This is a genomic window from Acidimangrovimonas pyrenivorans, from assembly GCF_042643245.1.
GTDB lineage: Bacteria > Pseudomonadota > Alphaproteobacteria > Rhodobacterales > Rhodobacteraceae > Acidimangrovimonas > Acidimangrovimonas pyrenivorans.
This window is the reverse complement of sequence record NZ_JBHRSK010000007.1, coordinates 110,333-222,577: the sequence shown is the minus strand read 5'-3', so window position 1 is coordinate 222,577 and position 112,245 is coordinate 110,333. Positions and strand designations below refer to the sequence as shown.

Below are 112,245 nucleotides of genomic sequence, written 5' to 3'. Positions count from 1 at the left end.
GGGCGGGGGCGGGGGCGGATCGGCGCGTGCCGGCCCGGCCCACTCGACCGGGCGCTCCGAGAACTGCGCGGCGAACTGCGCGGCCGCCTCCCTTTCGTACTGACGCAGCGTCGCGATCAGCTTGTCGGCCGAGGCCGCCTCGCTGACGATCGCGTCCACGCATTCGGCCATGTCATCGCGAAGCGCGGCGGGCAATGTCTCGGGAACGAGCGCCACGACCCGGACATCGGCATAGCGCCCGGTCAGTGCGTTGATCCGTTCGGACAGGTCGGTCGCCAGGTCGTCGACATGGATCAGAAAGACCTCGCCGAAATTCGCGCGCGTCAGGCCGGCATAGGAATCATACATTCCCGAAATGACCAATCCATTATCGCGACATGTATAGGCAATTGCCTCGCGTATTATTGCGGATTTGGAAACAACCGTTATTGTCACAATGCCGTCCCCCCTTCCTCAACCCTTGCAAAGCAGTGCCGAATCCGAATTCCGAAATGGCGGAATCAGTGGCGGGGCCAAGGTAATTATAACTTTCGGCTCCGGCGGCCTGACCCATGTACCAAAAGGCTAGCCAGACCACGGAGCGATCACCCAAACGACTTGTTGTTCAATCGACATCAACTTCACGTTATGAGGCCACAGGCGATCGCAAAATGCAAGAAAAGAGCGCCTTCCGAGGTATTCCACGTCTCCGCCACAAAGTTTTTTCACAGGCTTGAGAACAGTTTACGGCAGATGCTCCGTATCGGGATATCCCAAATCGGCTACAATATGAACAACCAGAAAGAGACGCTGGCATGGCGATGACAACTGGCGATTTATAGCTGCTGCGGATCTACCCATTTCGTCGTGTGCCCATAAGGCGGAGGCGCTCCCCTACGCCCAACGGGGCGATCCTGCTCCGAATGGCGTAGTCCGTCCGCGTTGCGGATTCATTCTCGCGAAGTGGTAAGCTGGAACTATTGCATTACGAAGTTTTTCGGTTCCGGGGGGGGCAAAGTGAACGTACGCCAGAGATCTGCCCTGAATAAGGGCGAAGTGAGCTATTCCGGCGTCTTGCGGCACACTCTATCGGGTCTGACGGACCTGGCCGTGGTCACGCTTGATACCGACAAGGGACGCGTTGTGCTGGGAACACGCCAGCCGCGTCGCGCGGAAGAGCCAAATGTCATCGCAGCAATGACGACGCAGGAGGACAGGCGGAGGCCCGACGCTTTCGTCTCGTTTCCGCTTGAGCCCGAGGATATCGCCAGGCTCGACAACTACGCCAACAGGGACCTTGCGCCGGGCAAGTGGATCGCCTTCCACGGCGTCTACGAGGACGGCCGGCGCGACGAGGTGGCCGTGCGCGTCAATGGCGAGCCGGACGAGGCGGCGATGGTCGGTTTCCTGTCCACCATCTGGCCGGTGCTGCGCGGCGACTGCCTGCGCGAGGCCCGCGAACAGGCGGACCAGACCGGCGACGAGGCGCTGCTGTGGATGATCTCGACCAAGATCGACATCGGCGTCATGGTGATGAACGCCAAGGGCATCATGCTGAAGGCGAACGCCTCGGCGCGGGCGCTGCTGCGCCAGGGCTATGTCTTGCGGCCCGGGCGCTGGGGCATCGCCGGCGTCAACGACCGCCAGACCCGCCTGTTTCGCGAGGCGGTGGCCAATTGCGCCGTCATGCCGGCCGAGGAATCGGAAGTGACGCTGTTTCTCGAATCGAGCCAGCCGGACCGCAAGGTGCCGATCACGCTGTCGCGCTTCTGCTACAAGGGAGAGCCGACCGACCTCGTCACCGTGATGATGCCGTCGCCGCCCGATTCCAAGCGGGTCGAGCGGCTGGCCCGGGCGCTGGGGCTGACGCGGTCGGAGGCCAGGGTCGCCGCGCTGCTGCAGCTCGGCATGTCCAACCGCTCGGCCGCCCGCATCGCGGGTCTGACCGAGCAATCGTTTTCGACCTACAGCAAGCGGGTGCTTGGCAAGCTCAAGCTCAACTCGCGGGCGGAGATCGCCCAGATGCTCACCTGGCAGGCCTACGGGGGAAGGCAGTGATGACCAGTTTTCAGAACGAGAAATTCGACACGAACGTATCGGGCGGGCAGGGGCTGCGGCTCGAGCAGCCGCTGCGCCCCGACCAGGAGCGCGAGGCGGAGACTGCCAACGCAAAGAAGCCGGAGGTGGCGCGTCCGAAATCCGAGATCGAGGCACTGCGCCAGGCGCTGATGCAGGGTGACGAGGCCCTTGCCCGGCGCCGCGACATCGGCGAGCTGCACAAGCGAATCGTGAACATGATCACGACGCTGAACCAGGGCCTGGACGAAAAGCAGGCCGCCCGCTTCGCCGAGGACAAGGCGCATTTCGTCGCCCGCCTCGAGCAGATCGAGCGCGCGGTGAACAGCATGGAGGGGGCGCTGCGCGTCGAACTCGAGCCGCTGCTGCACAGCATGGTGGAAAGGGCCGTCGAATCGCGTGGGACGGCCCGGCCCGCGAAAGCGCGAATCGCTCTGCAATGGCTTGCGGCCGGCGTGGTGGGGCTCGTTGTCGGCTTGGGTTTTTCTACTGAAATCAACGCTGTATATTCAGGCGTTCTGGGGTCGAAAAGCGACGTTCAGAGCCCGGTTTCTCCCATTTTGTTCCCGGATGGGGGCAGTGAGGCCTCAGCAAATCTGGCGAAATGAAGGCATCGGAGGGGCAATATTGAGCCTCCCCCGTTTAGGACCGGATTGAGCCGGATTTTCAATCGGAGCCGTACCGAAGCCGAAGGGCGGATGGGCGGCCCCGCATATAGCTGGAGGAAGTTTCCATGACTGTTGACACGAACGGTTGGAAGGAATGCGTCGTTCCCGATTGCGATCCCGATCTTCTCTGCGTGGATGGCAATAACGGCGCGGTGGGCATCGGCACGATCGGCGACGACTGGGTCGACCTGCGTCTGATGGGCTCGCCCGACAATTACGAAGCTCGCGAGGGCGACGACGCGATCCTCGGTAACTCGATGAACAACTACCTCAATGGCGAGGAAGGCTGCGACTCGATTTCCGGTGGCCTGGGCGGCGATGCCATCCAGGGCGGCGCCGACAACGACATCATCTGGGGTGACAACGTCTCCGGTGAGACCGTCGATGACGGCGACGACTGCCTCGCCGGCGGCGATGGCAACGACACCATCTACGGTCAGGGCGGCAACGACACCATCGACGGCGGCACCGGCGACGATTCCATCAGCGCCGGGACCGGCGACGACGCCGTCAAGGGCGGCGAAGGTAACGACGGGATCTGGGGCGGTGACGGCAACGACCACATCATCGGCGATGATGGCGATAGCGAGTCGCTCGATGACGGCAACGACACCATCTATGCCGGCGCGGGCGATGACTGCGTGGCCGGCGAAGGCGGCGACGACTGCATCCATGGCGAGGATGGCAACGACGTTCTCTACGGTAACGAGGGCGACGACGACATCTCGGGTGGCAACGGCGACGACAGCATCTCGGGTGGCCTGGGCGCCGACTACATCGTCGGCGGCGACGGCGTTGACGAGATCTACGGCGACATCCGCCAGGGCTACCAGACCGATCTCGATATCGGCTCCGACACCTGGAGCGGTGGCGACATCACCGACTTCGTCGGCGGTCCGGACACGATCTTTGCCGGTGCCGGCGATGACTTCGCGGACGGTGGTGCCGGCAACGACATCATCTTCGGTGAATCCGGTGCTGACCGGCTGTTCGGCGGCCGCGGCGACGACCTCGTCGATGGCGGCTCGGAGAACGATGCGCTCAACGGCGGTGCCGGCGACGACTTCATCCGTGGCGGCAGCGGCAATGACTGGATCCTCGGCCAGGCCGGCTGCGATGTCATCTACGGCGACCAAGGCGGTGCCCGCTGGGTGGCGCAAGTGCCGGGTTCCGACTGCCTGCAGTTCGACGGCAATCCGGAAGCCGACCAGGGCCCCGAAGGCTGCGACGTGATCCACGGCGGCTCGGGCTGGGACAAGATCTTCGGCGAAGGCTGCGATGACGAGCTCTATGGCGGTTCCGGCCATGACTTCGTCTCCGGCGGCACCGGCAACGACTACATCTCGGGCGGCACGGCCGGCGATACCCTGGTCGGCAATAGCGGCGACGACACCATCGACGGTGACGACGGCGGCGACCTGATGAACGGTGGCACCGGCAACGACGTCATGAACGGTGGTGACGGCTACGACTGCATGCAGGGCGCCGACGGCGACGACACCATGAACGGTGGCGCAGACGGCGACAAGATGGACGGCGGCGACGGCGCCGACTGGATGCACGGCGACTCCGGCAACGACTGCATGAACGGCGGCAACGGCGACGACCACATGTGGGGCGACGACGGTGACGACCGGATGTTCGGCGCCGGCGGCAACGACTGCATGTCGGGCGGCGAAGGCGACGACAACATGGCCGGCAACAGCGGCAACGACGAGATGTACGGCGACGGCGGCAACGACATCATGCGCGGCTGCTCCGGCGACGACACCTTGAGCGGTGGCGACGGCAACGACAATGTTGGCGGCGGCAGCGGCAACGACGTGCTGAACGGCGACGACGGCAGCGACACGCTGTGCGGCGGCGACGGCAATGACGTGCTGAACGGCGGGCGCAACAGCGACGACCTCAACGGCAACGACGGCAACGACACGCTGTCCGGCGATGGAGGGGACGACTTCCTCTATGGCGGCCGTGGTGACGACGATCTCACCGGCGGCAGCGGCTGCGATGTCTTCGAGGTCCACCTGGTCTGGGATGGTTCGCAGTTCCATTCGTCCGATGGCACCGATGTCGTGCACGACTTCACGATGCTGGGCGACGGCGACAAGCTGACCTTCCGCATCGAGGATCAGTCGGGTGGCGGCATGAACGACACCCAGATGTTCAACCAGCTCAACGGCGACGCGCATGTCAGCATGTTCGGCGGTGACACCACCGTTCAGATCGACGGTGCGACGATCACCCTCGAGGGTGTTCACACCGACAACCCGATGTTCGTGTTCAATGAGCTGTCGGACATCAACGACTTCAGCGACGGCAACTTCCAGTACGAAGCCGTCGACATCGTGATCGTCTGATCCGATCCGAGACGAGGGAACCCGGCCCCACGTTGGGGTCGGGCGACCTCCAGTCCTGGCTCGAGGTTTTGATAATGGTCCCCCGGCCACGTCGAAAGGACTTGGGCCAGGGCGCCTTCAGGAAAAAAGAAATTTGATGTGGCGGTCCGGGGGGAGGCACACAGATGACAAGCAGACAAGTATTCGACGGACAACGTGGGCTGATACTGGCGATCTTTCTGTCCAGCCTTTTCGTCAATCTGCTAATCCTAACGGCGCCGCTCTACATGCTGCAGCTGTTTTCCCGGGTGATGACCTCGGGAAGCATGGCCACCTTGGTCGCCATTTCCGTCGGGGCAGCGTTCGCGCTGCTCTTCTTTCTTATCTTCGATATCGTCCGGCAGAAGCTGTCGGCCCGCCTGGGCGCACGGATCGAGGCCTCTCTCGGCCCGTCGGTGATGAGCGGGCTGATCGACGACCGGTCGGTGGCCGAGGCGATGGGCGCCCAGCCCCTGCGCGATCTGCAGGAGTTGCGCAACTTCGTCAGCGGCCCCTATTTCACGGCCCTGCTCGACGCGCCGTGGTCGGTCATCTTCATCGGGGTGATCTTCCTGTTCCACTGGGATCTCGGAGTGATCGCGCTGTCCGGCATTCTGATTCTTCTGTTTCTCGGCGTTCTGAACGAGATCCTGGGCCGGCGGCCGAGCAAGGAATCGAACGAGGCCACCCAGCGCGCCAACATGATCGCCGACGAGATGATCCGCAATGCCGACATCGTTCGCGCGATGGGCATGACCCGGTCGCTGATCTGGCGCTGGCGGGCCAAGGGGCTGCAAGCCATGGGCCTGTCCAGTCTCGCCAATGACCGTATCGCCCTCATGGGCTCGTTGGCCAAGTTCGCCCGTATGGGGCTGCAGATCACCTTGCTCGGCACCGGCGTGCTGCTGGTGATCGACGGCCACCTGACGCCCGGGCTGATGATGGCCGCCTCGATCCTGCTGGGCCGCGCCGCGGCGCCGGTCGAACAGGCGATCGCCGGCTGGCGGGCGCTGATGTCGGCGCGCCAGGCGACCGGCCGGCTGGGCCTGATCCTCGAGCGCCGCGCCGCGGCCGACGCGCTGATGGAACTGCCCGAGCCCGACGGCCATGTCTCGGTCGAGGATGCGACGGTGATGTTCCCGGACCTTCAGGAGCCGGTGCTTTTCGGCGTCAGTCTCGATCTGAAGCCCGGCACCTCGCTTGGCGTCATCGGCCCCTCGGGGGCCGGCAAGACGACGCTGGCGCGGGCGCTGGTCGGCCTGCAGCCGCTGTCGCGCGGCTATGTCCGGATCGACGACGCCGCCCTGACCGACTGGCCGGCCGAGCAGATCGGGCGCTATGTCGGCTTCATGCCGCAGCGGGTCGAGCTGTTCGGCGGCACCGTGGCCGAGAATATCGCCATGATGGATCCCGATGCCGCGCCCTCGATGATCGTCGAGGCGGCGAAGAGGGCCGAGGTCCACGACCTGATCCTGTCGCTGCCGCGGGGCTACAACACCCCGGTCGGCGCGATGGGCGAGCGGCTCTCGGCCGGGCAGCGCCAGCGCATCGGCCTGGCGCGCGCCTTCTACGGCGACCGGCGCCTGATCGTGCTGGACGAGCCGAACGCGAACCTCGACCCCGAGGGCGAAGAGGCGCTGGCCCGGGCGGTGGTCAATGCCACCGCGCGCGGTTGCGTCGTCGTGGTGGTGACGCATCGGATGGCGATCCTGCGCCGCGTCAGCCACGCCGCGATGATGGATGCCGGGCGGATCGTCCGCTTCGGCGTCGCCCGCGACGTTCTCGAGGCCACGGTGCGGCCGGCCTCCGGCAGCGAACGCGGGGACGACGACAAGATCGCGGTGTTCCAGCGGCGCCCGCACAGGCTGCAGACCGCGGCAGAGGGGAGCTAAGCCATGACCGGATCATCTCTCATCAAGCGTCCTGCGACGGAAGTCGGCTTCACTGACCGGCTGCCGGACCGGCCGACCATCGTCGAGCCCAACCTGAAGGTGCGGCGGCTGGTGTTCTGGCTCCTGACCCTGGCGCTTCTCTTCTTCGGTGGCCTCGGAACCTGGGCCTTCATCTCGCCCATGCACAGCGCGGTCGTCGCCTCGGGCCAGTTCCAGGTCAAGGGCAAGCGGCTCGTCGTCCAGCACATGGAGGGCGGCATCGTGCGCGATATCCGCGTCGCCAATGGCGACGCCGTGCACAAGGGCGACGTCATCGCCGTGCTCGACCAGACCCGTGCGCGGGCGACGCTGAACGTGCTCCGGATCCAGCTTGCCGGGGCGCTGGCGACGCGCGCGCGGCTGGTGGCCGAGTTCAACCGCGCCGACCACGTTCCGATGCCGGAGGAACTGGCGGCGATGGTCCGCAAGGATCCGACGCTGGCCTCGATCTTCCGCGCCCAGGTCGACATCTTCGAATCCGACATGACCCAGCTTGCCGGCCAGTTGTCGATCTACGACGACCGCATCGAGCAATACCGCAACCAGAAGGCCGGCATAGCCAAGCGCCGCGACACGCTGGACAAGCAGCTCGACCTGGTGAACGACCAGTTCGACGGGCTGCACAAGCTCTACGAGGCCGGGCTCGCCACCAAGGCGACCTACATCAATGCCCGGCGCGACCAGACCTCGCTCCTGGGCCAGATCCAGGTGGCGGAAACCGACCTGCAATCGGTGCTTCAGCAGATCGCCGAGATGGAGGAGCGCAAGCTCCAGGTCGAGCGCCAGATGATCGGCAAGATCAACGACCAGCGCCAGTCGACCGAGCAGCAGATCGTCGATATCCGGCAGCGGATCGACGCCGCCCGCGACATCCTCGAGCGGCTGACCATCCGGGCGCCGGGCAGCGGCAAGATCGTTTCGCTCGAGATCAACACCATCGGCCAGGTCATCCAGCCCGGCCAGAAGGTGGTCGAGATCGTGCCCAATGACAGCCCGCTCGTCGTCGCGATCCGGGTCAAGACCACCGATATCCAGCATGTCGCCAAGGGCGGCGAGGCCCGGGTGCGGCTGTCGGCCTACAATTACCGGACGACGCCGATGGTGAAGGGCACGGTCAGCTATGTCGCGGCCGACAGCGTCGCCGACCAGACGACGGGCATTGCCTACTATCCCGCCGAGGTGACGCTGAACGCCGGCGAGTTGCAGCACCTGAAACATGTCGAGGCGCTGCCGGGGATGCCGGCGACGGTGATGGTGGCCACCGGCGAGCAGACCCTGGCCGACTACCTGCTGTTCCCGATCTACGGCGGCCTCGAGGTGGCGCTGAGCGAGCCCGACTGATGGCGGGCCCGACTGCAAGGTGAGGGCCGGCCCTGCTTTCCTGCGCTCAGTCGCTCAGCTCGACGAGCAGGTCCTTGGCGTCGACCTGGGCGCCGGGCGTGACATGGACGGCGGCGACGGTGGCGTCGCGCTCGGCATGGATGCCGGTCTCCATCTTCATCGCCTCGATGGTCAGCAGCAGGTCGCCCGCCGCCACCTTCTGTCCGGCGGCGACCGCGACGGTGGCGATGACGCCCGGCATCGGCGCGCCGATGTGGTTCGGGTTGCCCTGCTGCGCCTTCGGCTTGGCCGCGGTCTGGCTCTTGATCTTGCGGTTCGGCACCCGGATCACCCGGGGCTGGCCGTTGAGCTCGAAGAACACCTTGACGTCGCCGTCCTCGCCGGTCTCGCCCACCGCCTGCAGCCGGATTTCCAGCGTCTTGCCGGGGTCGATCTCGGGCGCGATCTCCTCGCCCGGTTCCATGCCGTAGAAGAAGGTCCGGGTCGGCAGGGTGCGGACCGGGCCGTAGATCTGGTGGCGGCCGACATAGTCGTGGAAGACCTTGGGATACATCAGGTAGCCGTTGAGATCCTCGTCGTCGAATTCGACATCGTCGAACTCGGCGGCAAGCTTGGCGCGGGTCTCCTCGAGGTCGACCGGCGCCAGGTGCTTGCCCGGGCGCTCGGTGTCCGGCGCCTCGTCCTTGAGGATCTTCTTCTGGATCGCCGCCGGCCAGCCGCCCGGGGGCTGGCCGAGATTGCCGCGCATCATGTCGATGACCGAGTCGGGGAACGAGACCTCGACCGCCGGGTCCTCGACCTCGTCGCGGGTCAGGCCCTGGCTGACCATCATCAGCGCCATGTCGCCGACCACCTTGGACGAGGGCGTCACCTTGACGATGTCGCCGAACATCCGGTTGACCTCGGCATAGGTCTGGGCGACCTCGTGCCAGCGGTCTTCCAGGCCGAGGCTGCGGGCCTGGGCTTTGAGGTTGGTGAACTGGCCGCCGGGCATCTCGTGCAGGTAGACCTCGGAGGCGGGCGCGCGCTGGCCGGCCTCGAAGGCGGCGTATTGGCTGCGCACCTGTTCCCAGTAATTCGAGATCTCGCGGATCGCGGCGATGTCGATGCCGGTCTCGCGCTCGGTATGGCGCAGCGCCTCGACGATCGAGCCCAGGCAGGGCTGCGAGGTGCCGCCCGAGAAGGCATCCATCGCCGCGTCGACGGCATCGACCCCGGCATCGCAGGCGGCCAGCACGGTGGCGCCGGAAATGCCCGAGGTGTCATGGGTGTGGAAGTGCAGCGGCAGGCCGACCTCCTCCTTCAGCGCCTTGACCAGCTGGCGCGCGGCGGCGGGCTTGAGCAGCCCGGCCATGTCCTTCAGCCCGAGGACATGGGCGCCGGCATCGCGCAGCGCCTTGCCCATCTCGACATAGTATTTCAGGTCGTACTTGGCGCGGTCCGGGTCGAGGATGTCGCCGGTATAGCAGATCGTGCCCTCGCAGATCTTGTTCGCCGCGATCACCGCGTCCATGGCGACCCGCATGTTCTCGACCCAGTTCAGGCTGTCGAAGACGCGGAAGACGTCGACCCCGGTCTCGGCGGCGCGGGCGACGAAGCTTTGCACCACGTTGTCGGGGTAGTTGGTGTAGCCGACCCCGTTCGAGCCGCGCAGCAGCATCTGGGTCATCAGGTTGGGCATCGCCGCGCGCAGGTCGCGCAGGCGCTGCCACGGGCATTCCTGCAGGAAGCGGTAGGCGACGTCGAAGGTCGCGCCGCCCCAGCATTCGACGCTGAACAGCTGCGGCAGGTTGGCGGCATAGGCCGGCGCGACGCGGATCATGTCGATCGAGCGCATCCGGGTCGCCAGCAGCGACTGGTGGCCGTCGCGCATCGTGGTGTCGGTCAGCAGCACCTGCTTCTGCGCCGCCATCCAGTCGGCCACCGCCTGCGGCCCTTTCTCGTCCAGCAGCTGGCGGGTGCCCGGCGCCGGGGTCTCGGTTCGCGGCGCCGGCGGCCTGGGTTCCTTCAGCTCGGCCGGCGGCATCGGCCGGCCGGCGGTCTCGGGATGGCCGTTGACGGTGATATCGGCGATATAGGTCAGGATCTTGGTCGCCCGGTCGCGCCGCTGCGAGAAGTTGAACAGCTCGGGCGTCGTGTCGATGAACTTCGTCGTGTAGCTGTTGTCGAGGAAGGTCGGGTGCTTGAGCAGGTTCTCGACGAAGGCGATGTTGGTCGAGACACCGCGGACCCGGAATTCGCGCAGCGCCCGGTCCATCCGCGCGATCGCCGCCTCGGGGGTCTGGGCCCAGGCCGTCACCTTGACCAGCAGCGAGTCGTAATAGCGGGTGATGACGCCGCCGGCATAGGCGGTGCCGCCGTCGAGCCGGATGCCCATGCCGGTGGCCGAGCGGTAGGCGGTGATGCGGCCGTAATCGGGGATGAAGTTGTTCTGCGGATCCTCCGTCGTCACCCGGCATTGCAGGGCGTGGCCCGAAAGCTGGATATCGGCCTGCCGCGGCGCGCCGGTGGCCTCGGCCAGGGTCTTGCCCTCGGCGATCAGGATCTGGGCCCGGACGATGTCGATGCCGGTCACTTCCTCGGTGACGGTATGCTCGACCTGGATGCGCGGGTTGACCTCGATGAAGTAGAACTTGCCGCTGTCCATATCCATCAGGAACTCGACCGTGCCGGCGTTCTGGTAGCCGACCGCCTGGCCGATCTTGAGGCCGAGGGCGCAGATCTCGGCCCGCTGCTCCTCGCTCAGATAGGGGGCGGGGGCGCGCTCGACGACCTTCTGGTTGCGGCGCTGGACGGTGCAGTCGCGCTCGTAGAGGTGGTAGAGATTGCCATGGCTGTCGCCCAGAAGCTGGACCTCGACATGGCGGGCACGGGTGATCATCTTTTCCAGATAGCCCTCGCCGTTGCCGAAGGCGGCCTCGGCCTCGCGCCGGCCCTCGCGCACCTTGTCGGCAACCTCGTCGGGGCCGAGGATCGGGCGCATGCCGCGGCCGCCGCCGCCCCAGCTCGCCTTCAGCATCAGCGGAAAGCCGATCTCGGCGGCCTCGCGCTGGATCGCCTCCATGTCGTCGCCCAGAACCTCGGTTGCCGGGATCACCGGCACGCCGGCCTCGATCGCCACCTTGCGGGCCGAGGCCTTGTCGCCGAGCGCCCGCATCGTCTCGGGCTTGGGACCGATGAAGGTCAGTCCGGCGGCTTCGACCGCCTCGACGAAATCGGGGTTCTCGGACAGAAGGCCGTAGCCCGGGTGGATCGCGTCGGCGCCCGACATCTTGGCCACCCGGATGATTTCGGAGATCGACAGGTAGGCCGCGACGGGGCCCATGCCCTCGCCGATGCGGTAGGCCTCGTCGGCCTTGAACCGGTGCAGGCCGAGCTTGTCCTCCTCGGCATAGACGGCGACGGTCTTCTTGCCCAACTCGTTGGCGGCGCGCATCACGCGGATGGCGATCTCGCCCCGGTTGGCGACAAGGATTTTCTGGAACTCGGCCACGCGTTTCCCCTCCGTATGGTCGATAAGGCTGCGCGCACTTTAGGGATGCCGCGCTGCAGCGCAACCGTCAGGGTGACGCAAGGTGAAAGATTTGTGAAAGAATTGGCAAATCCCCGGCCGGGGGCCCCGCGGCCGGACCTGCGGCGGCGTCAAGACGGCGGCGAACGGCGCCCGATTCGTGTGATTCCTTTCGGAACATTATGCGAACAATTCTTTAACTCGGGCGCGAAGCGGGCTAGATTGGCGCCATGAGCAGTTTCGACGACGATGCCGCGGCCTTCGAGGCCGCCGTGCCGCTGAGCCAGCGCGCGATGGCCGCGCGGCCGGCGCCCTATCTGGACGATCTCAACCCCGCGCAGCGCGCTGCGGTCGAGGCGCTGGACGGTCCGGTGCTGATGCTGGCCGGCGCCGGCACCGGCAAGACCAAGGCACTGACCGCGCGCATCGCCCATCTGCTGACCACCGGCAGGGCGCGGCCGAACGAGATCCTGGCCGTCACCTTCACCAACAAGGCCGCGCGCGAGATGAAGGAGCGGGTGGCCCGGCTGCTGGGGCACACGATCGAGGGCATGCCGTGGATGGGCACCTTCCACGCCATCAGCGTCAAGATCCTGCGCCGCCATGCCGAGCTGGTCGGGTTGAAGTCGAACTTCACCATCCTCGATACCGACGACCAGATCCGGCTGCTCAAGCAGGTGATCGTCGCCGCCAATATCGACGAGAAGCGTTGGCCGGCGCGCCAGCTGGCCGGGATCATCGACGGCTGGAAGAACCGCGCCTGGACGCCCGGGAAGGTGCCGGCCTCCGAGGCCAGCGCCTTCAACAACCTCGGCACCGAGCTTTACGCCGCCTACCAGCAGCGGCTGAAGGACCTCAACGCGGTCGATTTCGGCGACCTGCTGCTGCATGTGCTGACCATCTTCCAGGGCCATCCGGACGTGCTGGAGCAATACCAGCGTTGGCTGCGCTACATCCTGGTCGACGAGTATCAGGACACCAACGTCGCCCAGTATCTCTGGCTGCGGCTGCTGGCCCAGGCCCATCACAACATCTGCTGCGTCGGCGACGACGACCAGTCGATCTATGGCTGGCGCGGGGCCGAGGTCGGCAACATCCTGCGCTTCGAGAAGGATTTCCCCGGCGCCAACGTGGTCCGGCTGGAACAGAACTACCGTTCGACGCCGCATATCCTCGCCGCCGCCTCGGGCGTCATCGCCGGCAATGCCGGCCGGCTGGGCAAGACGCTGTGGACCGAGGAAGAGGAGGGCGAGAAGGTCCGCCTGATCGGCCATTGGGACGGCGAGGAGGAGGCACGCTGGATCGGCGAGGAGATCGAGGCGCTGCAACGCGGCCATCGCGGCGCGCCGGTCTCGCTCGACGACATCGCGATCCTGGTCCGCGCCTCGCACCAGATGCGCGCCTTCGAGGACCGTTTCCTGACCATCGGCCTGCCCTATCGCGTCATCGGCGGCCCGCGCTTCTACGAGCGGCTCGAGATCCGCGACGCGATGGCCTATTTCCGCCTCAGCGTTTCGCCGGAGGACGACCTCGCTTTCGAGCGCGTGGTGAACACGCCGAAACGCGCCCTCGGCGACAAGGCGCAGCAGAAGATCCAGCTGGCGGCGCGCTCGAACGGGCTCAGCCTGCTCGACGGCGCCCGGGTGCTGCTGTCGGAAGGCGGCCTCGCTGGCAAGGGGGCCGGGCAGCTGCGCGCCTTCATCGAGGGCATCGACCGCTGGCACGCGGCGGTGCTGCGCGGCGACAACCATATCGCGCTGGCCGAAACCATCCTCGACGAGTCCGGCTACACCGCGATGTGGCAGGCCGACAAGACGCCCGAGGCGCCGGGCCGGCTGGAGAACCTCAAGGAACTGGTCAAGGCGCTGGAGCAGTTCGAGAACCTGCAGGGCTTCCTCGAACACGTCGCGCTGATCATGGACAACGATACCGCCGAGACCGACGAGAAGGTCTCGATCATGACCCTGCACGGCGCCAAGGGGCTGGAATTCCCCGCCGTCTTCCTGCCGGGCTGGGAGGACGGGCTGTTCCCGTCGCAACGCTCGATGGACGAGAGCGGGTTGAAGGGGCTCGAGGAGGAACGCCGGCTGGCCTATGTCGGCATCACGAGGGCCGAGCGGCTGTGCACGATTTCCTTCGCCGCCAACCGCCGGGTCTACGGCCAGTGGCAATCGCAGCTGCCCTCGCGCTTCATCGACGAACTGCCGGAAGAGCATGTCGACGTGCTCACCCCGCCGGGCCTGTACGGCGGCGGCTACGGCGCGGCGGGGATGGGCGGCTCGGCCGCCGGCATCGAGCAGCGCGCCGCCTCGGCCAATGTCTACAACTCGCCGGGGTGGAAGCGGCTGCAGGAACGTTCGAGCGCCCGGCCGGTCAGCCAGCCGCGCGAGTCGCGCAACTCGGTCATCGACCTCGAGGCCGTCTCGGCCTTCACCGAGGGCGACCGCGTCTTCCACCAGAAATTCGGCTACGGCATCGTCACGGGGATCGAGGGCGACAAGCTCGACGTCGATTTCGACAAGGCCGGGGCGAAGAAGATCGTCGCCCGCTTCGTCGTCGCCGCGGCGCAGGCCGACGACATCCCGTTCTGAGGCCGCGCGGTCGGGGGCTTGGCCGGGGGCTGGACCGGGGGCTGGACCGGGCCGGCGAAATCGGGGAAAAGGACGGCGCCCGGTCCCGGGCGCTGCCGAGGTCCGCGACAGGATGACAGGGTCAGACGCGATGCAGAACCAAGCCCGCCCCGCCGGCGCCGCGCCGTCCGGCCTCAAGCGGCTGCTGCGCGCGGCCCATTTCGAACTGGTCGACCACGCCATCATCCGCCACCTGTGGTGGAACCTGCACGAGATCGCGCCGGGAGTCTGGCGCTCGAACCATCCCGGCCCGACGCGCCTGCGCCGCTACCAGGAGATGGGGATCAACACCGTGGTCTCGTTGCGCGGCGAAACCCACAAGAGCTGGACCCTGATCGAGAAGGAGGCCTGCGCGCGGCTCGGCATCGAGCTGATCTTCCTCAGCCGCTACTCGGCCCGCAACCTGCCGACGCGCGCGGTGCTGCTGGAGTTCATCGACGCGCTGGGCAAGCTGCCGAAACCCTTCGTCATGCATTGCAAGTCCGGCGCCGACCGCACCGGCTTTGCCGCCGCGCTCTACCTCGCCGCGATCCAGGGCAGGAGCGCCGAGGAGGCTTTCGCGCAACTGCACTGGCGCCATGCCCATAGCCGCCGCTCGCGCTCGGGCGTGCTGAGCCATGTCTTCCGGGTCTATATCGCCGAGCGCGACCGGACCGGCATCGGTTTCGACACCTGGCTGCGCAGCGGCTACGATGCCGAAGAGATCACCAAGAGCTTCCAGGACTGGCGACATGGCAAGCGATGAGACATGGCAGCTCGTGCTCGTCCTCTGGGGCACGAAATACGGGGTCGAGGAGCTCAACCACCTGATCGCCACGGTCAAGGCGCGTAGCGCGACGCCGCCGCGGGTGGTGCTGGTCACCGACCGGCCGCGCGAGGGGCTGGCGCCGGGGGTGATCCAGCGCGACTTCCCCGCGTTCTTCCGCAACCCGGCGCTGCAGACCGCCGGCTGCCAGGCCAAGCTGGCGATCTTCGAGCCCGGCGTCGTGCCCGACGACCTGCCGGCGATCTATATCGACATCGACACCATGGTCTTCGGCGACCTGACGCGGCTGCTGGAACTGATGACCACACCCAAGACCATCGCCATCTTCAAGAGCGCGATCCTGCCCTTCGGCCGGCTCGGCCGGCTGGTCTGGCGGCTGAGCAAGGGCCGGCGCTACGCCCGCGGCAATTCCTCGATCATCGTCTATCACCCGCGCGAATGCGGCTATGTCGCGCAACGGTTCCGCGCATTGTTCGAGCAGCATGGCGGCATCGGCATCCGGCCGATGATCGCCGACGAACGCTTCATGAGCTGGGCCGCCCAGCCGCATATGCGGCGCATCCCGCGCTCCCTGGCGGTGAAGTTCCCGACCGAGTTCATGCTGCCCTATCGCTGGCTGATCTACCTGCGTGCCGCGCTGCCGTGGAACCGCCGCCGCTGGTCGCGGCTGGTCGCGGTCTCGCTGCCGGGCGTCCAGCTCAAGGGGCCCGACCTGGTGCGGCTGGAAACCGGGGCCGAGGTCGTCGACCGCAAGGGCCGGCGGCTGATCTGGTCCGACCGCGCCTTGGGCCCGATGCGCGCAAGGATCGTCGAATATTACCGGGCCCTCGCGGGCGACGAGATCGGAAAGGACATGGCATGATCATCGGCCATATCGGGGCCCGCAAGGGCTCCAAGGGCGTCGTCAACAAGAACTTCCGCGAGCTTTGCGGCAAGCCGCTGATCGCCTGGTCGCTGGAGCAGCTTTTCCACAGCTCGCGCGTCGGCGCGGTGGTGGTCTCGACCGACGACCCGGAAATCTACGACTACGCGGTCGAACGCGGGGCGCTGAAGATCGGGCTGCGGCCGGCTCACCTGGCCACCGACAGCGCGCCGAAATGGGGCGTCTGGCAGCATGCGCTGGCGGCGGCCGAGGCGCTGGTCGGCCCCGCCGACGCCTTCCTCGACCTCGACTGCACCTCGCCGCTGCGCCTGCCCGAGGATATCGACGGCGCGCTCGACCTGTTCGAGGCCGAGCATCCCGACATGGTGATGAGCGTCTGCGAGGCGCGCAAGAACCCCTATTTCAACCTCGTCGAGCCGGACGAGACCGGGGCGCTGCATGTCTCCAAGCCGCTGCCGGGCGGGGTCTGGTCGCGCCAGGCCGCGCCCAAGGTCTACGAGCACGCCGCCTCGACCTATGTCGTCGATCCCGACTACCTGCGCCGCGCCAAGACCATCTACGAGGGCCGCGTGATCCCGTTCGAGATGCCGCCCGAGCGTTGCGTTGACATCGACTCGCCCTTCGATTTCAAACTGGTCGAACTGCTGATGCAGGAACGGCTTTCCAACGACGAACAGGCCCCGACATGACCGAACAGCTGACCGGACGCACCATCTTCATCACCGGCGCCGGCGGCGTCCTCGGCTCGACCTATGTCCGCCGGATGCTGGCGGAAGGCGCCCGCGTCGTCGCCACCGACCTGCCCGGCGCCCGCGCCGAGGCGCTGCAGGAGGCCCATGGCGACAAGGCCGGTTTCCGCTTCTACGAGCTCGATGTCGGCGACGAGGCGCAGGTCACGGGCATCTTCCAGCGCGTCATGGGCGACGGCTGGAACCCCGACGTGGTGCTCAACAACGCCGCCATCACCGGCGAGATGCTGATGGGCGCGGGCAAGAGCTTTCCCGATTTCGCCGATACCTCGGTCGAGGACTGGGAAAAGACCCTGCGCACCAACCTGACCGGCGCCTTCATGATCGCCCGGCAGATGGATCGCGATATCGTCGGCAAATATCCCTCGACGCTGATCAACGTCGCCTCGATGTATGCGCTCAACGGCGCCCATCACCCGATCTACGACGGCATGCCGTTCAAGAACTTCTCGGCCTATGGCGTGACCAAGGCCGGCATTCATGGCCTGACAGTCTGGCTCGCCGGTTACTGGGCGCAGCGCCAGGCGACGGTCAACACCATCGCGCCCGGCGCCGTTTTCAACAACCATTCCGAGGAGTTCCAGCGCCGGGTGGGCGAGCTGATCATGGCTGGCCGGATGTGCCAGCCCGACGAGATCGCCGACGTGATGCTGTTCCTGTGCAGCCCGCAATCGCGCTACATGACCGGCCAGATGGTCAACGTGGACGGCGGGTTCTCGGCGTGGTGAGCCCGGCTCCGGGGACGGTCGCGGTCATCGGCGCGGGCTCGATCGGCAAGCGCCACGCGGGCAACCTCGAGCGGCTGGGGGCCGAGGTCCGGCTGATCCCCTATCGCGAGTTTTCCGCCGAGACGCTGCGCCGGATACCCGGCCTCGGCGCGGTGGTGATCGCGACGGCGACGCAGATCCGGCTCGACCTGATCGCCCAATGCGCCGAGCTGGGGCTGCCCTTCTATGCCGAGAAGCCGCTGGCCTGGACGCCGGCGCAGGCCGAGGCGATCCACGCCGCCGCCGCGCCGGTGGCCGAACGGTCGATGGTCGGCTTCATGATGCGCTATCACCCGGCGGTGCTGGACCTGGCCCGGCGCGACCTGTCGCAGGTCTACAGCTTCTCCTTCGAGATCGGCCATGACGTCCGGCAATGGCGGCCGAACTGGCGCTTCGGCGACAGCTACGCGGCCCTGCCCGAGGGCGGCGGCGTGCTGCTCGACCTGTGCCACGAGCTCGACATGGCGCTGGCGCTGTTCCCGGGGCTGGAGCTGGGCCGCTGCGACAGCCTCGGCCATGCCGAGTATCCCGGCGTCGATTTCGCTACCACCGCGCAGCTGGCGGCGCCGGGCGGGCCGATGGGGCAGGTCGAGATGGATTACCTGTCGCCCGTTTCGACCCGCCGCGCGGTGCTGCGCGGGCTCGACGCGCGGGTCGAGATCGACTTCCTGCGTCCCGTGGTGGTCGAGAGCCGGCCCGGCGCCGGGCCGGTCGAGACGCCCTACGGCTTCGACCGCAACGACATGTTCCTCGACGCGATGCGTGATTTCCTGGCGCTGGCGCGGGGGGCGGCGCCGTCGGACAACCCGCTGCTGCCGCGCTTCGACCGGATGCGGCGCTCGACGGCGCTGATCGCCGAGGCCTGGAGCAGCCGCCAGATCGGCGGGACCGTCGCCATCGACATGGGCTAGGTGCGGGGATTAGCGGCGCGCTGCCGCCAGCGCCCCGGGCAGGGCGGCGAGGAAGCGTGCGACGCCGCCGGAATGCGCCTTGAAGAAGGCTTCGATCCCGGCCCTGTCCGGGGCCTCGGCGGTGCCGAGCGCCGCGGCCAGTTCCTCGGCATCGGCGACGCGGCGGGCGACGCCGGCGGCCTCGGCCTCGACGAAGGGATATTCGATCGTGCCGATCTCCGGCCCGGTGATCACCGGCTTGCACAGCGCCAGCGGCTCGATGATGTTATGCGCCCCGTGCGGGGTGAAACCGCCGCCGACCACGACGATATCGGCCATTTCCAGGTAGCCGTACATCTCGCCCAGGCTGTCGCCCAGCAGCACCTCGGGCAGGGGCGTCGGCGCCGGGCCCTCGGGCGCGCCGAACCGCTCCGGCAGCAGCTGCGAGCGGCGGGCGATGCGCAGCCCTTCGGCCTCGAGCCGGTCGCCGACCTCGGCAAACCGTTCGGGCCGGCGCGGGATGTAAAGGATGAAGGGCGGCTCGGGCTGTTTGCGCAGGGCGTGGAGCGCGGCGAGATAGGTGTCGTCCTCGCCCTCGACCGTGCTGGCGAAGGCCACGACCCGGCGCTCGGCCAACCCAAGCCAGTCGCGCAGTTCCTTGCCGCCTTGCAGCAGCGCCCCCGGCACCGGCTGCTCGAAACGCAGCTCGCCGGTGACCGCGATATTCTCCACGCCGATGGCGGCGAAGCGGTCGGCCTGCAGCCGCGACTTGACGAAGGCGCCGGCGAAGCCGCGCATCACCTCCTGGCGCAGGCGCAGCCCCCGGCTGTCGCGGGCGATCGACTTGCCGGGATATTGGGCGTTGCACATGAACAGCGGCACGCCGGCCCGACGGGCGGCGAAGACCATGCGCGGCCAGATCTCGATCTCCATCACCAGCCCGTAGGCGGGGCGGAAGGCGCGGAAGAAGCCGCGGAAAGCCCATCGGGTTTCGAACGGGATCCAGGCCGCGCGCAACTGCCCGGCCGCGATCTGCCCGGCGAAGACCCGTTCCGCCTCGCGCCGGCCGGCGGGGGTGAACAGGGTGACGACGACATGCTCACCCTTGTCCAGCAGCGCCTCGATCAGCGGCACGGCCGAGCGGAGCTCGCCCAGCGAGACGGCATGGACCCAGACCGCGCCCGGCATCGGCGCGCCGTAGCGGCCGAAACGTTCGGCCAGGTGGGCGGTGTAGAGCGGATCGCGCCGCGCCCGCCGGTGCAGGTAATAGAGGATCAGCGGCAGGCCGAGCGTCCACAGCGCCGACCACAGCCCGAGGAAGAGGCGCATCCGCAGTCTCATCGCCGCTCCATCAACTCGAGGAGTTGCCCGGCCAGCGGCGCCAGCGCGTCCCGCGACTGTGCTACCAGCGCCTGCGCTTTCTGTGCCATCGCGGCGAGGCCGGCCTCGTCCGTCAGCGCCGCAGCCAATTCGCCCGGCGCCAGTTGCCGCGCCGCCCCGGCCGCGTCGAGGGCTTCGTAGTCGGCGCGAAAATTGGCGGTGCAGGGGCCGTGCAGGATCGCCGCGCCCAGCCGGGCGGCCTCCCACGGGTTGTGGCCCTCGGTGGCATCGAAACTGCCACCGATCAGCGCCCGGTCGGCCAGCCGATACCACAGGCCGAGCTCGCCATAGCTGTCGGCGAGCCAGACCTTGTGTTCCGGCCCCGGCAGCTCGCCCCGGCTGCGGCGGGCATGGGGCAGGCCGGCGGCCTCCAGTTCCGCCGCCACGGCCTCGGCCCGGGCGATGTCGCGCGGCACCAGCAGCAGCAGCCATGCCGGATCGTCCGCCAGGGCCCGCATCGCCGCGATCGCCTCGGCCTCGTCGGCGTCGTGGGTCGAGGCGGCGAGCCAGGGCTTGCGCCCGGCCAGCGCCGCCCGCGCAGCTTCCAGTGCCTCCGGGGCGGCCGAGAGCGGTGGCCCGGCGATCTTCAGCGAGCCCGAGACCTGGACCTGTTCCGCCCCCAGTGCCCGCAGCCGCTCGGCAGTGCCGTCGTCCTGCGCGTCGACCCGCGCGAAGCGGGACATCAGGTCGCGGAACAGCCCGCGCGCCCGCTGGCGGCGGGCGAAGCCCTCGGGCGTGATCCGGGCGTTGACCAGCGCCAGCGGTATCCCGCGCCGGGCCGTCGCCACCACCGCGCCCGGCCACAACTCCTGCTCGGCCCAGACCGACAGGTCGGGGCGCCAGTGGTCGAGGAACCGCGCCAGGTAAGCCGGCGCGTCCAGCGGCAGGAACTGGTGCAGCGTCCGCTCGGGCAGGTTCGCCGCCACGACCTGGGCCGACGAGCGGGCCGAGGAGGTGACCAGGAAGGACAGCGCGGCGTCGCGGGCTGCCATCGCCTCGATCAGCCCGCGCAGCGCCAGCACCTCGCCCAGCCCGACGGCGTTGAACCAGACCAGTCGCCCGGCCGGGCGCGCCGCCGTCGCCGCGCCCAGCTTCTCGCGCCACCTGTCCGGGTCTTCCTTGCCCAGCGCCAGTCGCTTGCGCAGATGCCGGGGGGCGAGGGCCGGGATCAGCCGGCTGGCGAGCAGGTAGCCGCGCAGCACCGGGCCCGTCCGCGCCCTGTCGGCGCGGTCAGCCATGTTCGCTGAAGGATTTCTGCAGCTCCCGGCTCCAGAAGCTTTCGTCCTCGAGGACGGCAAGGAAACGCTCGGCGGCGCAGCCCTCGCCGAAGCCCCGGTGCGGCGGGTGGCGCCGGCCCCATTCGGCGGCGAGGAAGGCGGCGATCGCCGCGCGGTCCCGGGCATCGGCGAAGGTGACGGACTCGGCCTGCGTCCGCTTCGCCTGCCGGGTGCCGATATCGAGCGAGGCGACGCCCATGAACGGCGCCTCGCGCACCCCGGCCGAGGAATTGCCGACCATGCAGGCGGCGTTCTTCATCAGTTCCGAGAAATGGGCAAAGCGCATCGACGGGATGACGCGGAAACGGTCCCGCGGCAGGTCGCCGATCGCGGCCAGGATCGCCTCGGCCCCCGGATCGTTGTTCGGCGCGATGACGACGAAGTTGCGCCCCGAGGCTTCGAGCGCGCCAAACAGGCCCTGCGCCTGTTCGCCCATCGTCTCGGCTTCCGAGGTCACCGGGTGGAAGACGGCGATGCCGTAATCCTCGAACGGGATGTCGTAATGCGCCCGGACCTCGTCGAGGCTGACGCCCGAGGGGGCGGCATGGAAGTCGAGCTCCGGCGAGCCGATGACATGGACCGCGTCTGCCGGCTCGCCCAGCATCATCACCCGGCGGGCGGCGGCCTCGGAACTGACGAAGTGATGCGTGGCCAGCTTGGAATTGCAGTGGCGGAAGACCTCGTCGATCGTGCCCGAGACCTCGCCGCCCTCGATATGGGCCGAGCGGACGTAATTCGTCGCGCAGACCAGGGCGCAGGCCAGCGCCTCGACCCGGTCGCCATGGATCACCACCAGGTCGGGCCGGGTTTCGACCAGCTGGTCGGAGAAACCCGTCACCGTCTTGGCCAGCACCATGTCCTGCGGATCGCCGGGGCGCTGGTTGAGGAATTCGTGCACCGTGACGCCGGTCATGCGGTGCACCTCGAGCTTGGTCAGGCCGTAGGCCTGCAGCATGTGCATCCCGGTGACGAAGAACGAGACCGAGAAATCCGCATCCCGGGCCGCCACCGCGAGCGGTTCAAGCTTGCCGAAATCGGCGCGGGTGCCGGTGACGAAGAGGAGTTGGCGGGTCATGGCGCTGCATTATCAGCAGCTTTGCGCCCCCCGCAAGCGCCAAGCGCCGGGACCGGGGACGGTCCCCGAGCCGGCGGTGGACAAGGCCGGGGGCGCAGCGTAAAGCAGGCGCGATCCGGAGGGACAGGATGGACCGCGTCGTTCTTTGCATGAAATGGGGCACGCTCTACGGGGCGGAATATGCCAACGTGCTCTACAACGCGGTCCGGGCCAACCTGTCGGGGCCGTTCCGCTTCGTCTGCCTGACCGACGATCCGGCCGGGCTGGACGGCGGCATCGAGCATTTCCCGATCCCCGATATCGGGCTGCGGCCCGAGCACTGGCGCGCCGGGGCCTGGCCCAAGATCGCGCTGTTTTCGGCCGAGCTTTACGGCCTGAGCGGGCGGGCGCTGTTCCTCGACCTCGACTCGGTGATCTGGGGGCCTCTGGACGATTTCTTCACCTATGGCCAGGGGCTGATCGCGCTCGATTCCGCGCCCTGGCGCTACAAGGACGCGGCGCCGCGCACCGGCACTGCGATCCTCGGCTTCGACATCGGCGCGCTGGGCTGGCTGGTCGAGCGGCTGCAGGCCGACCGCGACCAGCTGATCGCCCGCTACGGCATCGAGCAGGATTACGTCCATGGCGAGGTGCCGGAGATCGGTTATTGGCCGCAGGACTGGATCCGCAGCTACAAGTATCACCTGCGCCCGCCGCTGGGGATCGACCGGCTGCGCGGCCCGCGCCCGCCGGGGCCCGAGGCGCGGGTGCTGTGCTTCCACGGCCGGCCGCGGCCGATCGACCTGATCCGGCCGCCGCGCGGCAACTGGGACGTGTTCCCGCATTACGGCCGCGGTCCCGTCGACTGGATGGTCGAGTATTGGACCCGCCACGGCGGCACGGTGTGAGGGCGCGCGGATGACGAAACTTGTGCTGTCGCTGACGACGGTTCCGCCGCGCTTCGGCGTCGTTCACGAGAACCTCGCCGGGCTGCTGCGCCAGACGGCGGAGATCGCCGAGATCAACCTCTATGTCGCCCGCCGCTACCGCCGCTTCGAATACGATCCGGCCGACCTGCCCAAGGTGCCGGAGGGCGTCAACCTGCGCCTGATCGACGACGATCTCGGCCCGGCGACCAAGGTGCTGCCCGCGGCGCGCGACTATCGCGGCCAGGACGTGCAGATCCTCTTCGCCGATGACGACAAGGTCTATGACCGGGGCTGGGCGCAACGCTTCGTCGAGGCGGCGAAACGCCATCCCGGCCACGCCATCTGCGAAGAGGGCGGCTGGCTCGACATGCCGCATTACGCCGCCGACGGCTGGCGTTCGGCGCGCGAGCCGCAGGCGCAGTTCCGCAAGAAGGACTGGCGCTACCGCCTGCGCCGCGCCGCCTCGCTGGGGATGTGGAAGCCCTCGAAGGCGACGACATCGGGCTATGTCGACATCCTCGAAGGCTGGGGCGGGGCGCTGGTGCGGCCCGAGTTCTTCGACGATGCCGCCTTCGACATTCCCGACGTGCTCTGGACCGTCGACGATGTCTGGCTGTCGGGCTGCCTCGAACGGCGCGGGATCCCGATCTGGCTCAATTCCGAGGACAAGATCCGCTCCAAGGGCAGCTCGTCCGAGGTCAAGGACGCGGCGCTGCGCAACCTGGTCTACCAGGGCCATGACCGGATCAAGGCCAACCGCGCCTGCATCCGCTATTTCCGCGAAACCTACGGCATCTGGGGCGGGGCGCAGGCGGCCGCGACGGCGCCCGAATAGGGCACTAGCCGCGGGTCAGGTCGCGTCGCGACGGCCGCAGCATCCCGTGCCGGCCGAGCCAGACCAGCCGGCGGATATAGTTCGCGGCCTTCTGGGCGTAATAGGGCAGGCGGCGGTATTTCGGGAATTTCTCGGCCTGCGCCATCTTGGTGCCGGTGATGAAACTCTCGCCCCTGTCGCGGGCCGGGGCGGTGAAGGGTTCGAGTCCCATCAGCCGGAAATCATAGGCGAAGAAGCGGTTGAGCTCGTGATCGTGGGCGCGGCGGATCGGGTAGAAGCCGGCCGCCAGCCTGGCCGCCGTGGCGCGCTTGATCAGGTAGCAGGCATTGCCGGTGAACGGCCCCCAATAGGCGTTGAGGGTGAAGCGGCCGACCTTGCCCTGCGGCACGGCCCCCTTGGCGCGGACGACGGAGAAGCGGACCACCTCCCAGTGATCGGCGACCGAGAGCGCGGCGGCCAGCGCCTCGGGGAAATCGGCGCTGAAGGTGACGTCATCCTCGCAGATCAGCGCGATCTCGGGGCCTTCGCTTGCGATCTTCTGCCACAGCCGGACATGCGAGGCGTAGCAGCCCATGTGCCCGGCCGAGATCGGCGCGCCCATGTTGCGGTGCCAGGCGGCGAGGTCGGTCTGGCCCAGCAGCTCCGCTTCCTCCGCCGCACCGTCGACGCCGTCGAAGATCTCGTAATCCAGCCCGAGCGCCGCGAATTCCCGCGCCACCTGCTCCCGTCGCTCCGTGGCCCGGGCGAGCGAGATCACGTAGATCGGAACGGGGGACGCGGCGGGCGTGGTCACGCCAGGTCGCTCCACTTGAGCTGGGTGTTGCGGGTGACGGCGCGGGTCAGGCGGCGGCCGACGACCTTGTCGAACTCGTAGCCCGGGATCTCGCCCGAGCCGGGGCGGCGGGCCCAGATGTCGGCCTCGCCGATCACGTGGCCCTCGGCCAGGTCGCGGTCGGCGACGACCGAGGCGCGGGCGAAGCGGTAGACATCCTCTTCCGGCCCGGTGCGGCGCTTGGGATTGCGCGCCGCGATCCAGATCTCGCGCGAGCGTTCGACCAGGAAGCGCAGCTCGGACGGGTCCATCGAGTTGATGATGTCCGGCCCCTTGCGGTAGCGCGTGTCGGTGTAGTGGCGTTCGAGGATACAGGCGCCGAGGGCGACGGAGGCCAGCGCCATCTCGGGCCCGATCGAGTGATCGGAGAAGCCGACCACCGCCTTGGGGAAGGCCTGCTTCAGCTCGGTCACCCCGGCCAGCGAGACGATCTCGGGCGGCGAGGGGTAGAGGTTGGTGCATTCGAGCAGCGCGTAATCGACCCCGGCGGCGTCGAGGATGGCGACGCTGGCGGCCAGCGTCTCGACCGTCTGCATGCCGGTCGAGAAGATCACCGGCTTGCCCATCGCCGCGATATGGCGGATCAGCGGCAGGTTGTCGGCCTCGCCCGAGCCGATCTTGAAGGCGGGCACGCCGATCTCGTTCAGGAAATCCGCCGCCGCGCGCGAGAACGGCGTCGACAGGTAGATCATGCCGAGGCTCTCGGTATAGTCCTTGAGCGCGATCTCGTCCTCGCGCGATAGGGCGCATTCCTCCATCACGTGCCAGATCGACTTGTCCGCGTTGGGCGGGAAGATCGACTTGGCCTCGTCGGTCATCTCGTCCTCGACGATATGGGTCTGGTGCTTGACGCATTCGCAGCCCGACAGCGCGGCCAGCCGCACCATCTCCTTGGCGACCTCGAGCGAGCCGCCGTGGTTGATGCCGATTTCCGCTATGACCAGCGGCGGGTGGTCGATGCCGACGTTGCGGTGGGCGATCTTCATGACGCTTGGCCTTTCTGTTCGAGTTCGGCTTGTTTCTTCAGCTCGGCGGGCTTGCCCCAGCGGTCGTGGATCCAGAACCATTGCGCGGGGTGGGCGCGGATCCGGCGCTCCAGCCGCGCCGACATCTCGCGCATCATCTCATCCGGTTTCGACAGTTCAATCGGTTCTTCGAGCTCGAGCTCGAAGGACAGCCCGTCGCTGGCCCGCGCGGCGAAGGCGGGCACCACCAGCGCGCCCAGCTTCAGCGCCATCGTCGCCGGGGCGGTCGAGGTCGGCGCCGGGTGGCCGAGGAACTCGACCGGGCCGAAGCGGGTGGCGCGGACGTCGAACAGCATCGCGCCGACGCCGCCGTCGCGCATGTGGCGCAGGAAGGCCAGCATGCCGCGGTTCGATTGCGGGTAGGCGGGGCCGCTGAAGGCGGTCAGCGTTTCGACGTAGTGGCGGTTGAAATATTCGTTGGCGGCCGGGCGGTAGAGGCCGGCGACCGGGTGGCCGAGATTGGCGAAGGCGACGCGCACCGCCTCGTAGTTGCCGTAATGGCCCGAGATCAGCAGCACCGGCCGTTTCTCGGCCAGCGCGGCCTCGACCGCGGCGGTGCCGGGGCCGTGGAATTCGGTGCCCTTGAGGTGGGCGGCGAATTGCTTCTTCGAGTAGTTCTCGATGATGTTGCGGCCGAAATTGTCGCAGACCTGCAGCGCGATCCGCTGCCGCTCGGCCGCGGGCATCTCGGGGAAGATGAATTCGAGGTTCTGCCGCGCCCGCTTGCGGAAGCCGACGATGGGGGCGAGGACATGCGCGACCAGCCGCCCGAAGGCCCTGATCCGCAGCCGATAGGGAAGCAGCAAGGCGACCCGGATCGCGGCTCTGAAGATCAAGTCGGCAACGTAGTCGCCAACGCTGTTCCAGGTCATGCCGGGGTTCCAGAATTGAGGTCGTGCTGCGGTACAACACCGGGCCTGCGATGGCAAGTCCGGGGCCGGTGCGGGGATGGCCCGGCGTCGATCAGCACGGATGCGCGTCAGCGAAAAGAAAAAGCGGCGACGCCAGGGAGGAGGAGGCGTCGCCGCTGAGCACGATCGGCCCAGGGAGGAGGAGAGGGCCTTTCGTATCCGGTTGGGGCGGGCGCCTGGGCGCGGGCCCCGAAAGAGGGTCGCGGCGACGCCAGGGAGGAGGAGAGGCGCCGCCGCTGAGTACGATCGGCCCAGGGAGGAGGAGAGGGCCTTTCGTATCCGGTTGGGGCAGGCGCTTGGGCGCGGGCCCCGGAAGAAAAATGCGGCGACATCAGGGAGGAGGAGGATGTCGCCGCAAAGGGTGGAAGGCTCAGGGAGGAGGAAAGAGCCTTCCTAGGAACTCATTTCCCGTTCGCGGCCTCGAGGGCGATGCGGGTGATCATCGAGCGGTGGATGCCCAGGTCGGCCAGCTCGCGCGGCGACAGGGCGTTCAGTTCGCTCAGGGTCTGACGGAACACGCGGCGACGTTCGCGGGCGGCCTTGTAGGAGGCCACCAGGCCAGCGAAACGATCGGCCAGCTGATGCTCGACGTTGCGGATTTGCGATGCGTAAGCCATTTGACTGCCTTCGGTTTTCTGCTTGCGGCTCCTTGCCGCTGGGTTGAGACAAACATAACCCGATGCTGCGGATGCACAATGGTCCGAATGGGAAATGCTGTCATGCAGCAAATGCATAACTAGTGCTGACCTATTTAACGGCATCCCGCCGGCCTCTGCACAAAAAACCGGCGCGGTCCGGACCGGCCCTTGCCCTCGGCCCGATTCGGGACAAGGTATGCACGTCAAGCATAAGGAGGAGCCCGCGATGACAGTCACCCGCGACGACGTGCTGAAGGCCTTGACCCGTCTGACGCTGCCCGATGGCGGCGATGTCGTCTCACGCGATCTGGTCCGGGCCCTGTCGGTCGAGGGGGGCACCGTGCGATTCGTGCTCGAGGCGCCCGACCCGGAAACGGGGCGCCGGATGGAAGGGATACGCCGCGCCGCCGAGGAGCTGGTGGCCGGGCTGCCCGGGGTCGGCAAGGCCACGGTGGCGCTGACGGCGCATCAGCCCAAGGGCCAGGGCGCTGCCGGCGGGGCGTCGGCGGGCGAGCCGCCGAAGCTGAAGATCGGCGGCCACCCGACGCCGCAGCAGGGCGGGCCGCAGAAAGTGCCGGGCATCGACCGCATCCTCGTCGTCGCCTCGGGCAAGGGCGGGGTCGGCAAGTCGACGGTCTCGGCCAACCTTGCCGTGGCGCTGGCCAAGCAGGGCCGCCGCGTCGGGTTGCTCGACGCCGATATCTACGGCCCGTCGCAGCCGCGGATGATGGGGGTCAAGGACCGCCCGGACTCGCCCGACGGCAAGACCATCGTGCCGCTTCAGGCCCATGGCGTGAAGATGATGTCAATCGGCCTGATGGTGTCGGAAGAGCAGGCGCTGGTCTGGCGCGGGCCGATGCTGATGGGCGCGCTGCAGCAGCTGCTCAACCAGGTGCAATGGGGTGAGCTCGACGTGCTGATCATCGACCTGCCGCCCGGCACCGGCGACGTCCAGCTGACCCTGTGCCAGCGCACCATCATGACCGGCGCGCTGATCGTCTCGACGCCGCAGGACGTCGCCCTGCTCGACGCCCGCAAGGCGATCAACATGTTCCAGATGCTCAAGACCCCGATCCTGGGCCTGATCGAGAACATGTCGAGCTATGTCTGCCCCAATTGCGGCCACGAGGAGCATCTCTTCGGCCATGGCGGGGTGGCGGCCGAGGCGCGGAAGCTGGGCGTGCCGCTCCTGGGCGAGCTGCCGCTGAGCCTCGACGTGCGGCTGGCGGGCGATGCCGGCACGCCGATCGCCGCGGGCGAGGGGCCGGTGGCCGAGGCCTATGCCGCCATCGCCGGCAAGCTGATCGCCGAGGGCAAGGCCTGATCTCGACGCCCCGCCGGGATTTCATGGAACCGGCTGGGCGCGCGGCATGGGAAATCATGGAATCCGCCCGCCGCGCCGGCCAGGGAACAGCCCCCATGCGGGGCTGTTTTCGAATCGAGTGCCCGTTATCCCGCGTGAAATAAGGCCTGGAGGGGTGCTCCTTGCCATGTTTCCCCGATCCGGGTCTTGCGCGAAACTGTGGCATTGCGGCCACGGCTGCCCGGTGGGTGGGAAATCATGGGAAGTTATCCACAGGAAATTTGGCCACTACATTTAGCGGTCTGATCCCATTGATTCGCAACATGCGCCGGAATCCCTGTATTTTCTGGGGGAATCGCCTGTCTTCGGTCGAGATTCCGGGGGCTGGAAAATGGCCAGATCCCGAAATTAGCCATTGCTTCCCATAAAATCCCATGGCATCCCTGTATTCACGATGAGACGGCCAAGAAGTGGGGCCAAGAGACCCCGAAATGGCGATTGAAGCAGTTTCATACAGGCAGCCGCTTTCATCGTGACTTGAAGAGATCCGGCGCGCGAGCGAGCAGACATCCCCCCAGGTGGCGCGCGTAGCTGGACAAACCCAGAGATGGGACGAGGGCGGCGGATCGGGCAGTGGCAGCAGCCCGACCGCCGTTTTCCGTTCCGGACCCGGGAAACGGGACAGGCAGTGGTGAAGGAGCGCGATCAGGTGGCGCGCAAGTTCGTAGGCAGTTTCGAGCAGAAGGTGGACGGCAAGGGCCGTGTTTCCATCCCGGCCTCGTTTCGCCGCGTCATCGAAAGCTCCGACCCGAACTGGACCGAAGGCCTGCGCCCGACCCTCAACATCGCCTACGGCGAAGAAGGCCGGCCCTATCTCGAGGGTTACTCGGTCGACGGCCTGGCCGAGATGCATGACAAGATCGACCGCATGACCCCCGGCTCGCCCGCGCGCGAGGTGATGGAGGATCTGTATTATTCCTGCGTCCAGGAATTCAGCGTCGACGACGACGGCCGCATCGTGCTGAGCCAGTCGCTGCGCGACCGGATCGGGCTCGACAAGGAGGCGCTGTTCGTCGCCAAGGGCACCCGCTTCGAGATCTGGGATCCCGAGACCCATCGCGAGATGCGCGCCAGCAAGACCCGTGACTTCCTGCAAAGCCAGGGTGCCGACTTCAATCCCCACGCCCTGCTGGCGGCCGAGACGAGGGATTCGTGATGGCGGCGGCGGGCCCCGACACCGCGCCCCATGTCCCTGTCCTGCTGCGTCCGCTTCTGGCCGCCGTGGCGCCGGTGGCGGGCGTCTGGCTCGACGGCACCTTTGGCGCCGGCGGCTATTCCAAGGGGCTGCTGGAGGCCGGGGCCGACAAGGTGATCGGCATCGACCGCGATCCGCTGGCGCTGGAAATGGCGGCGGAATGGATGGGAGACTACGGCGACCGGCTGAAACTGGTGCAGGGAACGTTCTCGCAACTCGACCTGCTGGCGGGCGAGCCGCTCGACGGCGTCGTGCTCGATCTCGGCGTGTCGTCGATGCAGCTCGACCAGGCCGAGCGCGGCTTTTCCTTCCTGCGCGACGGGCCGCTCGACATGCGGATGAGCCAGCAGGGCGAAAGCGCCGCCGACCTGGTCAATTCCGCCTCCGAGGCCCTGCTGGCCGACATCCTCTATCACTACGGCGAAGAGCGCGCCTCGCGCCGGATCGCCCGCGCCATCGTCGCCGCCCGGGCCGAGGCGCCGATCACGACCACGCTGCAACTGGCCGGGATCGTCGAGAAATGCCTGCCGCGGGCGAAGCCGGGCCAGAGCCACCCGGCGACCCGCAGCTTCCAGGCGCTGCGGATCGCGGTGAACGCGGAATTCGACGAGCTGATCGACGGGCTAGAGGCCGCCGAACGGGCGCTGAAGCCGGGCGGCAGGCTGGCCGTCGTCACCTTCCATTCGCTCGAGGACCGGGTGGTCAAACGTTTCTTCCAGCAGCGCGCCGCCAAGGTGCGCCACGTCAACCGCTATGCCCGCGACGCGGAAGAGACGGGGCCGGAGGCGCCGTTCGAGCTGATCACCCGCAAGGCGATCGGGCCGGACGAGGAGGAACTGGCGACGAACCCGCGCGCCCGCTCGGCCAAGCTGCGGGTCGCGCGCCGCACCGAGATGCCGGCCGGACCCTCCGATCGCGGCAACCTCGGCCTGCCGACCGTCGACAAATCCACCGAAAAGGGGAGACGCCGCTGATGCGCAGCCTGATCTACGTGGTGACGGCGCTGGCCGTGATGGGGCTGGTCTTCTGGGCCTATCGCGAGAACTACGCCACCCAGAAGGCGCTCAAGGACGTCACGCATCTGCAGCGCGAGATCGCGCATCTGAAGGAATCGCTGGGCATGCAGCGCGCCGAATGGGCCTATCTCAACCGGCCCGAGCGGCTGCGCGAACTGGCGCTGCTGAACTTCGACAAGCTCAAGCTGCTGCCGATGCAGCCCGAGCAGTTCGGCGATGTCGACCAGATCGCCTATCCCGACACCGCGATGGCGCCGATCACCGACCCGGTCAAGACCTCGGGCACGCTGGAGGCGAAGACGCAATGACCCGCACGCCGCTCCGCCCGCTCGCCCGCATCCTCGAGGCCCGCAGCAAGGGCGAGAACCCCGACGCCATCGAGCGCGAGAATATCCGCCTGCGCCACGAGCAGATGCGCGACAAGGCCCGCAGCCGGGCCGAGGGGCGCCTGTTGGTCATGGGCTTCTTCTTCGTCGCCGCCTTCACCGCGATCGGGTTGCGGATGAGCACCCTGTCGGCCAGCGTGCCGGCCGAGCCGCGGGCCTCGGACACGGCCGGGGCGCAGATCGTCAACCAGCGCGCCGACATCGTCGACCGCAACGGCCATATCCTGGCCACCAACCTGGCGACCTATGCCCTTTACGCCCAGCCGCAGCAGATGATCGACCCGGTGCGCGTCGCCCATGCGCTCAAGCGTATCTTCCCCGACCTCGACGAGGCGCGGATGCAGCGCCAGTTCACCGGCAAGCGCACCTTCGTCTGGATCAAGCGCCAGCTCTCGCCCGAGCAGATGCAGGCGGTGCACGATATCGGCTCGCCCGGGCTGCTGTTCGGCCCGCGCGAGATGCGGCTCTATCCCAACGGCCGGCTGGCCTCGCATATCCTCGGCGGCGCCCGTTTCGGCCGCGAGGGGGTGGACGCGGCCGAGGTCGTCGGCGTCGCCGGGATCGAGAAGGTCTACGACAAGTGGCTGCGCGACCCGGCCAACGGCGGCAAGCCGCTGCAACTGTCGCTCGACCTCTCCGTCGAGGCGGCGACGCGCGAGGTGCTGCAGGCCGGCATGGACATGCTGCATGCCAAGGGCGCGGCGGCGGTGCTGATGAATGCCCATACCGGCGAGATCGTCTCGATGGTCTCGCTGCCCGATTTCGATCCCAACCACCGCCCGGCGCCCAAGCCGACGCAGCATCCCGGCGACAGCCCGCTGTTCAACCGCGCCGTCCAGGGCGTCTACGAGCTCGGCTCGACCTTCAAGCTCTTCGCCGTGGCCCAGGCGCTCGATCTCGGGCTGATCACGCCCGACACCATGCTCGATACCAAGGGGCCGCTGGTCTGGGGCAAGTTCCGGATCCACGATTTCCACAATTACGGTGCCAAGCTGTCGGCGACCGACGTGATCGTCGAAAGCTCGAATATCGGCGCGGCGCGGATGGCGATGATGATCGGCGCGGACAAGCAGCGGGAATTCCTCGACCAGCTCGGGCTGCTCGAGCCGACCCCGGTGCAACTGGTCGAGGCCGAGGGCGCCCGGCCGCTGCTGCCGAAGAAATGGTCCGAGCTGTCGACGATGACGATCGCCTATGGCCACGGCTTGTCGGTCAGCCCGCTGCACCTCGCCGCCGCCTATGCCTCGGTGCTCAATGGCGGCATCCGGGTCTACCCGACCCTGCTCAAGACTGATCACCCGAAGCTGGGGCCGCGCGTCGTCTCGGAACAGACATCGGCGAAAGTCCGCGCAATCCTGCGCCAGGTCGTGACCCGCGGCACCGCCTCGCTGGGCGACGTCAAGGGCTACGATGTCGGCGGCAAGACCGGGACGGCGGACAAGCCGGACCCGCAGGGCGGCTACTACAATGACAAGGTGATCTCGACTTTTGCCAGCGTTTTCCCGGCCAACGACCCGAAATACGTTCTTGTCGTGACGCTGGACGAGCCGGTCGAGACCACCGGCAAGCATCCCAAGCGCACCGCCGGCTGGACCGCGGTGCCGGTGGCGGCCGAGATCATCCGCCGGACCGCGCCGCTCCTGGGGCTGCGGCCGGCGATTGAGTCTCCTGCCGCAAGTGGGGTAACACTCGCCCGCAACTGAACGGGGACGAACGATGGCGGGACGGATGCCTCCCAGGACACTGGCACAGCTCGGGCTGACCGCCCGGGGTGGGCGCGAGGTGCAGGTCAGCTGCCTCGCCGTCGACAGCCGGCAGGTCTCGCCGGGCTGCCTGTTCGCGGCGCTGCCCGGCAGCAATGCCCACGGCATCGAGTTCCTCGACTACGCGCTCGAGATGGGCGCCGGGGCGGTGCTGACCGATCCCAGGGGCGCGGCGCTGGCCAGGGACGAGATCGAGGCGACCGGCATTCCGGTCGTCGTCACCGAGGACCCGCGCGGCGCGCTGGCGGCGGCGGCGGCCTTGTGGTTCGGGGTCCAGCCCGAGGTGATGGTCGCCGTCACCGGCACCAACGGCAAGACGAGCGTCGCCACCTTCACCCGCCAGATCTGGACCGCGCTGGGCCTGAACGCGATCAATGTCGGCACCACCGGCATCGAGGGCGCCTGGACCGCCCCGCTGGCCCATACCACGCCCGAGCCGATCACCCTGCACCGGGCGCTGGCCCAGGCGGCCAGGGCCGGCGTCACCCATGCGGCGATGGAGGCCTCGTCGCACGGGCTCGACCAGCGCCGGCTCGACGGGGTCCACCTGACCGCCGCGGCCTTTACCAACTTCACCCAGGATCACCTCGACTACCACGACAGCTTCGACGCCTATTTCGCCGCCAAGGCCGGGCTGTTCTCCCGCGTCCTGCCCGAGGAAGGCTGGGCGGTGATCAATACCGACGATCCCAAGGGGATCGAGATGCGCCAGATCGCCCGCTCGCGCGGGCAGAACGTGCTCAATGTCGGCCATGCCGAGGGCTGCGAGCTGCGCCTGCTGGGCCAGCGCTTCGACGCCACCGGCCAGGACCTGCGGCTGAGCTGGGAAGGCGTCGTCCACCAGCTGCGGCTGCCGCTGATCGGCGGCTTCCAGGCCGAGAACGTGCTGGTGGCGGCCGGGCTGGCCATCGCCTCGGGCGAGCCGGCCGAGGCCGTCTTCTCGGTGCTGCCGCAGCTGACCACGGTGCGCGGCCGGATGCAGCATGTCGCGACGCGGGACAACGGCGCGGCGGTCTTCGTCGATTACGCCCACACCCCCGACGCGCTGAAGACCGCGCTGACCGCGCTGCGGCCGCATGTCATGGGCCGGCTGGTCGTCGTCTTCGGCGCCGGCGGCGACCGCGACCGCAGCAAGCGGCCGCTGATGGGCCGGGCGGCGGCGGACCATGCCGACATGGCCATCGTCACCGACGACAACCCGCGCAGCGAGGACCCGGCGGCGATCCGCTCGATGGTGATGGAAGGCTGCCCCGAGGCGATCGAGGTCGGCGACCGGGCCGAGGCGATCCTGCGCGGCATCGACGCGCTGGGGCCGGGCGACGCCCTGCTGATCGCCGGCAAGGGCCACGAGACCGGCCAGGTCGTCGGCGCCGACATCTTCCCCTTCGACGATGCCGAGCAGGCCAGCGTCGCCGTCGCCGCACTGGACGGGAGAGGACTGTGACCGCGCTCTGGACCTCCGCGCAGGCCGTGGCCGCGACCGGCGGCCGGGCGACGGCCGCCTTCGCCGCCACCGGGGTCTCGATCGACACCCGCAGCCTGCAGCCCGGCGATCTGTTCGTCGCGCTCAAGGACTTGCGCGACGGTCACAACTTCGTCGCCCAGGCGCTGGAAAAGGGCGCGGCGGCGGCGCTGGTCGACCGCGTGCCCGAGGGCGTGGCCGAGGACGCGCCGCTTCTGATCGTGCCCGACGTCCTGGCCGCGCTGACCGCGCTGGGCGCGGCGGGGCGGGCCCGCAGCGGCGCCAAGGTGATCGGCATCACCGGTTCGGTCGGCAAGACCTCGACCAAGGAGATGCTGCGCGCGGTGCTGGAAGGGCAGGGCCGGGCCCACGTGGCCGAGGCGAGCTTCAACAACCACTGGGGGGTGCCGCTGACGCTGGCGCGGATGCCGGTGGACAGCGACTATGCCGTGATCGAGATCGGCATGAACCACCCCGGAGAGATCGCGCCGCTGGCCCGGTTGGCGCGGCCGCATGTGGCGCTGATCACCACCGTGGCGGCGGTGCACCTGGAGGCCTTCGAGAATATCGAGGCCATCGCGCATGAAAAGGCGGCGATCCTGGACGGGCTGGAGCCCGGCGGCACCGCGGTGCTGCCCGCCGATCTCGACACCACTCCGATCCTGACCGGCAAGGCCGCGCAGGTCGGGGCGCAGGTGGTCCTGTTCGGCGCCGGTGCGGAGGCCGATTTCCGCCTGCTCGACGTCCAGCTCAAGCGCGACGCGACCATCGTTCGGGCCGAGGCGCGGGCGCTGCCGCTCTTGTTCAAGGTCCGGAGCCCGGGGCGCCATTTCGCCGCCAACGCGCTCGGCGCGCTGGCCGTGGCCCAGGCGCTGGGGCTCGACCTCTCGGTCGCCGCGCTCGATCTCGGCCGCTGGCAGCCGCCGGCGGGGCGGGGCATGCGCGAGGTGATCCCGCTCGACGCGGTGCAGGACGAGATGGCCTTCGAGCTGATCGACGACGCCTTCAACGCCAGCCCGACCTCGATGGCCGCCGCGCTGGAGGTCCTCGGCGCCGCCGAGCCGACCGACGGCATCGGCCGCGTCGCCCGGGGCCGCCGGATCGCGATCCTGGGAGACATGCTGGAGCTGGGCCCGGACGAGATCGCGCTGCACGAGGCGATCGCGAAACATCCGATGATGGAGCGGATCGAGACGGTCCATTGCGTCGGCCCGCGGATGAAGGCGCTGTGGCAGGCGCTGCCGCGGACGCAGCGCGGCGAATGGCACGAGACCGCCCCGGAGCTCGCCGCCCGCGCCCATCATCTGGTCGATGCCGGGGATGTGGTGCTGGTGAAGGGCTCGAAGGGCAGCAAGGTGAGCCTGGTTGTTGACGCGCTGCGCAAATTGGGCCAAGCGGGCGCGGCCCGTAGCCGGAGGACCCCCTAGAGATGCTGTTTTGGCTGAGCGCCCTTTCCGATGGCGGCGACGTCTTCAACCTGTTCCGCTATATCACCTTCCGTGCCGGAGGGGCGTTCTTCACCGCGCTGATCTTCGGCTTCCTGTTCGGCCGGCCGCTGATCAACTTCCTGAAGTTGCGCCAGACCAAGGGCCAGCCGATCCGCGACGACGGCCCGGCCGGCCACCTGGCCAAGGCCGGGACGCCGACGATGGGCGGGGTGCTGATCCTCGGCGGGTTGCTGGTGGCGACGCTGCTCTGGGCCCGGCTCGATGACGCCTATGTCTGGCTGGTGCTGTTCGTCACCATGGGCTTCGGGCTGATCGGCTTCGCCGACGACTGGAAGAAGGTGACCAAGAACAATACCGCCGGGGTGCCGGGCCGGATCCGCTTTGGCATCGGGCTCGTCATCGCGGCCGTGGCCGGCTACGCCGCGATGGCGCTTCAGCCCGCGCCGCTGGGCGGCCAGCTGGCCTTCCCGGTGTTCAAGACCGCGCTGATCGACATGGGGCTGTTCTACATCCCCTTCGCCATGATCGTCATCGTCGGCTCGGCCAATGCCGTCAACCTGACCGACGGGCTCGACGGGCTGGCGATCATGCCGGTGATGATCGCGGCCGGAACCCTGGGCGTCATCGCCTACGCGGTCGGCAACGCGAACTTCTCGGAATATCTCGACCTGCATTACGTCCCCGGCACCGGCGAATTGCTGGTCTTCGCCGCCGGGCTGATCGGTGCCGGGCTGGGCTTCCTGTGGTACAACGCGCCGCCGGCGGCGGTGTTCATGGGCGATACCGGCTCGCTGGCACTGGGCGGCGCGCTGGGCGCGATCGCGGTGGCGACCAAGCACGAGATCGTGCTGGCCATCGTCGGCGGGCTGTTCGTGGTCGAGGCGCTCAGCGTCATCATCCAGGTGCTCTATTTCAAGCGCACCGGCCGGCGAGTCTTCCTGATGGCGCCGATCCACCACCATTTCGAGAAGAAGGGCTGGGCCGAGCCGCAGATCGTCATCCGGTTCTGGATCATCTCGCTGATCCTGGCGCTGATCGGACTGGCGACGCTGAAGGTGCGCTGAGCGCCGGGGGCTTCGCGCGCCCGGCCCCCCGCAAGACATCTGCACTCGGAAGAAATCGGCACGCAGGAGGTCCGGCGATGGCCCGACGCTTCTTCATCCTTTCCGGCTGCTCGGGCGGCGGCAAGTCGACCCTGCTGGCCGAGCTTGCCCGTCGCGGCTATGCCACGGTGGCCGAGCCGGGCCGCCGCATCGTGCAGGAAGAACGCGCCGCCGGCGGCGACGGTCTGCCCTGGGTGAACCCCGTGCGCTTCCTCAGCCTCTGCCTCGCCCGCGCCATCGCCGATTGCCGCGCCGCCGAGGCCGCGCCGGGCCCGGTGATCTTCGATCGTTCCGCCATCGACGCGCTGGCGGCGATGGACCGCGCCGGGTTGTCCCCGCCTGCCGATTTCGCTGCCCAGGCCGCCGCACTGCCCTATGCGCCGCTCACCTTCCTCGCTCCGCCCTGGCCCGAGCTTTACGCCGAGGATGCCGAGCGCCGCCACGGCCTCGCCGCCGCCCGCGCCGAATACGACGACCTCGCCCGGGTCTTCCCCGCACGCGGCCACCGCACCCTGGTGCTGCCGAAGACCTCTGTCGCGCACCGCGCCGGGCTGATCGCCGCCGCGGTGCGATCCGATCCGGCTTCCCCTTTCACCTGAGCGCAAATATCCTCGGGGGTGAATTCGCGCCCGCGGCGCGAAGAGGGGGCAGACGGCCCCCTGCGCGCGCGAGGCGCGCGCCTCCGTCGCCGCTGCCGGCTTGCACCCACCCGCGGCCTCGGGGCAATCTCCGCCGGCAATCAACAGGGGGTGCGGATGATTCCGGTGCGCGGGTTCGAGGGCCACAAGGTGGCGGTGCTGGGGCTGGGCCGGTCGGGGCTGGCCGCGGCGCGGGCGCTGGCCGCCGGCGGGGCCGAACCGCTGGTCTGGGACGACAGTCCCGAGGCGCGTGACAGGGCCGAGGCGGCGGGCTTCGCCCCCTTCGTGCCGACCCGCGCCCGCCCCTTCGAGGGCGTCGCCGCGCTGATCGTCAGCCCCGGCATCCCGCATCTCTACCCGAGGCCGAACCCGATCGTCGCCCGCGCCCTGGCCGAGGGCATCCCGGTCGACAACGATATCGGGCTGTTCTTCCGCTCCTGGGCGACGCCGGACTGGGACAATTTCGACGCCGCGCCCAGGGTGATCGCGGTCACCGGCTCGAACGGCAAGTCGACGACGACGGCGCTGATCCACCACATCCTCGAGGTCGCCGGCAAACCGGTGCAGATGGCCGGCAATATCGGCCGCGGCGTGCTCGATCTCGAGCCGGCCGGCGACGGCGATGTCGTCGTGCTGGAACTGTCGAGCTACCAGACCGAGCTGGCCCGGGCGCTGACCCCGGACATCGCCGTCTTCACCAATCTCTCGCCCGACCACCTCGACCGTCACGGCGGCATCGGCGGCTATTTCGCCGCCAAGCGCCGGCTCTTCGCCGAGGGCGGGCCGGACCGGGCGGTGATCGGCGTCGACGAGACCGAGGGCCGGTTCCTCGCCAACCAGATCGGTGCCGGGCCGGGCGACGACCGGGTGATCCGGGTCTCCTCGGGGCAGAAGCTGGACGGGCCGGGCTGGTCGGTCTTCGCCCGCAAGGGCTTCCTGGCCGAATGGCGCAAGGGCCGGCAGGTGGCCTCGATCGACCTGCGCGAGATCGCCGGCCTGCCCGGTGCCCACAACCACCAGAACGCCTGCGCCGCCTATGCCGCCGTGCGCCCGCTGGGGCTGGCGCCGAAGCTGATCGAACAGGCGCTGCACAGCTTCGCCGGCCTGCCGCATCGCAGCCAGCTGGTGCGCGAGCGGAACGGGGTGCGCTACGTCAACGACTCCAAGGCGACCAATGTCGACAGCGCGGCCAAGGCGCTGCAGGCCTTCCCGCGCATCCGCTGGATCGCCGGCGGCCTGGGCAAGGACGGCGGCATCGCCGACCTGGCGCCCTACCTGGGCTCGGTTGCCAAGGCCTACCTCATCGGCCATTCGGCACGCGACTTCGCGCTGCAGATCGGCGACACCCCGCACGAGATCTGCGAGACCATGGCGCAAGCGGTCGAGCGGGCGGCGGCCGAGGCCGAGCCGGGCGAGACCGTGCTGCTGGCCCCGGCGGCGGCGAGCTTCGACCAGTACCCGAATTTCGAGAAGCGCGGCGAGGATTTCACCGCGCTGGTGCAGGCCTTGCCGGATGGCTGAGCGGGGCGGCGATCCCGGGCCGGGCGACATTCCGGCCACCTATGGCCGCCAGGCGAAGAGCTGGGACGCCGGTCGCAGCCGGGCGCTGTTCGAGCGCCGCTGGCTCGACCGGATGAGCGAGGGTTTCGGCCCCGGCGCGACCATTCTCGACCTCGGCTGCGGCGGCGGCGAGCCGATCGCGGACTACCTGCTCGGCCGGGACTTCGCCCTGACGGGCGTCGATATCGCGCCCGAGATGCTGGAGCTGGCGCGGCGGCGCTTCCCGCGGGCGGAATGGATCGAGGCCGACATGCGCGGGCTGGCGCTGGGGCGCCGCTTCGACGCGGTGCTGGCCTGGAACAGCTTCTTCCACCTCGACCCGGCGGCGCAGCGGGCGATGTTCGCCGTCTTCTCCGCCCTTCTGGCGCCGGGCGGGCGGCTGCTGTTCACCACCGGCCCGGCGGCGGGGATCGCCATCGGCCGGGTGGGAGACGAGCAGGTCTATCATTCCAGCCTGTCGCCGGCGCAATACGCCGCCCTGATCGAGGCCAACGGCATGGCGGTGCGGGCCTTTGTCGCCCAGGACCCGGACTGTGCCGGCCATTCGGTCTGGCTCGCCCGGCGGGCGGCTTGACCGGGCAGGGGCGGCCGGGCAGGCTGGCTTGCAGATCCCGAGGGAGGCGCGCGATGATCGGACATTGCACCTGCGGCCATGTCAAGTACCGGCTCAAGGGCCGGCCGCTCTTCACCCATTGCTGCCATTGCACCTGGTGCCAGCGCGAGACCGGCTCGGCCTTCGCCCTCAACGCCCTGATCGAGAGCGACCGGATCGAGCTGATCACCGGCCGGCCCGAGAGGATCGAGACGCCTTCGGCCAGCGGCAAGGGCCAGACCATCGCCCGCTGCCCCTATTGCCATGTCGCACTGTGGAGCCATTATGCCGGCGGCGGCGCGGCGCTGGCCTTCGTCCGCGTCGGGACGCTGGGCGATCCGGCCGAATGCCCGCCCGACATCCACATCTTCACCTCGACCAAGCTGCCCTGGGTGATCCTGCCCGGCAACGTGCCGGCGGTGCCGGAATACTACCGCCGGTCCGAGATGTGGCCGGCGGCAAGCCTGGAGCGCTGGGCGGCGCTGAAGGCGAAGGGGTAGGGGGGAGCCTGGTCGTTGCGTTCCGCCCGCTGTGCCGCGATCGATCCCTGGCAAGCGACTGGACCGACGGCGGCGGGATGATCTGCAAGCGCAACGTCTGCAAGCGCAACGTCTGCGAGCGCCGCCGCTGCCGTCTCACCGCAATGTTCTCTGGCCTTGACAGGCCCCTTCGGCTACACTTTCGCCATCAGACCCGGCAAACGGGCGGATCGAGGCAGAGACGGCGGTATTCCGATGACGGAAATGGTCTATGGCACCATGCCCATCCGGGCAGGTGAACCGGTACTTCCCCGGTGGTGGCGCACGGTCGACAAGTGGACCATGACCTGCGTGTTCATCCTCTATGGCATCGGGCTGTTGCTGGGCCTCGCCGCCTCGGTGCCGCTGGCCACCCGCAACGGGCTGCCGCCCTTCCACTATGTCGACCGCCAGGCCGTGTTCGGCGCCGTCTCGCTGGTGGTGATGATGCTGACCTCGATGCTGAACCCGAACATGGTGCGGCGGATGGGCGTGGTCGGCTTCCTTGCCGCCTTCGTCGCGCTGGCGTTGCTGCCCGCCTTCGGCAGCGATTTCGGCAAGGGCGCGGTGCGCTGGTTCTCCTTCGGCTTCGCCACCGTGCAGCCGTCGGAATTCCTCAAGCCCGGCTTCGTCATCCTGACCGCCTGGCTGATGGCGGCGAGCCAGGAGATCAATGGCCCGCCGGGCAAGTCGGTCTCCTTCGCCATCACCATCGTCGTCGTCGCCTTCCTGGCGATGCAGCCCGATTTCGGCCAGTCGGCACTGATCCTGTTCAGCTGGGGCGTGATGTATTTCGTCGCCGGCGCGCCGATCCTGCTGCTGATGACCGTCTGCGTCATGGTCGCGACCGGCGGCATGGCCGCCTATACCTACTCGGACCACTTCGCCAAGCGGATCGACGGCTTCCTGGCCTCCGACGTCGATCCCCGGACCCAGATCGGCTATGCCACCCACGCCATCCAGGAGGGCGGCTTCTTCGGCGTCGGCGTCGGCGAGGGCCAGGTGAAATGGTCGCTGCCCGACGCCCATACCGATTTCATCATCGCCGTCGCGGCCGAGGAATACGGCCTGATCCTGGTGCTGGTCATCCTCGCGCTCTACGCCACCATCGTGGTGCGTTCGCTGGTGCGGCTGATGCGCGAGCGCGATCCCTTCATCCGCCTCGCCGGCACCGGGCTGGCCTGCATCTTCGGCATCCAGGCGGTGGTCAACATGGGCGTCGCGGTGCGGCTGCTGCCGGCCAAGGGGATGACATTGCCCTTCGTCAGCTATGGCGGTTCGTCGATCATCGCCGCCGGCATCACCATGGGCATGCTGCTGGCCTTCACCCGGACCCGGCCGCAGGGCGAGATCGGCGACATCTTCGGCCGGCGCGGGCGCGGATGAGCCGGCGGCGGGATAGCAAGCCGCTGCTGGTGATCGCGGCCGGCGGCACCGGCGGGCACATGTTCCCCGCCCAGGCACTGGCCGAGGCGATGGTGCGGCGCGGCTGGCAGGTGCGGCTGTCGACCGATGCCCGCGGCGCCCGCTACACCGGCGGCTTTCCCCACGTGGTCGAGGTCCGGCAGGTCGCCTCGGCCACCTTCGCCCGCGGCGGGGCGCTGGCCAAGCTGCTGGTGCCGTTCCGCATCGCCGGCGGCGTGCTGGCGGCGGCGGCGGCGATGCTGCGCGAGCGGCCGGCGGCGGTGGTCGGCTTCGGCGGCTACCCGACGATCCCGGCGCTGGCGGCGGCGACACTGCTGCGCGTGCCGCGCATGATCCACGAGCAGAACGGCGTGCTGGGCCGGGTCAACGCGCTGTTCGCCAAGCATGTCGACGCCATCGCCTGCGGCACCTGGCCGACCAGGCTGCCCGACGGCGTCAAGGGCACGCCGACCGGCAACCCGGTGCGGGCGGCGGTGCTGGCCCGGGCCGGGGCGGCCTATATCCCGCCCGGCGACTACCCGATGAGCCTGGTCGTCATCGGCGGCAGCCAGGGGGCGCGGATCCTGTCCGATGTCGTCCCCGCCGCCGTGGCGATGCTGCCCGAGGCGATCCGCGCCAACCTGCGCGTCGCCCACCAGGCGCGGGCCGAGGATGTCGAACGCGTCACCGAGTCCTACGCGCAGGCCGGGATCCGGGCCGAGGTGCAGCCGTTCTTCAACGACATCCCCAGCCGGCTGTCCGAGGCGCAGCTGGTGATCAGCCGCTCCGGCGCCTCCTCGGTCGCCGATATCTCGATCATCGGCCGGCCGGCGATCCTGATCCCCCTGGCGACGGCGACCGGAGATCACCAGACCGCCAATGCCCGTGGGCTGGTCGCGGCGGAAGGGGCGATCATGATCCCGGAATCCGCGCTTGAACCCGGCGCGCTTTCAGAGCAGATAGCCACGGTTCTGGGCCAGCCCGAGGCGGCCGAACACATGGTGCGCGGGGCGCTGGGCTACGCGCGGCCCGACGCGACGGAAAAGCTGGTCGACATGGTCGAGGGGCTGGCGGAGAAGGCAAGAGCATGAATGCGGCAACCAAACTGCCCGGTGAGCTGGGCGCGATCCATTTCGTCGGCATCGGCGGCATCGGCATGTCCGGCATCGCCGAGGTGCTGCTGACCTTCGGCTACCGGGTCCAGGGCTCGGACCTCAAGGCCTCGAAGATCACCGAGCGGCTGGAAAGCCTCGGCGCCACCGTCTTCATCGGCCAGAAGGCCGAGAACGTCGCGGAGGCCGAGGTCGTGGTGATCTCGTCGGCGATCAAGCCGGGCAATCCCGAGCTGGAAGAGGCGCGGCGGCGCAAGCTGCCGGTGGTGCGCCGGGCCGAGATGCTGGCCGAGCTGATGCGGCTGAAATCCAACATCGCCGTCGCCGGCACCCATGGCAAGACGACGACGACGACGCTGGTGGCGACGCTGCTCGACAAGGGCGGCTTCGACCCGACGGTGATCAACGGCGGCATCATCCATGCCTATGGCTCGAACGCCCGGGCGGGCGAGGGCGAGTGGATGGTGGTCGAGGCCGACGAGAGCGACGGCAGCTTCAACCGCCTGCCGGCAACCATCGCCATCGTCACCAATATCGACCCCGAGCACATGGAGCACTGGCATAGCTTCGACGCGCTGCGCCAGGGCTTCACCGATTTCGTCTCGAACATCCCGTTCTACGGCCTCGCCGTCTGCTGCACCGACCATCCCGAGGTCCAGGCGCTGGTCGGCCGGGTCACCGACCGCCGCGTCGTCACCTTCGGCTTCAACGCCCAGGCCGATGTCCGTGCCATCAACCTGCGCTACGAGAACGGCACCGCCCATTTCGACATCGCCCTGAACGGCGAGGAAGAGGGCAGCATGATCGAGGGCTGCACCCTGCCGATGCCGGGCGACCACAACGTCTCGAACGCGCTCGCCGCCGTCGCCGTCGCCCGCCACCTCGGCATGAAGAAGGACGAAATCCGCGACGCGCTGGCCCATTTCGCCGGCGTCAACCGGCGCTTCACCAAGGTCGGCGAGGTGAACGGCGTCACCATCATCGACGATTACGGCCACCATCCGGTCGAGATCGCGGCGGTGCTCAAGGCGGCGCGGCAGGCGACCAAGGGCCGGGTGATCGCGGTTCACCAGCCGCATCGCTACAGCCGGCTGCACAGCCTGTTCGACGATTTCTGCACCTGTTTCAACGAGGCCGACGTCGTCGCCATCGCCGAGGTCTACCCGGCCGGCGAGGACCCGATCCCGGGCGCGACCCGCGACGACCTGGTCGCCGGCCTCATCGCCCATGGCCACCGCCATGCCCGCGCCATCCTGTCGGAAGACGATCTGGTCCGGCTGGTGAGGGAGCAGGCACGGCCGGGCGACATGGTGGTCTGCCTCGGCGCCGGGACGATCTCGGCTTGGGCCAACGCCCTGCCGGGGCATCTGAAGGAGGGCTGAGGCGATGGCCGGGGAGCTGAAGCGACGGCTCGGTCCCGGCCTGCTGACGGCCTATGGCGTCGGCGTCATGGTCGGCGCCGGGATCTACGTGCTGGTCGGGGCCGTCGTCGGCCAGGCCGGGGTCTGGGCACCGCTCTCCTTCGTCCTTGCCGGGCTGGTGGCGATGCCCACCGCGCTGACCTATGCCGAACTGACGACGCGGGTGCCCGAGGCGGCGGGCGAGGCGGCCTATGTCGAGCTCGGCCTCGGCGCGCATCGGCTGGCGGTCCTGATCGGGCTGGCGATCATCGTCGCCGGCACCGTCTCGGCCGCCGCCGTGCTGCGCGGCGGGGTCGGCTACCTGACGGCGCTGATCGACCTGCCCTCCGACTGGGCCATCGTCGGGCTGGGGGCGCTGCTGACATTGATCGCCATGGTCGGGGTGCTGGAAAGCCTGACCGTCGCCGCCGTGCTGACCGCGATCGAGGTCGCCGGCCTGGCGATGGTGATCTGGGCCGGCTTCCACGCCGCGCCGGTGGCCGACTGGCAGGCGCCGCCGCCGCCGCAATGGGTCGGCGTCGCCGGGGCGGCCGGGCTGGCCTTCTTCGCCTTCATCGGCTTCGAGGACCTCGCCAACATGGCCGAGGAGGCCAAGGCGCCCGAGCGCACCATGCCGCGCGCCATCCTCGCCGCCCTGACCATCACCGCGCTGCTTTACGCGCTGGTCAGCCTGGCGGCGGTGCGGGCGGTGCCGGTCGAGGCGCTGGCCGGCAGCACGCGGCCGTTGGCGCTGGTCTGGCAGCATGGCACCGGCGGCAACGCGGCGTTCCTGTCCGCCATCGCCGTCTTCGCCGCCCTCAACGGCATCCTGGCCCAGATCGTGATGGCGGCGCGGGTGCTGTTCGGGCTCGGCCGCCGGACCCGCTGGCTGAGCGTCTTTCACAACGCCGACAAGCGTTTCGGCACGCCCGTCCTGGCGACGCTGCTGCTCGGGGCGGGGGTGGTGATCGCGGCGCTGAAACTCGAGGTGCAGGCGCTGGCCGAGGTCACCTCGGCGGTGCTGCTGGGGGTCTTCGCGGTGGTGAACACGGCGCTGATCGGCTTCAAACGTCAAAGCGATGTGGCGCCGTTCCGGGTGCCGCTCTGGGTGCCCGTGCTCGGGCTGGTCGCGGCGCTGGCGGCACTCGCAGGGATCATGGGAGGCGTGATATGAGCTTGGCGATACTGCTGAAGGACCCGATCGTCTGGGGCCTGGTCTGGGTGATCGCCGCCGCAGGCATCTCGGCCCTGCCGCGGGTCTGGCACTGGCGCGGCGCCGTGCTGCTGATCCTGACCTGCATCCCGCTGCTGGGCGCGATCACCTACCTGCACGGCCCCGTGCCCGGCCTGATCGGCCTTGCCGTTGTTGCCTCGGTGCTGCGCTGGCCGCTCTACTATCTCGGCCGCAAGGTCTGGAGCCGCGTCGGCGGCGACCGGGCGTGAGCTGCAGCCGGGGCTTGCAGCCTGCCGGCCGGCGCTCTAGCTACGCCCCCATGACCGACACGCTCCCCTCCGTCCGCGGCATCCTGACGCCGAACCGGCCGCTGGCCGAGCTGACCTGGCTGCGGGTCGGCGGGCCGGCCGACTGGCTGTTCCAGCCCGCCGATCTCGACGACCTGCGCGCCTTCCTGCGCGACCTGCCGGCCGGTATCCCGGTCTTCCCGATCGGCGTCGGCTCGAACCTGATCGTCCGCGACGGCGGTATCCGGGCGGTGGTGATCCGGCTCGGCCGCGGCTTCAACGGGATCGAGATCGAGGGCACCACCGTCACCGCCGGCGCCGCGATGCTGGACGCCCATGTCGCCCGCAAGGCGGCGCAGGCCGGGGTCGACCTGACCTTCCTGCGCACCATACCCGGCGCCATCGGCGGCGCGGTGCGGATGAATGCCGGCTGCTACGGCAGCTATGTCGCCGACCACTGCATCGGGGTCACCTGCGTCACCCGCGCGGGCGAGCTGGTCGAGCGCAGCCCGGCGGAGATGAATTTCCGCTACCGCCAGAGCGACCTGCCCGAGGGCTGGGTCATCGTCTCGGCCACCTTCGAGGGCGCGGCGGGCGATCCCGAGGCGCTGGCGGCGAAGATGGACGAGCAGCTGGCGAAACGCGATGCCAGCCAGCCGACGAAGGAGCGCACCGCCGGCTCGACCTTCCGCAACCCGGCCGGGTTCTCCTCGACCGGGCGCGCCGATGACAGCCACGCGCTCAAGGCCTGGAAGCTGATCGACGAGGCCGGCCTGCGCGGCGCCCGCCGGGGCGGGGCGCAGATGGCCGAGAAACACTCGAACTTCATGCTCAATACCGGCGGCGCCACCGCGGCCGATCTGGAAGGTTTGGGCGAGGAGGTCCGAAAAAAGGTTTTTCAAGCCTCGGGTCTGTTGCTAGAGTGGGAAATCATGCGCATCGGCGAACCGGCGCCGGGGACCGCCCCGGAAAAGACCGAAGACTGAGCACGGAAGACCCCGACGCCGAAACGACAAAACCCCGGCGCGGGTGAGCAGGACGGTCCGGCAGCGGGCCGGAAAACGAAAAGGGCCGCGAACGGTCCGTGAGGCACAGGTGGCAGGCATGTCGAGCAGGGCAGCCTCCAGAGTCGCAGTCGTGATGGGCGGCCTTTCCGCGGAGCGGGAGGTGTCGCTGTCGACCGGGCGCGAATGCGCCGCGGCGCTGCGGGAGGCGGGATACGAGGTGGTCGAACTGGACGCGGGGGCCGACCTGGCCGCGCGGCTGGTCGAGATCGCGCCCGACGTCGTCTTCAACGCCTTGCACGGCCGCTGGGGCGAGGACGGCTGCGTCCAGGGCCTGCTGGAATGGCTGCGCCTGCCCTATACCCATTCGGGCGTGCTGGCCTCGGCCCTGGCGATGGACAAGAGCCGTTCGAAAGACACCTTCCGCGCCGCCGGCCTGCCGGTGGTCGAGAGCGTCATCGCCGCCGCCGCCGAGGTCCGCCAGCGCCACGTCATGGCGCCGCCCTACGTGGTCAAGCCGAATAACGAGGGCTCCTCGGTCGGCGTCTACCTGGTGCAGGAGGCGGCGAACGCGCCGCCGCAGCTGTCCGACGAGATGCCCGAGCAGGTGATGGTCGAGACCTACGCGCCGGGGCGCGAACTGACCACGACCGTGATGGGCGACCGGGCGCTGACCGTCACCGACATCCTGACGACGGGCTGGTACGATTACGACGCCAAGTACAAGCCCGGCGGTTCGCGCCACGTCCTGCCGGCCGAGCTGCCGCAGGAGATCTTCGACGCCTGCCTCGACTATGCCCTGCGGGCGCACCGGGCGCTGGGCTGCCGCGGGCTCAGCCGCACCGATTTCCGCTGGGACGAGAGCCGCGGCCGCGACGGGCTGATCCTGCTCGAGACCAACACCCAGCCGGGGATGACGCCGACCTCGCTGAGCCCGGAGCAGGCGGCCCATGTCGGCATTTCCTTTCCCGAGCTGTGCCGCTGGATGGTGGAGGACGCCTCATGCAATCGCTGATCGGCCGTCGCTTCCGTCCCGAGCCGCAGCCGCCGCGCCGCGACCCGGCGCCCAGCCGCTGGGCCTACCGGTTCCAGCGGCTGTGGCTGACGCCGCTGTTTCGCTCGCTGCTGCGCACCGGCCTGCCGGCCTTCACCGTCGTGCTGCTGGCCGGGCTCTATTTCGGCAATGCCGAACGCCGGGCGGTCGTCGTCAACGCCGTCGCCGAGCTGCGCCAGCAGATCGAGTCGCGCCCCGAATTCATGGTCACCATGCTGCAGATCGACGGCGCCTCGCCGCCGCTGGCCAAGGCGATCCGGCAGGCGCTGGCGCTGAAGCTGCCGCAAAGCTCGTTCGATCTGAATCTCGAAGCCCTGCGGCGCAAGGCCGAGCAGCTCGACGCGGTGGCCTCGACCGAGGTCCAGGTCAAGGGCGGCGGGGTGCTTCAGGTCACGGTCCATGCCCGCCAGGGGGCGGTGGTCTGGCGCAGCCGCAAGGGTCTGGAAATGCTCGACGCCACCGGCCACCGGGTCGCGGCCCTGACCACGCGCGCGGCGCGGGCCGACCTGCCGCTGATCGCGGGGGAGGCGGCGGAGAAGGCGGTGCCCGAGGCGCTGAAGCTGATCGCCGCCGCCGGCCCGATCCGACCCCGCATCCGTGGCCTCGTCCGCATGGGGGCGCGGCGCTGGGACGTGGTGCTGGACCGCGGCCAGCGCATCCTGCTGCCCGAAGCCCGCCCGGTGCGGGCGCTCGAGCGGGTGATCGCCCTCGACCAGGCCCAGGACCTTCTCTCGCGCGACATCGTCGCGGTCGACATGCGCAACGAACAGCGCCCGACGCTGCGGCTGACGCCGCAAGCGGTGGCCGCCCTGCGCAAGATGCGTGAAACCCAGGCAGGAGCCCTCAGCCAATGACGGATCTGTACCAGTCCCAGCGGACCATGCGGCACATGCGACGCGCCGCCATGCAACGTGGTGTGATTGCCATTCTCGATGTCGGCACCTCCAAGATCGCCTGCCTGATCCTGCGCTTCGACGGGCCCGAGACCTTCCGCGACAGCGACGGCGTCGGGCCGATGGCCGGGCAATCGTCCTTCCGCGTCATCGGCGCGGCGACGACGCGCTCGCGCGGGGTCCGCTTCGGCGAGATCGACGCCATGCACGAGACCGAGCGCGCGATCCGCACCGCGGTGCAGGCGGCGCAGAAGATGGCCAATGTCCGGGTCGACCACGTCATCGCCAGCTTCTCGGGCGCGCGGCCGCGCTCCTACGGGCTGGCCGGCGAATGGGAGCTGCAGGACGGCGAGGTGAGCGAGCACGACATCGCCCGGGTGCTGGCCGCCTGCGACATGCCCGATATCGGCCAGGGCCGCGAGGTGCTGCACGCCCAGCCGGTGAACTTCGCCATCGACCACCGCTCGGGCCTGGGCGATCCGCGCGGCCAGATCGGCAACCGGCTGGCCTGCGACATGCACCTGCTGTCGGTCGACACCACGGCGATCCAGAACCTGCTGGCGGCGATCAAGCGCTGCGATCTCGAGGTCGCGGGGCTGGCCTCCTCGGCCTATGTCTCGGGCGTCTCGAGCCTGGTCGAGGACGAGCAGGAGCTGGGCGCGGCCTGCATCGACCTCGGCGGCGGCGCGACCGGGCTGTCGATCTTCATCAAGAAGCACATGATCTATGCCGACAGCGTCCGGCTGGGCGGCGATCACGTCACCTCGGATATCGCGAAGGGGCTGCAGGTGCCGATGGCGGTGGCCGAGCGGATCAAGACCCGCCATGGCGGCGTCGTCGCCACCGGCATGGACGACCGCGAGATGATCGAGATCGGCGCCGATAGCGGCGACTGGGACAAGGACCGCCGCCAGGTCAGCCGGGCCGAACTGATCGGCATCATCCGGCCGCGGGTCGAGGAGATCCTCGAAGAGGTGCGGGCGCGGCTCGACGCCGCCGGCTTCGAGCACCTGCCGAGCCAGCAGATCGTGCTGACCGGCGGGGCGAGTCAGATCCCCGGGCTCGATGGCCTGGCGGCGCGAATCCTCGGCCAGCGGGTGCGGCTGGGACGGCCGCTGCGGGTCCAGGGCCTGCCCCAGGCGGCGACCGGCGCGGCCTTCGCCAGCGCCGTCGGCCTGTGCCTCTTCGCCGCCCACCCGCAGGACGAATGGTGGGATTTCGACATCCCGTCAGAGCGTTACCCGGCGCGGTCGCTGAAACGTGCGTTGAAATGGTTCAAGGATAACTGGTAGCCGCAAGATCATGACGTATTGGCAAAATCCCGCCGGCCCAGGCATGAGACCACCCATATTTTGTGGGGAAATGGCGTTTTTTTAGTGACCTCGGCGGTCTCTGTGGATAGAATCGGCGCTAACCCGGGATACAGGCCGCTTCGGGGACAAGCGACCGGAAAGCACGGCGGGCGGACAAGGCGCAAAGGCAGGCGGATAAAACGATGACATTGAATCTGACGATGAACGACGAAACTGAATTGAAGCCGCGGATCACGGTTTTCGGTGTCGGCGGCGCCGGCGGCAATGCCGTCAACAACATGATCGAGAAGCAGCTCCAGGGCGTCGAGTTCGTCGTCGCCAACACCGACGCGCAGGCCCTGCAGCAAAGCAACGCCACCGCGCGCATCCAGATGGGCGTCAAGGCGACCGAGGGGCTGGGCGCGGGCGCCCGTCCGGCGGTCGGGGCCGCGGCCGCCGAGGAGACGATCGAGGAGATCGTCGATCACCTGGCCGGCGCGCATATGTGCTTCATCACCGCCGGCATGGGCGGCGGCACCGGCACCGGCGCCGCGCCGATCATCGCCCAGGCCGCGCGCGAGCTGGGGGTGCTGACCGTCGGCGTTGTCACCAAGCCGTTCCAGTTCGAAGGCGCCAAGCGCATGCGCCAGGCCGAAGAGGGCGTCGAGAACCTGCAGAAGGTCGTCGACACCCTGATCATCATCCCGAACCAGAACCTGTTCCGCCTCGCCAACGAGAAGACCACCTTCACCGAGGCCTTCGCGATGGCCGACGACGTCCTCTACCAGGGCGTCAAGGGCGTCACCGACCTGATGGTCCGGCCCGGCCTGATCAACCTCGATTTCGCCGACGTCCGTGCGGTGATGGACGAGATGGGCAAGGCGATGATGGGCACCGGCGAGGCGACCGGAGAGAACCGCGCCGTCGACGCCGCCGAGAAGGCGATCGCCAACCCGCTGCTCGACGAGATCAGCCTCAACGGCGCCAAGGGCGTGCTGATCAACATCACCGGCGGCTACGACCTGACCCTGTTCGAGCTCGACGAGGCCGCGAACATCATCCGCGAGAAGGTCGATCCCGACGCCAACATCATCGTCGGCTCGACCCTGGATACCGACATGGAAGGGGTGCTGCGGGTTTCCGTGGTCGCCACCGGCATCGACGCCACGGCTTCGGGCGAGATGCCGGCGCCGCGCCGCCGCCTGGCCGAGCCGCTGCCGATCGCCGAGGCCCCCGCCGCGGAAGCGCCGGCTGCCGCGGCCCCCGCCCAGCCGGTCGAGCCCGCGGCCAGCGAGCCGACGCTGTTCGAGGGCTTCGAGCCGCAGCCCGAGGCGCCGCAACCGGCGCCGGCACAGGCCGCCGACGACCTGCCGCCGCCGGCCTATCGGCCGCAGCCGGCGCCGCAAGTCGCACCGCAGCCGGCGCCGCAACCGGCCGCCCAGGCACCGCAGCCGCGGGTCGAGGACGACGCGGCCGGCTTCGTCGCGCCGCGCGCGCGCACCCCGGGGACGCCGTCGCCCGAGGCGATGGCCCGCCTGGCCGCCGCGGTCAACCGCAGCGGCTCGCCGCGCCAGGCCGCGCCGCAGCCGGCCGCCGAGCAGCCCAGGCAAGCCGCGCCCGAGAAGCCGCGCTTCGGCATCAACTCGCTGATCAACCGGATGACCGGCCACGGCGCCGAGCCCCAGGCCGACCGCGGCCAGGCCACCGCCCGCAGCCAGCCGCCGGTGACCGCCTATGACGACGAGCAGGAGGCCGATCCCGAACAGGAGCGGATCGAAATCCCGGCTTTCCTGCGTCGCCAGGCGAACTGAGAGCGGTCACAATTTGACCCGACGGGCCGGAGAAATCCGGCCCGTTTTCTTTTTATTGCAATGGGTTATGCTGTGACCCTGCGTGAGTAGGCACGAATTTGCGCAGCCGCGATCGGATTGTTACATCGCGTTGCAAAGAGTGAGTTGTGATGACCGGCGGCTCCGATTACCTGAGGGTCGCGGAATTGGGGACGTTCCGCGCCACGCTCGAGGGACCACTTGCAACACGCGATCAAATCTGCGGTGTCATTCACCGGCACCGGTCTGCATGGCGGCCGGCCCGTGCGGGTGACGGTGCTGCCGGCTTCGGCCGATTACGGCATCTGGTTCAAGCGCACCGATCTCGACGGCGAGCCGCTGATCCCGGCGCGCTGGGACGCGGTGGTGGCGTCGAAGCTCTGCACCTTGGTGGCCAATGACGCCGGCGACTCGGTCTCGACGATCGAGCACCTGATGGCGGCGCTGGCCGGTTGCGGCATTCACAATGCGCTGATCGAGGTCGATGGTCCCGAAATCCCGATCCTTGACGGCAGCGCCGTGCCCTTCGTCGAAGGCATCATGGCCCGGGGCCGCCGCGCCCTGAACGTGCCGGTGCGGGCCTTCCGCATCGAGTCGCCGGTCGAGGTGCGCGATGGCGAGGCCTTCGCCCGGCTCGACCCGTCTGACATGCTCGAGATCGATTTCCGCATCGACTTCAGCGACGGCGCGATCGGCCGCCAGTCGAAGAGGCTGAACATGGCCAACGGCGCCTTCGTGCGCGAACTGGCCGACAGCCGCACCTTCTGCCGCCAGTCGGATGTCGACATGATGCGCGCCAACGGCCTCGCCCTGGGTGGCACGATGGAAAACGCGGTGGTGGTCGACGGCGACCGGGTGCTCAGCCCGGGCGGGTTGCGCCATGCCGACGAACCGGTGCGCCACAAGATGCTCGACGCCCTGGGCGACCTGGCGCTGGCCGGCGCGCCGATCCTGGGCCGCTATACCGGCAACCGCGCCGGCCACGCGATGACCAACCGTCTGCTGCGGGCGCTGTTCGCCCAGCCGGACGCGTTCCGGCTGGTCGAAGTCGGTGCCGGAACCGGCTGCAAACTGCCCGGAGTCGGTCTGCATCGCAGCGATATTCCGGCCTATTCCTGATCCGCGCGAAAGGGGCCAATGGCGTTTTGCGCCCCGGTTTTTTCTGTGCTAGGAGACGGACGGAAGAGGGGGCGAACGGCGCAGCCGAAAACCCCGATACGGTGATGGGGTAGGCGGATCATGGCAGGCGGCGGCTCGGTGGCAAGGCTGATCGGTTCGGTTGCGCTTGTGGCGGTGCTTGCCGCCTGTGGCCAGAAGGACCCCAAGGACATCCAGCTCGACAAGTTCACCGCCGAACAGATCTACAAGCGCGGCGAATACGAGCTCGAAACCCAGCGCCGGGCCAAGGACGCGGCCCATTACTTCAGCGAGGTCGAGCGCCTTTATCCCTATTCGAGCTGGGCCAAGCGGGCGCTGATCATGGAGGCCTTCTCGTATCACAAGGATCGCGAATACGAGAAGGCGCGCGCCGCGGCGCAGCGCTACCTCGATTTCTATCCCGCCGACGAGGACGCGGCCTATGCGCAGTACCTGCTGGCGCTGAGCTATTACGACCAGATCGACGCCGTCGGCCGCGACCAGGGCCTGACCTACCAGGCGTTGCAGGCGCTGCGCGACGTGATCGAGAAATACCCCAACAGCGAATATGCCCGCTCGGCGATTCTGAAGTTCGACCTCGCCTTCGACCATCTCGCCGCCAAGGAGATGGAGATCGGCCGCTACTACCTCAAGCGCGGCAACTACACCGCCGCGATCAACCGTTTCCGCGCGGTGGTCGAGAATTTCCAGACCACCAGCCAGACGCCCGAGGCGCTGCACCGGCTGGTCGAATCCTACCTCGCCCTCGGCCTGAACGACGAGGCGCAGACGGCGGCGGCGATCCTGGGCCACAACTTCCAGTCCAGCCCATTCTATCAGGAGAGCTTCGACCTGCTGAAGGGCAAGGGGTTGAAGCCCGAGGCCCGTGGCAACGGCTGGCTGCGCGAGATCTATCGCCAGATGATCAAGGGCGAATGGCTCTGAACGCTATGGCCCCGTGACATGCTACGCAGTCTCGACATTCGCGACATGCTGATCATCGACCGGCTGGAACTGGATTTCCAGTCCGGCCTCAACGTGCTGACTGGCGAGACCGGCGCCGGCAAGTCGATCCTGCTCGATTCGCTCGGCTTCGTGCTCGGCTGGCGCGGCCGCGCCGATCTGGTGCGGGCGGGCGCGGCGCAGGGCGAGGTGACGGCGGTGTTCGACCTGCCCGAGGGTCATCCGGCGCGGGCGGTGCTGGCCGAGGCGGGGCTGCCGGCCGCGGACGAGCTGTTGCTGCGCCGGGTCAATACCGCCGAGGGCCGCAAGACCGCCTGGGTCAACGACCGCCGGACGACGGGCGAGGTGCTGCGGGCGCTGTCGGACACGCTGGTCGAGCTGCATGGCCAGCATGACGACCGCGGCCTGCTCAACCCGCGCGGCCATCGCGAGCTGCTCGATGCCTTCGCCGGCACCGCGCCGCTGGTCGCCGCCGTCAAGGCCGCCTGGGCCGACCTGGCGGCGGCACAGCGCAAGTTCGAGGCCGAGGAGGCCGCGCTCGACCGGGTCCGGGCCGAGGAGGAGTTCCTGCGCCACGCGGTGGCCGAGCTGGATCAGCTCGACCCGCAGCCGGGCGAGGAGGCCGAGCTCGACGCCCGCCGCCGGGCGATGCAGGCGGCGGCGCGGATCCGCGAGGATATCGCGCGGGCCCGGAACGCGCTCGGACCGCAGGGCGCCGAGGGGCCGATGACCGATGCGCTGCGCTGGCTCGAAGGCGTCGCCGACCAGGCCGAGGGCCGGCTCGATGCCGCGCTGGCGGCGCTGAACCGGGCGCTGATCGAACTGGGCGAGGCCGAGCAGGGCGTCTCGGACTGCCTCGACGGGCTCGACCACGACCCGGCCGAGCTCGAAGCGGCCGAGGAGCGGCTCTTCGCCATCCGGGCGCTGGCGCGCAAGCACGGCGTCATTCCCGACGAGCTTGGCACCTTCGCCATCGAGCTGCGCGACCGTCTGGCCGCCCTCGACAGCGGCGAGAAGACGCTGGGGGAGCTGCGCAAGGCCGCCGCCGAGGCCCGCGCCGGCCACCGCGCCGCCTGCGACGCGCTGACCGCCGCCCGGACCGAGGCCGCCGCCCGGCTCGACGCCGCCATGGCCGGGGAGCTGGCGCCGCTGAAGATGGAGCGCGCCGTCTTCGCCACCAAGGTCACGCCGGCCGAGCCGGGCCCCGAGGGCGCCGACAGCGTCGCCTTCACCGTCGCCACCAATCCCGGCGCCCCGGCCGGGCCGCTCAACCGCATCGCCTCGGGCGGCGAGCTGTCGCGCTTCCTGCTGGCGCTCAAGGTCTGCCTGACGCGCGAGGCGACGGCGCTGACGATGATCTTTGACGAGATCGACCGTGGCGTCGGCGGCGCCACCGCCGATGCCGTCGGCCGCAGGTTGCGCCGGCTCTCCGACGACGCCCAGGTGCTGGTCGTCACCCATTCGCCCCAGGTCGCCGCCCGCGGTGCCCATCACTGGCGGGTCGAGAAACGCGTCGAGGGCGGCATGACCACCTCGACCGTCACCCCGCTCTCCGAAGCCGAACGCGTTGACGAGATCGCCCGCATGCTCGCCGGCGACAGCATCACCGAAGAGGCGAGGGCCGCCGCCCGCGCCCTGCTGCAGGGCTAGCGCCGCCCCATTCAGCTTTGGGGAAATGTCCTCGGGGGGCCGGGGCAGGCAGTCCCCCGCCGCCGTCTCAGCTTTCCTCGACGTTGAACTGGGCCGAGACCGCCTGCCAGCCGGCCGGCGTGCGCTGCAGCACCGCCATCAGGATGGTCGCGATCCGGCCGGCATCGCTGCCGTCGGGATTGAGCACGCCGCTGAGCACGAAGCGTTGATGCACCACGGCGGCCTCCGGCCCCAGCGGCCGCAGCTTGGCCCGGCCGGTCACCAGCCGGGCCCGGGCGAAGGCGCCCTTGAGCTCTCCGGTGACGGTGCGGGCGATGGCCTGGCGGCCCTCGGCCCAGTCGCCGGTCAGGGTCAGGAAATCGGCATCCTCGGCGAACAGGCCGACCAGTTCGGCGACGTCGCGCGCCAGCCAGGCCGACGAAAAGGCGCGGGCAAAGCCCTCGGGCGCGTCAACCGGCATCCTGCCGCACCATCTTGCCCGGATTCATCAGGTTCTTCGGGTCCAGCGCCCGCTTGATCTCGCCCATCACGTCCCAGCCTGCCCCATGTTCGCGCTCCATGTAATCGAGCTTGCCCAGGCCGATACCATGTTCGCCGGTGACGGTGCCACCCAGGCGCAGCGCCCGGTCGGCCATGTTGGCGGCAAGCCGCTTGGCCTCGGCTTCTTCCCGCGCATCGCCGGGATCGGTCAGCAGGATGGCGTGGAAATTGCCGTCGCCGACATGGCCCAGGATCGGGCCGGGGATGGAACTGGCGGCGATCTCGGCCCGGGTCTCCTCGACCGCCTCGGCCAGGCGCGAGATCGGGACGCAGACATCCGTCACCCAGGCGGTGGCGCCGGGGCGCTGGCGCAGGATCGAGTGATAGGCCTCGTGCCGCATCTTCCACAGTTTCGAGCGGTCCTCGGCCTGCGCCGCCCACTGGAAGCCCTCGGCGCCCATCTCGTCGGCGATCTCGCCGAAGCGGGCGGCCTGTTCGGCGACGCCGGCCTCGGAGCCGTGGAACTCGATCATCAGATGCGGCTGTTCGGGCATGCCGGCGCCGGACTGGGCGTTGAAGGCGGCGACGGTGGCGGCGTCGATGAACTCGATCCGGGCCATCGGGATGCCGGACTGGATGGTCAGGATCACGGTCTCGACCGCCGGTTCCATCGCCGGAAAGGCGCAGACGGCGGCCGAGATCGCCTCGGGCTGGCCATGCAGGCGCAGGGTCAGCTCGGTGATCAGGCCGAGGGTGCCCTCGGCGCCGACGAAGAGGCCGGTGAGGTCGTAGCCGGCCGAGGATTTCGGTGCCGCGGTGCCGGTGCGGATCACCCGGCCGTCGGCCAGCACCGCCTCGAGCCCGAGCACGTTGTCGCGCATGGTGCCGTAGCGCACCGCCGTGGTGCCCGAGGCCCGGGTCGCCGCCATGCCGCCCAGCGTGGCATTGGCGCCGGGATCGACCGGGAACATCAGCCCGGTCGCCCGCAGCTCGGTGTTCAGCGCCTCGCGGGTGATGCCGGGCTGGACCCGGGCGACCATGTCCTCGGGATGGACCTCGAGCACCTTGGCCATGCGGGTGAAATCGACGGTGACGCCGCCCTTCGCCGCCAGCGCGTGGCCCTCGAGCGAGCTGCCGACGCCCCAGCCGATCAGCGGCACCCCGGCGGCGGCGCAGATGCGGACGATCCCGGCCACCTCCTCGGTGGTCTCGGGATAGGCGACGGCATCGGGCGGCGCGTCGGGAATATGGGTCTCGCTGCGGCCGTGCAGGGCGCGGTCGGAGTCCGACAGGCTCAGGCGCGAGCCGAGAAGGGCGCCGAGGGCGGCGCGGGTGTCGTCGGGCAGGTTGGTCATGGGTGTCCTCAGTCGCCGCAGCGATAGCCGTAGAAGGTCTTGTCGCGCCCCGGCGGGGTAAGTTCAAGATGGTCGATCGCGGCGCCGTAGCTGACCAGCTTGACCTCGAGCGCGTTCAGCCCCATCAGCTGGATGCTCTGGTTGTAGATGCGATAGGTGGTGGGGAAGGTCGTCAGCTTGCCGTTCACCGTCATCTCGACCAGGCCGCGTTCGAAGACCAGCACGTCCTGGCAATCGGCGAAGACGGTGCCCGGCGCCACCCGCAGCGGCCGGGGCTGCAGCGTCCAGCGCCCGACCAGGAAGGGCGGCGCGGCGGCCTTGGGGGCGTAGTAGCCCTCGAGCAGGCGGAACTTGTCGAGGTAATTGGCAAAGCCCTCGTTCTTGCGCAGGTCGTCGAGATAGCGCACCGGATCGGTCTTGCGCAGTTCCTCGTAATAGGCTTCGGCGCGGTAGTTCTGGACCGCGAGATAGCCGAAATAGGCGATCCCGAAGACCGCCGCCGCCAGCAGCAGGTAGAGCGTGTCGCGGCGCAGCCGCAGCCGGCGGCGTTCGATCAGGGGCGGCATGGCCGGCATGACGGGCCTCTTCGGTGATGCATCAATGCAAGTCGGCCGGGGCCGGTTGCGTCGAGGCGGGGTTGGGACATTTGCCCCAGTTGACAAAAACCCTAGCTCCGACGCAACAGTGGAATGTATCGTCTTGGAGCGCATTCACTTTTTGGCCCCGCCCGCGGAACGGCCGCGCCGGGGAAGGGAGTTTCATACAGATCATGGCCAAAACCCCCGCCACCGACTCCCGCCAGGCTTCCGTGGTCGCCCTGTCGCTGATGGCGGTGGTGATCGGGGTCGTCGCCGGTCTGGGCGCGATCTTCCTGCGCATGCTGATCTCGGTCATCCACAACCTGTTCTTCCTCGGCGAGCTGTCGCTGCATTACGAGGCCAACGAGCCGACGCTGCCGGGCCCCTTCGGTCCCTTCGTCATCCTCGCCCCGGTGGTCGGCGGCCTGATCGTCGTCTTCCTGGTCAAGCGCTACGCGCCCGAGGCCAAGGGCCACGGCGTGCCCGAGGTGATGGACGCGATCTATTACAAGGCCGGGCGCGTCCGGCCCGCGGTGGTGATCATCAAGTCGCTGGCCTCGGCGCTGTCGATCGGTTCGGGGGCCTCGGTCGGGCGCGAGGGGCCGATCATCCAGATCGGCTCGGGCATGGGCTCGGTGCTGGGGCAGGTGTTCCACCTGCGCACCTCGCAGGTCATCACCCTGGTCGCCGCCGGCGCCGGCGCCGGCATCGCCGCCACGTTCAACACGCCGCTGGGCGCGGTGCTGTTCGCGGTCGAACTGATGCTGCCCGAGTTCACCTCGCGCACCTTGCTGCCGCTGGTGCTGGCCACCGGCACCGCGACCTATATGGGCCGGCTCGCCTTCGGCATGGAGCCGGCCTTCCTCGTCGCCACCTACGAGCGGCCCGAGATCTTCGTCCCGCTCTCGGTCGACATGCTGCCGCTCTACGTGCTGTTCGGGCTGATCGCCGGGCTGGCGGGGACCCTGTTCGTCAAGGCGCTCTACTGGACCGAGGACCTCTTCGACGGCATGAAGGTCAACGATTACGTCAAGAACGTCATCGCCATGACCTCGCTCGGCGTGCTGTTCTACGTGCTGCTGCTGACCACCGGCATGTATCACACCCAGGGCGTCGGCTACGCCACGATCCAGCTGATCCTGACCGGGCAGCTGACCGCCCCGGGCTTCCTGATGCTGCTCTTCGTGCTGAAGATGGCGGCGACCTCGATCAGCCTCGGCGGCGGCGCCTCGGGCGGCGTCTTCTCGCCCTCGCTGTTCCTCGGCGCGGCGCTCGGGGCCTCGTTCGGGGCGCTGCTCAACATGGCCTTCCCCTTCCTCGGCTTCAACACCGTCACCTTCGCGCTGATCGGCATGGCGGCGATCGTCGGCAGCTCGACCGGGGCGGCGATCACCTCGATCATCATGCTGTTCGAGATGACCGGCGACTACTCGATCACCGTGGCGGCGATCATCGCCGTCGCCTGTGCCGTCGGCGTCCGCACCGGCCTGTCGCCGCAGGACATCTACACCACCAAGCTGGCCCGGCGCGGCCACCACATCCCGCACGGGCTGCGCTCGCACATGTTCGGTATCCGCATGGCGCGGACGGTGATGCGGCCGGTGGTGGGCACGATGGAGGCCGCGGCGGTCAAGCCGCCGGCCATGGTGCGGCCGGCGGGCGACGTGCCGGCAAGCTATGTCGTGGTCACCGAGGGCCGCAGCATCACCGGCGTGGTCGAGGTCGATCCCGAGCAGCCGACGCGGACGCTGGGGCCGATCCTGAGCCCGGTCGGGGTGGTGCGCGAGACCTCGTTCCTGGAATCGGTGATGAGCCACATGGCCGATCGCGGCCACAAGGCGGTGCTGGTGATCCCCGAGAAGCGGATGCCGCGGGCCGAGAACGTGGTCGGCGTGCTGACCCGCGATGCCATCGGCGAGGTGGTGATGCGCGATTACCGGAGCTGATGGGCGCCGCGGCTTGGCCCCGTCCGGCCAGGCTCGATTTCCGAAGTCCTACGAGGCGCTAATACTGCCCGGTGCGCGCGTGAAACGCGCAGGGCGAGCGCCTGCCCGTCCCGGCGGGCTGGCGCTTCGGGGGCCGTGCGCGATGTTCAGAGTTGTGAGGGGCTTGGCTGCCATAAAGTGCAGGGTTCAAGTGTTGCGAGCGCCATCCCACAGGCAGGCGCTCGCCCTGCTTACGCCATGCCTGGTGGAAAGGCTGGCCATGGGCTACCGCCTCAAACGTGCGGCCGATGAAACCCCGCCCTCTCGCCGCTTCGGCTGCATCAGGAGGCGCCGCCGTCCCGTCCTCAGATCCGCTCGACCGTCACCTTCTCGGGATCGAAGGCGAGGTAGCCGGCGATGCGGGCGGCCCCGTCCAGCGGTGTCTCGTAGCTCCAGGCCGCGTCCGGGATCGTCGTCGACTTGGTCACGATCGAGAAGTAGCTCGCCTCGCCCTTGTGCGGGCAGGTCGTCCTGGTCTCGGAGTCGTCGAGGAACGCCATCGCGATGTGGTCGCGCGGGAAGTAGATCACCGGCGCGCGGCTGCCCTCGCTCAGTTCCAGCGCCTCGGCGCTTTCGCCCAGAACCGCTCCGCCGGCGCGCACCACCCAAGTGCCCGGGGCCTTGGTAATACGAATTTGTTCGGCCATGCCGTCCCCCTCCTTCGACTGTCGATGTCCTTGTACCGCAGCTCGCCGGACGGCGTGCGCGTCAGATCGGCGCAGTCGCCGTCTCGAGCCATGCCTGCGCCTCGTCGGAAACGCGGGGGCCGATCAGGCGCCGCACATGAGCGTGGTAGTCGTTGAGCCAGGCACGCTCGCCCGGCGAGAGCATCTCGGCCCGGATCAGCCGGCGGTCGACCGGAACCCAGGTCAGGGTCTCGAAGGCCAACATGGCGCGATCGTCGGCGCCGGCAAGGGCCGGGGCCTCGATCACCGCGACGAGGTTCTCGATCCGGATGCCGAAGGCGCCCTCGCGATAGTAGCCGGGCTCGTTCGACAGCATCATCCCGGGCTGGAGCGGGACCTCGGAAATCCGCGAGATCCGCTGCGGGCCTTCGTGGACCGAGAGGTAGGAGCCGACGCCATGGCCGGTGCCATGATCGAAATCCTGCCCCGCCAGCCAAAGGTTGTAGCGCGCCAGCGGGTCGAGATCGCGCCCGGCCAGCCCCTTGGGCCAGCGCACCCGGCTGATCGCGATCATCCCCTGCAGCACCCGGGTATAGGCGACGGCGGCCTCCTCGGGCGGTTCTCCGATGGCGATGGTGCGGGTGATGTCGGTGGTGCCGTCGAGGTACTGGCCACCGGAATCGACCACCAGCAGCTCGCCGCTCGCCAGCTTGCGGTTGGTCTCCTCGGTCACCCGGTAATGCATGATCGCGCCATGCGGGCCCGAGCCGCAGATGGTTTCGAAGCTGATCTCCTGCAGCGCGTTGGTGGCGCGGCGGCAGCCTTCGAGCTTCGTGACCACGTCGATCTCGGTCAGCTCGCCCGGCGCCTCGGCGTCGAGCCAGGCGAGGAATTCGACCATCGCGGCGCCGTCGCGCAGATGGGCCTGGCGCGCGCCCTCGATCTCGGCCGCGTTCTTGCAGGCCTTGGGCAGCAGGCACGGGTCCTGGCCCCAGACATGGGCGATGCCAGCGGCGTCGAGCTCCTGGCTGACGGCGAAGGGGGCGGTGGCACGGTCGACGCGGACCGGGCCGGCAAGCGTGTGCAGGGCGGGGACGAAGGCCTCGGGCGGCCGCAGCGTGACGCCGTCGCCGAGCGCGGCGCGGGTCTCGTCGTCCAGCTTGGCCGGATCGATGAACAGGGTCGTCCGGGCGTCGTCATGCAGGATGGCGAATGCATGGACGACGGGATTGCGGGCAACGTCGCTGCCGCGGATGTTGAACAGCCAGCTGATGCTGTCGGGCAGGGTGATGACGGCGGCGCTCTGGCCCTCCTGGCGCAGCTGTTCGGCCAGCCGGGCGCATTTCTCGGCCGCGCTTTCGCCGGCATAGTCGAGCGGCTGGACCCGGACCTTGCCCAGCGGCGGGGCGGGCTGGTCGTCCCAGATCGCGTCGACGAGGTTCTCGCACGGGCTCAGGCTGATGCCGCTGCCTTGCAACGAGGTCTCGATCTTCGACAGCTCGTCCGCCGTATGCAGCCACGGGTCGAAGCCGACGGTGCCGCCCGCGGGCAGTTGCTGCCGCAGCCAGTCGCCCGGCTTGGTCTCGGGCCAGGGCACCGGGGTGAAATGGTCGAGATCGACCTGGGCCTTCACCTGCACCCGGTAGCGGCCGTCGATGAACACCCCGGCGATCCCGGGCAGCACGATGCAGAACCCGGCCGAGCCGGTGAAGCCGGTCAGCCAGCCCAGACGCTCGTCATGCGGGGCGACGTATTCGCCCTGATGGACGTCCGCCCGCGGCACCAGGAAGCCGGTCAGCCCGGCCTTGCCCAGAACCTCGCGCAGCGCCTTGAGCCGGGGCGGACCCTGTTCGGGGCGGGCGGTGACGGCAAAACTCTGGAACAAGGGAAACTCCATCGGGGTCTTTCAGGGGTACCCGCAAGCTAGCCCCCAGCGCCGGCGGTGCAAGGAAAAACCGCCTGCGGGGCGCAGCTTAGAGGGATTTCATGACAGTCCTGCGACCCGCTCCGGAGCCGTGACCGCGACCGGGGAGCCAGCAGGCGCCCCGGCGGTGAGCCGCCGTCAGCTCGCCTTCCGGATCCCGATCATCCGCGCCCGGGCGCGCGGATCGTGGTCGAACAGGCTGGCCAGTTGCTCGGTCATCGCGCCGGCAAGCTGCTCGACATCGGTGATCGTCACCGCGTGCTGGTAGTAGCGGGTGACGTCGTGGCCGATGCCGATGGCGATCAGCTCGACCAGCTTGCGCTTCTCGACCATGGCGATGACGTCGCGCAGGTGCTTCTCGAGATAGTTGGCCGGGTTCACCGACAGGGTCGAATCGTCGACCGGGGCGCCGTCGGAAATCACCATCAGGATCTTGCGCGCCTCGGGCCGGACCATCATCCGCCGATGCGCCCATTCCAGCGCCTCGCCGTCGATGTTTTCCTTCAGCAGCCCTTCCTTCATCATCAGGCCGAGATTGGCCCGCGACCGGCGCCACGGCGCGTCGGCGGCCTTGTAGATGATGTGGCGCAGGTCGTTGAGGCGGCCCGGCTGCTGCGGCCGGCCGGCGGCGAGCCATTTCTCGCGGCTCTGGCCGCCCTTCCAGGCGCGGGTGGTGAAGCCGAGGATCTCGACCTTGACGTCGCAGCGTTCCAGCGTCCGCGCCAGCACGTCGGCGCAGATCGCGGCAATCGAGATCGGCCGGCCGCGCATCGAGCCGGAATTGTCGAGCAGCAGGGTGACGACGGTATCGCGGAACTCGGTGTCCTTCTCCTGCTTGAAGGACAGCGGCGTCGTCGGGTTGGCGACGACACGGGCGAGGCGGCCGGCATCGAGGATGCCCTCCTCGAGGTCGAACAGCCACGAGCGGTTCTGCTGCGCCTGCAGCCGGCGCTGGAGCTTGTTGGCGAGCCGGCCGACGGCGCCCTTGAGCGGGTCGAGCTGCTGGTCGAGATAGGCGCGCAGCCGTTCGAGCTCGGCCGGATCGGCCAGGTCCTCGGCTTTGATCTCCTCGTCGAAATCGGTGCAGAAGACGGTGTAGTTCGGGTCGGCCTCGGAATGCGGCGGCGGTGGCGGCGGCTCTTCCGGCGCCTCGCCCTCGGGCATCTCGGTGTCTTCCGACATCTCGGTCTCGGCCTCGTCCTCCATCGAGACCTGGGCCTGGCTCTCGTCCTGCTCCTGCTCCTGGCTCTCCTCGGGCGCGGCCTCGGCCTCTTCCGACTCCTGCTCTTCCTCGCCCTGGCTGTCGGGGTTCTCCTGATCCTCCTCGGCCTCTTCGCCCTGGTCCTCGTCCTCCATGTCCGGGTCGTCGCCCAGCTGGTCGCCATAGCCGAGATCCGAGATCACCTGGCGGGCCAGCTTGGCGAAGGCGGTCTGGTCGTTCAGCACGTCGTCGAGATTCTCAAGCGTGCCGCCGGCTTGGCTCTCGATGAAGCCGCGCCACAGTTCCATGACGTTGCCGGCGCCCTTGGGCAGGTCGCGCCCGGTGGCGAGGTGGCGGACGAGGTAGCCGGCGGCGGCGGCCAGCGGCGCGTCCTCGGCCTTGGTGATCTGGTCATAGCCCTTGCGCTCGGCCTCGTGGCTGATCTTGGCGTCGATATTGCCGGCCGTGCCCGGCATCTCCTGGGCGCCGACCGCCTCGCAGCGAGCGGTCTCCATCGCCTCGTAGAGGTTGCGCGCCATCTCGCCCGTCGGCTCGTAGCGGGCATGGGTCTTGTCGTCGTGGTACTTGTGGCGCAGGGCGAAGGCGTCGGCCGTGCCGCGCGCCAGCAGCACCTCGTCGCGGGTCATGCGGCGGCTGACCTGCGGCAGGCGCAGGTTCTCGCGGGTCATGCCCGGCGGGTCCACCGAATAGCTGACCGTCAGCTCGGCATCGTCGGCCATGGTCTTGGTGGCCTCGGCCAGAGCCTTCTTGAAGGGATCGGCGGGATTGTCGGACGGCTTGCTCATGGCTGAGATAAAGCACCGCGCGGGCGCGGCGGCAAGAGTGGCCGAGGGTCGCGGCGCATTTTCCTCGGCCCCGCGGCGGCGCTGGCGGACCCGCGGGCTTGCCCTGCGGCGCGTTTCGCAGGATACGACACGGATTGAGACGCCGGGCCGGGGCGGGGCCTCCGGCGGCGCCCCGAAACAGAGGGGAGAGACCGATGACCGAGCCCTCCGCCAGGCCGAACCCGATGCGCCGGGTGATCGCACTGCGCGATTTCCGGCTGCTCTTCGGCGGCACCAGCCTGTCGCTGCTGGGCGACCAGTTCGCGCTGATCGCGACGCCGTGGCTGGTGCTGCAGCTCACCGGCGATCCGCTCAAGCTCGGGATCGTCCTGGCGCTGGAAGGGCTGCCGCGAGCCGCCTTCATGCTGATCGGCGGCGCCATCACCGACCGGTTGTCGCCGCGCCGGATGATGCTGGTGGCCGACACGATCCGGCTCGGCCTGACCGCCCTGATGGCCGTCGCGGTGCTGGGCGGGGCGGTCGAGCTGTGGATGCTCTACGCCTTCAGCCTCGCCTTCGGGCTGGTCGCGGGCTTCGCGGTGCCGGCCGAGAACAGCATCGTGCCGATGCTGGTGCAGTCCGACGACCTGCAGGCGGGCAACGCGCTGATCATGGGCATCACCCAGATCGCCGGCTTCGTCGGCCCAACCCTGGCCGGGATCGTCATCGGCGCCTATGCCAGCTCGCTCACTGGGGTCGGGCTGGCCTTCGCCATCGACGCGGCCAGCTTCGCGGTCTCGGCCGGCTGCCTCGTGCTGATGCGCGGCGGCGGGCTGCCGGGGGCGCAAGGGCGCGCGGGCGAGGGCATCTTCGCCGCGATCGGCGCCGCCTTCCGCTACCTGTGGCAAGACGAGGCGCTGCGGCTGATGTTCCTGCTGCTGGCGGCGATCAACTTCCTGCTGATCGGGCCGCTGCTGATCGGCATCCCGCTGCTGGCCAAGGAGCGCCTGCCCGAGGGCGCGGTTGCCTTCGGCACGCTGATGGCGGCGTTCTCGGCCGGCAACCTCGTCGGTTTCATCCTTGCCGGTTCCCTGCCCAGGCCGGGCGGGCGCGGGATCAAGGCGATCCTGCTGACGCTGCTGTTCGGTTTCGGCGCGATGGTCGACGTTCTGGGCTATATCGGCTCGACCCTCGACGATTTCGTGCTGCTGGCGGCGCTGGGGCTGGGCAACGGCTATGTCGCGATCCTGCTGTTCACATGGATGCAGAACCGCACGCCGAAGGAGATGCTGGGCCGGGTGATGAGCTTCCTGATGTTCGCCAATACCGGGCTGGTGCCGCTGTCGCAGGCGCTCTCGGGCGGGCTCGGGCGCTACAGCCTCGACGCGATGTTCGTGACCGCCGGCGGGCTGGCGGTGCTGGTGACGCTATGGGCGGCGACGCGGCCGGCGTTGACCGTCTTCGCCGAGAGCCTGGCCGCCGGGGCCGAGGGCTGAGACCTAGCGCAAGGCGCGGGTTTCCGGCTGGGCGGCGGCGACCGCGTCGCAGCGGTCGAGCTGGTCGTGATAGAGCTTCCGGCTGTCCGGATCGCCGGCATAGACATAGGATTCGGTCAGCAACGCCCAGTAGCGCCGTTCCCTGGCGATGAAGGCATCGACCGGGGCGGCATCGCCGCCATTGAGCCGCACCGCCGCATCGCGGAAGGCGCGCGCCAGTTCCACCCCGCCGGGATCGGCGTCGAGATAGGCCGAGCGTTTGGCATAGTCGTCGCGGCCATACCACAGCGCGGCGCATTCGGCCGCGGGCGAGGGCGCTTCGCCCGCCGCGGCGGCGGCGGGGGCGGCAAGGGCGACCATGAGCAGCAGCGCGCGGGCGGCGCTTGTCGGGGTCTCCGAGCCTTCCCGTGGCGATGACTGCCCCGGAGGGCAGGAGGAGGGCTCAGCCGGGCAGGCCATCGAGCCCGCGCCGTCCGGTGGCGAGGTCGGCCAGCAGGTCGACATGGACGTCGAGCGCGTCGATCCACTTGTAGCCGGGGTCGTGGACGCCATCGAAGGCGAGGTTGAGATCGGTCCCCGCCAGCACGATCGCCTCGGCGCCGAGGCCCTCGCCCATCCGCCGGCCGGCGTCGAAGAAGGCCGCGCGGTCCGCGTCCGAGCAGGTGCCGGCGACGGCGACGTCCTGGTAACGCTGGCCCAGTTCCTCGGTCTCGTCGTCCAGCGCCACCGCGCGGGTGCGCTTGAGCTGGCCGTAGAGCCGGGTCCGCATCACCACGCGGGTGCCGAGCAGCCCGACGCAGCCGATGCCCTGGTCGGCGAAATAGGCGTCGAGCGGCGCCACGGCCGAGACCAGCGGCAGCGGCGACAGCGGCACCGTCTCGTCATAGCAGAAATGCCCGCCCAGCGAGGTGATCGCGGCGCAGTCGCAGCCCGCCGCCTTCAGCCGCGCGAGCAGGCGGGCGTAAATCCCGGCCTGCGCGGCGCGGTCGTCGGCGAGGTTGTTGCGGATCAGTTCCTGCACGTCGGCATGGACGATGGTCAGTTCCAGCCGCCCGCCGCGCGCCTTCACCGCCTCGGTCAGGCGCTGGTAATAGACCACGGTCGCGGCGACGCCGATGCCGCCGATCAGGCCGATATGGAGGCCGCCGGCCCCCGCCATCACCGCATCGCCGTCGAGGCGGCGCTTTCGGGCAGTTCCTCGTCGAAGCAGCGCTGGTAGAACTCGGCCACGATCTGGCGCTCGAGCTCGTCGCACTTGTTGAGGAAGGTCAGGCGGAAGGCATAGCCGATATTGCGGAAGATCTCGGCGTTCCAGGCCCAGTTGATCACCGTCCGCGGGCTCATCACCGTCGACAGGTCGCCGTTCATGAAGGCGGTCCGGGTCAGGTCGGCGACGGTCACCATCTGGCTGACGGTCTTGCGGCCCTTCTCGGTGTTGAAATGCGGCGCCTTGCCGAGGACGATCATGGTCTCGGCGTCGTGGCTGAGGTAGTTCAGCGTCGCCACCAGCGACCAGCGGTCCATCTGGGCCTGGTTGATCTGCTGGACGCCGTGATAGAGGCCCGTCGTGTCGCCCAGGCCGACCGTGTTGGCGGTGGCGAAGAGGCGGAAATACGGGTTCGGCGTGATGACCTCGTTCTGGTCGAGCAGGGTCAGCTTGCCGTCATGTTCCAGCACCCGCTGGATGACGAACATGACGTCGGCGCGGCCGGCATCGTATTCGTCGAAGACGATCGCGGTCGGGTGGCGCAGGGCCCATGGCAGGATGCCTTCCTGGAACTCCGTCACCTGGACGCCGTCGCGCAGCTTGATCGCGTCCTTGCCGATCAGGTCGATCCGGCTGATATGGCTGTCGAGGTTGACCCGGACGCAGGGCCAGTTGAGATGCGCGGCGACCTGCTCGATATGGGTCGATTTGCCGGTGCCGTGATAGCCCTGGATCATGACCCGGCGGTTGTAGGCGAAGCCGGCGAGGATGGCGAGCGTGGTGTCGGGGTCGAACTTGTAGGTCGGGTCGATCTCGGGCACGCGGTCGCTGCGGTCGGCGAACGCCTTGACCTTCATGTCGGTGTCGATCCCGAAGACCTCGCGGACCGAAATATCTTCGGTGGGTTTCGCGTTCATATCCATCGTGCCGTCCGCCATTCTCGTATCCGTGGGGCGGTCCGCCCCCTGTCCAATCCCCGCTTGATGGAACATATCGCGAGGGGGTGCAAGGGGCAGGGCGGCCGCAGGCGGGCGGCAGCGCGTCACCGGGCGGATCAGTCGCGGAAGTAGCGGCTGTCCTTGATCTGGTCCCAGGCCCAGACGACCTCTTGCAGGCGCTCCTCGTCGGCGCGGTTGCCGCCGTTCATGTCGGGGTGCAGATCCTTGACCAGGCTCTTGTACTGCTTGCGGATCTCGACCCGGCTCCAGCTGTCCTTGGCCTCGAGGATTTCCAGCGCCTTGCGTTCGGTCGGCGGCAGCTTGCGGGCGAATTGCTGGGTCTTGCCCGGGTTCTGCGTCGCCTTCTCGCCCAGCAATTCCATCGGGTCCTCGATCCCCAGCCGCTGCCAGGCCCGCTGCTCGCCGTTCTTGCCGAACGGCTTGGTCTCGCGGTTCCAGACCCGGTCGCTGTCGGTCATCTGCTGGAATTCCTCTTCGGTCTGGCCCGAGAAGAAGTTCCATTTCAGATTGTATTCGCGCACGTGGTCGCGACAGAACCAGTAATACTCGTCCAGGTGGTCGGGCGATTTCGGCGCGCGGTACTGGCCCGGCTCCTGACAGCCGGGATGCTCGCAGATCCGCTTCGACGTCTCGAAGGCGCCCGACATGCCGCGCTTGCCGCGGTTGCGACGCTTCTTGTCAGACGAGACGCTGATGTCGAAATCGAACGGGGAACGATTGGTCATTTGCCTGCCTTTCCGACTCGGACGCATGAGTTTAGGGTTTTTCGCGCCGCATTGAAGGGGTTGACAGCAAGAAAATGACAGTCACGGAAGAGATCACCGCCCGGCTGACCGAGGCCTTCGCGCCCGAGGCGCTGGAGGTTCTGGACGAGAGCGAGCGCCACCGCGGCCATGCCGGCTATCGCGAGGGCGGCGAGAGCCATTTCCGGGTCAGGATCGCGGCGCCGGCCTTCGCCGAGATGAGCCGGATCGAGCGTCACCGGGCGATTCACGCCGCGCTGGGGCCGGAACTGGTGGGCCGGATTCACGCGCTGGCCCTGGAGGTGCGGGGCTGAGGGCCACAGCGCCCCGGGCCGAAGGGCGAGGGCGGCGGGGACGGGACGTCCGGCGCGCGGGCGAGGCAGGTTCCGGATGGAGCGCGACAGGGGGCCGCGCCCTTGCGCCCGGGCCGTCCCGTGCCGGTCGAAGGCTCGTTATGAGTTCGCAGCAGGCGCGCCGGCCTGTTCCGGCCTATTCCGCCGCGTCGTCTCTCTTGTCCGCGCCACGCTCGGCCGGGCCGAGGCTCGGCGCGTTGCCGCCCTCGTCATTGGTCGAGACCAGGCGCGGTCCGTCCTTGCGCGGCGGCACGGCGTGGATGCTGGCCAGCTTGGCCTCGGCGGCCTCGGAGAGCGGTTCGCGTTCGGGTAGGGCCTGTTCGCCATCCGCTTCGGCGCCGGCGCCGACGCGGCGGCGGAAGACCAGCATGTTCTGGAAGGCCGTGGTGCGGCCGGTCAGCCCGCTGCGTTCCTCGCAGGGGAGGGTTTCGGCGCGCAGATATTCCCAGCCGTCGCGGCCGAGCCGATTCATCACCGTCATCAGCGCCTGGGCGAAGCGGTCCTCGGTCTGGCGGGCGCCGCGCACCTTCTCGCCGCGCTTCGGCGCGGGCACGACCTTGTATTCGTAGCGGTCCATCAGGCAGCCTCCGTTCCCAGACGCGGCGACATTAACCGCAACCGCGCCCCAAGTCCAAGCCGGGATTGGGAAATCCGGCCGCTTCGGCAGGGGCTTGCCGGGGCTTACAGCCCCAGCTTCTGCGCCACCAGTTGGTTGACCTGCGCCGGGTTGGCCTTGCCGCCGGTCGCCTTGAGCACCTGGCCGACGAACCAGCCGGCCAGCTTGGGATTCGCCTTGGCCTTCTCGACCTGGGCCGGGTTGGCGGCGATCACCTCGTCCACCGCCACCTCGATGGCGCCGATGTCGGTGACCTGCTTCATGCCGCGCTCCTCGACGATCTTCGCCGGGTCGCCGCCCTCGGTATAGACGATCTCGAACAGCTCCTTGGCGATCTTGCCCGAGATGTCGCCCTTGGCGATCAGGTCGACGATCGCGCCGAGCTGCGCCGCGCTGACCGGGCTTTCGGTGATGTCGTGGCCTTCCTTCTTGAGCCGGCCGAACAGTTCGTTGATGACCCAGTTGGCGGCCATCTTGCCGTCGCGGCCCTTGGCGACCTCCTCGAAGAACCGCGCGGCATCCAGTTCCGCCGTCAGCACCGAGGCGTCGTAATCGGTCAGGCCGAAATCGGCCATGAAGCGCGCCTTCTTGGCGTCCGGCAGTTCGGGCATGTTGGCGGCGATGTCGTCGACCCAGCCCTGTTCGATTTCCAGCGGCAGCAGGTCGGGGCAGGGGAAGTAGCGGTAGTCATGCGCCTCTTCCTTCGAGCGCATCGACCGGGTCTCGCCCTTGTCGGGATCGTAGAGCCGGGTTTCCTGGTCGATCTTGCCGCCGTCTTCCAGAATCGCGATCTGGCGCCGGGCCTCGTAATCGATCGCCTGCTGGATGAAGCGCATCGAGTTCATGTTCTTGATCTCGCAGCGGGTGCCGAGATGGCTGAAATCCTGGGTTTCCTGGTATTTCTCGTAAGCGCCCGGCCGGCAGACCGAGACGTTGACGTCGGCCCGCAGGTTGCCGTTCTGCATGTTGCCGTCGCAGGTGCCGAGATAGCGCAGGATCTGGCGCAGCTTGGTGACATAGGCCGCGGCTTCCTCGGGTCCGCGGATGTCGGGGCGGCTGACGATCTCCATCAGCGCGACGCCGGTGCGGTTGAGGTCGACGAAACTGAGGTTCGGGTCCATGTCGTGGATCGACTTGCCGGCGTCCTGCTCGAGGTGGATGCGCTCGATCCGCACCCGGCGGGCGACGCCCGGGCCCATCTCGACCAGCACCTCGCCCTCGCCGACGATGGGGTGGTAGAGCTGGCTGATCTGGTAGCCCTGCGGCAGGTCGGGATAGAAGTAGTTCTTGCGGTCGAAGGCCGAGAACAGGTTGATCTCGGCCTTCAGACCGAGCCCGGTGCGCACCGCCTGTTCGACGCAGAACTCGTTGATGACGGGCAGCATGCCGGGCATGGCCGCATCGACGAAGGAGACGTTGGAATTCGGCTCGGCGCCGAATTCGGTCGAGGCGCCGGAGAACAGCTTGGCCTTCGAGGAGACCTGGGCGTGGACTTCCATGCCGATCACCAGTTCCCAATCGGCGGTGGCGCCGGTGATCACTTTCGGTTTCGGGGCGTCAAACGTGAGGTCGAGCATCGGGTGTTCCTTCATCCTTGGCGTCTTCTAAGCGCAACCGGGGGAAAGGGGCAAGGCGGGAACGGCGGTGGCGCGGGACGGAGAGCGGGGCAGGGGGCTGTCTGCCCCCTCTGCGCGCGCGGCGCGCATTCACCCCCGAGGATATTTTCGCTCGGGTGAAAGCCGAGGGAAGATCAGCGCCCGCCTCAGCGCCCGCCGGAGATATCGAGCGTGGTGCCGGTGACGTAGGAGGCGGCGTCGGAGATCAGCCAGAGCACGCCGGCGGCGATCTCGTCCGGGCTGCCGACGCGGCCCATCGGCACCTGGTCGGCGAGCCGGTCGGCGCGGCCGGGCTCGCCGCCCTTGGCGTGGATCTCGGTATAGATCAGGCCGGGGCGCAGGGCGACGACCCGGATGCCCTCGCGCGCGACCTCGTTCGACAGCCCCTTGGTGAAGGTGTCGACGGCGGCCTTGCTGGCGGCGTAGTCGACATATTCGTTGGCGCTGCCGGTGCGGGCGGCGACCGAGGAGATGTTGACGATGGTGCCGCCGGCGCCGCCGTGGCGGGTGGACATCCGTCTCACCGCTTCACCGGCGCAGAGCATCGGCGCGATGGCGTTGATCTGGAACATGCGGGCGAGGCGGGCGTGGTCCATCTCCTCGACCCGGGCGGCGACGTCGACGACGCCGGCATTGTTGACCAGCGCGTCGAGCCGGTCGAACGTGGCGTCGAAGGCGGCAAACAGCCGTGCCGGCCCGTCAGGCGTGGCCAGGTCGGCCTGCAGGATTTCGGCCCTGACGCCGGCGGCGCGGGCCGCCGCGGCGGTCGCCTCGGCGCCGGCGGTGTCGCGGCCGTAGCCGATGGCGACGTCCCAGCCCGCCTTGGCGGCGGCGAGGGCGGTGGCGGCGCCGATGCCGGCGCTGGCGCCGGTGACGAGGACGGTCCTAGGCATCTTTGGCTCCCAGCATGCGGGCGGTCATCTCGTTCAGGTCGCGGCTCAGCCCCGGGGTCTGGCGGATGCGCTCGAGCGCGCCGCAGATCAGGTCCTGGCGGTCGCCGTCGTAGCGGGCCCAGGTTTCGAAGGCGCTCGACATCCGCGCCGCGGTCTGCGGGTTGAGCGGGTCGAGGCGGATGATCCAGTCGGCCAGCAGCCGGTAGCTGGCGCCCGAGGGATCGTGGAAGCCGGCGGCATTGGCCGGCAGCGCGCCGAGCACCGAGCGGAAGCGGTTGGGGTTCTTCCAGTCGAAATCGGGATGCTCGGTGAGGCGGGCGGCGGTGGCGGCGCAGGCCTCGGGCGCGGCATAGAGCACCTGCAGGCTGAACCACTTGTCCATCACCAGCCGGTCGGCGCGCCAGCGGGTCTCGAAGGCGGTGACCTCGTCCGTCCCCTTGCCGATGTCGAGCAGGGCGGCGAGCGCGCCGAGCTGTTCGGTCATGTTGTCGGCCTTGGCGAACTGGCCCTGCGCCGTGGCGCCATCGTCGAGCCGGGTCAGCAATGCCAGCGCCGCGCCGCGCAGGGCGCGCTTGCCGGCGGCGGCAGCGTCGGGCGTGTAGGCGCCGGGCACCGCCATCTCGGTATAAAGCGCCGGCAGCAGGGCCGAGAGCTGGCTGGCCAGCGCCCGCTGCAGGTCCTGGCGCGCAGCGTGGATGCGGCTCGGGTCGGGGGTGATGCCGGCGGCGTGCAGCGTCTGGGCCATGTCGTCCTCGGACGGCAGCCGCAGGGCGAGGGCGCGGAAGGCCGGGTCGAGGCCATTGTCGCGCAGCAGCGCCTCGATCCCCGACAGGTAGCCCGGCGCGGGCGCGGCGCCCTCGGTCACCATCCGCAGCAGCACCTGCTTGGCCAGGCCGCGCCCGGCCTCCCAGCGGTTGAACGGGTCGGTGTCATGGGCGAGCAGGAAGGCGCGCTCCTCGGCGCTGGTCTCGCGCTCGAGGATCACCGGGGCCGAGAAACCGCGCAGGATCGAGGGTACCGGCCGGGCGGCGAGGCCGTCGAAGCTGAAGCTCTGCTTGGCCTCGGTCATCTCCAGCATCTGCGTCGGCACCACCTCGTCGCCATTGGGGTTGAGCAGGCCGACAGCGATCGGGATGACGCGCGGCGGCTTTTCCGCCTGGCCCGGCGTCGGCGCGGTTTCCTGTTCGAAGTGAAGTGTGTAGCTGCCGTCCTTGAAGTCGTCGGTGACCTTGAGATGCGGCGTGCCGGCATCGGTATACCAGCGCTTGAACTGGCTCAGGTCGCGGCCGGTCGTGTCCTCGAAGACCTTGAGCCAGTCCTCGATCGTCGCCGCCTCGCCGTCGTGGCGTTCGAAATAGAGGTCGAGTGCCTTGCGGTAGGCGTCATCGCCGACCAGCCGCTTGAGCATGGCGATCACCTCGGCGCCCTTGTCATAGACGGTCGCGGTGTAGAAGTTGTTGATTTCCTGGTAATGATCGGGCCGGACAGGGTGCGCCAGCGGCCCCGCATCCTCGCGGAACTGGCGCGCGCGCAGGTCAAGGACGTCCTCGATCCGCTTGACCGCGTGGGAGCGCATGTCGCCCGAGAAGGACTGGTCGCGGAACACCGTCAGCCCCTCTTTCAGGCAGAGCTGGAACCAGTCGCGGCAGGTGATGCGGTTGCCGGTCCAGTTGTGGAAATACTCGTGCGCGATGATCGCCTCGATCCGGGCGAAGTCGTCGTCGGTCGCCGTCTCGGGCGAGGCGAGAACGTATTTGGAGTTGAAAATGTTCAACCCCTTGTTCTCCATCGCCCCCATATTGAAGTCATCGACGGCGACGATGTTGAAAATGTCCAAGTCGTATTCGCGGCCGTAGACCTCTTCATCCCATTTCATCGCCCGTTTCAGGCTGTCCATGGCATAGGCGCATTTGCCCTCGTCGCCCGGCCGGACCCAGACATTCAGGTCGACGGTCTCGCCCGAGCGGGTGACGAAGCGGTCGATATGGGCGACCAGGTCGCCGGCGACGAGGGCGAAGAGATAGGCGGGTTTCGGCCACGGATCCTCCCATTCCGCCAGCTCCGGCCCGGCGGCGACGGGATTGCCGTTCGACAGCAGCACCGGCAGGTCGCTCTCGATCCGGACCCGGAACGGCGCCATGACGTCGGGGCGGTCGAGGTAATAGGTGATCTTGCGGAAGCCCTCGGCCTCGCACTGGGTGCAATACATGCCGTTCGACATGTAGAGCCCTTCCAGCGCGGTGTTCTCGGCCGGGGCGATCTCGACTTCCGCCTCCCAGGTGAAGGGGCCGGCGGGCAGCAGGGCGGCGGGCAGGGTCAGGCCGGTGGCATCGGGCGTGACGTCGACCGGGTTGCCGTCGATGGCGGCCGAGATCAGCTTGAGCTGCACGCCGTCGAGCCGGAGGTCGGCCTTGCCCGCCAATGCGTCTTCCCGTGCCGGGTTGGGCACGAAACGGATTTCCGAGAGCACCCGCGTCGCCTTGGGATCGAGCCGGAAGGTCAGCGAGACGTCCTCGATCAGGTGGCTCGGCGGCTGGTACTCGGCCAGATGGATGGTCTGGGCGGCGGTCTCGGTCATCACGGGTCTCCTGCTGAGGCGTGGCGAAATCTAGAGCTTCGGTCGGCAGGCGCAAGCGGGGGGTTTACCTGTGTGCCGGGAGTGGTAGAGGTTTGTTCCATGAATGTTCTCATTCGATTCAGCCGCGACCTGCGGGCCGCTGACCACCCGGCGCTGTCCCATGCGGCCGCGCTGGCCGCCGGGCGCGGCGCGGTGCTGCCGCTCTACGTGGTCGACCCCGCTGCCTGGGCGGCGCCGGACCGCTCGGCCCGGCAATGGGACTTCACCGCCGAATGCCTGGAGGACCTGCGGGCCGAGCTGGCGGCGCTGGGCGCGCCGCTGGTGCTGCGGGTCGGCCCGGCGCGCGCGGTGCTGGAAAGGCTATGCCGGCAGCACGGCATCGGCGCGATCGTCAGCCATCCGGCGGAAGGGACGGTCGAGGAGGTGGCGCGCGACCGGGCGCTGGCGGACTGGGCGCGCGGGCAGGGGATCGACTGGATCGAAATGCCGCAGGGCGCGGCGGAGGTGCCGGCGGCGCTGCGGCCGGTGGCGGGCGTTGCGCCGGGGCCGATCCCCACTGCCCGGGCGCTGCGGCTGGCCGAGGATCGCTGCCCCAACCGCCAGCAAGGCGGGCGGACGCAGGGGCTGGCAATGCTGGAGAGTTTCCTGGCCGCCCGGGCCGCGGGCTATCGCGCCGGCGCCTCGGTGACGGCGGCCGAGCGCGGGGCGTCGCGGCTGTCGCCCTACCTGGCGCAGGGCGTGCTGTCGCGAGAGGAGGTCGCGGCGGCGGCTGCGGCGCGGCGGGCCACGCGGCCGGGCCGGGACTGGACGCGCGGCCTCAGGGCATTCGAGGCGCGGTTGGCGCGGCGGGACGGGGACGCTCTGGCGCGGGTGCCGACGGCCGCGCCGCTGCCGGAGGCCTACGCGCGGGGCGAGACCGGGCTGCCGTTCCTCGACGCCACGCTGCGCTATCTCGCCGCCACCGGCTGGCTGCCCGCGGAGCTGCGCGAGATGACGGCGCAGGCGGCGCGGTTGCTCGGGGTCGAGGCGGGGGCCGGGCTGCATCTGGCCCGCAGTTTCACCGATTACCACCCGGCGCTGTTCTGGCCGGCCTGGCAGGCCGCGCTTGCGCGGCGCCCTGTCGATCCGCTGCGGCTGGGGCGCCGGATGGATCCGCGCGGCGCCTTCCTGCGCAGCTGGCTGCCGGAACTGGCGCCGGTGCCCGAGGCGCATCTGCACGCGCCCTGGCTGTGGTCCGGGGCGCAGGGCCTGCTGGGTCGGCGCTATCCCGAGCCGCTGGTCGATCCGGCCGCCGCACGGCGCGCGCTGCGGCCCGCGGCGCAACCCGGCCGCCGGCGCCGGACCGCAGCGGCACCGGCGGGCCAGCTTTGCCTTGATTTGTAGGCCATGCGGGACAGTCCATTGTATTCTTCGGGTCGGCAGAAAACAGCTTCAAGCGGAAATTGGTAATTTTGTTTTACCGATTATTGCCTTTCCGTGGTGGCTCACGTAGATGTGTGCAATGGCATACCGAAGGAATTGGCGGGAGGGCGCGGCGATGGCCGATCGGATCGAGAAACACGGGCTGCAGGTGGATGCCGAACTGGCATCCTTCATCGACGGCAAGGCGCTGCCCGGAACCGGCGTCAGCGAAGACGCGTTCTGGGGCGGGCTCTCGGCCGTGATCCACGAACTCGGGCCGAAGAACGCGGCCCTCCTGGCCAGGCGCGAGGAGCTGCAGGAGAAGATCGACGCCTGGCATGTCGCCCGTCGCGGCCAGCCGCATGACGCGAGCGCCTACCGTGCCTTCCTCGAGGAGATCGGCTATCTCGTCCCCGAGGGGCCCGATTTCAGCATCGAGACCGAGAATACCGACCCGGAATTCGCCAGCATCCCCGGCCCGCAGCTGGTCGTGCCGGTGATGAACGCGCGCTATGCCCTCAACGCCGCCAACGCGCGCTGGGGCTCGCTCTACGATGCGCTCTACGGCACCGACGCGATGGGCAGCCTGCCGCCCGCCGGCGGCTTCAGCATGGAGCGCGCCGGCGAGGTCATCGCCTGGGGCCGCAAGTTCCTGGATGAAACCGCGCCGCTGGTCGCCGGCTCCTGGGCCGATGTCGCCAGGCTCTGGGTCGAGGATGGCGGCCTCTTCGCGCAGACGAGCGAAGTTACCGGCCTGGCCGACCCGGCCCTGTTCGTCGGCTATGCCGGTGCGGCCGAGACGCCCTCGGCCATCGTGCTCAAGCAGAACCACCTCCATATCGTCATCGAGATCGACCCGGCCAACCCGATCGGCAAGGCCGACAAGGCCGGCGTCTCGGATATCCGGCTCGAAGCCGCGGTCTCGACGATCATGGATTGCGAGGATTCGGTCGCCGCCGTCGATGGCGAGGACAAGACGCTGGCCTATGCCAACTGGCTCGGCCTGATGAACGGCGACCTGCGCGAGACGCTGGAGAAGAACGGCAAGACCATCACCCGCGCCCTGCATCCCGACCTCGAGTTCACCGCCGCCGATGGCGGTGCGCTGACCCTCAAGGGCCGCTCGCTGATGCTGGTGCGCAATGTCGGCCACCTGATGACGACGCCGGCGGTGCTGGACCAGGACGGCAACGAAGTCTTCGAGGGCCTGCTCGATGCCTTCTGCACCACGCTCGGTGCCCTGCACGACCTGCAGAAGACGGACGGCCCGCGCAACTCGGTCACCGGCTCGGTCTACGTGGTCAAGCCGAAGATGCACGGCCCCGAGGAGGTTGCCTTCGCCGACGAGATCTTCACCCGGGTCGAGGCCGCGCTGGGCCTGCCGCAATATACCGTCAAGCTGGGCATCATGGACGAGGAGCGCCGCACCTCGGCCAATCTCAAGGAATGCATCCGGGCCGCCAGGCACCGGGTCGCCTTCATCAATACCGGCTTCCTCGACCGCACCGGCGACGAGATCCACACCTCGATGGAAGCCGGGCCGATGATCCGCAAGGGCGACATGAAACACGCCGCCTGGATCCAGTCCTACGAGGACCGCAACGTCGATATCGGCCTCGCCTGCGGCCTGTCGGGCAAGGCCCAGATCGGCAAGGGGATGTGGGCGATGCCGGACAGGATGGCCGACATGCTGGCGGCCAAGATCGGCCACCCTGAAGCGGGGGCCAACTGCGCCTGGGTGCCGTCGCCCACCGCGGCCACGCTGCATGCCACCCATTACCACAAGGTCGACGTCTTCGCCCGCCAGGCCGAGATCAAGGCCGGCGGCCCGCGTGGCACGCTGGCGGACCTGCTGACCATCCCGGTGGCGCAGGGCGTCAACTGGAGCGACGACGAGATCCGGTCCGAGATCGAGAACAACGCCCAGGGCATCCTCGGCTACGTCGTGCGCTGGGTCGATCAGGGCGTCGGCTGCTCGAAAGTGCCGGACATCCACGATGTCGGCCTGATGGAAGACCGCGCCACCTGCCGCATTTCCAGCCAGGCGCTGGCCAACTGGCTGCATCACGGCGTCGTCAGCCAGGAACAGGTGATGGCGGCGATGCAGAAGATGGCCGCGGTGGTCGACCGCCAGAACGCCGACGACCCGGCCTACATCCCGATGGCGCCGGAATTCGACGGCATCGCCTTCCAGGCCGCCTGCGATCTGGTCTTCCGCGGCCGCATCCAGCCTTCGGGCTATACCGAGCCGGTGCTGCATGCCCGGCGGCGGCAGCTCAAGGCAGCGCAACAGGTCAGCAAGGGGTAAGCCAATGGCACTGACGATCCGCAAAGCCCGCACCATCGTGAAGGCGACCCTGGCCAAGGGCCGCGAACTCGAACTCAAGCCGCTCTCGGTCGTCGTGCTCGACGCCGGCGGCCACGTCATCGCCTTCGAGCGCGAGGACGGCGCCAGCCCGGGCCGCTTCGACATCGCCCGCGGCAAGGCCTATGGCGCGATCATGCTCGGCATGGGCGGCACCGCCCAGATGGCGCGGGCCGAGAACCAGGCCTATTTCATGGCGGCGATGAACGGCCTCTTCGACGGCAAGGTCGTGCCGGTGCCCGGCGGCGTGCTGGTGCGCGACGCCAAGGGGGCGGTGATCGGCGCCGTCGGCGTCACCGGCGACAGCTCGGAGAACGACGCCGCCGCCGCCACTGCCGGCATCGAGGCCGCCCGCCTCACCGCCGAGGCCTGAGCCGTCCTCTAGCGCCCCTTCCGGCCTCCTTTCTGCTCGAAAATATCCTCGGGGGTGAATTCGCGCCTTTGGGCGCGAAGAGGGGGCAGACGGCCCCCTCCCCCCTGCCGCCCGCGGCGCCCTCTGCCCGATTCGCGGGCAGCTGCCACAGGCCGCCCGCCTGCCGCGCTTTGTCCTCTCGACCATTCCGCCGCGCCGCCCTATCATTCGGGGCAACGGCAAGAAATCAGGGGAAACGGCATGACGCGCCCGGTCGTCGGCATCATCGGCAACATGAGCCTGCTCAACGACAGCTACCCGGTCCATGCCGGCGGCACGATGAACAGCCTTGCCGTGGCCGAGGTCGCCGGCTGCATCCCGCTGGTGATCCCCGCCGATCCGCGCTTCCTCTCGGTCGAGGAACTGCTCGAGACCTGCGACGGCTTCCTGCTCACCGGCGGTCGGCCCAATGTCCATCCTGAGGAATACGGCGAGGAGGAGACCGAGGCGCACGGCACCTTCGACCGCTGCCGCGACGCCATCACCCTGCCGCTGGTGCGGGCCTGCGTCGAACGCGGCCAGCCCTTCCTCGGCGTCTGTCGCGGCTTCCAGGAGGTGAACGTGGCGATGGGCGGCACGCTCTATCCCGAGATCCGCGAGCTGCCGGGGCGGATGAACCACCGGATGCCGCCCGACGGCACGCTGGACGAGAAATTCGCCCTGCGCCACGCCGTCCGCTTCACCCCCGGCGGCGTCTTCGCCCGGCTGATGGGGGCCGAAGAGGTGATGACCAACACGCTGCACGGCCAGGGCATCAAGACGCCGGGGCCGCGCATCGTCATCGACGGCCACGCCGCCGACGGCACGCCCGAGGCGATCTATGTCCGGGACGCGCCGGGCTTCACCCTCTCGGTGCAGTGGCACCCGGAATACAACGCCGCCGGGGACCCGGTGTCGCGGCCGCTCTTCACCGCCTTCGGCGAGGCCGCCCGGGCCTGGAAGGCGCGCGGCCGGCAGCCGCAGCTGCGCACCGCCTGATCCCGACCTTCCCTGCTGCCCTCCCTGCCGGGCCTTGCGCCCGCTCAAGGCGGGACCGCGGCGAATCGCCGATCCTGTCCGGGACTTCAGCAGGAGGGACGTCAGATGAAAATCCTGATCGCCTATGGCAGCACCGAGGGCCAGACCCGGAAAGTCGCCCGTTTCGCCGCCGACCGCCTTGTCGAGGCCGGCCATGTCGTCGAACTGATGCGCGCCGGCGACGGCGAGGAGCTCGACCTCGACCGCTTCGACGCCGCGATCCTTGCCGGCTCGGTCCATGTCGGCCGCTACCAGGCCGATCTGGTCGATTTTGCCAAGGGGGCGGCAAAGGCGCTGGAGCGGATGCCGACCCTGTTCCTGTCGGTCTCGGGCGCCGCGGCGGGCAGCGATCCGGACGACTGGAAGGGGCTCGACGACTGCGTCGCGCGCTTCACCGCGGCGATCGGCTGGACCCCGCGCCGGATCGAGCATGTCGCCGGTGCCTTCCGTTTCACCGAATACGATTTCTTCAAGTCCTGGGCGATGCGCCTGATCGCGGCCCAGCACGGCCAGAAGGTCGATCCGGACAAGGATACCGAGTTCACCGACTGGAAGGCGCTGGGCAAGGTGCTTGACGACTGGGCCGGGCAGGCGGTTTCGCCCGAGGGTTGAGCCCGCGCGACGGGTTGCGACCGGGGGCCGCTTGCGACATGAAGGGGCGGCGATCAGGAGGACCCGCATGAAACGCTCACGCATCAACGAGATCATGGCCGAGGCCGATGCCTTCATCCGCGGCTTCGGCTTCGCCCTGCCGCCCTTCGCCTACTGGACGCCCGAGGAATTCCGCGCCCGCAAGGAGGAGGCGTCGCGGCTGGTCTCGTCGCGCATGGGCTGGGACATCACCGATTACGGCGCCGGCAAGTTCGACGAGATGGGGCTGTTCCTGTTCACCCTGCGCAATGGCGAGCTGGCCGACCTGAGCCGCGGCCGGGGCATGTGCTATGCCGAGAAGCTGCTGATTTCGCGCCAGGATCAGCTGTCGCCGATGCATACCCACGTGATCAAGGCGGAAGATATCATCAACCGCGGCGGCGCCACGCTGGCGGTCGAGCTTTACGGCTCGGACAGTGGCGGACGGTTCGACGCGGCGGCCGGCGGCAAGGTGCGCTGCGACGGCATCGACCGGGAGTTCGGCCCCGGCGAGGTGCTGAAGCTGGCCCCGGGCGAGAGCGTGACCCTGATGCCGGGCGACTGGCACGCCTTCTGGGGCGAGGGCGGCGACGTGCTGATCGGCGAGGTCTCGACCGTCAACGACGACATCACCGACAACATCTTCCGCGAGCCGATCGGCCGTTTCGCCGAGATCGAGGAGGATGTCGCGCCGACCCATCTGCTGGTCAGCGATTACGACCGGATGCTGTGAGGCGGGCGCGGGGGGCGGCTGCCCCCCGGTCCCCCCGCCCGGGGGGCTGTCTGCCCCCCGGCCCCCCCGAGGATATTTTCGAGCAGAAAGTGAGGGCTAGGAGAGCGCCTTCGACATCCGGAAGTTGGGGATCAGGACGCTTTGGCGTTCGACCTGTTGCGCGGCGTCGACCTGCCAGCCGCGCTTGAGGAAGAAGGGCCGGGCGAGGTGGCTGGCCTCGGTGGTCAGCCGGATGAGGCCGAGGGCACGGGCCTCGGCCTCGATCTTGTCGTAGAGCTGGCCGGCGAGGCCGGTGCGCCGGCGCTCCGGGGCGACGAAGGCCATGTCGAGATAGCCGTCGATGCGCAGCGACATGAAGCCTTCGAGCGCGCCTTCCTCTTCGGCGACCCAGGTGAGTTCCTCGGACAGGCGCGCGGCGAGGCGGTCGAGCGCCTCTCGCGGCGGGGTCGCATAGGGTGCCCAGGCCGCACGTTGCGCGGGGCTGTAATGCTCCGCCGCGCCCTCGTGGACGGCACGGTGGAACAGCGCGGCGCAGGCGGGGGCGTCGGCGCTATGGAAGCGGCGCAGTTCCATCGGGGCCTCCTGTCAGGCGACGCGGCCGGTCAGGTGACGCGGGCGCGGGTCTTGTATTCCGGCCGGTCCCAGAGGTTGCCGTCCATGATCTCCTTGAGGATGGCGACGGCGCCGCGCACCTCCTCCTCGCCGATATAGAGCGGGGTGAAGCCGAAGCGCAGGATGTCGGGGGCGCGGAAATCGCCGATCACGCCGCGGGCGATCAGCGCCTGCATGATGGCGTAGCCCTGCGCGTGGCGGAAGCTGACCTGGCTGCCGCGGATCGCCGGGTCGCGCGGGCTGGCGAGCGCGAGCGCGGGGCAGGCGGCCTCGACCAGCTCGATGAAGAGCTGGGTCAGCTCGATGGACTTGGCGCGGACATCGGCCATGTCGGCCAGGTCCCAGATGTCGAGCGACGCGTCGAGCGCGGCGAGCTGCAGGATCGGCGGGGTGCCGACGCGCATCCGCTCGATGCCGCGGCCGGGGCGGTAGTCGAGATCGAAGGCGAAGGGCGCCTCGTGGCCGAGCCAGCCGGACAGGGCCGGGCGCGCGGTCTCGGCGTGTTTCGGCGCGACATAGATGAAGGCCGGGCCGCCGGGGCCGGAATTGAGATACTTGTAGGTGCAGCCGACGGCGAAATCGACGTCGCAACCGGCGAGGTCGACCGGCACGGCGCCGGCGGAATGGGCCAGGTCCCAGACCGCGATCGCGCCGGCGGCATGGGCCTTCTCGGTGATCGCCTTCATGTCGTGGCGGCGGCCGGTGCGGTAGTCGACCTCGGTGATCAGCGTCACCGCCACGGTGGCGTCGATCGCTTCCAGCACCTCCTCCGGCGCCACCGTGCGCAGCTCGTAGCCGTCGCCCAGCGTCCGCACCAAGCCGTCAGCGATGTAGAGGTCGGAGGGGAAGTTGCCGGTATCCGACAGGATCACCCGCCGCTCGGGGTTCATCTCGAGCGCCGAGGCCAGCGCCTGGTAGACCTTGATCGACAGGGTGTCGCCCATCACCACGGTGCCCGGGGCCGCGCCGATCAGGCGGGCGATGCGGTCGCCGGTGCTGCTGGGTAGCGCCATCCAGCCGGCCTTGTTCCAGCCGGTGATCAGCATCTCGCCCCATTCGTCCTGCACCGTGCGCGCTACCCGGGCGGTGGCGGCCTTCGGCAGGGGCCCGAGCGAGTTGCCGTCGAGGTAGATCACCCCCTCGGGCAGGTGGAACATCGACTTGGTCCTGGCGAAATCGGTCATGGCATTCTCCTGTTCCATCTGCTGTGGCCTCGCGCGGCATCGGCGTCAAGCCGGGGGCCAGGTCGGGTGGTACCCGATTCAGAAAATTCTTCAAGCTTAAGGTAAATCCGTGCCGGTCGCGACATCCGGGGGCTTGCGCCCGGCGCCCGGCTGGCGATGATCGGCCGGCGAGGGGCCTGGGAGGACGGCATGGACCGGATCGAGATACCGCCGCTGTGGCTGTTGCTGTTCCTGGCGCTGGCCTGGGGAATCGGGCAATGGCTGCCGCTGCCGCTGTTCGGTGTCGCCGGGCGCTGGCTCGGCGGCGCGCTGGTTGCCGCTGGGGTGGCGCTGATGGGGCTGGCCGCCGCGCAGATGGTGCTGCTTCGCACCACCTTCATCCCGCGCCGCGACCCCTCGGCACTGGTCACCGGCGGCATCTTCCGGCTGTCGCGCAACCCGATCTACCTCGGCGACGCGCTGGTGCTGACCGGGGCGATCCTGTGGTGGGATGCCCCCGCCGCCCTGCCGCTGGTGCCGATCTTCATGGCGCTGATTCAGCACCGTTTCATCCGCGGCGAGGAAGCCCGGCTGCGGGCGCATTTCGGCGACGCCTTCGAGGCCTGGGCGGCTCGGACCCGGCGCTGGCTCTAGTAGCCGACCGAATTTATCAGGATGAATCGCGCGAGTCGCGTGGTGTGCACGAAACGTCGCACCTGAATGCAAGCCCGTCGCCGCATCTCGCCTTGTGAAATAATATTGCGCAATGTTAAACCGGCTCGGATACATTCGACCGGGTGTTGGACATACACCGTTGCGCGGAGGACAGAGAGTGAAAATCGGGGTTCCGAAGGAGATCATAGCCGGCGAGGCGCGGGTGGCGATGACGCCAGAATCCGCGCTCCAGCTGCAGAAGCTGGGCTATGACTGTGCCATCGAAACCGGGGCCGGTGCGGCCGCGGGCTTTTCCGACGAGGCCTACCAGGAGGCCGGCGTCGAGGTGATCAAGACCGCGGCGGCGCTGTGGAAGGCCTGCGACATCGTCGCCAAGGTGCGCGGGCCCGAGCCGGTCGAGGCCAAGCGGCTGCGCAAGGGCCAGACCCTGATCTCCTTCTTCTGGCCGGCCCAGAACGCCGACCTGCTCGAGCAGTGCAAGGCCAAGGGCGCCAATGTCATCGCCATGGACATGGTGCCGCGGATCTCGCGCGCCCAGAAGATGGACGCGCTGAGCTCGATGGCCAACATCGCCGGCTACCGCGCGGTGATCGAGGCCGGCAACAATTTCGGCCGCTTCTTCACCGGCCAGGTGACGGCGGCGGGCAAGGTGCCGCCGGCGAAGGTGCTGATTGTCGGGGCCGGTGTCGCCGGTCTGGCCGCGATCGGCACCGCGACCTCGCTGGGCGCGATCACCTATGCCTTCGACGTCCGGCCGGAAGTGGCCGAGCAGATCGAATCGATGGGGGCCGAGTTCGTCTACCTCGATTTCGAGGAACAGGCCCAGGACGGCGCCGCCACCGGCGGCTATGCCGCCCCGTCGAGCCCTGAGTTCCGCGAGAAGCAGCTCGAGAAGTTCCGCGAACTGGCGCCGGAGATGGACATCGTCATCACCACGGCGCTGATCCCGGGCCGCGACGCGCCGAAGCTGTGGCTCAAGGACATGGTCGAGGCGATGAAGCCGGGCTCGGTGGTCGTCGACCTCGCCGCCGAGAAGGGCGGCAACTGCGACCTGACCGTGGCCGACGAGAAAGTGGTCAGCGACAACGGTGTCACCATCGTCGGCTACACCGACTTCCCGAGCCGGATGGCGGCCCAGTCCTCGACGCTCTATTCCAACAACATCCGCCACATGATGACCGACCTGACGCCCGAGAAGGACGGTCAGGTTGTCCACAACATGGAGGATGACGTCATCCGCGGCGCGACGGTAACCTACGAGGGCGAGATCACCTTTCCGCCGCCGCCGCCCAAGGTGAAGGCGATCGCGGCGCAGAAGCCGAAGGAGAAGGCCAAGGAACTGACGCCCGCGGAAATCCGGGCGCAGGAAGTGGCCGCCTTCAAGGCGCAGACCAAGAACCAGGTCACTTTGCTGACCATCGGCGCGGTGCTGCTGCTGGGCGCCGGCCTTGTCGCGCCGGCCAGCTTCATGCAGCATTTCATCGTCTTCGTGTTGTCCTGCTTCGTCGGTTTCCAGGTGATCTGGAACGTCAGCCACAGCCTGCACACACCGCTGATGGCGGTGACCAACGCGATCTCGTCGATCATCATCCTCGGCGCACTGCTGCAGATCGGCTCGGGTTCCTGGCTGGTGATCGTGCTCGGCGGGCTTTCGGTCTTCATGGCCGGGATCAACATCTTCGGCGGCTTCCTGGTGACGCGCCGGATGCTCGCCATGTTCCAGAAGTCGTAAGGGGGAAGAGGGCATGGAATACGGATTCTCCACCGCCGCCTATGTCGTGGCCGCGGTCCTCTTCATCCTGTCGCTGGGCGGGCTGTCGGGCCAGGAAAGCGCCAAGCGCGCGGTCTGGTACGGGATGGTGGGCATGGCGCTCGCCGTCATCGCCACGCTGATCGGCCCCGGTTCGGGCCTGTGGCTCTTGTCGCTGGCGCTGATCGCCGGCGGCGGGATCATCGGCTGGGTCGTCGCCAAGCGCGTCCAGATGACCGAGATGCCGCAGCTGGTCGCGGCGATGCACTCGTTGGTCGGCCTCGCCGCGGTCTTCGTCGGCTACAACGCCTATATCGAGGCCGCCCGCGTCGCCGCGATGAGCCCCGAGGCGCGCCACGCGCTGACCGGCTTCGCCGCGCTCGTCGCCCACAAGACGCCGGTCGAGCTGTCGATCCTGCGGGTCGAGTTGTTCCTCGGCGTCTTCATCGGGGCCGTCACCTTCACCGGCTCGATCATCGCCTTCGGCAAGCTGGCGGGCAAGGTGAACTCGGCCGCCAGGAAGCTGCCCGGCGGGCATGTCCTGAACGCCGGCGCCGCCGCGCTGTCGGTGATCCTGCTGCTGATGTTCCTGGGCGGGGCCGGGTCCTGGGCGCTGATCCTGATGACGCTCTTGGCCTTCTTCATCGGCTACCACCTGATCATGGGCATCGGCGGCGCCGACATGCCGGTCGTGGTGTCGATGCTGAACAGCTACTCGGGCTGGGCCGCCGCCGCCATCGGCTTCAGCCTCGGCAACGACCTGCTGATCGTCACCGGCGCGCTGGTCGGCTCGTCCGGTGCGATCCTCAGCTACATCATGTGCAAGGCGATGAACCGCAGCTTCATCAGCGTCATCCTCGGCGGCTTCGGCGGCGCAGCCGGTCCGGCGATGGAGATCGAGGGCGAGCAGGTGGCGATCGACGCCGAGGGCGTGGCCACCGCGCTGAACGAGGCCGACAGCGTGATCATCGTGCCGGGCTACGGCATGGCGGTGGCGCAGGCCCAGCAGGCGGTCAGCGAACTGACCCGCAAGCTGCGCGCCAAGGGCAAGGAGGTGCGCTTCGCCATCCACCCGGTCGCCGGCCGCCTGCCGGGGCACATGAACGTGCTGCTGGCCGAGGCCAAGGTGCCCTATGACATCGTGCTCGAGATGGACGAGATCAACGACGACTTCCCGAACACGGATGTGGTGATCGTCATCGGCTCGAATGACATCGTCAACCCGGCGGCGCAGGAGGATCCGAACTCGCCGATCGCCGGCATGCCGGTGCTGGAAGTGTGGAAGGCCAAGCAGGTCTTCGTCTCCAAGCGCGGCCAGGGCACCGGCTATTCGGGCATCGAGAACCCTCTGTTCTACAAGGAGAACACGCGCATGTTCTACGGCGACGCCCGGGCTTCGGTCGACAAGCTGCTGGGCCTGATCGACTGAGCCGGACAGGCAGGAAGTTCAGGGGCGCGCCGGTGCGGATCGGCGCGCCCTTTTTCATGGCGACGTCGCCGGAATGAGTTGGTCTGCTTCGGAACGGCGGGCGCTCGCCTTGCGGGTTTCTCACGCGCTCCGGGCGGAGGCGCGCAATGCGCGGCAGGCGATCTCGCCGCGCGTCGCGATGCATCGGAAGGGGGCAAGTGGCGGGCCCGCAGCAACCGTGAAGGCGTTTTTTTCCCGAGAGCCTGGTTTAACCAGGTGGGCGCCAGATACCAGGACCACGATCCTGGCAGAGCCAGCTCCCTCGGACTTGCTTATCGGCCACTGGAAAAGGGCCTCGCACGCGAGGAGCAGCACCCGCCACGACCCTAGATAGAGGCACCGGCAGCGTCCGGCAAGGGGCGGCCGCAATCCTGATAGCTGAATGGGAAATGCATGTTATCCTTTCGCCCAAGGCGGCAGGTGACCGCCGGCAAAGGGAGAAGGGACATGAAGGGTATTTCATTCTGGTTTTTCTTTTCGGGCGTGGTCTACGTGACCCTCGGCATGGCCTGGGGCATCGAGATGGGCATGCGCCACGACTTTCAGATGGCTCCGGCCCACGCGCATCTCAACCTCGTCGGCTGGGTGACGATGGCGCTGTTCGGCGTCTTCTATCACCTCGTGCCCAATGCGGCCGAGAGCGGGCTGGCCAAGCTCCATTTCGCGGTGGCGACGCTGGGCGTCTGGCTGCTGGTGCCCGGTATCGCGATGACGCTCAAGTCGGGCGCCGAGGGCATGGCGATCGCCGGTGCGCTGGTCACTCTGGCCTCGATGCTGATCTTCCTGCTCACGGTCGTGCGCAGCCGGGCCTGAGCCCGGCTGCTGGCCTCCGGCGGGAGTATTTTGGCAAAGAAGAAGGGGCGGGGCGCGGTTTCCGTCCTTTCCTCTTCACGCAGGTATCCTTGGCGGGCGCATCGGTTGCGCCATTGGTCCGAGCAACCAGGGGCGACGGGTTGCGCCTCCGGGCAGCGCCTCCGGGCAGCCCCCGGGCCGCCACATCTCCGTCCGGCGAGGTCTGGACAGATGTTCATGGATTGTTCATAGTCTGGCCATGCCCGACGATCTCGCCCCCGGCCAGCTGCTCGCCCGCGGCGTCTGCCGCCACCTGCTGACGCATGACTTCGTCAGCGTGGTCGAACTGGTGCCGACACCGGGGCTGCGGGTCGACGTGATGGCGCTGGGGCCGAAGGGCGAGATCTGGATCGTCGAATGCAAGTCGAGCCGGGCCGACTTCACCTCGGACCGCAAGTGGCAGGGCTATCTGGAATGGTGCGACCGGTTCTTCTGGGCAGTCGACGACGCCTTCCCGGTCGAGCTGTTGCCCGACGATAGCGGGCTGATCATCGCCGACAGCTACGATGCCGAGATCCTGCGCATGGCGCCCGAGGCGAAACTGGCCGGGGCGCGGCGCAAGGTGATGATGCAGAAATTCGCCCGCCACGCGGCGCTGCGGCTGCAGGCGCTGCGCGATCCCCGGCTGCCGCCCGGCATCCAGGACGCTTAGCGTTTCTTCTTCGGCTTGGCCGCGTCCTTGCCGCTCTCGCGCGCCAGCTTGGCGGCGGCCAGCAGTTCCTCGGCGATCTCTTCGGCTTCCTCGGGCTCGAAATCCAGCGGCAGCTCGACACCCTCGGCCTCGACATAGATCCGCACCATGCCGAGCGTGGTCGGCCCGATCTGCAGGTTGGCGGCGATATCGCTTTGCTTGTCGATGCCCATTTGCGGCCCTTTCCGGTTTGGCCGCTCAGTTACTCCGCAATCGCCGCCATCGCAAGAGTGGCGAGGCCCGCGCGGGAAAATGATTGACTGGGGCAAGCAATAAGGTTTGACTATGCGCAGGAGGATCCCATGGACACGATCGACCGCATCCGCGCCTTCAACCGCTTCTACACCCACCGGCTGGGCCTGCTCGACCGCAGCTACCTGCAAAGCGGCTTCACCTTGACCGAGGTCCGGGTGCTCTACGAACTGGCGGCGGGCGAGCTGCGGACGGCACGGGCGATGGCCCGGGCGCTGGGGCTGGACGAGGGCTATCTCAGCCGGCTGCTCAAACGCTTCGCCGGCAAGGGCTGGGTGGAGCGCCACCCGAATCCCGAGGACGGCCGCGAGATGCTGCTGTCGCTGACCGAGGCCGGGCGGGCCGCCTATGCTCCGCTCGCGGCGCGGTCGCGGGCCGATGTCGGGGCGATGCTGTCCGGGCTGGACGCGGCGGGGCAGGAGGTGCTCTGCGCGGCGATGGAGCAGGCGATGGACCTGCTGGGCGACGCCCCGCGGGAAACGGGAGAGGTGGTGCTGCGCGACTTGCGGCCCGGCGATGCGGGCTGGATCATCGGCCAGCACGGTGAACTCTACGCCCGCGACGAGGGCTACGACGCCACATTCGAGGCACTGGTGGCCGAGATCCTGGCGGGCTTCCTGCGCGACCACGACCCGGAATGCGAACGCGGCTGGATCGCCGAGCGCGACGGTCAGCGCCTGGGGTCGATCTTCGTCGTCCGCGCCGATGCGGAGACCGCCAAGCTGCGGCTGGTGCTGCTGCGGCCCGAGGCGCGCGGCACCGGGCTGGGCCGGCGGATGCTGGACACGGCGATGGGCTGGGCCCGGGCGCGCGGCTACAAACGGATGGTGCTGTGGACCCATGCCAGCCACGAGGCCGCCTGCGCGCTCTACCGCAAGGCCGGCTTCGTCATGACCAGCGAGACGCCGGCGCATGACTTCGGCCAGGACGTCCTCGACCAGACCTGGGAGATCGCGCTGTGAGCGAGGCGCGGGGCCTCGCCGCGGCGGCGCTGACCGGGGTCCAGGTCGGCGCCACGATCACCGCGACGCGGGCACTGTCGGCCGATCTGGGGCCGGTGACGCTGGCGCTGATGCGCTACGGCATCGGGCTGCTGGTGCTGGCGCCGTTCTTCCTGCGGCTGCGCCGGGTGCCGATCGCGCCGCGCGACATCCTTCCGCTGCTGGCCCTCGGCACCGCCCAGTTCGGCCTGCTGGTCTGGCTGCTCAACTGGGGCCTTGCCCGCGTCCCGGCCGGCCGCGGCGCGCTGATCTTCGCCATGTTCCCCTTGCTCACCCTGGTCCTGGCGGCCACGCTGGGGCGCGAGGCGATGAGCTGGCGCAAGGTCGCAGGGGTCCTGGTCAGCATCCTCGGCGTCGCCCTGACCCTGGGCGAAAGCCTGCTGCGCGCGGCGGGCGGCAGCGCCTGGGGCGCGTTGGCGGTGCTGGCGGCGGCGGGCACCGGGGCGGGCTGCGCGGTGTTCTACCGGCCCTACCTGGAACGCTACCCGACGCTGCAGGTCGGTTTCGTCGCCATGGCGGCGGCGGTCGCGGCGCTGGCGCTGGGCAGCCTGAGCGAATCCCCCGGGACGGCGGTCGCGGGGCTGGACCGGACCGGCTGGGCGCTGGTGCTGTTCATCGGCCTGGCCAGCGGCGCGGGCTACCTGCTGTGGCTGACCGCACTGCGCCACACCACGCCGACGCGGGCGACGGTGCTGATGGGCCTGTCGCCGGCCACCGCGGCCGTGCTGGGCATCGCGCTGCTGGGAGAGCGCGCGACGCCGACGCTGTGGCTGGGGCTGGCCGCGGTGCTGGCCGGCGCGGCCCTGACCGCGCGCGGCGGGAAAAATGCGCCGGAAACAGGTCTTGCATTCGGAGAAACGGGGCGGTAAATGCCCCGTCAGTGCCGCCTTAGCTCAGTTGGTTAGAGCGCTGGATTGTGGATCCAGAGGTCCCCCGTTCAAGCCGGGGAGGCGGTACCATCCTTCCCCCGAACAGTTCCAGAGAGATGGCCGCGGGCAAGCCGTTGGCGATGCCGCCATTCGTCGTTCCTGTCCGAACCGCCATGGCGCGACGGCGCTTCGATCGGCTCCGGGGGGAAGGACGAGACCATCCGCCCGGTTCGCCGGCTTGACCTCACCACTGCCATCCTGCATCCTGCGCACACGTCAGGGGAGTCCCGCCAAGGGGACTGAGAGGCTGACAGGGAAGGCCCGCCTTCCCGGTGACGCGACCCTTTGAACCTGACCCAGTTGAGACTGGCGTAGGAAGACCGAAGGGCAATCCCTCCACGTTGACAAGGAGGCGGTCCTTTCGGGCCGCAGCGGCCCCTTTGCGCAGGCGCGCATCCCGGGCCGCCGGCCCCTTTCTGCCTCACGTTCTGGGTCTTTTCGAGAGTGCTTGAGGAGACACCGATGAACACCAAGACGCCGAAGATCACGACGGGCCCGCTGCCCGCGTCGCGCAAGATCCACATCCCCGGCCAGATCCACGATATCCGCGTGCCGCTGCGCGAGATCGCCGTCACCGGCGAGGCGCCGCTTGCCGTCTATGACAGCTCGGGCCCCTACACCGATCCTGCCGTCACGACCGATATCGCCGAGGGGCTGGCACCGCAGCGCGGCGGCTGGCAGATCGCCCGCGGCGATGTCGAGGCCTACGAGGGCCGCAGCGTCACCGCCGCCGACAACGGCTTTGCCGAGGGCGCGCGGCTGACGCCGGAATTCCCGGTCCGGCGCCGGCCGCTACGCGCCGCCGGCGGCCGCGCGGTGACCCAGATCGCCTATGCCCGGGCGGGGATCGTCACGCCGGAGATGGAGTTCGTCGCCATCCGCGAGAACCACGGCCGGACCGAGGCGTGGTGCGCCGCCCGCGACGGCGAGGCCTTCGGCGCCGACATCCCCGATCTGGTCACGCCGGAATTCGTCCGCGCCGAGATCGCCGCCGGCCGCGCCATCATCCCGGCCAACATCAACCACCGAGAGCTCGAACCGGTGGTCATCGGCCGCAACTTCCTGGTCAAGATCAACGCCAATATCGGCAACTCGGCCGTCACCTCCTCGATGGAGGAGGAGGTCGAGAAGATGGTCTGGGCGATCCGCTGGGGCGCCGACACGGTGATGGACCTGTCGACCGGGCGCAACATCCACAACATCCGCGACTGGATCCTGCGCAACGCCCCGGTGCCGATCGGCACGGTGCCGCTCTACCAGGCGCTGGAGAAGGTGAACGGCGTCGCCGAGGACCTGAGCTGGGAGGTGTTCCGCGACACCCTGATCGAGCAGGCCGAGCAGGGGGTGGATTACTTCACCATCCATGCCGGGGTGCGGCTTCACATGATCCCGATGACCGCCGACCGGGTTACCGGCATCGTCAGCCGCGGCGGCTCGATCATGGCGAAATGGTGCCTGCACCATCACCGCGAGAGCTTCCTCTACGAGCATTTCGAGGAGATCTGCGACATCTGCCGCGCCTATGACGTGTCGTTCAGCCTCGGCGACGGGTTGCGCCCCGGCTCGATCGCGGATGCCAACGACGCGGCGCAATTCGCCGAACTGGAGACGCTGGGCGAACTGACACAAATCGCCTGGGCCAGGGATTGCCAGGTGATGATCGAGGGCCCCGGCCACGTGCCGATGCACAAGATCAAGGCCAACATGGACAAGCAGCTGGAACATTGCCAAGGGGCGCCGTTCTACACCCTCGGGCCGCTGACCACCGATATCGCGCCGGGCTACGACCACATCACCAGCGCCATCGGCGCGGCGATGATCGGTTGGTTCGGCACCGCGATGCTGTGCTACGTCACGCCCAAGGAACACCTTGGCCTGCCCGACCGCGACGACGTCAAGACCGGGGTCATCACCTACAAGCTGGCCGCCCATGCCGCCGATCTGGCCAAGGGCCACCCGGGCGCCCGGGCGCGCGACGACGCGCTGTCCCGGGCCCGGTTCGAGTTCCGTTGGCAGGACCAGTTCAACCTGTCGCTCGATCCCGAGACGGCGACGGCGATGCATGACGAGACCCTGCCCAAGGAGGCGCATAAGGTGGCGCATTTCTGCTCGATGTGCGGGCCGAAATTCTGCTCGATGCGGATCAGCCACGACATCCGGGCGGCGGCGCAGCAGCGCGAGGGCATGGAAAGGATGGCGGCCAAGTTCCGCGCGGGCGGCGACCTCTATGTCCCGGCCGAAACGGCGGAGCCGGCGGAATGAGCTTCTCGGTTCTGGGCGCCGGGGTGGCGGGGCTGTGCTGCGCCACCGCCCTGGCCGAGCGCGGGGCGCGGGTCGAGGTCATCGCCCCGACGGGCGCCCCGGCCCCGGCCTCTCGGCTGGCCGGCGGCATGCTGGCGCCGTTCTGCGAGGGCGAGAGCGCCCCGCGCGAGGTCGTGATGGCCGGCCAGGCCGCCGTCGGCTGGTGGGGCGAGCGGGTGCAAAGCCTCGTCCGACGCGGCACCCTGGTGGTGGCCCCAGCGCGCGACGCGGGCGAACTCGACCGCTTCGCCCGCGCGACCGAAGGCCATGACCGGATCGATCCGGCCACGCTCGAGCCCGAACTGGCCGGGCGCTTCGCCCGCGGGCTGTTCTACGCCGCCGAGGCCCACATGGACCCGCGCGAGGCGCTGGCAACCCTGCGCGCCCGGCTGGAAGCCGTGGGGGTCGCCTTCCATGATGGCCCACCAGGCGGACGGGTGATCGACTGCCGCGGCCTCGGCGCCACCGATCACTCAGGCGACCGGCTGTCCGACCTGCGTGCCGTGCGCGGCGAGATGCTGGTGGTCGACGCCCCCGATATCGGCCTCAGCCGCACCGTCCGCCTGCTCCATCCCCGCTTCCCCTGCTACGTCGTTCCGCGCGGCGCCGGCCGCTACATGATCGGCGCGACGATGGTGGAGAGCGCGCGCTCCGGTCCGGTGACCGCGCGCGCGGTGATGGAGCTGCTTTCGGCCGCCTATGCGCTGCATCCCGGCTTCGCCGAGGCCGAGCTGGTCGAGACCGGTGCCGGCCTGCGCCCGGCCTTCCCCGACAACCTGCCGGCGATCCGCCGCGTGGGCGGGCGCATCCATGTCAACGGCATGTATCGCCACGGTTTCCTGATGGCCCCGGTTCTGGCCGAGGGGCTGGCCGAGGCGCTGTGCAAGGAGGAAGCCGATGCGGATTGATCTGAACGGACGAAGCATCGAGACCGCGGCCGGCACCCTGGCCGAGCTGATCGACGAGCGCGGCTTCCAGGCCCCGAGCGTGGCCACCGCGCTGGATGGCGCCTTCGTGGCGCGCGGGCAGCGGGCCGAGACGGTGCTGCGCGAGGGCGCGCGGGTCGAGATCGTCGCGCCGATGCAGGGGGGCTGAGATGGTCGTCTACGGAACCGAGTTGAAATCGCGCCTCCTGCTGGGCACGGCGCAATATCCCTCGCCCACCGTTCTGGCCGAGGCCATCGCCGCCTCGGGCGCCGAAGTCATCACCGTCAGCCTGCGTCGCGAGGGGCCGGAGGGCGGCGCCTTCCGCGATCTCATCGCCGCCAGCGGCTGCCGCCTCCTGCCCAACACCGCCGGCTGCCATTCGGTGACCGAAGCGGTGACCACCGCCCGGATGGCGCGCGAGCTGTTCGGCACCGACTGGATCAAGCTGGAAGTCATTGGCCATGCCGACACGCTGCAGCCCGACCCGTTCGCGCTGGTCGAGGCGGCGCGCATCCTCTGCGCCGAGGGCTTCGAGGTCTTTCCCTATACCACCGAGGACCTGATCCTGGGCGAGAAGCTGGTCGAGGCGGGCTGCCGGGTGCTGATGCCCTGGGGCGCACCGATCGGCACGGGGCAGGGGCTGCGCAATATCGACGGGCTGCGCTCGATGCGGGCGCATTTCCCCGACCTGCCGCTGGTGATCGACGCCGGCATCGGCGCGCCGTCGCAAGCGGCGCAGGCGATGGAGCTGGGCTTCGACGCGGTGCTGCTGAACACGGCGGTGGCCAAGGCGCTCGACCCGGTCGGGATGGCGCGGGCCTTCGGCCGGGCGGTCGCGGCCGGCCGGGCGGCGCATGAGGCCGGGCTGATGCCGCGCCGCGACATGGCCGCGGCCTCGACCCCGATCCTCGGCATGGCGGAGCTGGGCTGATGGCGGGGGCACGAATGGGGCTCGACCGGTTCTACCTGATCGCCGGCACGGTCGAGCTGCTCGAACGGCTGGTGCCGCTCGGGGTCCGACTGGTCCAGCTCCGCGCCAAGGGACTGCCGCCGGACGCCCTGCGCGACGCCGCCCTGCGGGCCAGGGACTGCTGCGCCCGCCACGGCGCGCAACTGATCCTCAACGATCACTGGCAACTGGCGCTCGAGCTCGGGATCGATTTCGTCCATCTCGGCCAGGAGGACATGGACGGCGCCGATTTCGCCGCCCTGCGCCGGGCCGGGACCCGGTTCGGCCTCTCGACCCATGACGGGGCCGAGCTGGAGCGCGCCCTGGCGCACGACCCGGCCTATGTCGCGCTCGGGCCGGTCTATCCGACCCGCCTCAAGCAGATGAAATGGCGGCCGCAGGGGCTCGACCGGGTTGCCGAATGGAAGCGCCGGGCCGGAGCGGTGCCGCTGGTCGCCATCGGCGGGCTGACGCCCGAGCGCCTGCCCGGGGTCTTCGCCGCCGGGGCCGACAGCGCGGCGGTGGTGACCGATATCCAGCAGGCGGCCGATCCCGCGGCGCGCTGCCGCGAATGGCTGGCGGCGACGCGCCCGGAGGCGGAGGCATGACCGCTGCCGTTCTGCTGATCGGCGGGATGGATTCCAGCGCCGGCGCCGGCCTGCTGCGTGACGCCGCGACGGTGGCGCGGGCCGGCCTGCCGTCGCGCGTCGCCGTGACCGCGGTGACCGCCCAGACCGACGCCGGGGTCGGCGCGCTCCACCCGGTCCCGGCCGATGTCGTCCGGGCGCAGATCGCCTCGGCCGCTGCCAGCGGCCCGGTGGCCGCGGTGAAGATCGGCATGCTGGGCGAGGCGGTTATCGCCGACACCGTCGCCCACACCATCGCCGGGCTCCTGCCGGCAGCGCCCGTGGTCCTCGACCCGGTGCTCCGCGCCAGTTCGGGTCGGCCGTTGCTCGATGCCGCGGGTCTCGCGGTGATGATCCGCAAGCTGCTGCCGCGCAGCAGCCTGGTGACGCCGAACCTGCCTGAACTTCAGCATCTTGGACGGGCATTCGGGCTGGGCGAAGGGGCCGAAGAGGCAGAAGTCGCGCAGGCGCTTCTCGGGCAGGGCTGCGCCGCGGTGCTGGTCAAGGGCGGGCATGGCGCGGACCCGGCGCGGTCGACCGACCGCCTTTATCGCGACGGCGCGACGGTCGAGACCTTTGCCGCTCCGCGCCATCCTTTCGCATTGCGCGGCACCGGCTGCCAGATGGCCAGCGCGATTGCCGCCGCGCTTGCCCAGGGCCAGAGCCTCGAGGACGCGGTGGCCCGGGCAAAGGCAGCCGTCGCCGAGCGGTTTCGGCTGGCGGCGTGCTGACCTGACCCCGCGCAAGCCCCGAGGCCCCAAGGGCATGCGCGGCACGGGCGGCTTGACCGGTCCCGGTCCTGCGAGGGGCGCTTGATGGTGCGCGCGCGGCGGCCCGTGGCGATGGGGCGCCCATCCCGGCGCTTTGGGCGGTCGTCGCGGGCAAAACAGGTCCGGGCGGTTCTCCCTTCCGCCCGGCCTGCCGGGGCCTGGCAGGCCATCCTGCCGCAGCCCCTGCGGCGAGCGATCGGCGAAGTTGCGCCAAGCCCGGGCGCGGGAAACCGTAGCGCCGACGCGACCGCGGACCGCGTTTCCAGCGCCGCTGGCGTCGAAACTGCCGTTTGGCGGGCCCCGCGCCGGTTTCAGGGCCTTCCCAGGGAGGGTGGCGCAAACTCGCCGATGCGTTCTCGGCGATCGGCAAGAACCCACCTTTCCTGCCCGTTCAGGGCGCGCGCTGCAGTGCAGAGATGGTGCCATCCGAGACGAGGGGCGATATAAATCCGAACTATCGCGCAATTTCACGGATGCTCGTTTCGACGATGCCGCAGCTCCAACCTGTCGCCCTCCAATCCGATCCGCCCTGCCGCCTGAGCCGTCGCCGGGCGCTTGGCGGGCTCTCGGCTTCCGCTCTGTTCCTGAGCACCGGGGCTCTTCCTTTCGCCGCACGGGCACAGGAGGCCACTTCGCCCGCGTCTTCGGCGCCCGCTGAGGCCCGCAGCGATGCGGCCGTGCCCTTCTCCTTCGACGGCTTCACCGCGACGATGCAACGCCGTGCCGGGGAAGCCTATGACGACACCGAGGGGAGCGACCGGTTCCTCGCCGGGCTGAACTACGACGACTACCAGAAGATCCAGTTCAATCCCGACCATGCCCGGTGGCGGGGCGACAAGGCCGAGTTGTTCCGGGTCGAGGCCTTCCATCCGGGCTGGCTCTACAAGCAGCCCGTGAAACTGTTCGAGGTGGCCGGGGGCCAGGCCCGGCCGATGCGCTTCGACACCGCCGATTTCCTCTATCACGGCGATCTCGGCCCCCGGGTGCCGAAGGACGAGCATCTGCCCGGCGTCGCCGGCTTCCGCCTCACGACCCCGCTCAATCGCGCCGACAGGTTCGACGAGCTGGTCGCCTTCCTGGGCGCGAGCTATTTCCGGGCGCTGGGGCGCGGCAATGTCTACGGGCTCAGTGCCCGCGGGCTGGCGGTCAATACCGGCATCTCGGGGGCCGAGGAGTTCCCCCGCTTCACCGAGTTCTACCTCGAGAAACCGGCGCCGGGCGCCGACCGCGTCATCCATTATGCCGCGCTGGAAAGCCCGTCGCTGACCGGCGCCTACCGTTTCGCCATCGCGCCGGGGGCCGACACGGTGATGGAGGTGACGGCGCGGCTGTTCCTGCGTGCCGACATCCAGCAGCTGGGCGTGGCGCCGCTGACCTCGATGTTCCTGTTCGGCGCCAACGAGCGCGGCGATTTCGACGACTACCGGCCCCAGGTCCATGACAGCGACGGGCTGAGCTTTGCCGAGGGCGATCCCGGCGGCGAGCGCCGGTACTGGCGGCCGCTGCGCAATCCGGCCCAGCTGGCCAACTCGTATTTCGAGAGCGGCAGTCTGCGCGGCTTCGGGCTGTGCCAGCGCGACCGCGACTGGGACGACTATCTCGACGCCGGCGCCCAGTACCAGCGCCGGCCATCGCTGCGGGTCGAACCGCTGGGCGACTGGGGCAAGGGCACGGTCCGGCTGGTCGAGATCCCGACCGAGCTGGAGACCAATGACAACATCGTCGCCTTCTGGGTGCCCGCGGCCCCGGCCAAGGCCGGCGACGCGTTGGACTTCTCCTACCGGCTGCACTGGGGAATGCTGCCGCCGGAGCCCGAGGCGACGCTGGCCCGCGTCCGGCGGACCCGGACCGGCCATGGCGGCGTCTCCGGCGTCAAGCCGGAGGGCAACAGCCAGAAATTCGTCATCGATTTCGAAGGCGGGATCCTCGGCGCCCTGCCCGCCGACGCCGAGTTGACCCCGACCGTGACCGCATCGAAAGGCAAGATCCTGCGCCACGCCCTGTCAAAGCTGCCAGGCGGCGAAGGCTGGCGGCTGGTCTTCGACCTCTCCGCGCCCAAGGGCACGATTATCGAGCTGACCGCGGTGATCGAAGGCTACGGCCGCAGCTTGACCGAGACCTGGCTCTATCAATGGAGCAAGCCATGAAGACGGACCTTCCCCGCATCGCCCCCGGAAACGGCGACGGCGCCGCCGCGCCGGCAATCGGGGGAACGGTGCTCGACCCGCTGCCGGCCGAGGCCGATCACGCTCCGCCGGCGGCGCCACTGGCGATGCCCCGACAGCGGCTGGAGCCGGTGCGCGGCACATTGCGGCTGCGCCTGCCCGGGCCGGGTCGGCGGATGCAGGGGCAGCCCTGATGCCGCGGCGCCTGCCCGCCGACGGCGCGACCCGCCGCGCGCGCGGCCTGGCGCTGGCCTTCGCGGCGGCGGCGGGTCTGGGCGCCTGCGTGCTGATCCTGCTCGCCTCGGACACCGACGGGGTCGACGCGGTCGACCTGCTGCGCGCCGCGCTGATCCTGGTCACCACGCTGTGGCTGGCCTGGGGCGCGGCGCAGGCGCTGCTAGGCCTGGCTGGCGGTCGGAGCCCGGCGCCGTCGCCGCCGCCCGGGCCCGAGTGGCACCCCGGCTCGCGCACGGCCGTGTTGGTGCCGATCTGCAACGAGGACCCGGTCGCCACCTTCGCCCGGATCGCGGCGATGGACGCCTCGCTCGCCGCCGAGGGCCTGACCGGGCATGTCGGTTTCGCCGTGCTGTCGGACAGCCGCGACGAGGCGATCGCCACGCGCGAGCGCTACTGGTTCGCCCGGCTCCTGGCCGAGCGCGACGGCCACGGACGGATGTTCTATCGCCGCCGCGCCTCGAATGAAGGCCGCAAGGCCGGCAATATCGAGGACTTCATCCGCCACTCGGGCGCGGCCTATGATTTCGCCGTCATCCTCGACGCCGACAGCCTGATGGAGGGCGCGACCATCGCCGAGATGATCCGGCGGATGGAGGCCGAGCCGCGGCTCGGCCTGCTCCAGACCCTGCCGCAGATCACCGGCGCGCGGTCGCTCTTCGGCCGGGCGATGCAGTTCTCGGCCGCCTTCCACGCCCCGGTCTTCGCCCGCGGGCTGGCGCGGATGCAGGGCCCGACCGGGCCGTTCTGGGGCCATAACGCCATCGTCCGGATCCGCGCCTTCGCCGAAAGCTGCGGTCTGCCCGAACTGTCGGGCCCGCCGCCCTTCGGCGGCTGCGTCCTCAGCCACGACTATGTCGAGGCGGCCTTGCTGGCGCGGGCGGGTTGGACGGTACGGCTCGACGACGACCTGGGCGGCTCCTACGAGGAGGGGCCGGAGAACCTGATCGCCTTCGCCCGCCGCGACCGGCGCTGGTGCCAGGGCAACCTGCAGCATATCCGCCTGCTTGCCGCCCCGGGGCTGCGCGGTTGGAGCTGTTTCGTCTTCCTGCAGGGCATCCTGTCCTACCTCGCCGCACCGCTCTGGGGTGCCTTCCTGGTGGTCAGCGTGCTGGCCGTTCTCACCCCGCACCGGCCGAACTACTTCCCGCTGCCGCACCAGCTGTTCCCGGTCTTCCCCGACGACCGCACGACAGAGATCGTCGGCCTGGCGATCGGCGTGGTCGGGCTGCTGCTGCTGCCAAAGCTGCTGATCTGGCTGAAGGCGGCCTGGGACGGCCGCGCCGCGGGTTTCGGGGGCGGGGTACGGGCGCTGGCCTCCTGCTTGGCCGAATTGCTGTTTTCGGCCCTGACCGCGCCGGTGATGCTGATGTTCCAGAGCCGCGCCGTGGCCCAGGTCGTGGCCGGGCACGACGGCGGCTGGCCCGCCAACCAACGCGGCGAGGGCCGGTTGAGCTGGTCCGAGGCCTGGGCGGCGGGCGGCTGGATCACGCTGACCGGCGCTGGCGGGTTGGCGGCGCTCTATGTCTTCCTGCCCGGGTTGGTGGTCTGGCTGACTCCGGTCTTCGCGCCGATGCTGCTGGCGGTGCCGATTATCGCGCTCGGCTCGCGGCCGCTGGCGCCGCCGCTCTTCGCCACCCCTGTCGAGACCGCGCCGAGCCCGGTGATCCATGCCAGCGCCGCGACCCTGCAAGCCTGGCGGGCCGCCGAAGCGCCCGGAACTTCGCCAAATGCGGGGCAGGGGAACGGCCTTGGGCGGCCACTGGAGCTGCGCGACGCGGAGGGCTGTTGCGAAGGCTCATAGGGGCAAGCGCCCCGTTTTCGCCAGCCGTGTCTTGAGCGTTTTAGGGCACTGCTCCCCGTCTGCCGTTCAGCCCGTCCCGCTGGGCCAAGCCAAGCTCCGGCCAAGAGCGGTGCGGGGCTGGGATGCGGATCAAACGCCGAAGCGGCGCCGGTTGCGGCTGGATGAAGGCGCGGTGGCAGTTCAGGTCGATAGCGGAGAGCCAGCCGTGCCTGCCGGGAGCGACGTAGGGCTGTCCGGGGAAGCGCGAGTCCGTCCCGGGGCAACAGCCTGCCGGCCTCGCTCCTAGCGAAAGGCCGCCGGAGACTGTGTCAGTTGCCCGTTGTCTCCGCGATCCCATTCGACCGGGCCGCGGGCCGCTCTCGCCTCGGCCTTGCCGAATTGCTTGGGGGAGATGGTGGGCGACCCTGGATCGCCTACCAAACCGATAAGTCATTGACTTGGCAGCAAGCAACTGGTGGGGGAGGCTGCAATTTGTCCCACCTTTGTGACACCCGACGCCTTTCTAATCAACAAGAATAGGGAAGCAGGTCGCGCGCCAAGGGAGGCTCGCACTAAAAGCGAGAGTGCCTGCACCTTAGTGGATTGTACCCTCTGGCTCCCCAGTGTCCAAAGTTCGCTCGGCTTCTGCTTCCCCTTCAAAAGTGGTGGTTTTCCCATCGTCAAGGTCAGACTTGATCGTCTGCTTCAAGAGCAGTGGTTCTGCAAATACCTCTTCAAACGTTGCGGAGAATTCAGGCTTGTTTCTAACGCTATGAAATACTGGCCAATCACGAAAGTCGGATGCAGAAATTGCCCCTTTAGCTCCAAGGTTGCGCATCAATTCGCACACCGAATCCACTTTGCCCTCTACAGCTGCAACGCAGATTTGAAAGTCTGGTGAGGATGCAGACCAATCTACTTTGCCAATAATTCTGGCCGCTTTTTCAGAATCACCGCCAAGCTTTGCGGCATTCGCCAAGTTGACGATCATCATTCTCTTAACCCTGTCGGAATGATGTGAAGGGAAGTCCACGCCTAGTTCAAGAATCCTTTCGGCAGTTTTGTATTCACCAACTTTGATCAAGTGCATTCCTAGATCGTTAAGATCGTGGTCTGCCGTTTCCCGTTCTGACGGTGAAAATTTGCGCCACATGACGTGACCCAACTTTGTTCCAATTTCAGCAATGGTTTCAATGGCTTTTTCAAAATACTCATGGTCGACAATTAGCTTATCTCCCACCTTTTTATTTATATTACACTTATGCTGATCGCAAACTTTCAGGTACTGCTGGGACACCACTCCGCCCGTGTGAGTTAGGAGGTTTCGACGTTCGCATAGCTCTACGAACTCGGGCCAGACATCGATGCCCTCACGAAGTTTCATACTAAACCTGCGTTCCATCCACAAGAATTGCTCATGGTGGCTTTTTCGAAGTACGGATTCAATTTCTGCATCAATGATTTCTTTCCTTGCGTCATCAATACTTTCATATGTGATTAGATCAGAGAACTTAATTTCTCTGTCTGAGGTGAACACTATTTCAGGGTGGAGATTGAAGATAGTGCGTAGCAAGTCCGACAAGAACGCATCATAAACACTTACCAGCCCAATGACGGCGATTTCCGGAAGATGCTCCGCGCCTGGATTGCCGCCATGGCTGCGTCGTACCTTTCTGAAATTGTACCGGCACAGTCTTGCGGAAGCTTGTATATCGTGCATTCATCAGTGGAGATGTCAGACATCTTTTGCCCTCTTTGACCGGCAAACTCGGAAATCTCCTTGGTGACCATAAGTGCGGATATGGAAGGAGAAACCTTGATGGTGAACGCGATAGCTCTTCGGTATGTGGTCATTACCGACTGGAAAGCCTTCAGGGTTCCAACGAAGGTCTCGGACTTTGCTGGGGGTGCAGCTTTAACTTCTTCTGACTTTTTCTTGCTCTTGTGGTTGATAAAACCCTCGATATCTGACTTCTGCGGCTTTTTGGAGGTTACAGTGTGTTGGATTACTGAATTGTCCTTTTCGTGCAGAAGCACATAGATAAACTCGTCCTTTTGTGTTTCTACCGTCATGCCGCACCTTGCAAAATCTTGGGTTGAGTTTGTCCTTATTTGTGCACAGGAGGCGAGCGGATGCAATGGTGTCTGGGGGCGGTTCTAGTGGGCAGCAAACTTCGCGACCCAAGTAGCTATAGAGAGACATAGTTCCCACAGCTCGGGCTCTCTAGAAGGAAAACTTGTTGATAGCGTTTTGCAGTTGTGCTGGCAGAAAGCCCGCTTTGAAGTAGGTGCCAAGCGTCACACCTGATTGGCTATGTCCCGCCAGCGCCTTCACCATGGGTTCCTCAACATCAGCCTGAGCTAGTCTCGTAATCATTGTGTGTCGCAAGCAATGGAATACATAACCCCTCCCGCCTAACCCGAGTTCCAGCAAGAATCTCTCATTGAACCATCTGCCGATGTTACGTCCGCAGCCGTTATGATCCGAGTAGGTAAGTTCAGGGAATAATCGTGGATGGCCTTTTGGTTTTTGCTCTGAGTGGAAGTCAAGAAAGCCACAAGCAAACAGCCTTTCGTGTACTGGGACACGCCTTTTCGATGCGCTGTTCTTGAGGCGTTTTTTACTGGTGCCGTCAGCCGTAACATTTATGCACCAGATATCGCCATTTAGTTCGATATCACGGACTTCTAATTGGGCGACTTCGTTGAGGCGCATGCCTGTGAACATGGCAATAAGCGTAGGCCACTTATGCACTGTCTTCCTTACTAGATCACTGTTGTCACTAGTGAGGTGTGAAAACATTAGCTGTAGTTCCTCGGCAGAAAATGCCTTCCGGCCCTCTTCCGTTGTCTTCGCGGCGCGCTTTACCCGAAGACCGGCAAAGATGTTGTTTTCAGCATAGCCGTTGTTCACGGCCCATGTGAAAAAGCTCTGCATGTTCCCGATATATACATTCGTCGTGCGGGTTGAAATTCGTTCGACACCTTTCACATCAAGCATCGAAGTCAACGAAAGGTCTCTGGTTTTTGGGCTCCTTCTTCTGTTCTTGGGCAACTTGAAAAGTACGGCTTTGACCTTCTGCGCGTCTGCTTTGGTCATGTATGTGAGCGGCTTGTCCCCTGTAATCTCTGACAAAAGTGCGAGGGCGTCCCTCTTATCAGACTCTGTTTTAGTTGCGACCGCATCAGTGCGCTTCAATTCTTCGAAGTAGAGGGAGGCTACCTCTTTCAAGGAGAAGGTAACTTGACCGAATGAACTCGGTCGAACTGATGCCATTATGGGCGAGTGATTTGGCATAGAGTCCTGTGTTGTCGCAATCGCGTTGCCATCCTCCTTCTGTCCAGCGGAGTGAATGAAGTAGTCCCGTAATCCAGTTAGCAATTCGGTTATTTGCACGAGTCGTTCTGCGTCTCCTTGTTCTTGGGGGATGTCACAGGCTGCTCGGATCGTTTGAAGGAGCGCGTCCGTGCCTGGTGTCGCGAAACCTGCCGGGTCACGCCTTGCATTCTCTTGGGCAGTCTTGAAGCGTGCGCTAGACCAGCCGTCGGAGGTTCCATTGTCGCGATACACATGGAGCAACTGATCGAAATGGGCGCGAAGATGCTGGCGGATTTCATCATGTTGTAGGGAGCGAAGTGTTGGCTCATCGAGGATTGAATGGCCGGCCACCGACAATAGGCGTGCCAGCCGAGTGGCGATTTTGGGGTCCCGAGTGCCCAAGGACACCTTTAGATGGCGGCGTTTTCGTGCCGGATCGCGTTCCGTTGGCAGGGGGAAGCGGAAGTAGTAGATGCCGTGCCGCGAAGTGCAGAGATACGCTGCTAGGCGCATGGCGTGTTCCACCATTGTGGCCCACCTGCGCGATTTTCAGCCCAAGCCATTGAATTTAGGGGTAATGGTGGGCGACCCTGGAATCGAACCAGGCATGGGTCTCCCCGGCGGAGTTACAGTCCGCTGCCGCACCTTGCAGCACGTCGCCCGACGCGAGGGGGTGGATAGCGTTCTGCCCGCGGGGCGTCAACAGGAAATTCCCTTGCGATGGGCGGATGGAACGCGCATGGTCCGCGCCAATTCGCAAGGGGCCGCAAAACCATGAAAAAGCCGAGCTGGGTAATCGCCAAGGAACGCGACAAGCGGGCCGCCGCGGCCGAGACCGTGTGGCTGTTCGGCCTGCATGCGGTGCGCGATGCGCTGGTCAACCCGGCGCGGCAGAAGCTGCGGCTGGTGCTGACCAAGAACGCCGCCGACAAGCTGGCCGAGGCCATCGCCGCCAGCGCCATGACCCCGGAAATCGTCGATGCGCGCAAGTTCGACGTGCCGATCGATCCCGGCTCGGTCCACCAGGGCGCCGCGCTCGAGGTCAAGCCGCTCGATTGGGGCGGGCTCGAGGACCGCTGCGCGGCGGGCGAGGGCGCGCCGCTGGTGGTGCTGCTCGACCGGGTCAGCGATCCGCATAACGTCGGCGCCATCCTGCGGTCGGCCGAGGTGTTCGGGGCGCGGGCGGTGATCGCCACCGCGCGGCATTCGGCGCCCGAGACCGGGGCGCTGGCCAAGACGGCGAGCGGGGCGCTGGAGCGCCAGCCCTATCTGCGGGTGACGAATCTGGCCGACGCGATGGGCAAGCTGCAGGACATGGGCTACCTGCTGCTGGGGCTGGCCGGCGAGGCCGAGCAGACCCTGGGCGCAGTGCTGGAAGAGGTCGGCGACCGGCCGATCGGGCTGGTGCTGGGGGCCGAGGGACCGGGGCTGCGCGAGAAGACGCGCACGACCTGCGACAAGCTGGTGCGAATCCCCTTCGCCGGCGCTTTCGGCTCGCTCAACGTCTCCAACGCGGCGGCGGTCGCCCTCTATGCGGTCTCGACCCACGGCTGATCCCGGCGGCCTTTGCCCGCCGTCGTCACATTGCCTGCCGCGCCTGTTGCGGCCCCCGCTCCATGGCGCCGCTGGCCGCCGCGCCCCGCGCATCTCGAAGAGGTGAAACAAGGCCCGGTACGGCCGCCGCTGCGGCGGGACGGGGCCGCCGGGCCGGCCCGAAACCCAGGGCCAACCCCCGGAAGCGCAAACGGAAATCGTCTCCGAGCCGGGCGCCGGGCGAGACCCGGGATGCGGTCGAGGGCGCCCTGGATTGATCCTGAACCGCGCTGACGCCCCGCTGACGGCCGGTCACGCTTTGGTTAGGTCGCTTTTTTCGGCCGGGACAATGGGGCATCTTGAGGGCTGCCGCAAGGTTGTTCCCTGATCCGAGCCCGACCGATGTTCGTCACCCGCCGTTCCGCCCTTGTCCTCGCTGCCTCCCTGCCGTTGCCCTGGCTGCTGCCGGCGCGCGCCGAGGCGCGCGCGCCGTCGGTCTGCGCGCCCGAGGGGCTGGCGCTGGACGGGCGCGACCCGGTGAGCTATTTCGCCGACGGCCAGCCCGAGCCGGGCGCCCGCGACTACGCGCTGAAATGGCACGGCGCGCTGTGGCTGTTCACCAGCATCGCCTCGATGGAACGTTTCGAGATGACGCCGCATGCCTTCGCGCCGCGCTATGGCGGCTATTGCGCGATGTCGATGGCGCAGGGCGTGCTGGCCGATGGCAACCCGGATATCTGGGAAATCCATGGCGGCCGTCTCTACCTGCTCAGCTCGCGCGCCGATCGCGAGGAATGGGATGGCGATGTCGCCGACTATATCGTCGCCGCGGACAAGCATTGGCCGGCCCTGCTGGCACAGGGATGACGCCCTGTCACACCGTCGCGACGCCCCTTTAAACGCGGAACTTCGTTCCTATCTAATATGACAGAAGCGCGAGTACGGAACATTCGCGTTTCATTTCACTGTCCCTCGTTCCGCACTTGCGCCCGGCCCTTGGCTCGGGCGCATTTTTCTTGCCGCGATTCCTGCGCCGGGACAGGGGGAAAGCGGTTCCCTCGGACGCCGCCGCGCACTAGTCTCGCGGCCATGACCGACTATTCCGACGCCCTGCTTCGCCGCATCCTGACCGAGACCAAGGTAGTCGCCGTGGTCGGGGTATCGCTCAACCCGGTGCGGCCGAGCTATTACGTCGCCCGCTACCTGTCGCTCAAGGGCTACAAGGTGATCCCGATCAATCCGGGCCATGCCGGCGAAAGGCTGTTCGGCCAGGTGGTGCGGCACGACCTGACCGAGATCGACGAGAGGGTCGACATGCTCGACGTCTTCCGCCGCTCCGAGGCGGTGCCGCCGATCGTCGAGACGGCGCTGGAGGCGCTGCCGGGGCTGAAGACGGTGTGGATGCAGATCGGGGTCCAGAACGCCGAGGCGCGGGCGATGGCCGAGGCCAGGGGGGTGACGGTGATCGAGAACCGCTGCCCCAAGATCGAGTACCAGCGCCTGTTCGGCGAGTTGCGGATGGGCGGCTTCGCGACGGGGATCATCTCGTCGAAACTGTGAGGGGCCTGCCGGCGGTCCCGGGTAAAGGTGCCTCATGTTGGAAACGCTGCCCTTCTCCTATCCCGATGACGATGACGTCCGCTATCTGGAGTGGTTCGGAAAGGATTTCGCCTCGGTCTTCGTCGCGCTGAACTCGTTTCTGCGCCTGCCGGGCTTCCCGCCCTATCGCAATGGTGACTGGGTGCCGGCTGAGGTGGTGGAGGCCGCCAAGAAGCGCGGACCGGACTGCGGTGTCTCCTGGGCCGAAATCGCCGGGCTGTGTGGCTTTCCCTCCGCCCGCCACGTCAACCGGGCACTGCGCCTGACCGGGTCGAAGCGGATCGATCCGGAATATGCCAATCGCGAAGACACCGAGAAGCTGCTGCGCATCTGTGCCGAGAACGGCATCTATCCGCCGGATGAGGGGAGGCCTTCGCCTCTGTTCGAACTGTCGCTTGGCCAGTTCCTGACTGCGCTCGGGCAGGAGGAGGTCATCCTTGCCGACCACTTCGGGGTCTTGCCGGTCTCTCGAGCCACCGCAGAGTTCCTCGACCGGGACCGGATCGTCGGGTTCGGCGAATTGTATGCCAAGGACCGCTCGCTCTATGTCGCGAATTACATAGACTACGACCACTACCTGGTTTGCCAGACCGGGGAGAGCCTGGCCAGGGCGCGGCCGGACGCCTATTTCGAAGGTTTCTACGCCGGCGAGACGACCGACGATTGCTGGGGCATCGGCATCTTGGACGGTGACTAAGGCCGCTCATTGCCCTCCAGCTGCGGCTTTTTGCAGCGCGGCTCGGAGGGGCCGGGGAGCGGCTACTTCCGCGCCGCCTTCTCGGCGATGCCGGACGTCCCCTCGCGTCGCTCCAGCTCGGCCAGCACGTCCGCCAGCGTCACGTCGCGCGCGGTCAGCATCACCAGCAGGTGGTAGAGCACGTCGGCCGCCTCGGCGGTCAGCCGGGCCCTGTCGCCCTTGACCGCCTCGATGATCGCCTCGACCGCCTCCTCGCCGAATTTCTCGGCCGCCTTCTCGGGGCCCTTGGCCAGCAGCTTGGCGGTCCAGGAGGTCTCGGGATCGGCGCCCTTGCGGGCGGCGACGGTGGCGGCCAGGCGGGTCAGGGTGTCGCTCATGTCAGCCTCACGGGGATGCCGGCGGCGGCCATGTATTCCTTGGCCTCGCGGATGGTGTAATCGCCGAAATGGAAGATCGAGGCGGCCAGCACGGCGCTGGCGCCGCCGATGGTCACGCCCTCGACGAGGTGGTCGAGATTGCCGACGCCCCCCGACGCGATCACCGGGATCGACACGGCGTCGACGACGGCGCGGGTCAGTTCGAGGTTGAAGCCCGCCCGGGTGCCGTCGCGATCCATCGAGGTCAGCAGGATTTCCCCCGCGCCCTTGGCGGCGACGGTGCGGGCGAACTCGACCGCATCGATGCCGGTCGGCTTGCGGCCGCCATGGGTGAAGATCTCCCAGCGCCCCGGTGCCACCGTCTTGGCGTCGATCGCGGCGACGATGCACTGGCTGCCGAAACGGTCGGCGGCCTCGGCGACGACATCCGGGTTGGCGACGGCGGCGGAGTTGAAGCTGACCTTGTCGGCCCCGGCCAGCAAGAGCGCCCGCACGTCCTCCTGCGTCCGCACCCCGCCGCCGACGGTCAGCGGCATGAAGCACTGCTCGGCGGTCCGCGTCACCAGGTCGTACATCGTGCCGCGGTTCTCATGCGTGGCATGGATGTCGAGAAAGCACAGCTCGTCGGCGCCGGCGGCGTCATAGGCGCGCGCGGCCTCGACCGGGTCGCCGGCATCGATCAGGTTGACGAAATTCACGCCCTTGACCACGCGGCCGTCGGCCACGTCGAGGCAGGGGATGATGCGGGTCTTGAGCATCTCGGTCTCCTTCGCGCCTGTCTTATCGTCTGTCGGCGCCTGTGGCCAGCGGTGGGAGCGGGGCTCTGCCCCGCACCCCGGAGTATTTTGGCAAAGAAGAAATGGCTCAGCCTTTCAGCGCCGCCAGTGCCTGTTTCAGGTCGAGCGCGCCGTCGTAGAGGGCGCGGCCCGAGATCGCGCCGGCGATGGCGCCGGTGTCGCGCAGGGCGATCAGGTCGGCCAACGACGAGACCCCGCCCGAGGCGATCACCGGGATGGTGACGGCACGGGCGAGGGCGGCGGTGGCCTCGATATTCGGGCCCTGCATGGCGCCGTCGCGGTTGATGTCGGTATAGATGATCGCCGCCACCCCGGCATCCTCGTAGCTGCGGGCGAGGTCGGTGACCATGACGTCGGTCTCCTCGGCCCAGCCCTTGGTCGCGACGCGGCCCTCGCGGGCATCGATACCGACGGCGACCTGGCCGGGGAAGGCCAGCGCCGCCTCGCGCACCAGCGCCGGGTTCTCGACCGCCACGGTGCCGAGGATGACCCGGGCGAGGCCCTTGTCGAGCCAGGCCTCGATCGTCGCCATGTCGCGGATGCCGCCGCCGAGCTGGGCCGGCACGTCGGCCGCCGCCAGGATCGCCTCGACCGCCGCGGCATTGACCGGGGCGCCGGCGAAGGCGCCGTTGAGGTCGACGAGGTGAAGCCATTCGCAACCCGCCTCGACGAAGGCGCGGGCCTGCGCCGCCGGGTCGTCGTTGAACACCGTCGCCTGCTCCATCTCGCCCTTGTAGAGGCGCACGCAATTGCCGTCCTTGAGGTCGATGGCGGGGTAGAGGATCATCGGAACATTCCTTCGCTGGCTCGCCCGGTCTTTGGCACAGCGCGGGGGTGATTGCAAAGGCGGCGCAGCGGCGCAGGCGGCCGGGCCGGGCGGCGCCACGTCACGCTTGCCTGAAACCCCGCCGTGGCGGAAGATGCCGCCGAGGATCAGGGAGGAAACCATGAAGAAACTCGCTCTTGCCGCGCTGCTGCTGGCCGGCCTCGCCGCCCCGGTGCTGGCCGACCCGGTCGAAGGCACCTGGCAGACCAAGCCCGACGACAACGGCAATTTCGGCTATATCCAGATCGTGCCCTGCGGCGCCAAGTATTGCGGCACGCTGATCAAGTCCTTCGGCCCCGACGGCAAGGTGCTGGACTCGCCCAATACCGGCAAGCGCATCGTCTGGGACATGGTCGCGCAGGGCAACGGCGCCTATGGCGACGGCAAGATCTGGTCGCCCGACCGCGACAAGACCTACAGCTCGAAGATGCAGCTGACGGGGAACAAGCTCGCCGTCTCGGGCTGCGTCCTGGGCGGTCTCATCTGCCGCAACGGCGGCAACTGGACCCGGGTGAAGTAGGGGGGGCGCCTCACGGCTTCCAGTTCAGGAAATTCGCGATCAGCTTGAGCCCGTTGGCCTGGCTCTTCTCGGGGTGGAACTGGGTGCCGACCATGGTGTCGCGGCCGACGATGGCGGTGATCTCGCCGCCGTAGTCGCAATGGGCCAGCCGCTGGGCCGGGTCGGCGACACGGAAATGGTAGGAATGGACGAAATAGGCGTGGTCGCCGGTGGCGAGGCCGTCCAGCACCGGGTGGGGATGGTCGATCACCAGGTCGTTCCAGCCCATATGCGGCACCTTCAGCGCCGGGTCGCTGGGCGCGATCTTCACCACCTCGCCGGCGATCCAGTCGAAGCCCGGCGTCTCCTCGTATTCCAGCCCGCGCGTCGCCATCATCTGCATCCCGATGCAGATGCCGAGGAAGGGCCGGCCGCCCTTGATCACCGCCTCTTCCATCGCCTCGAACAGCCCGCGATGGTCGAATAGCTGGCGCCGGCAGGCCGGGAAGGCGCCGTCTCCCGGGAGCACGATCCGGTCGGCGCCGCGCACCGTCTCGGGGTCCGAGGTCACCCTGACCTCGCCCGCCCCGGTCTCGCGCGCCACCCGCTCGAAGGCCTTCTGGGCCGAGTGCAGGTTGCCCGACTCGTAATCGATGATCGCCGTCAGCATTGCCGCTCTCCTGTCCGCCCGAAGCGCCGCCCGCGAGCGGCCTTCTTTCTGCTCAAAAATATCCTCGGGGGGTGAATTCGCGCCCTGGCGCGAAGAGGGGGCAGACGGCCCCCTGACCCCGTCGCCGCCTAGAGCGCCCCCTTGGTCGAGGGGATCGTGTCGCCCTTGCGCGGATCGGTCTCGACCGCCTCGCGCAGCGCCCGGGCGACGGCCTTGAACGCCGCCTCGGCGATGTGGTGGCTGTTGATACCGTGCAGCGCGTCGACATGCAGGGTGATGCCGGCATGGGTCGACAGCGCCTGGAAGAACTCGCGCACCAGCTCGGTGTCGAAACTGCCGATCTTGGCGGTCGGCAGCTCGACGTTCCAGACCAGGTAGGGCCGGCCCGAGAGGTCGAGCGCGGCGCGCACCAGCGCGTCGTCCATCGGCAGCAGGCAGGAGCCGTAGCGCCGGATGCCGCGCTTGTCGCCGAGCGCCCGGGCCAGCGCCTGGCCCAGCGTGATGCCGGTATCCTCGACCGTGTGGTGGTCGTCGATATGCAGGTCGCCCTTGGCGCGCACGGTGATGTCGATCAGCGAATGCCGCGCCAGCTGGTCGAGCATGTGGTCGAAGAAGCCCACGCCCGTCTGCATGTCGTAACGGCCCGTGCCGTCGAGATCGACCGTGACGGTGATCTCGGTCTCGGCGGTGTTGCGGCTGATCTCGGCCTTGCGCATCCGGCGTCTCCCTTGTGGGTCCGGCGCGGTTATAGGGGCGGCGGGCGGACATGGGAAGAGGGCAGCACTTGCTGCGCCTGTCTGTCACCGAATGTCGGGAAGATTGGAGCGGGCGATGAGATTCGAACTCACGACCCTTACCTTGGCAAGGTAATGCTCTACCCCTGAGCTACGCCCGCGCTCCGTGGCGCATCTGATAGCGGGGGCGGGCGGGGGCTGCAAGCCGAATCTTCGTCGTGCGGGGCAGAAAATCGGGGCAGGCGGAAGGTCAGGGGCCGGTTCCCGTGCCCCGGGCCTTTGCGCCGGGGGAGCGCGGGGCCGGAACGGACACCGCAGCGATCGGCAGGTATTGGAGAGGCCGGAAATACAAAAGGGCACCGCAGCCGGTGCCCTTTGTAAATTGGAGCGGGCGATGAGA

The 112,245-nt window shown here is 68.6% G+C and carries 102 protein-coding genes and 4 tRNA genes (2 of these 106 only partly in view); 69 read left to right on the top strand and 37 right to left on the bottom strand.

Features of this window, described 5'->3' with window-relative positions; all coding sequences use genetic code 11:
• A protein-coding gene (locus ACFOES_RS11380; RefSeq protein WP_377833393.1) for a hypothetical protein crosses the window boundary here: on the bottom strand, window positions 1–435 show its 5' portion. It extends 87 nt beyond the left edge of the window; only the first 435 of its 522 coding nucleotides appear in the window; it begins with the start codon at window positions 433–435; its stop codon lies off the left edge, out of view.
• A gap of 741 nt (window positions 436–1,176) precedes the next feature.
• Here ACFOES_RS11380 and ACFOES_RS11375 point away from each other — a divergent pair.
• From ACFOES_RS11375 to ACFOES_RS11355, 5 genes are all read left to right on the top strand, one after another.
• A complete protein-coding gene (locus ACFOES_RS11375; protein ID WP_377833392.1) occupies window positions 1,177–2,037 on the top strand; it encodes a helix-turn-helix transcriptional regulator in 861 nt (286 codons plus the stop codon).
• On the top strand, window positions 2,037–2,663 hold the full coding sequence (locus ACFOES_RS11370; protein WP_377833391.1) for a hypothetical protein: 627 nt from the start codon (window positions 2,037–2,039) through the stop codon (window positions 2,661–2,663). The genes ACFOES_RS11375 and ACFOES_RS11370 overlap by 1 nt, the downstream gene beginning before the upstream one ends.
• A gap of 125 nt (window positions 2,664–2,788) precedes the next feature.
• Entirely contained in the window at window positions 2,789–5,083 is a 2,295-nt protein-coding gene (locus ACFOES_RS11365) for a calcium-binding protein (protein WP_377833390.1), read from the top strand.
• A gap of 164 nt (window positions 5,084–5,247) precedes the next feature.
• A complete protein-coding gene (locus tag ACFOES_RS11360) occupies window positions 5,248–6,993 on the top strand; it encodes a type I secretion system permease/ATPase (RefSeq protein ID WP_377833389.1) in 1,746 nt (581 codons plus the stop codon).
• A gap of 3 nt (window positions 6,994–6,996) precedes the next feature.
• Window positions 6,997–8,373 (top strand): HlyD family type I secretion periplasmic adaptor subunit, encoded by a 1,377-nt coding sequence (locus ACFOES_RS11355; RefSeq protein WP_377833388.1) that lies wholly within the window; start codon window positions 6,997–6,999, stop codon window positions 8,371–8,373.
• A gap of 46 nt (window positions 8,374–8,419) precedes the next feature.
• Here ACFOES_RS11355 and ACFOES_RS11350 read toward each other — a convergent pair whose 3' ends face one another.
• Window positions 8,420–11,866 carry a pyruvate carboxylase gene (locus ACFOES_RS11350; protein ID WP_377833387.1) on the bottom strand — a complete coding sequence of 1,149 codons (3,447 nt, stop codon included), beginning with the start codon at window positions 11,864–11,866 and terminating at the stop codon, window positions 8,420–8,422.
• Window positions 11,867–12,114: 248 nt separating this feature from the next.
• Between ACFOES_RS11350 and ACFOES_RS11345 the strand changes: the two genes are divergently transcribed.
• The 6 genes from ACFOES_RS11345 to ACFOES_RS11320 all read left to right on the top strand — a co-directional run bounded on the left by ACFOES_RS11345 (window position 12,115) and on the right by ACFOES_RS11320 (window position 18,590).
• Window positions 12,115–14,475 carry an ATP-dependent helicase gene (locus tag ACFOES_RS11345; RefSeq protein WP_377833386.1) on the top strand — a complete coding sequence of 787 codons (2,361 nt, stop codon included), beginning with the start codon at window positions 12,115–12,117 and terminating at the stop codon, window positions 14,473–14,475.
• Between the two features lie 130 nt (window positions 14,476–14,605).
• Window positions 14,606–15,259, top strand: a complete 654-nt coding sequence (locus tag ACFOES_RS11340) for a tyrosine-protein phosphatase (protein ID WP_377833385.1) — start codon at window positions 14,606–14,608, stop codon at window positions 15,257–15,259.
• Complete coding sequence (locus ACFOES_RS11335; RefSeq protein ID WP_377833384.1) at window positions 15,246–16,142, top strand: hypothetical protein; 897 nt, start codon at window positions 15,246–15,248, stop codon at window positions 16,140–16,142. Before ACFOES_RS11340 ends, ACFOES_RS11335 begins: the two co-directional genes overlap by 14 nt.
• On the top strand, window positions 16,139–16,852 hold the full coding sequence (locus ACFOES_RS11330; protein ID WP_377833383.1) for an acylneuraminate cytidylyltransferase family protein: 714 nt from the start codon (window positions 16,139–16,141) through the stop codon (window positions 16,850–16,852). The genes ACFOES_RS11335 and ACFOES_RS11330 overlap by 4 nt, the downstream gene beginning before the upstream one ends.
• Window positions 16,849–17,640, top strand: a complete 792-nt coding sequence (locus ACFOES_RS11325) for an SDR family NAD(P)-dependent oxidoreductase (protein WP_377833382.1) — start codon at window positions 16,849–16,851, stop codon at window positions 17,638–17,640. Before ACFOES_RS11330 ends, ACFOES_RS11325 begins: the two co-directional genes overlap by 4 nt.
• The gene (locus tag ACFOES_RS11320) at window positions 17,637–18,590 is read left to right on the top strand and encodes a Gfo/Idh/MocA family protein (RefSeq protein ID WP_377833381.1); all 954 of its coding nucleotides are present in this window, start codon (window positions 17,637–17,639) and stop codon (window positions 18,588–18,590) included. Before ACFOES_RS11325 ends, ACFOES_RS11320 begins: the two co-directional genes overlap by 4 nt.
• 9 nt (window positions 18,591–18,599) lie before the next feature.
• Here ACFOES_RS11320 and ACFOES_RS11315 read toward each other — a convergent pair whose 3' ends face one another.
• The 3 genes from ACFOES_RS11315 to neuC are packed head-to-tail and all read right to left on the bottom strand — an operon-like array spanning window position 18,600 to window position 22,301.
• Complete coding sequence (locus ACFOES_RS11315; protein WP_377833380.1) at window positions 18,600–19,910, bottom strand: 3-deoxy-D-manno-octulosonic acid transferase; 1,311 nt, start codon at window positions 19,908–19,910, stop codon at window positions 18,600–18,602.
• Window positions 19,907–21,187 (bottom strand): 3-deoxy-D-manno-octulosonic acid transferase, encoded by a 1,281-nt coding sequence (locus ACFOES_RS11310; RefSeq protein WP_377833379.1) that lies wholly within the window; start codon window positions 21,185–21,187, stop codon window positions 19,907–19,909. The genes ACFOES_RS11315 and ACFOES_RS11310 overlap by 4 nt, the downstream gene beginning before the upstream one ends.
• Window positions 21,180–22,301 carry a UDP-N-acetylglucosamine 2-epimerase gene (neuC, locus tag ACFOES_RS11305; protein ID WP_377833378.1) on the bottom strand — a complete coding sequence of 374 codons (1,122 nt, stop codon included), beginning with the start codon at window positions 22,299–22,301 and terminating at the stop codon, window positions 21,180–21,182. The genes ACFOES_RS11310 and neuC overlap by 8 nt, the downstream gene beginning before the upstream one ends.
• Window positions 22,302–22,429: 128 nt before the next feature.
• Between neuC and ACFOES_RS11300 the strand changes: the two genes are divergently transcribed.
• Window positions 22,430–23,188: a glycosyl transferase gene (locus ACFOES_RS11300; protein WP_377833377.1), complete on the top strand. Its 759-nt coding sequence runs from the start codon at window positions 22,430–22,432 to the stop codon at window positions 23,186–23,188.
• Window positions 23,189–23,198: 10 nt separating this feature from the next.
• Window positions 23,199–24,044 (top strand): glycosyltransferase family 2 protein, encoded by an 846-nt coding sequence (locus ACFOES_RS11295; RefSeq protein ID WP_377833376.1) that lies wholly within the window; start codon window positions 23,199–23,201, stop codon window positions 24,042–24,044.
• A 4-nt stretch (window positions 24,045–24,048) separates the two neighbouring features.
• On the opposite strand, the gene ACFOES_RS11290 is transcribed toward ACFOES_RS11295, so the two are convergent.
• The 4 genes from ACFOES_RS11290 to ACFOES_RS11275 form a co-directional block, all read right to left on the bottom strand.
• On the bottom strand, window positions 24,049–24,837 hold the full coding sequence (locus tag ACFOES_RS11290; RefSeq protein ID WP_377833375.1) for a glycosyltransferase family 25 protein: 789 nt from the start codon (window positions 24,835–24,837) through the stop codon (window positions 24,049–24,051).
• Window positions 24,834–25,862 carry an N-acetylneuraminate synthase family protein gene (locus tag ACFOES_RS11285; protein WP_377833374.1) on the bottom strand — a complete coding sequence of 343 codons (1,029 nt, stop codon included), beginning with the start codon at window positions 25,860–25,862 and terminating at the stop codon, window positions 24,834–24,836. Before ACFOES_RS11285 ends, ACFOES_RS11290 begins: the two co-directional genes overlap by 4 nt.
• On the bottom strand, window positions 25,859–26,773 hold the full coding sequence (locus ACFOES_RS11280) for a lysophospholipid acyltransferase family protein (protein WP_377833373.1): 915 nt from the start codon (window positions 26,771–26,773) through the stop codon (window positions 25,859–25,861). Before ACFOES_RS11280 ends, ACFOES_RS11285 begins: the two co-directional genes overlap by 4 nt.
• A gap of 440 nt (window positions 26,774–27,213) precedes the next feature.
• A complete protein-coding gene (locus tag ACFOES_RS11275) occupies window positions 27,214–27,429 on the bottom strand; it encodes a DUF1127 domain-containing protein (RefSeq protein WP_377833372.1) in 216 nt (71 codons plus the stop codon).
• A 247-nt stretch (window positions 27,430–27,676) separates the two neighbouring features.
• On the opposite strand from ACFOES_RS11275, the gene ACFOES_RS11270 reads away from it, so the two are divergent.
• From ACFOES_RS11270 to recN, 25 genes are all read left to right on the top strand, one after another.
• The gene (locus tag ACFOES_RS11270; protein WP_377833371.1) at window positions 27,677–28,774 is read left to right on the top strand and encodes an Mrp/NBP35 family ATP-binding protein; all 1,098 of its coding nucleotides are present in this window, start codon (window positions 27,677–27,679) and stop codon (window positions 28,772–28,774) included.
• A gap of 670 nt (window positions 28,775–29,444) precedes the next feature.
• The gene (locus ACFOES_RS11265; protein WP_377833370.1) at window positions 29,445–29,969 is read left to right on the top strand and encodes a division/cell wall cluster transcriptional repressor MraZ; all 525 of its coding nucleotides are present in this window, start codon (window positions 29,445–29,447) and stop codon (window positions 29,967–29,969) included.
• Entirely contained in the window at window positions 29,969–30,982 is a 1,014-nt protein-coding gene (gene rsmH, locus ACFOES_RS11260) for a 16S rRNA (cytosine(1402)-N(4))-methyltransferase RsmH (protein ID WP_377833559.1), read from the top strand. The genes ACFOES_RS11265 and rsmH overlap by 1 nt, the downstream gene beginning before the upstream one ends.
• A complete protein-coding gene (ftsL, locus tag ACFOES_RS11255; protein WP_377833369.1) occupies window positions 30,982–31,332 on the top strand; it encodes a cell division protein FtsL in 351 nt (116 codons plus the stop codon). The genes rsmH and ftsL overlap by 1 nt, the downstream gene beginning before the upstream one ends.
• Window positions 31,329–33,113, top strand: a complete 1,785-nt coding sequence (locus tag ACFOES_RS11250; protein WP_377833368.1) for a peptidoglycan D,D-transpeptidase FtsI family protein — start codon at window positions 31,329–31,331, stop codon at window positions 33,111–33,113. The genes ftsL and ACFOES_RS11250 overlap by 4 nt, the downstream gene beginning before the upstream one ends.
• Window positions 33,114–33,138: 25 nt before the next feature.
• Window positions 33,139–34,617, top strand: a complete 1,479-nt coding sequence (locus ACFOES_RS11245) for a UDP-N-acetylmuramoyl-L-alanyl-D-glutamate--2,6-diaminopimelate ligase (protein WP_377833367.1) — start codon at window positions 33,139–33,141, stop codon at window positions 34,615–34,617.
• Window positions 34,614–36,062 (top strand): UDP-N-acetylmuramoyl-tripeptide--D-alanyl-D-alanine ligase, encoded by a 1,449-nt coding sequence (locus ACFOES_RS11240; protein WP_377833366.1) that lies wholly within the window; start codon window positions 34,614–34,616, stop codon window positions 36,060–36,062. The genes ACFOES_RS11245 and ACFOES_RS11240 overlap by 4 nt, the downstream gene beginning before the upstream one ends.
• A gap of 2 nt (window positions 36,063–36,064) precedes the next feature.
• Window positions 36,065–37,147 carry a phospho-N-acetylmuramoyl-pentapeptide-transferase gene (gene mraY, locus ACFOES_RS11235; RefSeq protein ID WP_377833365.1) on the top strand — a complete coding sequence of 361 codons (1,083 nt, stop codon included), beginning with the start codon at window positions 36,065–36,067 and terminating at the stop codon, window positions 37,145–37,147.
• 77 nt (window positions 37,148–37,224) lie between these two features.
• A complete protein-coding gene (locus ACFOES_RS11230; RefSeq protein WP_377833364.1) occupies window positions 37,225–37,785 on the top strand; it encodes an AAA family ATPase in 561 nt (186 codons plus the stop codon).
• 156 nt (window positions 37,786–37,941) lie between these two features.
• The gene (murD, locus tag ACFOES_RS11225; protein ID WP_377833363.1) at window positions 37,942–39,345 is read left to right on the top strand and encodes a UDP-N-acetylmuramoyl-L-alanine--D-glutamate ligase; all 1,404 of its coding nucleotides are present in this window, start codon (window positions 37,942–37,944) and stop codon (window positions 39,343–39,345) included.
• A complete protein-coding gene (locus tag ACFOES_RS11220; RefSeq protein WP_377833362.1) occupies window positions 39,338–39,958 on the top strand; it encodes a class I SAM-dependent methyltransferase in 621 nt (206 codons plus the stop codon). The genes murD and ACFOES_RS11220 overlap by 8 nt, the downstream gene beginning before the upstream one ends.
• A gap of 53 nt (window positions 39,959–40,011) precedes the next feature.
• A complete protein-coding gene (locus tag ACFOES_RS11215) occupies window positions 40,012–40,476 on the top strand; it encodes a GFA family protein (RefSeq protein ID WP_377833361.1) in 465 nt (154 codons plus the stop codon).
• Between the two features lie 234 nt (window positions 40,477–40,710).
• Window positions 40,711–41,880: a putative lipid II flippase FtsW gene (gene ftsW, locus ACFOES_RS11210; protein ID WP_377833360.1), complete on the top strand. Its 1,170-nt coding sequence runs from the start codon at window positions 40,711–40,713 to the stop codon at window positions 41,878–41,880.
• Entirely contained in the window at window positions 41,877–42,989 is a 1,113-nt protein-coding gene (locus ACFOES_RS11205; RefSeq protein WP_377833359.1) for a UDP-N-acetylglucosamine--N-acetylmuramyl-(pentapeptide) pyrophosphoryl-undecaprenol N-acetylglucosamine transferase, read from the top strand. The genes ftsW and ACFOES_RS11205 overlap by 4 nt, the downstream gene beginning before the upstream one ends.
• Complete coding sequence (murC, locus tag ACFOES_RS11200; protein WP_377833358.1) at window positions 42,986–44,392, top strand: UDP-N-acetylmuramate--L-alanine ligase; 1,407 nt, start codon at window positions 42,986–42,988, stop codon at window positions 44,390–44,392. The genes ACFOES_RS11205 and murC overlap by 4 nt, the downstream gene beginning before the upstream one ends.
• A gap of 4 nt (window positions 44,393–44,396) precedes the next feature.
• Entirely contained in the window at window positions 44,397–45,584 is a 1,188-nt protein-coding gene (locus ACFOES_RS11195; RefSeq protein ID WP_377833357.1) for an APC family permease, read from the top strand.
• Window positions 45,581–45,853: a DUF2484 family protein gene (locus tag ACFOES_RS11190; protein WP_377833356.1), complete on the top strand. Its 273-nt coding sequence runs from the start codon at window positions 45,581–45,583 to the stop codon at window positions 45,851–45,853. The genes ACFOES_RS11195 and ACFOES_RS11190 overlap by 4 nt, the downstream gene beginning before the upstream one ends.
• A 50-nt stretch (window positions 45,854–45,903) precedes the next feature.
• Complete coding sequence (gene murB / locus ACFOES_RS11185; RefSeq protein ID WP_377833355.1) at window positions 45,904–46,857, top strand: UDP-N-acetylmuramate dehydrogenase; 954 nt, start codon at window positions 45,904–45,906, stop codon at window positions 46,855–46,857.
• Between the two features lie 154 nt (window positions 46,858–47,011).
• Entirely contained in the window at window positions 47,012–47,890 is an 879-nt protein-coding gene (locus tag ACFOES_RS11180) for a D-alanine--D-alanine ligase (RefSeq protein ID WP_377833354.1), read from the top strand.
• Window positions 47,878–48,783, top strand: a complete 906-nt coding sequence (locus ACFOES_RS11175; RefSeq protein WP_377833353.1) for a cell division protein FtsQ/DivIB — start codon at window positions 47,878–47,880, stop codon at window positions 48,781–48,783. The genes ACFOES_RS11180 and ACFOES_RS11175 overlap by 13 nt, the downstream gene beginning before the upstream one ends.
• On the top strand, window positions 48,780–50,114 hold the full coding sequence (gene ftsA / locus ACFOES_RS11170; protein ID WP_377833352.1) for a cell division protein FtsA: 1,335 nt from the start codon (window positions 48,780–48,782) through the stop codon (window positions 50,112–50,114). Before ACFOES_RS11175 ends, ftsA begins: the two co-directional genes overlap by 4 nt.
• A 203-nt stretch (window positions 50,115–50,317) precedes the next feature.
• A complete protein-coding gene (gene ftsZ, locus ACFOES_RS11165) occupies window positions 50,318–51,925 on the top strand; it encodes a cell division protein FtsZ (RefSeq protein ID WP_377833351.1) in 1,608 nt (535 codons plus the stop codon).
• A 219-nt stretch (window positions 51,926–52,144) separates the two neighbouring features.
• A complete protein-coding gene (gene lpxC, locus ACFOES_RS11160) occupies window positions 52,145–53,062 on the top strand; it encodes a UDP-3-O-acyl-N-acetylglucosamine deacetylase (RefSeq protein WP_377833350.1) in 918 nt (305 codons plus the stop codon).
• A gap of 120 nt (window positions 53,063–53,182) precedes the next feature.
• A complete protein-coding gene (locus ACFOES_RS11155) occupies window positions 53,183–54,025 on the top strand; it encodes an outer membrane protein assembly factor BamD (protein ID WP_377833349.1) in 843 nt (280 codons plus the stop codon).
• Between the two features lie 18 nt (window positions 54,026–54,043).
• Window positions 54,044–55,693 (top strand): DNA repair protein RecN, encoded by a 1,650-nt coding sequence (gene recN, locus ACFOES_RS11150; protein WP_377833348.1) that lies wholly within the window; start codon window positions 54,044–54,046, stop codon window positions 55,691–55,693.
• 67 nt (window positions 55,694–55,760) lie between these two features.
• On the opposite strand, the gene ACFOES_RS11145 is transcribed toward recN, so the two are convergent.
• From ACFOES_RS11145 to ACFOES_RS11135, 3 genes are read right to left on the bottom strand one after another with little or no spacing between them, the layout of a single operon-like run.
• The gene (locus tag ACFOES_RS11145; protein ID WP_377833347.1) at window positions 55,761–56,153 is read right to left on the bottom strand and encodes a YybH family protein; all 393 of its coding nucleotides are present in this window, start codon (window positions 56,151–56,153) and stop codon (window positions 55,761–55,763) included.
• The gene (locus ACFOES_RS11140) at window positions 56,143–57,528 is read right to left on the bottom strand and encodes an FAD-binding oxidoreductase (RefSeq protein ID WP_377833346.1); all 1,386 of its coding nucleotides are present in this window, start codon (window positions 57,526–57,528) and stop codon (window positions 56,143–56,145) included. Before ACFOES_RS11140 ends, ACFOES_RS11145 begins: the two co-directional genes overlap by 11 nt.
• 8 nt (window positions 57,529–57,536) lie before the next feature.
• A complete protein-coding gene (locus tag ACFOES_RS11135; protein ID WP_377833345.1) occupies window positions 57,537–58,094 on the bottom strand; it encodes a hypothetical protein in 558 nt (185 codons plus the stop codon).
• Window positions 58,095–58,297: 203 nt separating this feature from the next.
• Between ACFOES_RS11135 and ACFOES_RS11130 the strand changes: the two genes are divergently transcribed.
• Entirely contained in the window at window positions 58,298–60,052 is a 1,755-nt protein-coding gene (locus ACFOES_RS11130) for a chloride channel protein (protein ID WP_377833344.1), read from the top strand.
• Window positions 60,053–60,396: 344 nt separating this feature from the next.
• Here the strand turns inward: ACFOES_RS11130 and ACFOES_RS11125 are convergent, their stop codons facing one another.
• The 3 genes from ACFOES_RS11125 to cobT all read right to left on the bottom strand — a co-directional run bounded on the left by ACFOES_RS11125 (window position 60,397) and on the right by cobT (window position 64,648).
• On the bottom strand, window positions 60,397–60,738 hold the full coding sequence (locus tag ACFOES_RS11125; protein WP_377833343.1) for a DUF427 domain-containing protein: 342 nt from the start codon (window positions 60,736–60,738) through the stop codon (window positions 60,397–60,399).
• A 61-nt stretch (window positions 60,739–60,799) separates the two neighbouring features.
• Window positions 60,800–62,602 (bottom strand): aminopeptidase P family protein, encoded by a 1,803-nt coding sequence (locus ACFOES_RS11120; RefSeq protein WP_377833558.1) that lies wholly within the window; start codon window positions 62,600–62,602, stop codon window positions 60,800–60,802.
• A gap of 177 nt (window positions 62,603–62,779) precedes the next feature.
• Window positions 62,780–64,648, bottom strand: a complete 1,869-nt coding sequence (cobT, locus tag ACFOES_RS11115) for a cobaltochelatase subunit CobT (RefSeq protein WP_377833342.1) — start codon at window positions 64,646–64,648, stop codon at window positions 62,780–62,782.
• 194 nt (window positions 64,649–64,842) lie between these two features.
• Between cobT and ACFOES_RS11110 the strand changes: the two genes are divergently transcribed.
• Entirely contained in the window at window positions 64,843–66,123 is a 1,281-nt protein-coding gene (locus ACFOES_RS11110; RefSeq protein WP_377833341.1) for an MFS transporter, read from the top strand.
• 3 nt (window positions 66,124–66,126) lie between these two features.
• Here the strand turns inward: ACFOES_RS11110 and ACFOES_RS11105 are convergent, their stop codons facing one another.
• From ACFOES_RS11105 to ACFOES_RS11090, 4 genes are all read right to left on the bottom strand, one after another.
• Window positions 66,127–66,483 carry a hypothetical protein gene (locus tag ACFOES_RS11105; RefSeq protein ID WP_377833340.1) on the bottom strand — a complete coding sequence of 119 codons (357 nt, stop codon included), beginning with the start codon at window positions 66,481–66,483 and terminating at the stop codon, window positions 66,127–66,129.
• Window positions 66,484–66,565: 82 nt separating this feature from the next.
• Window positions 66,566–67,282: an aspartate/glutamate racemase family protein gene (locus ACFOES_RS11100; RefSeq protein WP_377833339.1), complete on the bottom strand. Its 717-nt coding sequence runs from the start codon at window positions 67,280–67,282 to the stop codon at window positions 66,566–66,568.
• Window positions 67,282–68,268 (bottom strand): cobaltochelatase subunit CobS, encoded by a 987-nt coding sequence (gene cobS / locus ACFOES_RS11095; protein WP_377833338.1) that lies wholly within the window; start codon window positions 68,266–68,268, stop codon window positions 67,282–67,284. The genes ACFOES_RS11100 and cobS overlap by 1 nt, the downstream gene beginning before the upstream one ends.
• 116 nt (window positions 68,269–68,384) lie before the next feature.
• Window positions 68,385–69,014 carry a DnaJ domain-containing protein gene (locus tag ACFOES_RS11090; RefSeq protein ID WP_377833337.1) on the bottom strand — a complete coding sequence of 210 codons (630 nt, stop codon included), beginning with the start codon at window positions 69,012–69,014 and terminating at the stop codon, window positions 68,385–68,387.
• A gap of 74 nt (window positions 69,015–69,088) precedes the next feature.
• Here ACFOES_RS11090 and ACFOES_RS11085 point away from each other — a divergent pair, with 74 nt between their 5' ends.
• Window positions 69,089–69,346 carry a BolA family protein gene (locus ACFOES_RS11085; protein ID WP_377833336.1) on the top strand — a complete coding sequence of 86 codons (258 nt, stop codon included), beginning with the start codon at window positions 69,089–69,091 and terminating at the stop codon, window positions 69,344–69,346.
• Window positions 69,347–69,521: 175 nt separating this feature from the next.
• Here ACFOES_RS11085 and ACFOES_RS11080 read toward each other — a convergent pair whose 3' ends face one another.
• The 4 genes from ACFOES_RS11080 to pepN all read right to left on the bottom strand — a co-directional run bounded on the left by ACFOES_RS11080 (window position 69,522) and on the right by pepN (window position 75,088).
• Window positions 69,522–69,962, bottom strand: a complete 441-nt coding sequence (locus ACFOES_RS11080; protein ID WP_377833335.1) for a DUF4177 domain-containing protein — start codon at window positions 69,960–69,962, stop codon at window positions 69,522–69,524.
• Between the two features lie 104 nt (window positions 69,963–70,066).
• Window positions 70,067–71,578: an Asp-tRNA(Asn)/Glu-tRNA(Gln) amidotransferase subunit GatB gene (gatB, locus tag ACFOES_RS11075; protein WP_377833557.1), complete on the bottom strand. Its 1,512-nt coding sequence runs from the start codon at window positions 71,576–71,578 to the stop codon at window positions 70,067–70,069.
• A 185-nt stretch (window positions 71,579–71,763) separates the two neighbouring features.
• Window positions 71,764–72,510, bottom strand: a complete 747-nt coding sequence (locus tag ACFOES_RS11070) for an SDR family oxidoreductase (RefSeq protein WP_377833334.1) — start codon at window positions 72,508–72,510, stop codon at window positions 71,764–71,766.
• Window positions 72,503–75,088: an aminopeptidase N gene (pepN, locus tag ACFOES_RS11065; protein ID WP_377833333.1), complete on the bottom strand. Its 2,586-nt coding sequence runs from the start codon at window positions 75,086–75,088 to the stop codon at window positions 72,503–72,505. Before pepN ends, ACFOES_RS11070 begins: the two co-directional genes overlap by 8 nt.
• A gap of 99 nt (window positions 75,089–75,187) precedes the next feature.
• Between pepN and ACFOES_RS11060 the strand changes: the two genes are divergently transcribed.
• The 6 genes from ACFOES_RS11060 (at window position 75,188) to ACFOES_RS11035 (ending at window position 81,646) form a co-directional block, all read left to right on the top strand.
• On the top strand, window positions 75,188–76,471 hold the full coding sequence (locus ACFOES_RS11060; RefSeq protein ID WP_377833331.1) for an FAD-binding domain-containing protein: 1,284 nt from the start codon (window positions 75,188–75,190) through the stop codon (window positions 76,469–76,471).
• A gap of 154 nt (window positions 76,472–76,625) precedes the next feature.
• Window positions 76,626–78,797, top strand: coding sequence for a malate synthase G (locus tag ACFOES_RS11055; RefSeq protein WP_377833330.1), 2,172 nt, complete (start codon window positions 76,626–76,628; stop codon window positions 78,795–78,797).
• 4 nt (window positions 78,798–78,801) lie between these two features.
• Complete coding sequence (locus ACFOES_RS11050; protein ID WP_377833329.1) at window positions 78,802–79,227, top strand: GlcG/HbpS family heme-binding protein; 426 nt, start codon at window positions 78,802–78,804, stop codon at window positions 79,225–79,227.
• Between the two features lie 240 nt (window positions 79,228–79,467).
• Window positions 79,468–80,244, top strand: coding sequence for a gamma-glutamyl-gamma-aminobutyrate hydrolase family protein (locus tag ACFOES_RS11045; RefSeq protein WP_377833328.1), 777 nt, complete (start codon window positions 79,468–79,470; stop codon window positions 80,242–80,244).
• Between the two features lie 105 nt (window positions 80,245–80,349).
• Complete coding sequence (locus ACFOES_RS11040; RefSeq protein ID WP_377833327.1) at window positions 80,350–80,895, top strand: flavodoxin domain-containing protein; 546 nt, start codon at window positions 80,350–80,352, stop codon at window positions 80,893–80,895.
• 67 nt (window positions 80,896–80,962) lie between these two features.
• On the top strand, window positions 80,963–81,646 hold the full coding sequence (locus tag ACFOES_RS11035; protein WP_377833326.1) for a D-lyxose/D-mannose family sugar isomerase: 684 nt from the start codon (window positions 80,963–80,965) through the stop codon (window positions 81,644–81,646).
• A 96-nt stretch (window positions 81,647–81,742) separates the two neighbouring features.
• Here the strand turns inward: ACFOES_RS11035 and ACFOES_RS11030 are convergent, their stop codons facing one another.
• Window positions 81,743–82,219 (bottom strand): GNAT family N-acetyltransferase, encoded by a 477-nt coding sequence (locus tag ACFOES_RS11030; RefSeq protein ID WP_377833325.1) that lies wholly within the window; start codon window positions 82,217–82,219, stop codon window positions 81,743–81,745.
• Window positions 82,220–82,248: 29 nt separating this feature from the next.
• The gene (gene kynU, locus ACFOES_RS11025; RefSeq protein WP_377833324.1) at window positions 82,249–83,442 is read right to left on the bottom strand and encodes a kynureninase; all 1,194 of its coding nucleotides are present in this window, start codon (window positions 83,440–83,442) and stop codon (window positions 82,249–82,251) included.
• Window positions 83,443–83,631: 189 nt separating this feature from the next.
• Here kynU and ACFOES_RS11020 point away from each other — a divergent pair, with 189 nt between their 5' ends.
• The 5 genes from ACFOES_RS11020 (at window position 83,632) to ACFOES_RS11000 (ending at window position 88,818) form a co-directional block, all read left to right on the top strand.
• Window positions 83,632–84,075 carry a methyltransferase family protein gene (locus tag ACFOES_RS11020; RefSeq protein WP_377833323.1) on the top strand — a complete coding sequence of 148 codons (444 nt, stop codon included), beginning with the start codon at window positions 83,632–83,634 and terminating at the stop codon, window positions 84,073–84,075.
• A gap of 178 nt (window positions 84,076–84,253) precedes the next feature.
• Window positions 84,254–85,828, top strand: coding sequence for a Re/Si-specific NAD(P)(+) transhydrogenase subunit alpha (locus tag ACFOES_RS11015; RefSeq protein WP_377833322.1), 1,575 nt, complete (start codon window positions 84,254–84,256; stop codon window positions 85,826–85,828).
• Window positions 85,829–85,841: 13 nt separating this feature from the next.
• Window positions 85,842–87,275: an NAD(P)(+) transhydrogenase (Re/Si-specific) subunit beta gene (locus ACFOES_RS11010; RefSeq protein WP_377833321.1), complete on the top strand. Its 1,434-nt coding sequence runs from the start codon at window positions 85,842–85,844 to the stop codon at window positions 87,273–87,275.
• 486 nt (window positions 87,276–87,761) lie between these two features.
• The gene (locus tag ACFOES_RS11005) at window positions 87,762–88,127 is read left to right on the top strand and encodes a hypothetical protein (RefSeq protein WP_377833320.1); all 366 of its coding nucleotides are present in this window, start codon (window positions 87,762–87,764) and stop codon (window positions 88,125–88,127) included.
• 238 nt (window positions 88,128–88,365) lie between these two features.
• Window positions 88,366–88,818 carry an MmcB family DNA repair protein gene (locus ACFOES_RS11000; protein WP_377833319.1) on the top strand — a complete coding sequence of 151 codons (453 nt, stop codon included), beginning with the start codon at window positions 88,366–88,368 and terminating at the stop codon, window positions 88,816–88,818.
• Here the strand turns inward: ACFOES_RS11000 and ACFOES_RS10995 are convergent.
• On the bottom strand, window positions 88,815–89,030 hold the full coding sequence (locus tag ACFOES_RS10995) for a DUF6324 family protein (protein ID WP_377833318.1): 216 nt from the start codon (window positions 89,028–89,030) through the stop codon (window positions 88,815–88,817). The genes ACFOES_RS11000 and ACFOES_RS10995 overlap by 4 nt on opposite strands.
• A 129-nt stretch (window positions 89,031–89,159) precedes the next feature.
• Here ACFOES_RS10995 and ACFOES_RS10990 point away from each other — a divergent pair, with 129 nt between their 5' ends.
• The 12 genes from ACFOES_RS10990 (at window position 89,160) to mdoH (ending at window position 100,815) form a co-directional block, all read left to right on the top strand.
• The gene (locus tag ACFOES_RS10990; protein ID WP_377833317.1) at window positions 89,160–90,071 is read left to right on the top strand and encodes a GNAT family N-acetyltransferase; all 912 of its coding nucleotides are present in this window, start codon (window positions 89,160–89,162) and stop codon (window positions 90,069–90,071) included.
• Window positions 90,068–90,979, top strand: coding sequence for a DMT family transporter (locus tag ACFOES_RS10985; protein WP_377833316.1), 912 nt, complete (start codon window positions 90,068–90,070; stop codon window positions 90,977–90,979). The genes ACFOES_RS10990 and ACFOES_RS10985 overlap by 4 nt, the downstream gene beginning before the upstream one ends.
• A 13-nt stretch (window positions 90,980–90,992) precedes the next feature.
• A tRNA-His gene (locus ACFOES_RS10980) sits at window positions 90,993–91,069 on the top strand.
• A gap of 432 nt (window positions 91,070–91,501) precedes the next feature.
• Window positions 91,502–93,301 carry a phosphomethylpyrimidine synthase ThiC gene (thiC, locus tag ACFOES_RS10975; protein WP_377833315.1) on the top strand — a complete coding sequence of 600 codons (1,800 nt, stop codon included), beginning with the start codon at window positions 91,502–91,504 and terminating at the stop codon, window positions 93,299–93,301.
• A complete protein-coding gene (locus ACFOES_RS10970; RefSeq protein ID WP_377833314.1) occupies window positions 93,298–94,248 on the top strand; it encodes an FAD-dependent oxidoreductase in 951 nt (316 codons plus the stop codon). The genes thiC and ACFOES_RS10970 overlap by 4 nt, the downstream gene beginning before the upstream one ends.
• A complete protein-coding gene (gene thiS / locus ACFOES_RS10965; protein ID WP_377833313.1) occupies window positions 94,238–94,435 on the top strand; it encodes a sulfur carrier protein ThiS in 198 nt (65 codons plus the stop codon). The genes ACFOES_RS10970 and thiS overlap by 11 nt, the downstream gene beginning before the upstream one ends.
• Window position 94,436: 1 nt before the next feature.
• Window positions 94,437–95,198, top strand: coding sequence for a thiazole synthase (locus ACFOES_RS10960; protein WP_377833312.1), 762 nt, complete (start codon window positions 94,437–94,439; stop codon window positions 95,196–95,198).
• Window positions 95,198–95,824 (top strand): thiamine phosphate synthase, encoded by a 627-nt coding sequence (locus ACFOES_RS10955; protein ID WP_377833311.1) that lies wholly within the window; start codon window positions 95,198–95,200, stop codon window positions 95,822–95,824. The genes ACFOES_RS10960 and ACFOES_RS10955 overlap by 1 nt, the downstream gene beginning before the upstream one ends.
• Entirely contained in the window at window positions 95,821–96,573 is a 753-nt protein-coding gene (locus tag ACFOES_RS10950; protein WP_377833310.1) for a hydroxymethylpyrimidine/phosphomethylpyrimidine kinase, read from the top strand. The genes ACFOES_RS10955 and ACFOES_RS10950 overlap by 4 nt, the downstream gene beginning before the upstream one ends.
• A 527-nt stretch (window positions 96,574–97,100) precedes the next feature.
• Window positions 97,101–98,759: a glucan biosynthesis protein gene (locus ACFOES_RS10945; RefSeq protein WP_377833309.1), complete on the top strand. Its 1,659-nt coding sequence runs from the start codon at window positions 97,101–97,103 to the stop codon at window positions 98,757–98,759.
• A complete protein-coding gene (locus ACFOES_RS10940) occupies window positions 98,756–98,971 on the top strand; it encodes a hypothetical protein (RefSeq protein ID WP_377833308.1) in 216 nt (71 codons plus the stop codon). The genes ACFOES_RS10945 and ACFOES_RS10940 overlap by 4 nt, the downstream gene beginning before the upstream one ends.
• Window positions 98,971–100,815, top strand: coding sequence for a glucans biosynthesis glucosyltransferase MdoH (gene mdoH / locus ACFOES_RS10935; RefSeq protein WP_377833307.1), 1,845 nt, complete (start codon window positions 98,971–98,973; stop codon window positions 100,813–100,815). The genes ACFOES_RS10940 and mdoH overlap by 1 nt, the downstream gene beginning before the upstream one ends.
• A 574-nt stretch (window positions 100,816–101,389) precedes the next feature.
• Here the strand turns inward: mdoH and ACFOES_RS10930 are convergent.
• The 4 genes from ACFOES_RS10930 to ACFOES_RS10915 all read right to left on the bottom strand — a co-directional run bounded on the left by ACFOES_RS10930 (window position 101,390) and on the right by ACFOES_RS10915 (window position 104,775).
• Complete coding sequence (locus tag ACFOES_RS10930) at window positions 101,390–102,331, bottom strand: hypothetical protein (protein ID WP_377833306.1); 942 nt, start codon at window positions 102,329–102,331, stop codon at window positions 101,390–101,392.
• 62 nt (window positions 102,332–102,393) lie between these two features.
• A complete protein-coding gene (locus ACFOES_RS10925) occupies window positions 102,394–102,867 on the bottom strand; it encodes a hypothetical protein (protein WP_377833305.1) in 474 nt (157 codons plus the stop codon).
• 151 nt (window positions 102,868–103,018) lie between these two features.
• On the bottom strand, window positions 103,019–104,641 hold the full coding sequence (locus ACFOES_RS10920) for a tyrosine-type recombinase/integrase (protein WP_377833304.1): 1,623 nt from the start codon (window positions 104,639–104,641) through the stop codon (window positions 103,019–103,021).
• Between the two features lie 50 nt (window positions 104,642–104,691).
• Window positions 104,692–104,775, bottom strand: a tRNA-Tyr gene (locus ACFOES_RS10915).
• Between the two features lie 112 nt (window positions 104,776–104,887).
• Here ACFOES_RS10915 and rlmB point away from each other — a divergent pair.
• The 4 genes from rlmB (at window position 104,888) to ACFOES_RS10895 (ending at window position 107,942) form a co-directional block, all read left to right on the top strand.
• Window positions 104,888–105,667: a 23S rRNA (guanosine(2251)-2'-O)-methyltransferase RlmB gene (gene rlmB / locus ACFOES_RS10910; RefSeq protein WP_377833303.1), complete on the top strand. Its 780-nt coding sequence runs from the start codon at window positions 104,888–104,890 to the stop codon at window positions 105,665–105,667.
• A gap of 381 nt (window positions 105,668–106,048) precedes the next feature.
• Entirely contained in the window at window positions 106,049–106,513 is a 465-nt protein-coding gene (locus ACFOES_RS10905) for a YHS domain-containing (seleno)protein (RefSeq protein WP_377833302.1), read from the top strand.
• Between the two features lie 222 nt (window positions 106,514–106,735).
• Entirely contained in the window at window positions 106,736–107,206 is a 471-nt protein-coding gene (locus ACFOES_RS10900) for a CoA-binding protein (RefSeq protein ID WP_377833301.1), read from the top strand.
• A 34-nt stretch (window positions 107,207–107,240) separates the two neighbouring features.
• Window positions 107,241–107,942, top strand: coding sequence for a hypothetical protein (locus tag ACFOES_RS10895; RefSeq protein ID WP_377833300.1), 702 nt, complete (start codon window positions 107,241–107,243; stop codon window positions 107,940–107,942).
• A gap of 62 nt (window positions 107,943–108,004) precedes the next feature.
• On the opposite strand, the gene ACFOES_RS10890 is transcribed toward ACFOES_RS10895, so the two are convergent.
• The 3 genes from ACFOES_RS10890 to hisA form a co-directional block, all read right to left on the bottom strand.
• On the bottom strand, window positions 108,005–108,319 hold the full coding sequence (locus ACFOES_RS10890) for a phosphoribosyl-ATP diphosphatase (protein WP_377833299.1): 315 nt from the start codon (window positions 108,317–108,319) through the stop codon (window positions 108,005–108,007).
• The gene (gene hisF / locus ACFOES_RS10885; protein WP_377833298.1) at window positions 108,316–109,077 is read right to left on the bottom strand and encodes an imidazole glycerol phosphate synthase subunit HisF; all 762 of its coding nucleotides are present in this window, start codon (window positions 109,075–109,077) and stop codon (window positions 108,316–108,318) included. Before hisF ends, ACFOES_RS10890 begins: the two co-directional genes overlap by 4 nt.
• Before the next feature lie 106 nt (window positions 109,078–109,183).
• Window positions 109,184–109,903, bottom strand: a complete 720-nt coding sequence (gene hisA / locus ACFOES_RS10880; protein WP_377833297.1) for a 1-(5-phosphoribosyl)-5-[(5-phosphoribosylamino)methylideneamino]imidazole-4-carboxamide isomerase — start codon at window positions 109,901–109,903, stop codon at window positions 109,184–109,186.
• Between the two features lie 160 nt (window positions 109,904–110,063).
• On the opposite strand from hisA, the gene ACFOES_RS10875 reads away from it, so the two are divergent.
• Window positions 110,064–110,462 carry a DUF2147 domain-containing protein gene (locus ACFOES_RS10875; RefSeq protein ID WP_377833296.1) on the top strand — a complete coding sequence of 133 codons (399 nt, stop codon included), beginning with the start codon at window positions 110,064–110,066 and terminating at the stop codon, window positions 110,460–110,462.
• A 10-nt stretch (window positions 110,463–110,472) separates the two neighbouring features.
• Here ACFOES_RS10875 and hisH read toward each other — a convergent pair whose 3' ends face one another.
• From hisH to ACFOES_RS10855, 4 genes are all read right to left on the bottom strand, one after another.
• Complete coding sequence (gene hisH / locus ACFOES_RS10870; RefSeq protein ID WP_377833295.1) at window positions 110,473–111,111, bottom strand: imidazole glycerol phosphate synthase subunit HisH; 639 nt, start codon at window positions 111,109–111,111, stop codon at window positions 110,473–110,475.
• A 128-nt stretch (window positions 111,112–111,239) separates the two neighbouring features.
• Window positions 111,240–111,827, bottom strand: a complete 588-nt coding sequence (hisB, locus tag ACFOES_RS10865; protein ID WP_377833294.1) for an imidazoleglycerol-phosphate dehydratase HisB — start codon at window positions 111,825–111,827, stop codon at window positions 111,240–111,242.
• Window positions 111,828–111,931: 104 nt separating this feature from the next.
• A tRNA-Gly gene (locus ACFOES_RS10860) sits at window positions 111,932–112,006 on the bottom strand.
• 222 nt (window positions 112,007–112,228) lie between these two features.
• Window positions 112,229–112,245, bottom strand: a tRNA-Gly gene (locus ACFOES_RS10855) (it continues 58 nt past the right edge of the window).

Coding starts and splice junctions, on each gene's coding strand:
- ACFOES_RS11315 (WP_377833380.1), bottom strand. CDS start 19,910: ATGAGACTGCGGATGCGCCTCTTCCTCGGGCTGTGGTCGGCGCTGTGG.
- ACFOES_RS11250 (WP_377833368.1), top strand. CDS start 31,329: ATGACCCGCACGCCGCTCCGCCCGCTCGCCCGCATCCTCGAGGCCCGC.
- mdoH (WP_377833307.1), top strand. CDS start 98,971: ATGCCGCGGCGCCTGCCCGCCGACGGCGCGACCCGCCGCGCGCGCGGC.
- ACFOES_RS11145 (WP_377833347.1), bottom strand. CDS start 56,153: ATGCCGGTTGACGCGCCCGAGGGCTTTGCCCGCGCCTTTTCGTCGGCC.
- ACFOES_RS11280 (WP_377833373.1), bottom strand. CDS start 26,773: ATGACCTGGAACAGCGTTGGCGACTACGTTGCCGACTTGATCTTCAGA.
- mraY (WP_377833365.1), top strand. CDS start 36,065: ATGCTGTTTTGGCTGAGCGCCCTTTCCGATGGCGGCGACGTCTTCAAC.
- ACFOES_RS11125 (WP_377833343.1), bottom strand. CDS start 60,738: ATGGCCGAACAAATTCGTATTACCAAGGCCCCGGGCACTTGGGTGGTG.
- murC (WP_377833358.1), top strand. CDS start 42,986: ATGAATGCGGCAACCAAACTGCCCGGTGAGCTGGGCGCGATCCATTTC.
- gatB (WP_377833557.1), bottom strand. CDS start 71,578: ATGCTCGACCTCACGTTTGACGCCCCGAAACCGAAAGTGATCACCGGC.
- ACFOES_RS11155 (WP_377833349.1), top strand. CDS start 53,183: ATGGCAGGCGGCGGCTCGGTGGCAAGGCTGATCGGTTCGGTTGCGCTT.
- ACFOES_RS11330 (WP_377833383.1), top strand. CDS start 16,139: ATGATCATCGGCCATATCGGGGCCCGCAAGGGCTCCAAGGGCGTCGTC.
- recN (WP_377833348.1), top strand. CDS start 54,044: ATGCTACGCAGTCTCGACATTCGCGACATGCTGATCATCGACCGGCTG.
- ACFOES_RS10920 (WP_377833304.1), bottom strand. CDS start 104,641: ATGGTGGAACACGCCATGCGCCTAGCAGCGTATCTCTGCACTTCGCGG.
- ACFOES_RS11100 (WP_377833339.1), bottom strand. CDS start 67,282: ATGGCGGGGGCCGGCGGCCTCCATATCGGCCTGATCGGCGGCATCGGC.
- ACFOES_RS11000 (WP_377833319.1), top strand. CDS start 88,366: ATGCCCGACGATCTCGCCCCCGGCCAGCTGCTCGCCCGCGGCGTCTGC.
- ACFOES_RS11130 (WP_377833344.1), top strand. CDS start 58,298: ATGGCCAAAACCCCCGCCACCGACTCCCGCCAGGCTTCCGTGGTCGCC.
- ACFOES_RS11010 (WP_377833321.1), top strand. CDS start 85,842: ATGGAATACGGATTCTCCACCGCCGCCTATGTCGTGGCCGCGGTCCTC.
- ACFOES_RS11090 (WP_377833337.1), bottom strand. CDS start 69,014: ATGACCAATCGTTCCCCGTTCGATTTCGACATCAGCGTCTCGTCTGAC.
- ACFOES_RS10950 (WP_377833310.1), top strand. CDS start 95,821: ATGACCGCTGCCGTTCTGCTGATCGGCGGGATGGATTCCAGCGCCGGC.
- ACFOES_RS10990 (WP_377833317.1), top strand. CDS start 89,160: ATGGACACGATCGACCGCATCCGCGCCTTCAACCGCTTCTACACCCAC.
- ACFOES_RS10875 (WP_377833296.1), top strand. CDS start 110,064: ATGAAGAAACTCGCTCTTGCCGCGCTGCTGCTGGCCGGCCTCGCCGCC.
- ftsW (WP_377833360.1), top strand. CDS start 40,711: ATGACGGAAATGGTCTATGGCACCATGCCCATCCGGGCAGGTGAACCG.
- murB (WP_377833355.1), top strand. CDS start 45,904: ATGACCGACACGCTCCCCTCCGTCCGCGGCATCCTGACGCCGAACCGG.
- rlmB (WP_377833303.1), top strand. CDS start 104,888: ATGAAAAAGCCGAGCTGGGTAATCGCCAAGGAACGCGACAAGCGGGCC.
- ACFOES_RS11055 (WP_377833330.1), top strand. CDS start 76,626: ATGGCCGATCGGATCGAGAAACACGGGCTGCAGGTGGATGCCGAACTG.
- ACFOES_RS11245 (WP_377833367.1), top strand. CDS start 33,139: ATGCCTCCCAGGACACTGGCACAGCTCGGGCTGACCGCCCGGGGTGGG.
- ACFOES_RS11375 (WP_377833392.1), top strand. CDS start 1,177: ATGACGACGCAGGAGGACAGGCGGAGGCCCGACGCTTTCGTCTCGTTT.
- ACFOES_RS10900 (WP_377833301.1), top strand. CDS start 106,736: ATGACCGACTATTCCGACGCCCTGCTTCGCCGCATCCTGACCGAGACC.
- ACFOES_RS10905 (WP_377833302.1), top strand. CDS start 106,049: ATGTTCGTCACCCGCCGTTCCGCCCTTGTCCTCGCTGCCTCCCTGCCG.
- ACFOES_RS11135 (WP_377833345.1), bottom strand. CDS start 58,094: ATGCCGCCCCTGATCGAACGCCGCCGGCTGCGGCTGCGCCGCGACACG.
- ACFOES_RS11035 (WP_377833326.1), top strand. CDS start 80,963: ATGAAACGCTCACGCATCAACGAGATCATGGCCGAGGCCGATGCCTTC.
- hisF (WP_377833298.1), bottom strand. CDS start 109,077: ATGCTCAAGACCCGCATCATCCCCTGCCTCGACGTGGCCGACGGCCGC.
- pepN (WP_377833333.1), bottom strand. CDS start 75,088: ATGACCGAGACCGCCGCCCAGACCATCCATCTGGCCGAGTACCAGCCG.
- ACFOES_RS11285 (WP_377833374.1), bottom strand. CDS start 25,862: ATGAAGATCGCCCACCGCAACGTCGGCATCGACCACCCGCCGCTGGTC.
- ACFOES_RS11195 (WP_377833357.1), top strand. CDS start 44,397: ATGGCCGGGGAGCTGAAGCGACGGCTCGGTCCCGGCCTGCTGACGGCC.
- ACFOES_RS10995 (WP_377833318.1), bottom strand. CDS start 89,030: ATGGGCATCGACAAGCAAAGCGATATCGCCGCCAACCTGCAGATCGGG.
- ACFOES_RS11110 (WP_377833341.1), top strand. CDS start 64,843: ATGACCGAGCCCTCCGCCAGGCCGAACCCGATGCGCCGGGTGATCGCA.
- ACFOES_RS10940 (WP_377833308.1), top strand. CDS start 98,756: ATGAAGACGGACCTTCCCCGCATCGCCCCCGGAAACGGCGACGGCGCC.
- ACFOES_RS11085 (WP_377833336.1), top strand. CDS start 69,089: ATGACAGTCACGGAAGAGATCACCGCCCGGCTGACCGAGGCCTTCGCG.
- ftsA (WP_377833352.1), top strand. CDS start 48,780: ATGACGGATCTGTACCAGTCCCAGCGGACCATGCGGCACATGCGACGC.
- murD (WP_377833363.1), top strand. CDS start 37,942: ATGATTCCGGTGCGCGGGTTCGAGGGCCACAAGGTGGCGGTGCTGGGG.
- ACFOES_RS11365 (WP_377833390.1), top strand. CDS start 2,789: ATGACTGTTGACACGAACGGTTGGAAGGAATGCGTCGTTCCCGATTGC.
- ACFOES_RS11105 (WP_377833340.1), bottom strand. CDS start 66,483: ATGGTCGCCCTTGCCGCCCCCGCCGCCGCCGCGGCGGGCGAAGCGCCC.
- ACFOES_RS11335 (WP_377833384.1), top strand. CDS start 15,246: ATGGCAAGCGATGAGACATGGCAGCTCGTGCTCGTCCTCTGGGGCACG.
- ACFOES_RS11020 (WP_377833323.1), top strand. CDS start 83,632: ATGGACCGGATCGAGATACCGCCGCTGTGGCTGTTGCTGTTCCTGGCG.
- ACFOES_RS11370 (WP_377833391.1), top strand. CDS start 2,037: ATGACCAGTTTTCAGAACGAGAAATTCGACACGAACGTATCGGGCGGG.
- hisB (WP_377833294.1), bottom strand. CDS start 111,827: ATGCGCAAGGCCGAGATCAGCCGCAACACCGCCGAGACCGAGATCACC.
- thiS (WP_377833313.1), top strand. CDS start 94,238: ATGCGGATTGATCTGAACGGACGAAGCATCGAGACCGCGGCCGGCACC.
- ftsZ (WP_377833351.1), top strand. CDS start 50,318: ATGACATTGAATCTGACGATGAACGACGAAACTGAATTGAAGCCGCGG.
- ACFOES_RS11050 (WP_377833329.1), top strand. CDS start 78,802: ATGGCACTGACGATCCGCAAAGCCCGCACCATCGTGAAGGCGACCCTG.
- thiC (WP_377833315.1), top strand. CDS start 91,502: ATGAACACCAAGACGCCGAAGATCACGACGGGCCCGCTGCCCGCGTCG.
- rsmH (WP_377833559.1), top strand. CDS start 29,969: ATGGCGGCGGCGGGCCCCGACACCGCGCCCCATGTCCCTGTCCTGCTG.
- cobT (WP_377833342.1), bottom strand. CDS start 64,648: ATGAGCAAGCCGTCCGACAATCCCGCCGATCCCTTCAAGAAGGCTCTG.
- ACFOES_RS11045 (WP_377833328.1), top strand. CDS start 79,468: ATGACGCGCCCGGTCGTCGGCATCATCGGCAACATGAGCCTGCTCAAC.
- ACFOES_RS10960 (WP_377833312.1), top strand. CDS start 94,437: ATGGTCGTCTACGGAACCGAGTTGAAATCGCGCCTCCTGCTGGGCACG.
- neuC (WP_377833378.1), bottom strand. CDS start 22,301: ATGACCCGCCAACTCCTCTTCGTCACCGGCACCCGCGCCGATTTCGGC.
- ACFOES_RS11270 (WP_377833371.1), top strand. CDS start 27,677: ATGACAGTCACCCGCGACGACGTGCTGAAGGCCTTGACCCGTCTGACG.
- ACFOES_RS11230 (WP_377833364.1), top strand. CDS start 37,225: ATGGCCCGACGCTTCTTCATCCTTTCCGGCTGCTCGGGCGGCGGCAAG.
- ACFOES_RS11355 (WP_377833388.1), top strand. CDS start 6,997: ATGACCGGATCATCTCTCATCAAGCGTCCTGCGACGGAAGTCGGCTTC.
- cobS (WP_377833338.1), bottom strand. CDS start 68,268: ATGGCGGACGGCACGATGGATATGAACGCGAAACCCACCGAAGATATT.
- ACFOES_RS11180 (WP_377833354.1), top strand. CDS start 47,012: ATGGGCGGCCTTTCCGCGGAGCGGGAGGTGTCGCTGTCGACCGGGCGC.
- hisA (WP_377833297.1), bottom strand. CDS start 109,903: ATGATCCTCTACCCCGCCATCGACCTCAAGGACGGCAATTGCGTGCGC.
- ACFOES_RS11300 (WP_377833377.1), top strand. CDS start 22,430: ATGGACCGCGTCGTTCTTTGCATGAAATGGGGCACGCTCTACGGGGCG.
- ACFOES_RS11070 (WP_377833334.1), bottom strand. CDS start 72,510: ATGCCTAGGACCGTCCTCGTCACCGGCGCCAGCGCCGGCATCGGCGCC.
- ACFOES_RS10925 (WP_377833305.1), bottom strand. CDS start 102,867: ATGACGGTAGAAACACAAAAGGACGAGTTTATCTATGTGCTTCTGCAC.
- ACFOES_RS11325 (WP_377833382.1), top strand. CDS start 16,849: ATGACCGAACAGCTGACCGGACGCACCATCTTCATCACCGGCGCCGGC.
- ACFOES_RS10955 (WP_377833311.1), top strand. CDS start 95,198: ATGGCGGGGGCACGAATGGGGCTCGACCGGTTCTACCTGATCGCCGGC.
- ACFOES_RS11080 (WP_377833335.1), bottom strand. CDS start 69,962: ATGGACCGCTACGAATACAAGGTCGTGCCCGCGCCGAAGCGCGGCGAG.
- ACFOES_RS11345 (WP_377833386.1), top strand. CDS start 12,115: ATGAGCAGTTTCGACGACGATGCCGCGGCCTTCGAGGCCGCCGTGCCG.
- ACFOES_RS11205 (WP_377833359.1), top strand. CDS start 41,877: ATGAGCCGGCGGCGGGATAGCAAGCCGCTGCTGGTGATCGCGGCCGGC.
- ACFOES_RS11060 (WP_377833331.1), top strand. CDS start 75,188: ATGAATGTTCTCATTCGATTCAGCCGCGACCTGCGGGCCGCTGACCAC.
- ACFOES_RS11340 (WP_377833385.1), top strand. CDS start 14,606: ATGCAGAACCAAGCCCGCCCCGCCGGCGCCGCGCCGTCCGGCCTCAAG.
- ACFOES_RS11295 (WP_377833376.1), top strand. CDS start 23,199: ATGACGAAACTTGTGCTGTCGCTGACGACGGTTCCGCCGCGCTTCGGC.
- ACFOES_RS10890 (WP_377833299.1), bottom strand. CDS start 108,319: ATGAGCGACACCCTGACCCGCCTGGCCGCCACCGTCGCCGCCCGCAAG.
- ftsL (WP_377833369.1), top strand. CDS start 30,982: ATGCGCAGCCTGATCTACGTGGTGACGGCGCTGGCCGTGATGGGGCTG.
- ACFOES_RS11190 (WP_377833356.1), top strand. CDS start 45,581: ATGAGCTTGGCGATACTGCTGAAGGACCCGATCGTCTGGGGCCTGGTC.
- hisH (WP_377833295.1), bottom strand. CDS start 111,111: ATGCTGACGGCGATCATCGATTACGAGTCGGGCAACCTGCACTCGGCC.
- ACFOES_RS11005 (WP_377833320.1), top strand. CDS start 87,762: ATGAAGGGTATTTCATTCTGGTTTTTCTTTTCGGGCGTGGTCTACGTG.
- ACFOES_RS11140 (WP_377833346.1), bottom strand. CDS start 57,528: ATGACCAACCTGCCCGACGACACCCGCGCCGCCCTCGGCGCCCTTCTC.
- ACFOES_RS10970 (WP_377833314.1), top strand. CDS start 93,298: ATGAGCTTCTCGGTTCTGGGCGCCGGGGTGGCGGGGCTGTGCTGCGCC.
- ACFOES_RS11175 (WP_377833353.1), top strand. CDS start 47,878: ATGCAATCGCTGATCGGCCGTCGCTTCCGTCCCGAGCCGCAGCCGCCG.
- ACFOES_RS11030 (WP_377833325.1), bottom strand. CDS start 82,219: ATGGAACTGCGCCGCTTCCATAGCGCCGACGCCCCCGCCTGCGCCGCG.
- ACFOES_RS11040 (WP_377833327.1), top strand. CDS start 80,350: ATGAAAATCCTGATCGCCTATGGCAGCACCGAGGGCCAGACCCGGAAA.
- ACFOES_RS11275 (WP_377833372.1), bottom strand. CDS start 27,429: ATGGCTTACGCATCGCAAATCCGCAACGTCGAGCATCAGCTGGCCGAT.
- ACFOES_RS11215 (WP_377833361.1), top strand. CDS start 40,012: ATGATCGGACATTGCACCTGCGGCCATGTCAAGTACCGGCTCAAGGGC.
- ACFOES_RS11220 (WP_377833362.1), top strand. CDS start 39,338: ATGGCTGAGCGGGGCGGCGATCCCGGGCCGGGCGACATTCCGGCCACC.
- ACFOES_RS11360 (WP_377833389.1), top strand. CDS start 5,248: ATGACAAGCAGACAAGTATTCGACGGACAACGTGGGCTGATACTGGCG.
- ACFOES_RS10895 (WP_377833300.1), top strand. CDS start 107,241: ATGTTGGAAACGCTGCCCTTCTCCTATCCCGATGACGATGACGTCCGC.
- kynU (WP_377833324.1), bottom strand. CDS start 83,442: ATGACCGATTTCGCCAGGACCAAGTCGATGTTCCACCTGCCCGAGGGG.
- ACFOES_RS11310 (WP_377833379.1), bottom strand. CDS start 21,187: ATGGCTGACCGCGCCGACAGGGCGCGGACGGGCCCGGTGCTGCGCGGC.
- ACFOES_RS10945 (WP_377833309.1), top strand. CDS start 97,101: ATGCCGCAGCTCCAACCTGTCGCCCTCCAATCCGATCCGCCCTGCCGC.